A 115,343-nucleotide genomic window follows, 5' to 3' on the forward strand; every position below is an offset into this window, starting at 1 on the left:
CGCTGTCTGAATCCGAATCGCTATCTGAATCTGAATCGCTGTCGGAGTCGGAGTCACTATCGGAATCTGAGTCGCTATCTGAGTCCGAATCGCTATCTGAATCGGAGTCACTGTCTGAATCCGAATCGCTGTCTGAATCTGACTCACTATCTGAGTCTGAATCGCTACCTGAGTCTGAATCGCTGTCTGAATCTGACTCACTATCTGAGTCTGAATCGCTACCTGAGTCTGAATCGCTGTCTGAATCTGAATCCGGATCTGGGTCTGGGCTTGGTTCTGGGTCTGGACTTGGTTCTGGGTCTGGGCTTGGCTCTGGATCTGGCGTTGGTTCTGGATCTGGCGTTGGCTCCGGTTCTGGGTCTGGACTTGGTTCTGGATCTGGCGTTGGCTCCGGTTCTGGGTCTGGACTTGGTTCTGGATCCGGCTTTGGCTCCGGTTCTGGCTCTGGGTCAACTGGTGGTCCCGGTGTTGGATCAACTGGATTTACTGCTGAATCACCATCAGCACTTCCGCCTCCATAACGTACAACATTCTCATTATTCCAACCGAAAATACTGTAATCTTTACCTGTCGCTGGGTCAATATTTTCTTGAATAACCTGTGTTTTCAAGTTTTTACCAGTATTATCATAATGACCTTCGACTAAAACGACATACGTTTTATTTATATCACCAAAATTAATACTTGCTACGTTATCGTATTTGTATGAAATTTTATCTTTAAATTGATCAGTTACTTCTTTAAGGTTAGAGTCATTTGGGTCTGCATAGTAGCTATCTGATAATTTAGATGTATCATTCACTTCAAAAATTCTCAGTTTTGTATCTGTAGCACTTACTTTACCGCTACTTTCTTCGATTTTATCTTGGTAACCTTTAATATACACCCACGTATTACCTAAAACTCGTTGCTTAGGGTTAACAAATACCGTTTGCTTGTATGTGTTTTGACCTGAAGCTGTATCTACACCAATAATTTGAGAAGAAATGTTCGCGCCATTTGGCTTATCAATTCCTGCAATTGGTGAACTATAGTTATAAGTAATTTTATTATTAAACATTTCATCCGCAATATTAATATTTGCATCATATGTTCCTGATTTAGGTGCCTTTGCTCTGTCTGTAAATAATGGTAATGAAAATTGTCCGTTAATATTTTCTTTATCATTTACATAATCTGTAAAGACAAATGTATACGTCTTAGTCAAGATATCATATGTTGCTTTAGCTACAACATCGCCATTCGTACTTTTAATATCTGCAATTGGCATCGTATTATTCGAGTTAGAGTAATCCACATCTCCATTACCAGTTACACTATCTGGTAACTTCGCTGTAAAATAATCCCCTGATTTCACTTTCCCTGCCACTTTAAAATTTGCCGCCATAAATGTGTTACCACTTTGGTTAGGGTCAAATGTAGTCTTTTCTAACTTGAAATCACTTGCCGTAACTTGACCATTTACATTTGTACCTTTAGCATCAGCAGCATTTACTACAGGTTCAGTAACTGCAAGACTACGTACAGCTCTCGTTCTAACACTTGGTTTACTAGTTCCTTGCGCATTGGAAATCGTTTGTGGTGATGATTGTGGTAAATCTAATGTTTGAGGATTTTTAAGCTCACTGTTTGTTGCTATGCTATTAGCATCATTCGTTGTTTTATTATCTACTTGAGAATTTGCTTCTTGAGGAACAGTTTGATCTTGCATTTTTGCAGCAGTTGCTTGATCTTTAATTGCCGTCGGGTGAGGTGTTTCATTTGTTGAAGCTGGCTCTGTTGTAGTGGTATTGCTCGTTTGTGTAGACATTGGTTTTGCTGTGCTATCTACATTCGCACTGTTTGTGTTTGCACTAATATCAGATGTATCATTAGCCGTTGTATTTAATTGAGGTGTTTCTATCGTATTGTTTTTTTCGGAATCTGCACTTGCATTATTTTTCGAAGATTGCGTTGTATCGTTCGATTGTTCTGAAGCTTGTGCTTGATGATTGCCTATCCCAAATAGTATCGTTGCCCCTACTATTACTGATGTGGTACCTACTGTAAAACGTCTAATCGAATACTTATTCTGCTTATTCGACAAATAATCAATTCTTTTTTTCAAAAATATTACTCCATTTCAATTTCTAGATTAGTCTAAATTGTATAATGAAATAATAATTATATCAATTGCTTTCCGAAAAAAATTACGTAAAATTTGTTTTCTTCCTATTTATATAACTTAAAATTTTCTGTTAACTAACAAAAATCAATATACTATTTTTACACTATTGCAAATGTTTTACTTTTCAAAACTTAGAAGTTCTAAATTTTTCATCACCTTAAACTTTACTGTAATTTCAACAATCAAATTTAACTAACATTCTAACTTATTCATCATGCTAGCAAAAAAGGCCTAACGTATAAATGTACGTTAGACCTCGTGTTCAACTTATTCATTTTACATTGTATATTAAACACATATATCATTGAATAAATGTTTGCTTACTAACCAATTTTTATGATCTTTAACAACAAGTTTTTCATCTTTAAGTTCATGAATAATATGACCAGCTGTTTCCCGGGAAATCCCAGCCATATCACTCATGAGTTGAATAGTTAAAAACTGTTTGATTTCATAAAATTCATCTTGATCGTATCCTACTGTCTGACATAGATGGCATAACAATTTGATAATTCGATCTTTAGCAAATTTACTTGTTAATGCCATGTTATAGTTCATGTGTTGCTGCTCATTATCATTTATTAATGCAAAAAGTGTCAAAAATATATCATCATTAGCTTTGCACAAAAAGGCCATCAATTCTCTAGGCAATCCAAGAACTGTACAATCGGTTAATGCTGTACACAATTCGTTAACCTCTTTCGGATGAAACAAGTTACTGATTGGAAATAATACTTGCTCTTTATTAAAATAACGATATACATCTCCATTTTGATTGTAATGTTCTCTAATAATGTTACCTTCAATTAAAAAGTAAATATTGCTACTTTCTTGTGGCGAAAAATAAATAACTTGGCCTTTCGTATAATGTCTGACAAAACATTCACTTTGATATGGTTGTAATATACTATATGGGATATTAATGTAATCTGCTAATGCCTTTAGTTCATGTTCTAATTTATTATTTCTACCCAAAATAAAGTTTTCTGTCATAAGTTAAACTCCTTCAAACCTTGCAAAGTGTCAGCAGACAACTTTTTCATTTGAATCAACGGAGAAACATATTTAATGTTTTGTCGCGTGATAAAGTGCTACATGTGAATGTGTGTACCTTTATTACCAATCAAAGCTTCGTATGCCTGCTCTAAATTGGTAATGATAACTTTTTTGTTTTCCCCACTTTCAACAAATCGTATCGCAGCTTCTATTTTTGGCAACATCGATCCTTCCGCAAACTTAGCTTGTGCCGCGTATTTTTTCAGTGTTGCTACATCAATATCATCGATTTGTTGTTGATTAGGTTCATTAAAGTTAATAAATACATTTTCTACATTCGTAAGAATCATTAAGGTATCTGCTTCAATCAGCGTTGCTAATTTCTCACTAGCAAAATCTTTATCTATAACCGCTTCAACACCTTCATAGGTATTTTCTTTTTTTATAACTGGAATACCGCCACCACCGCATGCAATGACAATATTTTTACCGTCTGCTAAAGTTCGAATTAACTGGTGTTCTAGTATAGATTGAGGTAGTGGTGACGCAACTACTTTTCTATAACCACGTCCTGCATCTTCTTTAAAGACTGAGTCTGGCTGTTCTTTTTGTAATTCTTCAACTTCTTCTTTCGTATAAAAAGGACCAATTGGTTTGGTTGGGTTATTGAATCGTGGATCATCTTTATCTACTTCCACACGTGTTACGATTGTGCCTACAGTTCTATCACTATTCATTTCAGTTAAAATGCGATTGATTTCAGTTTCCAACCAATAGCCTATCATACCCTGTGACATTGCACCACAAGTATCCAATGGCATTGCCGGCGTTGTGTCACTGTTCGATTTAGCTTGTTGGATTAATAAACTTCCAATTTGTGGACCATTACCATGTGAAATGACAATACGCGCTGGTGAATCAAATAAAGGTTTAAGGTTTTGCATCGCACGTCTAATAGCTGTTTGTTGTGCTTCAGCTGTTGCTTCTTTTGTCTGTATCGCATTACCGCCTAATGCAATGACAATTTTCTCTTTCATATTTTTGTCGCTCCTTTTAAAAAACATTTATCGTTCCCATCAATAACTTAATTAACCCGATAACTGCAAGTACGATAATAATCATAAAAAGAATATAGTCTGATTTAATCAAACGTGTCTGATTATTCTTTTGAACGATTGAATAAACAAGAAGAGCTGGAATATAAAGTAACATCGTCAATAATAAGTAATTGATACCTGCTGCATATATAAGCCATATAGCATAAATTGAGGCTATGATACCAATCGTCCACTGTTTTGTAGTTGCTTGCTGTCGATGCTCTAAAGTGTATTTTACTTGGTAAAATGCACTGAACATGTAAGGGTATAAAATAGCACTTGATGCTAGTGAAAATGCAAATTGATACGCACTCTGTGTAAATAGCATACTTATTAAAAATAATTGTACTAATATATTGGTAATAAGCAGTGCATTTACAGGTGCGCCATTTTTATTTTCTTTAGCAAACCATTTTGGAAATAATCCATCTTTTGCAACAATGAAAGGTAATTCACCAGCAAGCAATGTCCATCCTAACCATGCACCTAGTACCGAAATAATTAAACCAATATTTACAAGTGTAGATCCCCAACCACCTACAATAGATGCAAGCACCTGTGCCATACTTGGCGAATCTAATTGAGAAATATGATTTTGCAAAATCACGCCTTGAGCTAATACAGTTAATAAGAAATAGATAATTAAAACTGATATAAGTCCTATAACCGTGGCACTACCTACATCTTTTTTATTTTTAGCTCTGCTAGAAAAAATTACTGCACCTTCGATACCGATAAACACCCAAACTGTCACTAGCATAGTACTTTTAACTTGGCTCATTGTGCTCGCCCAACTAAATGGCAATACACCCTCTGACGTCATACCGAAAAAGCCTGTTTTAAAAGTGTCAAAATTGAATGCAATTATCATGCATATGATTACAAGTAAAATCGGTATTAACTTTGCAACAGTAACAATACTATTGATAAAGGCTGCTGTTTCAACACCTTTTAAAATTAGGAAATGCACACCCCAGAGTAGTAACGAGGCGACAATAATACTTGGTAATGTGTTGCCTCCTTTAAAAATCGGGAAAAAGTTACCAACTGCTGACATCAATAGTGTTGCATAGGCAACATTGCCTAAAAATGCTGAGAACCAATATCCCCAAGCACTGATAAAGCCTACAAAATCGCCAAATCCTGCTTGAGCATAACTATAAATACCACCGTCTAGCTCCGGCCGTTCATTGGTTAAATTTTGAAATACGAACGCTAATGAAATCATTCCTATAGCTGTAATAATCCAACCAATAATAATGGCTAATCCACCGGCTTTACCGCCCATATCAGACATTATATTGAACGCACCGCCACCAATCATGGATCCTATAACTAGTCCAATTAAAGAAGATTTACTGAGTTTGTTATCTCCTGATTCGTTCATATTCATTTCTCCTTTAATACCAATATGAGGTGTCTGTACTTGATACTTATATCATCAGACACATCATATTCATATCGTTCCATTTAGTGATTAACTCCCCAATGTTGCTGCCATTACTGCCTTAATTGTATGCATTCTATTTTCAGCTTGATCAAACACTTTTGAATATTCACTTCTAAAGATTTGGTCTGTAACTTCCATTTCAGCTAATCCATATTTTTCATAAATTTCTTGTCCATAAAGTGTATTTGTATCATGGAATGCTGGTAAACAATGTAAGAATATCGTTGAATCTTTACCTGTTAAATCAAACATCTGTTGATTCACTTGATAGTCTTTTAATAAATTAATACGTTTTTCAAATTCACTTTCTTCACCCATCGATACCCAAACATCTGTATATATAGCATCTGTATTTTCAACTGCTTCTGCAATATTATCCGTAATCATGACTGAACCACCATATTGACTCGCTTTTTCTTTTGCAATATCAACATATGCCTCTTTGGGATTTAATGATTTAGGTGTACAAATTCTTACATTAACACCTAACATAGCACCTGCTACCATTAATGAATGCGCAATATTATTACGTCCATCTCCAACGTAAGTTAAGTTTATTCCTTCTAGATATCCAAAATTCTCTTTTATTGTCATAAAATCAGCTAACATTTGTGTAGGATGCCAATCGTCTGTTAATCCATTCCACACCGGTACACCAGAGAACTTCGCTAAATCTTCAACAGCTTGTTGTGAAAAACCACGGAATTCAATACCATCGAACATTCTACCTAATACTTTCGCAGTATCCTCTACAGATTCTTTTTTGCCTAATTGAATATCATTTTTCCCTAAAAATTCTGGATGCGCACCTAAATCAATAGACGCAACTGTAAACGCTGCACGCGTTCTCGTCGAATTCTTTTCGAATAGTAGTGCAATATTTTTTCCAGATAAGTAGTGATGCTTAATACCGTTTTTCTTATACTCTTTTAATGTAATTGCAAAATCAATAAGTCCTTCGAATTCTGCTTTGGTAAAATCACTTTCTTTTAATAATGATCTGCCTTTTAAATCATACGGTTTTTGAATTTCTGTCATTATTTTCACCCTCGCTTCTATAATTTATTACGTTAAATGTCTTCTCTGAATAGTGGTTGACTCATACATCTAGGACCCCCACGTCCACGCACCAACTCGCTACCAGATATTTCAATGACTTTAATACCTTTTTGTCTCAATAAATCATTCGATACATAGTTTCTATCGTAAGTCACTACAACACCTGGTCTTATACATAATGTATTTGAGCCATCATTCCATTGCTCTCTAGCACCATCAATGACATCACCATTTCCTGTTGGAATGAATTGGATATCATCTATACCTAGAACATCTTCTAAAGTATCTTTTAAATGACTAGATTGTTTGATGGCAATATCTTTATTTACATCATCATATTCAATAATAAATATATTCATATTGCCTTCTGCCTTTAAAATGGCTGAATGCATTGTAAATTTGTCATAGTCTATCATTGTAAATACTGTATCTAAGTGCATAAATGTTCGACTAGTTGGAATTTCAATTGCTACTACTTTTTTAAACGTCGCCTGCGGATTTTCAAAAATACGTCGCGCTAACTTTTCAATAGCTTGTGCAGATGTACGTTCTGAAACGCCTATAGCCAAGACATCTTTAGATAAAACAAGTTCATCGCCGCCTTCAATATTGAATGGGCAATCTCGATCTAACCAGATTGGAATATTCGCATCTTTAAATCTAGGATGATGCTTTACAATATATTGAATAAATATTGATTCTCGTCGTCGTGCTCTCCAGAACATCCGATTGATTGTTATACCGTGTCCTATTGAGGCTTGTGGATCTCTAGTAAAATAAAGGTTTGGCATTGGATCTAAATAGAATGGATACTTATCATCCATATACTCTACTAGATGTGTACATTTCGGATTAATTTCTTCCTTACGTACCCCTGACATTATTTTATCTACAAGTTCTTGATTAGAAAGTGTCGCAAATAATGCCTTAATTTCTTCTTCATGACCTAATATTGTTTTTTTAGACTCTGCTAATACATCATCAATAAATTCACTTCTTACTTGAGGATTTTCAATACTTTCAGCTGCTAACTTCTCAAGGTAAAGTACTTCAACACCCTCTTCTCTTAGCACCTGCGCAAAATGGTCATGCTCTTTTTGAGCTACTTCTAAATATGGAATATCATCAAATAGTAATCCATCTAAATAATCAGGTACTAAATTTTCTAATTCTTTTCCAGGACGCTTAAGTAACACAGTTTTTAAAGCTCCAATTTCGCTATTTACTTTAATTGGACCATCTGTCATGTCTATTTCCTCCTTTTATCTTTGAATTCATTTAGAGTATAGACAATCTTCAAACGCTTACATGTGATTATATTCACATAAAGAAAGTCGAAAATTTCATATCTTTTTGTTATACAATACATAATAATGGATTTTTATACATAAATAAAGGTGTTTTGGGTCTAAATATACATTTTTTATTCAAAAAGACCCACAAAAACATGTTGTATAAAGTTTTTTATACAGTCAAATGAATGACTATGAATTCTTTCTTTCCATAAAAAAACGCGTACACAAGTTAATATGTAGTAACTAACTTGAGTACACGTGATACGAAACAAATTTTTATTATTCATTTGATACATGTCTATTTAAATAATTTTGCATATACGTATTCTGCCATATCATTTGAGGCAGCTAAGATTAATGTAGTGTCATTTCCACTCACCGTACCTAATATCTCTTCTATATTTAATTGATCGATAAAGTAGTTAATGCCTTGAGCGAAACCTGGTGAGGTTTTGACTATAATATATGCGCCATTGATGATTGAACTTAGAACTTCATGTTCACAATAGTGCCTAAACTTTTCTCTCATCTCTTGTTCTGTTTGATTATTAATAGCTTTATAAATCCATGTCTCACAATCGATAGGGACACGATATATATTAAGTTCCTTCAAGTCTTTAGCAATTGTTGTTGCACTATATCTTACACCAAAATATTCTTCAATATATGAAATGATTTGTTCTTTTTTATAAATCTTATGCTTTTTAACTATTGTAGAAACAATTTCTAATCGTTTACTTTTCTTCATATTGTAAACTCCTTTGGTAGTTACGTTTCTTGTATTAAAAAATAAATTCATGCATGTTTCATTTATAATTTAACACTTTGTTTTGCAAAAGATAATAAAAATACATGTAAATTTTTTGTGACAACTTTTAAAATGAATTTTGTATTCTAAGTCAGCATTTAATTATCACATATTTACTACTAGTAATGATTTTAGACTGCCGAGTAGTCTTTCGGCAGACAACCCTCACACTCCTCTCATCTAATTACAAAAAGAGGGTACACCTACAAAGTCAATTATCAATGTAGGTATACCCCTTATATAAGCTGTATTTAAAATTTAATTATTTATAAGTGTTTAACATTACTTCTTCTTGTTTATATATTTTTACTCCACGCCTACTTCATTCCATGCTTCATACACCTGTTCAGCTGTTTGCTCGTCATATAAATCTTTAGCCGCTTGGTATAATGCATCTTTACAATCTTTGAAGTTTGAATTACTTGTTAAGTATTCTGTTAATGCTCGGTAGTAAATTTGTTCTGATTTAGATTTCCCTATTTCTTGAATTACGTTATAAGCTGCTTTATTTGGAATGCCAGAATTCGTATGCACGCCACCGTTATCTTTTTCAGTGTATACATAGTCTTTCATATGAGATGGTTGACCAAATTGTTCTGGGTTTGACATGCTTCGTAAAGCATCTCCCTCTTTTCCTGGTGTGTAAACATCTTCACCCATCAAGAAATCCTCATCATCTACAAAGTATCCAAAAACATCTGAAAAGCTTTCATTTAACGCACCAGATTGATCTTTATACTCTAAATTCGCCGTTTCTTGTGTCACGCCATGTGTTAACTCATGTGCTACTACGTCATTTGCACCTGATAAATTTGTAAACGTGCGGCCATCGCCATCACCATAAATCATTTTGTCTCCAATCCATGCAGCGTTATTTCTGTTATCTTGTCCACCATAATGATTTACATGTGTTAATGAGACTATTGGACTACCATGGTTATCGTAAGACTCACGACCAAATGTATTTTTGTAGTAATCATATGTTTGTTTAGCATAATAATTCGCATCTACACCAGCACGTTGATCATCTTTGACGAAGTTTTCATCTTCATTAGTAATTAATGTCGCTTGACCTGTTTGATCGTTAAAATTGTATGCTGATAATTTACCTTGATGCGTCAAATCCTCTAAACTAAATCCACCATCAATACTATTGATATTGATATCTTTTGTATCTCCAAGCACACCTTTACCTGTGCCAGTTGCTGCTGCTTCCTTAACTAAGTTCGTTTTTTCAACAACTGCTCCTGTGTCGGCATCAATTTTGACTTTCCAATGTGAAATTTCTGGTGTTACTGTAATTAATTCAATATTGTAAATGTATTTATTACTGTCACCATCGATTTCGACTTTATTTTCTTTGATAACGTCATCTTGGAGGTTTTTAGCTTTATTTTTATCAATCTTAACTGCGTTAAATGCTTTGTCAGCCGCTTCATCCTTGCTTAATGTCACTTTATTTGTCGGCTTTACTTTCTTCGCATCAGTATCACCGTTGATTAAAATGACTTTACCCGATTTGTCCGCATGCACTTTCACTTCTTTGTCAGGCGCATGCACACCATCCACACTCGGTTGTAAGGTGTAATGCGTGAATCCTTTCTTATCTGTTTTTACATCTGTAACAGAGTAATCTTGATAATGATTTTTCACATTTTCAGATTTAGGTAACTCTTTTAATGCTTTAACTGCATCACTCTTTTGTGTGATTTCAAAATTAATATCTGAAGTTGCTGGTTTGTGATTCGTATCACTCGCTAGTGCTGCAGGTGTCAAAGAGCTCAGCAACGTTACTGTTGCCATACTTGTAAATGCATATCTTGAAAATTTCCTCACATTTCATTCCTCCTGAAATTTTAAAAACAGCTTATAAATAAAATATTAATTTAATTTTTCAGAAAAGTAAACGATTATTTCTATTTATTTCTATACTTTTTGTTCGTTGATTTTATTTATTGATTCTTTTCTTTTTTAAAAATGTTATCTGTGACTAAATAAAATTTTGAAAATTGCACTTAATTATCTTTTAAAATTTATCAAGTCTTTATTTTTGTGAAATTATTAACAATCAAAAAATTAGTACAATACATACTTAATCAACATGTGAAATATATATGCTGACTACTTAACTGCGCATGATTAAATCTATATATTTCAATATCATGGAGACACGAAAACTACCATCATATAATCAAAAAAGACTAGTATGTGACATCATTCCTCACATACTAGCCCCTATATTTACTTTATTATTTACTCGTTTTGTATGGCGTATGTCCCACTGTAACTTCAACCACTCTATTATGATCAACAACAAACCAAATGCCTAATGACTTTTTAGAATGTTGATAATAAAAAATACCGCTATCAGATTCTTTCGTTTTATTATTATCTTTTTTCAAATCTTTACCATAAGCTTTTTGAATATCTTTTAGTGATATATTATTTTTAACGATAAATTGTAATTGATTCGCTTCATTTCCTTTTGCAGTTACACCTTTAAAAGTTTGATCGTATTTCTCTACTTTTTTTGTCGCATTTGTCTTCGCTAATTTAATGCCATTAAATGTCACGTTGTCATATTTAATAGCGTTAATAAAATGCTTATCCATTATAAAATTAGCGTTATGACCGATATATCCATGATAAGTATAGTAAGGTGTTGTTGCCGCCTGTGCTTCTTGATGTATTGGTGATGCAGTCCCTACAACTGTTGCGCCAATTAAAGTACCTAATGCTAATGTCGTTGCTGCACAAAGTTTAGTTGTTTGATTCATATTTATCTCTCTTTTCCATACAAATTTTTCAATCTTATTACTATTATTATAACTTGCTTGTACAATAAAATACTATTGATTATATTTATAAATATATAACAGTTTTGTTATACTTATTTGAAGTACATAAAAAACTGACACAAATATTAATATCGTCCGCATTTCAAGTTTTATAGTTAACATCATTTTATCGACATTGAAAGCATGATGCCATGCAATGTATGACTATTTTTATTATAGGAGGCGTTACATTTGAAAAAATTTCTTATTACTGTTGTTATCATCTTGTTAATTGGTGCACTTGGATTCGCCATTTATGCTGCAATAAATCATTCTACATCATCAATTCATAATAATGAGCAAGATAATAAAGCTACCCATCAAAAGAAAGATACTGAAGTAAATCATCAAAAAGACGAGAATACAAACAACACAAATGAAAATCAAAACAACAACAACGGTGTTACTAATGGCAATCAATCATCTACGCCATCAACTGTCCAAAATAACGGTTCAACAGCACCAGCGAATACACAACCATCTAATCCGAATCAATCAAATTCAAATCAATCAAATTCAAATCAATCAAGTTCAAATCACGGCGGTAGCAGTCAACCTTCAACGAATAACCAAAATCATAAACAACAGAACACACCGGCCCCAAACAAATCTAATAATGCTAATACAAACGAGTCTTCTAAGCAGGTATCACCATCACAACCGCAATCATCTAAAAATTAATCATTTACCTGATACGTCCACAAGTATCAGGTACATAAATTCAGAAAAACAGCAATGAGATATTTTTCTATTTGAAATATCTTACTGCTGTTCTTTATTTGCATAATTCTCACTCTGTTAAATTCATATAAAAGTTCGCTTTAATGTCATTGACGTATGCATAAGCTCTCATGTTTAATAATATTAATACACATTTAAAAACGCTTACACGAAAAATTTAGAAAGGAGGTACATGTTAAATGCTTGATAGACACTTAAAACTACTCCAGTTTTTTATTAAAAACCCATCAAAGCACATTAGTTCTAATGAAATTGCTGAACATGTCAATGTTTCAAACCGCACAGTTCGCAATGATATCCATGTTATCAATAGTAATTTTATGGATGATATCATCGTAAGTATTAAATCTAAAGGATATCAATTAAATACATCGCAGTATACCTTAGAAACGATAACTGAACGTTACACGCATATTCAATCATATAAAGAAAAACTATTATTATCTATGGCGTATCAACTGCTAATGCACAATAAATCACAGACATTGCAACAACTAGAGCAAGATTATCTATTATCTAAAACTGTGCTCAACGACTATTTCGTTCGAATTCAACAATGGTGTCAAAAATTTAATATCGCTTTAACAATTAAGAAAAAACAAGGTATTGTGGTCGATGGAACAGATAATGATATCACTAATGCCATCATCCATTTAAATCAATTATCATCAGGGCATGTACATGTTGAAGACCTAATTTTAAATGAATTACCTGATTCACACCAAAGGATGATGTCGCATATTATACAAGAGACACTTCAACAACATAGTATTGAAACAACTGATATTCAAATACAACAGCTTTTAATTCATCTCATTTTAATCATTAAACGTAAGCAATCTTTAAGTGAACTAGACACGTTAAACCACGATGCAAAATTGATATCTCAATCTTGCATTAAGCAAATCAACGAAAGATTAGGTTATGACTTGAACGAAAAAGTAATCAATATGTTTTCATTCTTTATTGCTTATCATTTTAATAAACTCGATATTGGCATAGAACGTATATTTATACAAAGTTATATTGATCGCTTAATCGAATTGATGCAGCAACGTATTCATGTACCTTTCAATGAAGATTCGATTTTACAACAAAATTTATATAATCATTTTAGTAAAGCATATTTACGTATCACTCAAAACATTTATTTAAACAATCCTTTAGTTATAGAGATTAAAAAACTCTATCCCTTTGTGTTTAACACACTTTTTGAAGCGATTGATAAATTAGCAATTGATACTGATATAGAGATGAGCGAAGATGAAATTGCCTTTTTAACAATTCATTTTCAAGCTGCCATCGAGCGTCGTACCAAAACACAATTAAATGTAGTCATTGCTTGTTATTATGGTCTAGGTGTGTCGAATTTTTTAGAAACTAAAATAAATAACTTGTCCGAAGAGTTGTCAGTGATAAATACGATTAAACTAGAAAATATAACACACTATCACTTTGACAATGTAGATTTATTAATAACGACCCATGATATTCCAAAACAAACGCTAAACATACTTCCTAAGCACCTAACGACTATCAAGGTTGCACCATTATTTTCTGAGGATGACCGTCACAAAATCATACACGTTGTGAAGCAAAAACAAAATCCGGTTCAAGCACATCATCATATGGACACTGTCAATTTCCTTGTCGTAAATACTGAACAAAAACCACGACATACAGTGCAAATTTTTGAAGAAGCTCAAAAAATATTACAAGCACATCATGCGATTGTAGAAGGATATATCGAATCAGCTTTAGAGCGTGAGAAATCATCTTCTACATACATAGGTAATTTTATGGCGATTCCTCATGGAGATCCTGAAAAAGTTTTACAATCACATGTGCTTATTTTTCGCACAAAAGATGTTTTTCCTTGGCGACAACACGATGTCAAACTTGTCTTTTTCTTAGCGATTTCGCATAAAGACAAAGCTTTTACAAAACAAATGATGCAATTAATTGCTAACTTGGATGATGATTCAGTGAACCATTTATGTAGTTTAGATGATCATAGTTTAAAGCAACAGTTATTTGAATACTTACAAGAATAATTGCCACTAGTAACGGTAATTATTCTTTTTTTTAGTAACGAGAATACGCTTACAATATAGAAAAGGAGATGATTTTATGAAAATTGTAGCTATTACCTCATGCCCAAATGGCATTGCACATACATATATGGCTCAAGAAAAACTTGAGCAGGTAGCAAAAGAAATGGGTGTGGATATTAAAGTAGAGACACAGGGCGGTGTTGGTGCTGAAAATGTTTTAACTACGCAAGACATCGAAGAAGCTGACGGCGTCATAATTGCAGCTGATAAACAAGTTGATCTGTCCAGATTTGTTGGTAAACGGTTGATTAATGAAAATGTTCGCGAAGGGATTCATAATCCGAGAGGTCTAATTCAACGTATCATTAATCAAGATGCGCCTATTTATCAATCTGAAACAAATTATCATTCGAAAGATCCGGGTAAGTCTAAAAGTGGTATTCAAATGGTGTATCAACATTTAATGAACGGTGTATCGTTTATGGTTCCTTTTATCGTAGTTGGTGGATTCCTTATCGCCATCGCGCTGACTCTAGGCGGTGAAACGACATCAAAAGGATTAGTCATCCCAGATGATTCATTTTGGAAATCCATTGAAAACATTGGTAGTTTGGCCTTTAAATTTATGGTCCCAATACTAGCTGGATATATCGCTGTTAGTATCGCTGACAAGCCCGGTCTTGTTCCTGGTATGATTGGCGGCGCTATCGCTGCTGACGGTAGTTTTTATGGCAGTGATGCAGGTGCAGGATTTTTAGGTGGTATTGTTGCTGGTTTCTTAGCAGGTTATATCGCAAAGTGGATTAAAGATATTAAAGTTCCAAAAGCGATGGCACCAATTATGCCTATCATTATTATTCCCATTATTTCATCGGTCGTTGTAGGATTGATATTTATATTTTTAATCGGTGCACCAATTTCTAATATTTTTGAGACATTAACAACCTGGTTAAAAAGTATGCAAGGTGCTAATATTATTATACTTGCGATGATTATAGGTGCGATGATCGCCTTCGATATGGGCGGTCCAGTAAACAAAGTAGCATTTTTATTTGGTTCAGCACTGATTGCTGAAGGAAATTATGCTGTTATGGGAATGGTAGCCGTAGCTGTATGTACACCACCCATCGGTCTTGGTTTAGCAACGTTTGTTCAAAAGTATAAATTCAATCATTCCGAAAGAGAAATGGGTAAGGCTTCCTTCACTATGGGACTATTTGGTATTACTGAAGGTGCTATTCCTTTCGCAGCGCAAGATCCATTGCGCATTATACCTGCAAACATCATTGGTGCAATGATTGCATCAGTCATTGCAGCCATTGGTGGTGTCGGCGATAGAGTCGCACATGGAGGTCCAATCGTGGCTGTATTAGGTGGTATTGATCATATATTATGGTTTATCTTAGCAGTGATTGTCGGTAGTCTTGTCACAATGATTACTGTACTAATATTAAAACGTCGCACACCAGTTATAGCAGTAGATGCACCAGCGCAACACACGCAACTTCATGCTACAGATATAACACAACATGATACAGAGGTTGACAATGTAGATAACACCGCGAAACATTCACATCTCAATAAACCTTCTCATGTGTTTGATCAACAAACTATCATTATTGCTAATCAGAACATGTCTCGAAACGAAGCAATCGATACGTTGATTCATCAACTTAAAGTGTGCCGTTATGTAGAGCACACATCGCATTTAAAAAATGCAATCCTAGAACGTGAAATGGAGTCTACGACAGCTATTGGCATGAACGTGGCCATTCCACATGCAAAGTCTGATGTTGTAAAACAACCGATTGTAGCTGTTATGAAAAATAATCATGGTGTTAAATGGGAAAGTCTAGATGGTAGTCTACCTCAATTGATTTTCTTAATTGCCGTACCAAACAACAGTCAGGATACACATTTAAAAATACTTCAGCGCTTATCTAAAGCGTTAATGAATGATGAGACGCGCCAATCACTAATTAATGCAAACAGTACTACAGAAATTTATAACTTATTAATGAAAATATAGAGGAGTTTTAACTATGGCATTATTTTTACAACCCGTTTTTAAAGACAGAATTTGGGGCGGTCATGCATTAAAAGCATTTAACTATGATATCCCTAATGAAACAACTGGTGAATGCTGGGCAATTTCTGCACATCCAAATGGCCCTAATACAATTATCAATGGTCCATACAAGGATATGACCCTAGATCAACTTTGGTCACAACATCGTGAATTATTCGATAATGATTCACGAGATAGTTTCCCTCTGCTAACTAAAGCATTAGATGCCAATGATAAATTATCTGTTCAAGTTCATCCGGATGATGATTACGCTTTAAAACACGAAGGCGAACTAGGTAAAACAGAATGTTGGTATATATTAGATGCAGCCCCAGGTGCTGAAATTATATATGGCGTACATGCACATAATAAACAAACGTTAATCGACATGATTGATAATCATGAATTTGACAGTCTTTTCAAACGTATACCTGTTAAGCCCGGTGACTTTTATTATGTTCCTGCTGGCACTGTCCATGCCATTGGTTCGGGTATTTTAATTTTAGAGACACAACAATCATCCGATACGACATACCGTATTTATGACTATGATAGACGAGATCAAAATGGTCAATTGCGTGATTTGCACTTAGAGCAAAGTAAAGATGTGATTGAATTAGGCAATCATGAACCAAATACTACTCCTATAACAACTCACATCGACACACACACTGTAACTCAATTTGTAGATAATCAATATTTTGCAGTATATAAATGGGATATTCATGGAGATTTAAAATTCAATAAACCACATGCTTATTGCTTAGTTACAATTATCGATGGTACTGGCACTTTAGCAGTATACGATAAGCACTATGACATCCAAAAAGGTTCTAGCTTTATTTTAACTACGGAAGACGAGGATATTCACCTTGTCGGTAATATTAGTGCTATAGTAAGTCATCCTGGATAATAGCAATGGTAACACCTGTCCCATAAAAGACAGAAATTACTATCTCTTCTGTCTAAAAACATAAAAATCCACACATTAAGGTGATAGAACCCTAGTGTGTGGATTTCATTTTTATTCTGTAACGTTACTTTGGTCAACTTTTTCAGATACGCGCTTCATCAATGGATCTGTTACAGGTTTTAAAATTAAACCTACAACGAAGAATCCTATGCCAAATAACGTTAATATAATTAATTTTGTAATTAAGATTTCCGGAACAATACCGCCTACTGTTTCACGTAATGAATCAATGGCATACGTAAATGGTAAGTATGGTGAAATGTTTTGGAAAAATTGTGGTGTCGTTTGAATTGGGAATGTACCCCCACCACCTGCAATTTGTAATACAAGCAATACGATTGCAATGGCTTTACCTGGGTTACCAAGTAATGATACGCACGTATATACGATTGAGTTGAAAATAATCGAACAGAAAATCGTTATAAGTACGAATAATACAGGTGACTCAACTCCTGCTTTTAGGATTAACAAATCTCCAACCGATACAATGAGTGCTTGCAACATACCAAGCATTATAAAGAATCCTGCTTTACCTAAGAATACTTGTCTTGTCGTTAACACTGGCTCTAAGCTCTTATGTTTATTATCAACCGTTAATAAACTTACCATCAAGAGTGCACCTACCCATACCGATAATGCAGTATAGAATGGTGTCATCCCTGATCCATAATCCTTAACTGGGAAAACATCAACAGTCTTCTTATTAATAGGATTTGCAATAATACCCGCTTGCTTTTTCAAATCATTCTTAAGTGTGTCGATTAATTTATCGACTGCATCGTCTTTGTCTAACTTCTTGAAAATCTTATTCGCTTTTTTCAGATCTTTTTCAACATCTGGCAATTTATTTTGTGCAAAATCAGCTAAATCTGATAAAGCCTTTTTCGCTTGTGGCTGATTTTTATTTAGTAATCCTACCGCTTGATCATAACCATTTAATAACGTTGGTAAATTTTTATTCACACTTGCAGTCGCATTGGTTAATCGCTGTTCCAACTGTGGTAAGTCATTGCGCACAAAGTTAGCAGCTTTCGCTACATCACTTTTCACTTTCGGGAAGTTTGCTTGAGCATTTTTAATAGCACTAATGTATTGTTGTTCAATACTTGGTAATACTGTTTGCAAGCGATCAATACGTGTTTTACCATTTTTTAAAATAGATTGACCACTGTTGATGACTTGATCAATTGTATTTAGCTTAGACTGAACATTAGACAATGCCGTTTGCCCTTTGTTCAATTCATCCATAATACGTTGTGATATTGATACTAAAGAGCTGTTAAGATCTTTTTTAACATAATCTCTAAATGATGATAATGATGAATCTAGTTTTGACAGTTGATCTAGTAATTTAGTGGCTTCAGCAGTTCCTGAACTACCATTCTTTAATGCATTGCTTAATTGATTAACTAACCTTAATGATTCATTAATTCGATTATTAGCTGCCTTTACCTTATCAATTTCTTTTGATAAATCAACATTTTCATTCTTCTCAATCTCTTTTAATGTATCGATAAATTGCTGATTATATTGAGTTGTGTATTCTAAACCGGACTTAACATTATCTAAAGACTCTCTAAAATCAGAAGGCTTGTCCGATGCTAAAATGCCATACGAAATATTACGTAATGCCTGACTATCTTTTTGTGCGGCTTTCGCTTGGGTATCTAAATTATTTGATAATGATAATAAAGAGCCCGTTAATGCCGCTTCCATTGATTTAACATCTTTATCTGTAATATTTTGTGTGTTCTCGTTAGCTGTGCTGACTTGTGTTGTTGTTATATCTGCAAAACTTTGACCATCTTTTTTCCCGCTTGTACTTTGTGGTGTAGTTGATACAGGCGCATTATTACTATTTGGTGCGGTATTTTGCGTAACATTATTATTTGGTGCAGTATTGCCATTTGGTGCACTTGGTGGCGTTGATGCTACACCATTACCAGCTGCAGGTGCACTATTTGATGTTTCGTTGTTCGCCGCGCTATTTTGAGGAATCTGTTGCTGGTTTCTTCGATTCAAATCTTGCGCGCGTCGAATTGCTTCTTGATAATCACCGACTCTACTTCTAATTTGTGTGACGAAGCCTTTGGCATCATTTAACTGTCCATTAGCTTGATCAATACCTTGACTCGCAATGTTAAGTCCTTGATTAATTTTAGGGAACTGCGCTGGCACGTCATCAGCTGCAAAATTTAACGCTTTTTCAATTTTCGGCATATAATTATTTAAAGCTAATATCAACTTAGCCTTTTCATTAAGTTGCGGAATAGCACCATTGACTTCGTTTAATTTTTTCTGAGCATCTAAAATATCACCTTTATAATTTCCTAGTTTTCTAAAATCATTCGCATATTTATCTAAATCCGCTTGGTGGTTATTCAAATATACAATTTTATTCGCAAAGTCATTAATCTTAGGTAAAGCTTTATCTGCTGAATATACCGCATTTTTTATCTTATTAATTGTCGGCACATTTTCTTCAATAGTTAAACCTGCTTTGTTAGCTTCTTCTAATAATGCTCGAGTTACTGTTTTATTAAATTGTTCATTCGCTTTTTCAACGACAACTGACGAACCAGTATCTGTTAGCTTAGACGCAACAGCGTTAATCTTCTGATTCACCTTAAATTCTACATCTGCTTTTTGAGGCTGCTTACGTAGTGTTCCGGTAATTTCATGTGTAAACTTAGATGGGATGTAAATACCCGCAAAATATTTACCCATTTTTATCTCATGATCAGCTTTCTCTCTACTTACAAACTGCCAATCAAAACTTTTATTTTTCTTGAGTGTATTAACCATCGTATTACCGACATTAACTTTTTTCCCTCTGATTGTGTCGCCTTTATCTTCATTAACGACTGCGACCTTGATGTGTCCCGTGTTGCCATATGGATCCCACATTGCCCATAAGTTAAACCAAGCGTAGAACGATGGCAAAATAGCTAAGCCTGCTAAGATAATCCACACAGCTGGCGTCTTAGCTACTTTCTTCAGATCCATTTTAAATAATTTAAATGCGTTCTTCATTGTCACACTCCTATGTAGGAATTATTCATATTTTTTATATATTTTTTGTAAATTAATTTATTTTTGCGTTGTAAATTAGTATAATCAATTTACTGGAAGATATTTAGTCGATTGATACCTATCAACTATTTTCAGCATACGATAAATTATAACAAATCATAGTTTATTATCACACTTAATTATTATATTTTTCAAGGGAGAATACGAAATATGCCTAAAAATAAAATTTTAATTTATTTGCTATCAACTACGCTCGTATTGCCTACTTTAGTTTCACCTACCGCTTATGCTGACACACCTCAAAAAGATACTACAGCTAAGACAACATCTCATGATTCCAAAAAATCTACTGATGATGAAACTTCTAAGGATACTACAAGTAAAGATACTGATAAAGCAGACAACAATAATACTAGTAACCAAGACAATAAAGACAAAAAAGTTAAAACTATAGACGACAGCACTTCAGACTCTAACAATATCATTGATTTTATTTATAAGAATTTACCACAAACCAATATAAACCAATTGCTAACCAAAAATAAATACGATGATAATTACTCATTAACAACTTTAATCCAAAACTTATTCAATTTAAATTCGGATATTTCTGATTACGAACAACCTCGTAATGGTGAAAAGTCAACAAATGATTCGAATAAAAACAGTGATAATAGCATCAAAAATGATACTGATACGCAATCATCTAAACAAGATAAAGCAGACAATCAAAAAGCACCTAAATCAAACAATACAAAACCAAGTACATCTAATAAGCAACCAAATTCGCCAAAGCCAACACAACCAAATCAATCAAATAGTCAACCAGCAAGTGACGATAAAGCAAATCAAAAATCTTCATCGAAAGATAATCAATCAATGTCAGATTCGGCTTTAGACTCTATTTTGGATCAATACAGTGAAGATGCAAAGAAAACACAAAAAGATTACGCATCTCAATCTAAAAAAGACAAAAATGAAAAATCTAATACAAAGAATCCACAGTTACCAACACAAGATGAATTGAAACATAAATCTAAACCTGCTCAATCATTCAATAACGATGTTAATCAAAAGGATACACGTGCAACATCATTATTCGAAACAGACCCTAGTATATCTAACAGTGATGATAGTGGACAATTTAACGTTGTTGACTCAAAAGATACACGTCAATTTGTAAAATCAATTGCTAAAGATGCACATCGCATTGGTCAAGATAGCGATATTTATGCGTCTGTCATGATTGCCCAAGCAATCTTAGAATCTGACTCAGGTCGCAGTGCTTTAGCTAAGTCACCAAACCATAATTTATTCGGTATCAAAGGTGCTTTTGAAGGGAATTCTGTTCCTTTTAACACATTAGAAGCTGATGGTAATCAATTGTATAGTATTAATGCTGGATTCCGAAAATATCCAAGCACGAAAGAATCACTAAAAGATTACTCTGACCTTATTAAAAATGGTATTGATGGCAATCGAACAATTTATAAACCAACATGGAAATCGGAAGCCGATTCTTATAAAGATGCAACATCACACTTATCTAAAACATATGCTACAGATCCAAACTATGCTAAGAAATTAAACAGTATTATTAAACACTATCAATTAACTCAGTTTGACGATGAACGCATGCCAGATTTAGATAAATATGAACGTTCTATCAAGGATTATGATGATTCATCAGATGAATTCAAACCTTTCCGTGAGGTATCTGATAGTATGCCATATCCACATGGCCAATGTACTTGGTACGTATATAACCGTATGAAACAATTTGGTACATCTATCTCAGGCGATTTAGGTGATGCACATAATTGGAATAATCGAGCTCAATACCGTGATTATCAAGTAAGTCATACACCAAAACGTCATGCTGCTGTTGTATTTGAGGCTGGACAATTTGGTGCAGATCAACATTACGGTCATGTAGCATTTGTTGAAAAAGTTAACAGTGATGGTTCTATCGTTATTTCAGAATCCAATGTTAAAGGATTAGGTATCATTTCTCATAGAACTATCAATGCAGCTGCCGCTGAAGAATTATCATATATTACAGGTAAATAAGTATTATATTAAACCAGTAAAATTTATAAGTATAAACAAGGAGTTCGGACTTAAACATATTTCTGTTCATAAGTCCGATTTCTTATTCAATTAAACCCGAGGCATTCAGTTCGAACGCCTCGGGTCATTTTATATAAGTATATTATTTTATGTTCAAATGTTCCTCATCATATCCGTTTCAATTGCCATCTCACACATTTTATAAATATGAGCAAATGTACTTATTCTCAAACATTACTGCCGAGCTTTAATTGACGTTATATTAACTATAAACTACTTTTCCATGACTCTACGGATTCAATGTCACATGAGCGTGATAAAATTTGTTCAATAATAAAGTCATGTTTATCATCTGATCTATCACCAACAGCATCTTCTAAAACAGTAATATAATAGTCTTTATCTACACTTTCTAATGCCGTGCTCAATACAGCGCCACTTGTAGAGACACCTGTTAATACTAAATGATTAATATCATTTGCACGTAAATAAACTTCCAAGTAACTACCTGTAAATGCGCTAAAGCGTCGCTTAGAAATAATCGGCTCATCTTCTAGTGGTGCTAAGTCTTCAAGTATTCGTGTAGATGCATCTGCTTCAGTAATCGCATATCCTTGAGCTTTAATTGTTGAAAACACTTTATTACTCGAGGAGACATCATTAAAATGCTTATCTAACACTAAACGTATGAAAATGACTGGTATTCGATGTTGTCTTGCTGCTTCAATTGCTCTCTGATTCGCTTTAATAATATTTTTTATTCTAGGTATACTACTCGCTATACCTTCTTGCATATCCAAAACTAATAGCGCCGTTTTTCGAGACATCTTCATTCTCCTTTACTTGTGTAGTTCTAAGTCGTTAAATTCATTATAACGTTAAAATGATGGACAATCTATTCATTGCATTTTGCATATACTTCACAATAATTTAAGGGGGAATAAGACGTCTTATATACTTTAAAAATATATAGATGCTCTCCCCCCAATATAATTATGCTTTATTTTTCAACTTATTGCGTCGTGATAACCAAACCATTAGTACACCCATTGCACCAACAATTACAGATATCGGCAACCAATGTTCTTTTATCGTTTCCCCCGCTTTAGGCAAAGATATATTACCATCAGCATTTAATAATCCACTTAATAATCCATTACCTTTACCAAGTGTTAACGTCTTTTCTGGCTTTGGTGTGGGTATATCTGGAATACTGTCTAATAAATTTGATCCTTGATTCATTAAATTTGCTAACTTATTTAAATCTGTTGTTTTCCCATTTTTATTCAATCGATCTAGTAAACTTGGACGATTTACTATTGGTGATAAAATATAGTCTATATCTTTTTTCGTTTGATTGAGTCTCTTTTGTAAATTCAATAAATCATCCGCTTTACCATTCAATGCCGATTTAACTAAATTAAAAATTTTATTTTGATCTGTTTCTATTTTAGTAATTAAATCTGCCAGTAATTTTGCCTTTTGTCTTTCTATACGTGTTGCTAAAATCGTTTCAATTGCTTGTTTTTTATCTTTGGCATTATTCAAAATTGCTTTTAATATATCATCTGAAGACGTGTCACCAGTTGATGCAAAATGTTTCTTCAATTGGTCAACGATTTGACGATTTGATAATCCTTTATTCGTCCAATCTTTAGCCAATTTATCTGCTTCAGCTTTTCCTAATTTCGTTTGTAAAATTTGAGAAATCAATAGCGACTTATCTTGTGATTGATCAATCAATGACGTTAATAAATCATCACTCGTTGTCAGAGATAGTTGATCAATATGACGAGTAATTTGATCTGCAATTTGTTGATCTGTTTTACCATCAACACGTATATCTTTTAGAATTTTATCTGCCTCGTCTTTATTAAATATACTTTCTAAAATGCGTTGTGTAGCATGCTTTTTATCATCAGTACGTGCAAGTTCTTCCAAAATAATATTTCGTTGACTTTTTATACGCTCTTTCGTCTTATTTACTTCGCTCATTAAGTCTGATTTTTGATTTTTAGGAAGTTGCGTATTTGCAATACGTTGATCTAAAGATTGTAACGTATTCAGTTTATGATATGTGTAATGTTGCGTTGAGGCATTACTTTTAGCCAATTTTTCAATCATAGCATGATTAATTTTATCGCTTCCTTGTAATTTATCAGTGAGTCGATTACTATGGCTTTGATTCTCTTCATTTGAAAGAAATTTATTTAACACACCATGTCCAGAATCATCATTATTTGGCGTTTTAGCCACTTCATGATTATTATCTGTTGTAGACACTTCTGGATCTTTCGATGTATCTTTCGATTTGCGTATTTGTTGACTCAAATGGTCTAAGTCTTCTAACGCATTATCTACCATTGCTTCATCATTTTTATTATCTTTTTCTCCATGTTTTGTTGCAGCCGTTTGTGACATATCATTTTTCATTGCATTAAGATCGTCCTCGTCACTTTGTTGACCCCTATCAACCTTTGAAGAAACCTCATTTAAATCTTTAAGCAATTGATCTAATTTACTGTCTATATCACTTTGACCGTTCATTTCAATGTGAGAACCTTTATTGTCTTTGCTATCCAACTCATTAGCTCGTTTTATGATTTCATCTATTTGCGATGCTGTTTTCGCTTCATTTAGTTGTGCTTTATAATGTGCTTTAGATGAAGCCGATAACTGTTTTAATTGCTCAATTTGACGATTTGCTTTGTCAACTTTGTCTAATAAATCTTGCTTAGATAATATCTCTTTTGAAATTTCAGTATCCTTTTCAGATACAGCTTGGGCATCGTACGGCAAGATATTCGTTAAAATGATACTAGTCGCCATCATTGTCGAACACGATAACTTTACATATAATCGAAACGGTTTCCCTCGATATTTAGCCATCAACTTACTCCTTTCTCACTTACTTCCTTCAAAGAATTACATACTATTATATACCTATTTACAAGAAATTTACACTTATCTATCTAGTTATTGTTGTTAGTAATTATCTACTTATTACTCAGCTTATATTTAAGTAAACAAAACAAGCATGACGTAATATCATATTGTCCATGTCGCTAACATCATATTACGTCAAATCTTTTATATTAAATGATGTTTTATTTTAGACTGCTTTTTCTTTTTAGCTTTCGAGCGCCTGTTTAAAAACTTGCTCAAATTGTTCACGCGAGATTTCGTGTGCATGTGCTTTTTGTGCTAATAAAGCATCTCGAAACTGTTGTTGATCTTTCAAACTTTCTAACATTTGTATTAATTGGTCTTTACTTTCCATTGTTATCTCATCATTATGCTCAAATAAGTGCTCTGATAGCGTTACTTTAGCATGGTGTGCTGTTTGACGATAACCTAAAATCAACAACTCATAGTCAAACGCTTGTTCCACCGCATTTAAAATTTCATTACCTTCATTGATATCAAGATAAATATCACATAACTGGTATAGTTCATTTACCCTGTCTATATTAATAGATGGGTATAAGTGCACATTAGCATATTGATCAAGTTGCATTAGCTTATCAGACATCTCTGTAATAGCAGCGATGTGAAACTTAAAATCTGGTAAAGTTTCAACCAATACCTTGATGTTACAAAGTTGATCCGAGTTAGTTAATATTGCAATTTCTTTTGTAAATCTATTACGACTACGATAATTATATAGATACCCACCTTGTAAAATACGAGATTGAACCTTTGCGTCTGCTATATTGAGCATCATTTCATATTCGTTTTTATCTGGAATAATAATATTACAATGTCGTTTCATATCACCTTTACACATCAATTGCATATTTCCTGGGACATTACCATCGCACTGTTCTTGCCATACCAAAACATCACTACCATTTGATGGCAAATTATATAACACTGAAAATGGTAGGGCTAGTGAGTTAATAACGAAATGATGTTCCGTAATTTCAAGTTGCTTGATAAAAAATAATACGAATGCGAGCTTTGAAGGGAAAAAGTAAGACTTCCCTTGCCAATCCAATATGACATCAGATGTTACAAAATTTTCATAAATCACTTCTTTACCTTCTGCTGTCAAATATTTCTTCAAGATCGCTTTACGATTTAAATCGTAAACAGTTTGTGCAAATTTAATACCATTCTTAGAATAATAATCGACAAATCGGACACGTTGTTGGTCATCAAACCATTCGACACGACTAACAATTCTAGGGCGCTCTCCACTTTGATAAAATATTTTGCCTCGTAGACGTCCCATATCATTAATTGTAGCCGAATTGTTGTTACCTTTAATTTCCCAAAAAGTTGGTACAGTAACCTGATTAAAGAATCGTGGTTTCATATTTTCTGAATTATGATTATCTGCAAAAAATTGATACGGTGATATAACATCGTCCGGTAAAAAGCCATTGTCATTGAGTACAATTGTTAAATCTTCCTCCAACTTACTAGCTTTAAAAGACTCATATAACTTTCGTGAATGATCGTTAAAGTAATCAAATAATTTAATCATGCAGCACCTCTTGAACTAATGTTTCCCATTTTAAAATAATATCTTGAGTCATAAATTGTTGTGCCACTTCATAAGAGATATCATGTGGTGTCTGGGGTCCATTGTTAAAATACATTACAATGGCATGAGCTAGTTTTGTGACAACATCATCCACACTATCTTCATCGGTATCAAAAGGTACCAAGTAGCCATTTTCCCCATTTCGAATAAAGGTTGGGTTACCATAATTCACATTTAATCCAATCATACCTAGTCCTGAGCCTACCGCTTCCATTAGTGTTAACCCAAAACCTTCGCTAGTTGATGCAGAAAGAAATAACTCATAATCAGTATAAATTTCATCAAGTTTAACATGCCCTAGTAAACGAATATAATCTTGCGCGCGGTGTGTATCAATAATTTTACGCAGTCGCGTCTTCTCGCTACCTTCTCCATAAATATCAAATGTTAATTCTGGCACTTGTCGTTTAGCCACGATAACTGCTTTGACAAGCCAATCAATATGTTTCTCATTTGCTAAACGAGATGCACTAATCATCGCATATGACTTTCTTGATAATGTTGGATATGATAATGCATCAATGCTTCCCACAGGAATAGTATAAACACGTGGGCGATAACCTTGATATTGCTCAAATTGTCGACAAACCATATGATTTTGAATATCTGTTGCTGTAATAAAGAAATCAATGTATTTAGCTTTTGAAAATTGATATTCATAATAATTGTTCCATAGTATATGCTGCTCGCTCATCATATTATTACTATAATGATCAGCATGAATCACAACACCAACTTTACTATCACCTTTATGCTGCAAAACAGCCTGACCAATATCAGAAGCGCGGTCTAATATGACAATATCGTCTCGGGTTAAATTCAATCGTTGTAAAAAGTATGCAATAAATTCCGTTTTGTTATACAACACCGCATCTGCAAACACATATATAGAGCTGTCTCCATCAATATATTCGTTATAAGCGATGGAACCATTTTCATTATAGAATTGTCGCATATATAATTTCGCTTTATTATCAGCTGGTGCATAATACTCAGAAAATATGCGTGTATAACTATAAAAATCTTTACGTACTAACATACTATTAATTACAAATTCTGCACGATCCACAATGTCTTTTTGTTCATTTTGCAGATAACATGTTACAAATGATGATTTCCCATTAAAATATAGGCGGACTATCTTACCATTTCTTTCTCTAAAACTAATATCATGACCAAGCTCACGTTCAATGTCATCTAACGTGTACGTTGTTGGTGCTATAGAAATATCACTAAAATACTGATACAACCAAATAACTTCTTGATCTTCAAACCCAATGTTTTGCGTTAATGTCTGTATGTTCTCTGACTGTATAAAATCTAAAAACACAAATTTAGTGTCTTGATTTGTACGTCTCAATAATTTAGCACGGTAAGCTTGTGCATATTCAACACCGCTACTCGCCCAGCCTATACCAAAGTTTATATTATATATTGTCATGCGCTACCCCTTTTCATTTATGGAAAATGTATAACTGGCATACCTTCTTTATCAAATGTAATCATGCTTTGACAAATATTTTTCACCATTCTTTTTTTGATATTTCGTGTCATAACTTCAAATGAATCTAATGCAACTCTATGGTATTCAAAAATAGCGTTACGTTGCCCATTTTGTCGTTGATTAACGCTTGCTTTTAATTGTTGTAAATAGTCGACTTGTTCTAACCAACATGAATCAATTGCTTTCAAAAAGACTTTTTGAACGAAAATATTATAATAATATGCACTTTGCATGTTTTTACGATTCAAAGCTACTTGCTTTTCAAATTGCTCTAATAAAAATGTCACTACTGCTTGCTTATCTTTAAAATTAACACAAGCCACATCTTTATTAAATTGGAAACTTAAATTTTGATAAATATACTCGACAACACGCGATTTTGTTAGCACCTTTTCCTCATTTACAAACATTTCAAACACATCTTTAGCTAACGCTTTAAAATCTCGATTCTCAGCATCATCTATTTCTAAAACTCGATTGCGTTCCTCGTATACAAGATCTCGCTGTATACTAATGCTTTTTTCAAATTCATTAGCCATTTCACGAGCTTTAACCCCTTGTTCTTCCGAGATACGTTGCGCTTTAACTACAATTTGCTTAACTTTGCGATTAAACAAACTACTTTGCGATAATAGTTGTGCATCTAATGAATATAATTGATTATTTTCCGCTAAATTACTATCGCTCCATCGCTTAACTAAATAATCATCTAGTGAAATATATATACAAGATGATCCTGGATCCCCTTGTCTACCAGAACGACCACGTAATTGCCTGTCTACACGGCTATTTTCCATATGTTCATGAATAATAACAGCTAATCCACCTAATGCTTCGACACCTTCACCAAGTTTAATATCTGTGCCTCGACCTGCCATACTAGTCGCAACAGTCATGGAACCAATTTGCCCTGCTTCAGCTATCATCTGCGCTTCTTTTGCAACATTTTGCACAATGAGTAAATTATTAGGAATATCCATTTGGAAAAATACTTTTGAAAAGTATTCAGCCGCTTCAGCAGTTCTCGTTATGAGTAAAACCGGTCGCCCCGTTTCATGAAGTTCAACTATATCATGAATCATTGCGATGTTTTTCTCATCAACTGAACGAAACACTTTATCTGGTTCATCGATACGTTGAATCGCTTTATCAGTTGGTACTTGTACGACTATTTTTGAATACAAATCAAAGAACTCTGATTCGCCTAATTTTCCTGTAGCTGTCATACCTGAAAATGATTCAAAAAGTTTAAATAAATTCTGGAAGGTGATTGTTGCCATAACACTTTTATCTGTTGAAACCTCCATACCTTCTTTCGCTTCAATAGCTTGGTGAAGTCCAGCTTGCAACTTAGTTCCAGGTAACATACGACCTGTAATACGGTCAATTAAAACAATATCACCATTATATACAAAGTAATCGACATTAGATTCAAACAAATATTGCGCGCGCAGTGCTAGATTAATATTACGCACTAGGACCATCGCTTGTTCGCTATATAAATCTTCAACATTAAAGTATGATTGTGCCGCTTCAATACCTTGATTTAACAGCCATATTTCTTTTTTGGTCTTCTTCATTTTAAAATGCACGTCTTCAATCAATGTATCTACAAACTCTTTCACAATATGAAATAGATTTGATTGTAATCTTGGTGCACCCGAAATAACTAATGGTGTTTGAGCAGCATCTAAAATGATTGAATCCACTTCATCAATAATACCGTAATTTAATTGTGGTAAAAATTTCCCTTCCGCACTATCTGCCAAATTATCAATTAAATAATCAAAACCGAGACGTCCATTAGTTGTATATATAATATCATGTTCATATATATTACGTTTTTCCCCTTTTTGATACTCATAATCCACAATATCAACAAAACCTAATGAAGCAGTTAAACCTAGCCATTCATATAATGGTTGCATCTCTTCAAAATCACGCTTCGCTAAATAATCATTCGTTGTAATTAAATATGTTCCTTTTCCCGAAAGTGCATTTAAATATAAAGGCATCGTTGCTGTTAATGTTTTACCTTCGCCTGTTTGCATCTCCGCAATATTACCTTCATGCAGTACAATCGCTCCGATTAACTGAACTTCTTTAGGATACATACCTAATACTCTCCAGCTCGCTTCACGTGCCACTGCATAAGCTTCAGGTAATAATGTATCTAGTGTATCAACTCCTGATGCTAAACGTTCTTTAAATTCTATTGTCTTTTGTTTTAACGCATCATCAGAATATGATTTAACTTCATCGCTCCATGTATTGATGCGTTTCACTATTTTTCTAATCGACTTTAGCCTTAATTCGTTTATCGTAACATCTAGTTTATGTTTCATTTACTTCCCCACCATTCAGTTTCGATACATCTAAGTAATCTAAAAATCGTACTGGATTCATTAAACGTGACATATAGTTTAGATGGTTGTCTTGCTCTTCTTTAAAATAAACCTCGACATTTGTATCTTTTAGTTCATGATTTCCTGGGACATGTTCTGTAAACCATTCTTTTAAATCATCATCTTCATGGCTTGTACGATACACTTTGCAATCCAAATGCTGAGCGACATAAGTTGCAAAAACATTTGACTTTGACCCATAACTAATCAAATTAATAGCCGTTAGGGTATCTTGACTTTGCAAATCATTCTTTAGTTGCTTAATATTTTCCTCGATATTGTCGTCCATCCAACGTTCAACGAGCCAAACATGACCAAACGATTTCAAAAAATCATTCGAAATAGTTGGATAGGTGTCAGATGGTTCTGCAATAATGACATTGACCCTATCATTTCCATATTGGTCATCGCCTATCTTCGTCACCCGCATGCTTTTATACTCTAAATCATCTTGATGCGTCATCTCTGTAATTGTTAAACATCTAAATATAAGGCTCGTCGATGCTGCATTCATCATTTTTATTTTATAAGCATAGGCTTCATCAGGATATTGAATCGTAATACTATTTGACTTTACAATCTCAGTACTTAGTTTTGTGCCATTTTTATTATAAAAAATGATGATAAAATACACTGAACCAGCAGGCGTTGCATCAAAATCAAAATGCAATTTATAATGCTGTCCTCTACGCAAAATTGGTAAACTTGGCGCACTTTTATATTTTGAAAATTGTTTTAACATCAACCACTCATGAATCGGTAATCCAGAGGGCATCAAAGGATTTATAAAAGTCACTTCACCATTTGAAAATGATACTTTTGAGCCATACATAAATGTAGTTTGTGAAATATAATTCCAAGTAACTTTAAATGTTTTGTTTTTCAGCATGTTGAACTCTCCCAAACTTGTCTTCCAAAATAATGTTGTAAAAATTAACAAACCAACTTGCAATGGTAGGTGAATCATCATTATGTCGCCCAGGAATACTGCGATTCATCACTCTTGCTTGGTGTGCTGTCAATACAGGTAGTAGCTCTTGAAATGCATGTGGATCATAATCATCATGTTGCATATATGCTATGGCAAAAACAGTTTGTGACAATGATTTCTTTTGAAATGTTTGCCAAAATTTTTGATTTAATGCCTGTATCGACGCTTGAGAAGTATCACCTTCATTAGACACCAGGACGTCTAATGCTGTACCGAACTCTTCTGGTCTAAGTAATCGCATATGTTCAGCAATCGTTCCAATATTAACAAGTGGTTTACCAACAATAATTGCCTGAGGATTTAATTGAGCACCATAATACAAGGCACCAAATGAACCCATAGATAAACCAGATAATATTAATTCATGTGATTTAAAATTCAGCTTTTCTAATGTCTCGTCAATAACATTGATAATACCTTGTTCATATTCAGATGAACCGATATAAAAGCTACCACCTTCAACACGAGGATCGCCGATTAGTAAAAACGGTGCATTCATACGTTTCATCATATAATACCCTTCGAAACCTTCCGCTGTTCGATAACCACTAAAATATACGTTTAGTGGTGGTTTCATATCACCAGGGTGGAAATAATAAATAAATTCCTGTCGTTGACTATCTACGAAACGACTACCACCGAGTAAAAATTGACCCATGTCTAATCTAGACCATCGTTTGTGTATAGGTCCTAAATGTACCGTCCCGTTCCCTCGCGCCTTAACAGTCACACTTATATAAGCATCAAATGGTTTCGTAGGTATCTCTAAAGGACTGTCTAACATATCATCAGTTAATATGATTTGCTCAATTAATGCACCATCAGCGCCAGTTTGAATCAATCTAAATGTATATTGCAACTCGACCGCACCATCAATATCAAATTCTGGCCATATTTGAATAACTTTATCTTTATCGTAAACGAGATTATTTTGCCAAGATGCGATAGGTTTAAATTCTTTTCCAAATTCTCCACTCAACGTGAGCTCTGAATTACCTTGGTAAAAGACATCTCCTTTAAAATTCGGATGAACAAGTGCTAACTTAGGAGAAACCTTATCTCCATACTGTCCTGAGAAGCTAACTGCCTCTAATTTATTATTACGTTCTTCAATGTTCCGGTAATGTAATGGTTGAACAACATATTTTTGGACATTTTCGTCTTGTTCATATTCAACAGACCAAAATGATTCATCAACATACGTATTGTAAGGTTCGCTTATCATTTGTAATAAATTCGTTAATGTCTCCGAGTATGGTGCTTGAATATAGATAAAATCAAAGTGTCCTTCTGCTTCAACAATCGCTTCAATAGCCTCTACATAACCACTATCAAATTCAAACAATCCAATATCGAAGTAATCCCAACTCACACCTTTTTTGTGTTGGAAAATAGGTTCTAAATCGTCTCCTCCAATTTGCAAAACTCTAAATTTACGTGGCATCATTTTCACCTTCTATTAACTCATCGAGCTGATTAATAATATTCTTAGAAGCATATGCATCTATTAATTTTAAGGAATAGGCGTACGCATAATTCCAATTTTTCAAATAAAATAAATAATAATTTAACGCATCATCTAATTCATCAACTGTATTTATAATACGGCCATTGTCATAATCAGAGACGTAATCTGTTTGTTGACCATTAATTTGTGGAATCCCAGCGCTAATTGCACTAATTTGTAAATACAAATCAGGTTCTTTTGACATATCTATTACAAGTCGCAACATCCGCAATACTTCTACAACATCATGTTCAGCATGTATCGTCTTAACAGCAATGATGTCATCTTGATCTTCAGGTGTCATTAATGCTGAAACATTAACATCCGCATTCTGTTTAGTCTGATATTCCTCATTTACCGACGTAATACATTCATGAAGCCACATCGGTATGTCATTTTGATGGCGCGTTAATAAAATTAAACGGTAATCATCTTCTTGTGTGATATAATCCACAAGTCGTTGCATCATTTGTTGCAAATCAGCGTCACTCATACCATCTATCCATACACCTATAAATGTTTCCATCAATTGACTACTTATATTAGGTGATTGTCTCGTTTCAAATGGCGTGATTCGAATCATTGTATTCTCTCGCTGATACTTCTCTTGATGACTAATTAAATCACGTTCTAGTTGCACACTATCAACAATTAAATGGGCATTCTTTACGATAGATTGATATTCCTCATCCGACACAGTTTCATTTCTATTTTTAAAAAATGAATAACTTAATGATTTCGCTGGAATATGATTGGCTATTTGTCGATTGTGCCTAGCATCTGAAGCCACAATCACATGATCATCTTCATGTATTTGTTGTGCAATCATTGCTTGAAATTTTTCTTCAATTAGTTGAGCCATATTGTTATATTCTATTTGTTGATAGTGATGTTGATATCTTTTTGAAACAGTGACTCTGCCATTTTTCAAATCTTCATGAAGTACACAATCTCCATTAATCGTTAAATATTCTTGGTAAGAAGCCTCTCCCTGATCATCAAAATAACGTATCGCTGATAAATAACCTCTGTCATCAAAAATATAACGCCGTTGTAACTGATCTCTTTCAAATTCTTCAAACCAAATTGAATACCCTTCTTGACTAAAATAAATATTTGTATAGGTCTGTTCACTCGTCACACATTTTAATAAATACGGCGTGTACACAAACTCAACATCATCCGGCCATTTTAAGTGATGATAATTAATCGCTTGTGGCGCATGGTGAATGAATCCTTGGATTTCATCAAACACAGACCAATACTTTGTCTCATATAAGTCATATCGATGTAAAAATGTTCTTAAATTTGGTGCATGATTGAGAACAATCAGACGATAATCTAAGTCATTTTCAAGGTGCATTCCCATTAAACTAATCATATCGTCAAATTCCGTCTTATTTTGTAGTTGATAATACGGCACAGTCGTGTCTTGCCACCATCGTTGGTCATCGTACCAAGCTGGAATAAAGTATTTCATAATTACCTCCTTACCAATACTGGTTTAAAAATGGCTTATATTTATCAAAATATAAATATGTACGAATTGTTTCTGCAATATTAATACTGATGTAAACTAATACAATCAGTTGTACTGAGAAATAAATTTCAGTAGATAAATGCGGTACAAACAATGTGAAATAAAGCGGTATACCAATAATGACTGTAACTAATGCCGATCCAAACCAACATACGCGTCGTGCTTGATAATTTAAATAACGTTCTGTACCCTTACCAGGTTTAACTCCTGAAAAATAATTGCCACTCTTTAAGAAATCTTTGGATTTTTGTTTAGTATTGATTAAAAATCTCGATAAAAAATAACCCAATAACATTTGAATCACTAAATACACCGAAATACCAATTGGACTATCAAATGTCATCATTGGCATATCATCTGAAACGTCTTTATTAAACATAGATAAAATAAAATGAATACCACTTTTCAAGAAAACAAATGCTGAAATACTCATCATTAAAGTAATACTGCCTGCAGGGTTAACTTTCCAAGATAAATAAGATCTCATATTTGTTGCGGAAACGTTCATTAAATCGATATATGGTATTCTCACTTCTACTAATTCAATGAATAATAAGATAAACAATGTGATTATCACAAGAGTGATTAACAACGCAATCACAATATGACTTGCATCTATATATTCCATTTTTTGATGCATCATTGATTTAATAATGCTAACCATTACAATCGGCATTGGTCCTGCGATGCCGTAACGACTATTTTTGTCAGCTAACCAAACTAATAACATCGTTCCAGTAACCAAAATCAAGATTGTTAAGTAAATATTGTCTTGATGAACACGTTCTTTCGAAACATATTCATGAATCACAAAATAACTTTGAATAACACTTAAAATTAATGTTAAGATGCGCTCTTTATAATGCTTCTCAAGACTTGTTTGTTTCATGTATTTATCCATATTCCGATAAGAAATCAGCATCAAGATAATCATTGATGTTAACCACGGACCTAATCCTAAAGTGAAAATGTTTAAAGTATTAACGTCTCCACCCATATTAGAAATAGCTATTTTAAAAAATGACTCATGTTTTACTTGCATATCGTTATAGGAAACGATGGAAATGTTTGTACCTAATATATAAATAAACAAGATAAAACATGTGTAAAGTATACATTTATATATAATTTTATATTCGTATTGTTGTAAAAGTTTTAACATGTTGCACCTCTTTTATATCAAAAACATTAAAAAGACTAAGGTTATTTCACTAATTATTAAAATCTGATATAGATTTTTTAGTGAACAACGCCCCAGTCTTTTTAATTTTAGCCAACTATAAATTCAATTTATGCTTGAGAATCATCTTGATCATTTTCATCTTTCTTTTTCTTTCTCTTCATTAAACCTAAACCAACTAATAATGTCATAATGCCACCTAGTAACCCATTTTGTTTTATTGATTCACCAGTATCTGGCAATCTTTCTTCACTTTGCGCTCGTGTGCCATTATGTTTAGTCGCTTCTGATGTTGCGCTTAATGTAGACTGAGACTCACTCGTGCTCGTTGTTGCTTCACTTGTTGAAATAGATGTGCTCGTGCTGTGTGTATGATGCATACTCATTGAGTCTGACGGATGCATTGAGTTAGATTCAGATGTACTTGTTGAGCCGGACATACTTGTTGATGTTGAATTGCTCATTGAAGTCGAGTTAGACATACTTGTTGATGTTGAGTCAGAAATGCTTTGTGAACCAGACATAGATGTACTCAGCGATTCGGATGTGCTTGTCGAATCGGATGTGCTCAATGACGTTGATGTGCTTGTTGACACTGATTCTGAGTTACTGATAGATGTTGAATCGGATTCACTCATTGATGTTGAGTCAGATACGCTCGTTGAACCTGAACCAGACGTACTTAATGATTCGGATACGCTTGTTGAAGTTGAACCACTTGTTGAGACAGATGTACTTGTTGATGTCGAGTCTGAATCTGATGTACTCAATGATTCTGAGTCACTGATAGAAGTTGAATCACTTGTAGATTCTGATTCTACAGCACTTTGTGAACCACTGATACTTATTGAAGTAGAATCACTGATACTGTCTGATGTTGATAATGATGTCGACACCGACGTGCTTTGTGATGTCGATGTACTTGCACTCATTGACATTGATGTTGATATCGATGTACTTAAAGAACCAGATGCACTTGTACTTGTTGACTGGCTTTGTGCCATAGAATCACTTAGCGACTCTGATGTACTCGTTGAGCTCGAGTCACTTACACTTATTGAACCTGATATTGAGTCACTTAAACTTGTCGATGTTGAAACTGATACGCTTCCGCTCATTGAGTCAGATGTTGAAAGTGAAGTACTCGTTGAATTTGATCCACTGATGCTAGACGAATCACTTGTAGACACTGAGTCACTTTCAGATGCACTGATGCTCATAGAGTCAAATTGACTATTACTTGTTGAGCTTGACTGAGAATCACTCACGCTTGTTGACGTTGATTCTGATCCACTCATACTTTGCGAGCTACTTAATGATTTTGAATCACTTAATGAATCCGAAGTGCTAAGGCTTGTGGAACCACTTAAAGATATTGATCCACTTAATGAGTCGGAGTCACTTGTACTAGTAGAATCACTCATTGATATTGAATCACTTAGCGAGGTAGACTCGCTTACGCTTTCTGAACCACTTAATGATGTTGATGTACTCAATGAACCAGATGTACTTGTTGAAGTCGAACCACTTGTCGATTTTGAATCACTTAATGAATCAGATTCACTCACGCTTTCCGAACTTCTTAGTGACATCGATACACTTAATGATGACGAATCGCTTGTGCTTACTGAATCGCTCATCGATTGTGAGCCACTCAATGAACTAGACTCGCTTACACTTTCTGATTTTCTTAATGACGTTGAGACGCTCAATGAGCCAGAATCACTTACGCTTGTTGAACCACTCATCGATTTTGAGTCACTTTCAGAATTAGATTCACTTACACTTTCTGAATCATTTACAGATTCTGACATACTTTGTGAATCAGATATGCTTGCGCTCATTACTTCACTAGCCGATGTTGATGTGCTTGTCGAATCACTTAACGATATAGACGCGCTCATCGAACCAGATGTACTCGTACTTGTTGAGTCTGATGTTGAATCACTCACACTATCAGATAATGACGTTGAATCACTCACACTTGTTGATGTACTTGTTGAAAGCGACATACTTTGTGAATCCAGCGTACTTGTACGCATCGAAGTACTAGTTGAAGCTGATGTACTACGAGAGTCACTTGTTGATGTTGATGTACTTGCCGATCCAGATGCACTTGTACTTCTTGATGTGCTTTGTGAATCGCTTAATGATGTTGATGTTGAATCGGATTCACTTGTACTTTCTGATGTTGAGCCAGATTCTGATGTACTTTCGGATACTGACTCACTTACAATAGTCGACATTCGGATTGATGTTGATGTACTTTGTGAATTACTTAATGACGTTGATGTGCTTTGTGAATCGGATTCACTGCTTTGCATTGACGCTGACGTTGAATCACTTAATGATGTTGACGACGAATCGGATTCACTTGCGCTTGCTGACGTACTAATTGCATTCGATGTACTTTCTGATGTTGAGTTGCTTGTACTTGTTGAGTCACTGAGCGATGTTGACGCACTTTCTGATGTTGATTCACTTGCACTTGTTGATACACTTTGTGAATCAGATTCACTCTCTGAACCACTTAATGATGCTGATGTGCTTGTTGAACCTGATTGGCTCGTACTTTTAGACATACTTGTTGAATCGCTTAGTGACGTTGATGTCGATGTGGATTCACTTTGGCTTGTTGACTGACTTGTATATGATGATGTGCTTTGTGAATCGGATTCGCTCGTGCTTGTACTTGTTGAGGTTGAGGCACTTTGGCTTGCTGAGTTTGAGTCTACACCGCTTTGATTCATTGAGGCACTTAGTGACAATGATGTACTCGTTGAGTCAGACAAACTTGTACTCGTTGACGTACTTGTACTTCCTGATATTGATTGGGACATGCTCAGGCTCATTGATGTTGAATCGGATTGACTTGCACTTGATGATGTTGAGCCGGATTCACTCTCACTCGTTGAACCGCTTAATGATGTCGATGCACTTAATGACTCTGATTTTCTTGTACTGATTGAATCACTTGTCGACATTGATGCACTTAGTGAATTGGACTTGCTACCACTTGTGGAATCACTTAATGATGTTGACAAACTTGTAGAGTCAGACAAACTTGTACTCGTTGATGTGCTCAATGATGTTGAGACACTCTCGCTCTTAACCGTTGATGTTGATGCGCTACCACTTGTTGACGTTGAAATGGACGTACTACCACTTGTGGAATTGCTTAATGATGTTGATGTGCTACCAGATTCAGAATTACTATCTGATAAAGACGTACTATCGCTTGTTGAACCACTTAATGACTCTGATGTTGATTCGGATGTGCTTTCACTCAATGATTCACTTAAAAAAGCAGATGCACTTTTCGACTCTGAATCACTTGTACTATTTGATTCACTTAATGATATAGACGTACTCTCTGAACCAGATATCGCTTCACTGATAGAATCGCTCGTCGACGTTGAGTCGCTCGTTGAATCAGACTCCGATGTACTTAAGCTTGTGGAATCACTCATAGATGTTGATGTACGTTCTGAATTACTTGTACTTAACGATGTCGAAGTGCTCACCGAACCAGATGTACTTGTTGAGACACTTTGTGATATTGATTCACTTGATGCAGTTGAAGCTGATTTGCTATCACTCGTTGAATCACTAAACGACGTTGATATGCTTGTTGAATCGGATTGACTTGTACTCATTGAACCAGACGTACTTTGTGATTCCGACGTACGTACTGAACTACTTGTTGATGTTGATGTGCTTGTTGAACCTGATTGACTCGTACTTAGTGATAATGACTTACTATCAGAATCTGATGTACTTTGTGAATCACTTAATGATTCTGATGTACTACCTGACTGAGACGTGCTCATTGAACTACTTACAGACATTGATTTACTGTCTGATGCAGATAATGACCCACTTGTACTGATAGAGTCACTGACTATCTCTGAAGTACTCATTGAGTCTGATGTGCTTGTTGAGACACTTTGTGACCCTGCTACACTTAATGATCCAGATACTGAATCACTTGTACTCGTTGAATCGCTTAATGATTCTGATGTACTCATCGATTTAGAATCGCTTGTACTTAATGATATTGATGTACTTTGTGAATCTGATTTGCTTGTTGACGCACTTTGAGAGTTGGCTATGCTATTTGAAATACTGATAGAGTCCGAGGTGCTAGCTGACTCGCTCAATGATTCTGATGTACTAATTGAATTTGATGTACTATCACTTACCGATTGTGATGTACTAGCCGAATCAGATGTACTTGTTGATAAGCTTTGTGACTTAGACAAGCTTCCTGATGTACTCATACTTAATGAGTCACTGAGTGATGTTGATGTACGCAATGAATCAGATGTACTTGTTGATAGACTTTCGGATTTTTCAGTACTGCTAGAGTTCGAAATCGAATCGCTTAATGATGTTGATTTACTAGCTGAATCCGACATGCTTGATGATACACTTTGTGAATTCACTAAACTTGTGCTTGTTGAGCTTGATACACTATTACTTTCAGATGTGCTTAATGACTTAGATGCACTCACTGAATCAGATAGGCTTACACTTGTCGATTTCGAGGTACTAGCTGATGTAGATACTACAATCGATCCTGATGTGCTTGTTGATGCACTTTGTGAGTCAGCTTTACTCGTTGAGACACTTTGGGATTGTTGGGTACTTCCCGATGTTGATACGGAATCACTCATGCTATTTCTTGTTACTTCATATTTAAAAGTTGTCGTCGTTTTGTTACCGCTCGCATCTGTAGAAACGATTGTTATAGTACTTGTACCAATGTTTGTTGGTGTACCACTAATAGTATTATTTGTGCTATCGAATGTTAATCCAGACGGCAATCCTGTGACTGTATTTGTTACTGCATTCCCACTATTATCTTGCGTAGCAATTTTAATCGGGGATATTGGTGAATACACTTCTGATGATTGATCTCCTATTGGTGTCACTGTTGGTGCTGTCGTATCCACAACATTTATTGTAAAAGTTGTCGTCGATTTGTTATTTGCTTGGTCAGTAGATACTACTGTCACTGTTGATTGACCAATTTTTGTTGGTGTCCCAATGATTGAATTCGTTGCACTATCATAACTTAATCCGCTTGGTAATCCTGTAACTGTATTTGTCACAGTCCCAGTACCATTATCCGTTGTAGTCAACACTATAGGATTCATTGTTTTACCCACTTCAATGGTTTGATTGCCTACAGTTACAGTTGGTGCTTTTACATCAGTAAAATAATATGTCACTGATTGTCCAGCATTCGTCATTTTTACAGTTTTATTTGTATCATTATAAGTTGACGCATATGAACTATCGACAGATGTGTAGTTATATCCTTTAGCAGTCAATGCAGATTGCTGATTATCGATTGTCACGACTTGATCAACATTTCCTGAATATGTTTTTGGGGGAATAATATCTTTACCTGTTGTTACATCAACGTATCTCACTTGTGTAACAGCAGATTCTGTATATTCGAATGTTCCAAATTGTACTTGTTGTAAATTTGTCGCGCCACCTGTTGAGGCTGTCATTGATAATGAAAAGTTGGTCGTACCACTTTTTGCAATCCAATCTGAAATATTACGTGTCCATGTTTGACCTGCATACGTGACAGTCATAACTTTTGTATCACCATTATAATTAATATCAAAATCTTGAAATGCGTTATTTGTTGGTTGAACATTTAACTTTGCAGCATTATCAGCTGCTGAACTTGATGTATATGTTGATGCAACACCATAACTATCTGTTGTTACAAAGGCACCAAACGCACCTCCACCAGCAACACTAGATGGGTCAGCTTTCGCCTTTGCTGATGCATTCGGTGTAGATGTATTGTGATACGTATCCAATTTGAAGCCAAATGCGTTACTTAAGCCACCAATACCTACTGCGGCACCGTTTAACCCTGTTTCTCCCAATACACCAGGTGAAAAGGCAAAACCGATACCATCTCCACCATTTCCATGCCCTTCATATTTGTTACCTAAATTTACTTTTCCAGAAAAATGAAAACTTTTATTAGAGTCAATACGTGTTCCTAATGTAATAGCACCTTTTTGGCTGTATGCATCCTGCGTTAACGTCACAATACCGGTACTTTGATCATAAGTAGCATTACCTGACGTTGTCATATATTGTTTGAGGTTATCTTTATTAACCGTAATCGTATTAGCGGTTACTGCACTTGTCGTCGCTGCTGACGCAAATGTTGACATAGCTAAGCGACTGAAAGTTCGAATTTTTACTGGTGCGGTGCTAGTTGACGTTGTGCTAGTTTTGTTTAAGTTGGCTGAAGATGGCGTTGTGCTTTGTGAAGTGTTATTTGATGCAGTACTTTGATTTGTTGATGTATTAATTGGTTGTTCTGTACTTGAAGTTGAAGCTACAGATTTAGTATCAGAACTTGATGTAGTATTCTTTGAGAATGTTGATTCTGATGTAGATGTCAATTTTTCTTGTTGATTGCTTGTACTATTAGTTGTCGAAGTGACATTTTCAGACTTTTCACTTGAGACTGTGTCACTATTTGATGTTTGTACCGAACTACTATTTTTCGTTACGCTTGTGGAATCGGCTGTTGATGTTGATGCTTCGATTGTCGTTGAGTTTTGATTACCTACTGTTTCACTTTGTGTATTTAATTCAGATGTTAATGGTGCATCAGAAGCCGCAAAAGCTTGCTGGTCATGCAACATGTTTACCGTGAATGCACCACCAATAACCGCCGTAGTTTTCAGTCCGTATCCCGTCATTTTTTTACTAATGCTTTGATTATCTTGACTCACTATACTATGACTAATAAATGGTAGTCCCATTATTTTGAACATTTCTATTTCTTTAATTCCGGATTTCACCCAATTTTTTCCAGATTTATAAAGCCTTACTCTTGTTTTTTCGTTTGCTAAGCTGTCATGAAATTCTTTCTGTCTTTTACTCATGTAATAACTCCTTGTATTATCTTTACATTCATTAGATTATAATATATGCCACTATTCAATTTAATACAACTCTTTTTTCAAATAAAAAATACTTCATTTGTCAAAATCCATTTTTTCTCAAAAGTATATCCTTTGATGAAATCGCTTTCTTTATTGTGTGGGATTTAGTATAATATTTTAACTATATTCTGAATAACATGCCTTATTATGTTTATATAATTTTGAAATCAATGTTTATCAATTTAGATAACTTTTACTTATTTAGTAAAATGTCTTTTTATTTAAATGTATTTATCATCCACCTTTTAGTCATTAATAGTCAATTTACAACTAAAATATAAATATTATATTTATAATACATCTTTAATATTAAAGTAATATCAATATATTTTCAATAAACCTAGTGTTATATATCTGAATTTCTAAAAAATTCTCCTTTAAAATTATAAATATAGCGACATATCGCTTCCTGGTTTTGAAATATAAAAATACATCGAAACTAATTTCAACGTGTAGTTTCGATGTATTGAAAATGATTGAATTCATTATTTCTTGTTATCTGATTAATTATCAAAATTTCTTCCTTCTAAACCTGCAAGCTCTTCTTTAGAAGCTGATGGTGCTTTCATTTCAAATATTTCATTCACAACCGTGTAATCATAATATCCTAACCTAGCAATAGGTTTAATCGACTTAATGTCTAATTTACCATTATCAAGAATGACCTTATCGTCAATATGAACCTGAGCAACTCTTCCTATAACAATATCAACTGTTGATACAGGGTCTCCTGTCGGAATACGAATTGTTTGAACGTACTCGCACTCAAAATGTACTGGCGATTCTTTGACTCGATAACCTGGTGCTTCTATACATTTTTCCTTTGTTACACCTGCAAAATTAAATTCATCCTCTTCTGGTGGTAGTGCCTTCGACGATAAATTAACAGCTTCTCTTAAATCATACGTGGCCATGTTCCATACAAACCACCCTGTCTCTTCTGCATTTTTTACTGTATCTTTACGCTCATGATCACCAAGAACAGATTGATTTGCTGCGAACATAACCATAGGCGGATCCCAAGTTAAGTTTTGATACTGACTATAAGGTGCTAAATTATCTTTCCCATCTTTCGATACAGTAGAGATCCACCCTATTGGACGTGGTACTGTACTACTTTTAAATGGATCGTGTGGTAAGCCATGACTCCTTACACCTTGCTTCGGCGAATAATTCATTCTATCCTCACCCCTTATTAGTAATTACATTTAAGGTTACGCTCTCATGACATAAGCGTCTAATATAAATAATCAATTTATTTATAAGTAGAAACTATATATGACGTGGTTGCTTATAATTTGCGTTCTTGATTCGAAAATTTCAGATAAGGATTTATGTAATTAATATTTAATGATGTTTTTTGTTAATTTAATTAATATTAGTTAATATAATCAAGATTAGCTTATAATAATATTGAATAACATTATTTTAGTTTTTGTATAATTTGCCTATCAACTGAAAAACAGCTAATACAAAGGAGCTAATGAAGATATGAGAAAAATTATGCGAACCTTATTATGCACATCAATCATAGTAAGCGGTTGCTCTTTCATACCAAAAAACCAAACAAAAGATATTCCAAAGACGGTTAGCGTCAAAGATTATGATGGTCAATATATTGGTGAACATAAAAAAAGAAACGAAGTATTTCTGAAAAAACATAAAGGTGAAGCGATAAAAAAATATAAAGACTATGTGAAAGATACATTTGGTTATGATTGTAAAATTAATTTAGTTGAGGCCTATACTAATGCTTCTGGGTTTAGTGAGAAAAGAAAAACAGATGGTTTAGTAGTCGTCGGCACTGTCAATTATGACGTTCCTTTTCAGTTTAGATTGATTTTTGTTGAATCTGACAATGGCATAACTATCACAACATTTACACCTGGCCATAAAAACGAAACGTCAGCCGCAGTTGCAGCCATGATGTATAAGCGTTATGAACACGATATAGAACAAGCTCGGTTAAAATTTAAATCAGAAGTTGAGAAAAACGGTTATTATGCCATGAATGAAAAACTTCAAAAGAAACAAGAATTCAATGGTGTTACTAAACAATTTTTGAATTTCAACACAGACAGTATCGATGATTTGGATAAGTTCAAAAAAGAATTCAAACCTGTTATGCACTTAAAAGGTGATGCATTCAATCAACAATTACAAAATTTAATTAATAAATATCCTGAAATTAAGAAAAGCATGAAATATGACTTTATTGCCTATTACGATAAAGATGAGAACAGAGAGACTGTTGCTAACTATGTTTGGAACCTACAAAAAACAACTAATGACACAATGAAACTTCATCCAGGAAATAAAAGCATCATATTTTATAAAGATAAAGTTTCTGCTTCACAATTAGATGAGCATAAACGTTTACAATCAGATTCTCAAGAAATCTCCATTTCTGGAGGGGAAAACAATTAAATATAAAATTATTAGCTATTATTAGAATAATTAAGTTATAATTATATTGGATTAAAACACTTTAACTATTATTTATATTTTTATTTTCGTTATAAAAACACTCAATATAGAGGAGATATTAAAAATGAGAAAAGTAACTGGCTTTGTATTGTGTACATCACTTATTTTAGGAGGCTGTTCTTTAATGCATAAAGATCAAACAAAAGATATTCCAAAGACGGTTAGCGTCAAAGATTATGATGGTCAATATATTGGTGAACATAAAAAAAGAAACGAAGTATTTCTGAAAAAACATAAAGGTGAAGCGATAAAAAAATATAAAGACTATGTGAAAGACACCTTTGGTTATGATTGTAAAATCAATTTAGTTGATGCCTATACTAATAAATCTGGATTTAGCGAGAAAAGTAAGGTAGATGGTATCTCAGTGGTTGGTACTGTCAATTATGACGTTCCTTTTCAACTCCAATTGCTTTTTGTTGAGTCTGGAAATGGTATAACTATTTCAACATTTACACCTGGTCATATAAATGAAACATCAGCGGCCGTTTCAGCCATGATGTACAAACGTTATGAACATGAAATTGAACAAGCTCGATTAAAATTCAAATCAGAAGTTGAGAAAAACGGTTACTTTGCCATGAATGAAAAACTTCAAAAGAAGCAAGAATTCAATGGTGTTACTAAACAATTTTTGAATTTCAACACAGACAGTATCGATGATTTGGATAAGTTCAAAAAAGAATTCAAACCTGTTATGCACTTAAAAGGTGATGCATTCAATCAACAATTACAAAATTTAATTAATAAATATCCTGAAATTAAGAAAAGCATGAAATCTGACTTTATTGCCTATTATGATAAGAAAAGCACAAAAAATGTTAATAAATATTCATGGGATTTACAAATACCAACAAATGACACAATGAGAAAAATACCAGGATCAAAAATGATGTATTTTTACAAAGACAGTGTTTCTCCATCTGAAATTGGAGAAGATGGTAGGTTAGAAAATAAAACTAATAAAATAACTATGTCTGGTGGAAATTGGGAAAAAATCAAGAAAGAAATCAAGAAATAAGAGTCATAATATATTACACAAAACAAATCAATGAGTTATCAACTTTAATTATAATTGAACTCTTATAACTGGAGATAGATGCTAATGGAAAACAATAATTATATAACTGATTTAGATGCTATTGAATTAAGTAGTGGTTGGAATTACAATGAAAAATTAAATGTTGGTAAACATATAAATGTTAATTCTCACTCTTATAAAGTAATTGATAAAGTCAATCCAACCAGTACTGGTCTTGGATATAAGATATACGAACGATATGATAATAAAAAGCCAACAGGAAGGTTAATAATATCGTTTGATGGTACTGACTTTAGTGACATTAACGATGTAAATACAGATTTAAGACTCGCTGGAGACTCCATTCCAAATCAATTATTGGAAGCAGGAAAAGTGTATTCTAACCTTAAAAATAAATATCAAGACGCAAATACAATGGATTCATTTGAATTCAAATCAAAATACAATGAAGATTCTACAAATTACGAAGGAAAATCAATCACAAATGCAGGGAGTAATTCACTCTCTGGAGCCATAGCCCAGTATTTAGGTGTATTAGATCCAGGTCTTAGCGTAACTACTACAAATTCTGCACCTATACCAAAATCTCTTACTCGTATGGCTCGTCGAGATGCAAATAATATACATAATTACCACAGTAGAAGTGATACCTTAACTAGAATTAACATAGGTGGACTTATGTATCATTCCATGGTCGGAAAGCACATTTTCCTAGAAAATGGTGTGTCTACGTTTGGAGCATTGGTACCTGCTCATACTGGATACAACTTTGAAGAAAAAGAGAAGTTAGACCATTTTGATCAAGACAATATTATTAACAAGGAAGTCTACACGAGTCGCAATGGATTGAAAATTTATGCTGACATGGATGAACACACTCCAATATTTGTATGGAGTGGTGATGCTATTGGTGCTGGTACATCAAAAATAAAATTAGACAAAGGACATCTGGCGGATCTGAATGACTATGTGCATGGTAGATTAACCGAATATGTAAATAATATTGATATTAAAATGAAAGACATTCGAACATCCGTTGAACGTGAAAATAATAATTTTAGTCAACATGTAAATGAAACGAAAGATCATTTTAAAAAAGTAATAAAACTTAACGAATTAGAAGGTTGGATTCACAACATATCCAATCTGATTAGGACTAAAATTGAAAGTAAAGCGGATGAATTAAAAGGTAACCTCAGAACACTTAGAGACCAAGATAATATTTTAGATTTAGTAGGTGCCGATCATATTATTAATTCAATTATTGATTTTATTGATAAAATTACCGATAAAATTTCAAAATTCATTAAATATGGTGATGATTTCATAGAAGCTGCTTTTGATATAATTAGCAACACTATTGTCAAAATGTTTGTCAACTTATCAGAAGGATTTGAGGATGGTGTTAGAGAAGAAGTTTTAGCCCATTTGAATGTTGTCATACCAAATATTCAAATTATCAAAAATCAAGTCACTAATTTCGGTGATGGCATTAATGATATATTGACCCAAATGACCCATTTAGATGACAATGTAATGGTTAACAACGTACCCATCAATAAAAATGCTACAAAGCAAACATCAAAACCACTTGCAGAATCTAAGAATTTATTATTAAATTTAGAAATCCGAAATAAAGTGATGGAATCTGGTTTGGCTACACTTGCGTCAAATATAAATCTTTTATTAGTACCAGAAACACTAAGAATCATTGCGCTCATTTCTATAGTTGATGCATGCACGCCAACATTATCTAATTTTGTTGGTAAGATTGAATGGATTGCCTCCAAAGTTCCATTTGCCAAGACAACAGCGGAAACACTTAAATCTTTCAAAAATCTTGTTGATAAATTACATCAACAATTAACTGATATGCGATTAATCCTTGGTGAACTTATTTTTACAGAATTAATTATTGTTGAGATGCATGACTTTTTCAAAAATGCCCTACTATCAGATAGCCTTTTAAGAGATATTAAAGTATTAAGTTCTAATGCTAAAGGTGACGCCGACATGTTAGAAACGGAACTTCATGCTGTTATAAACGCAATGTCTCAAAACGAAGGTAAATCTGTTGATGCACTTAAAAATAGTACCGCTTCTCTAAAAAACAATCTAACCAAATTAAAAGAGCAACTCGATAAAACCACACATTAAATTCATATATTTTGGGTGAATAGAATTATATTTCCATAGCAAACATTCCTGAACTACACATATTACATAAGAGATTCATTTTTGAAGAAACGGGTAAAATGATAAAACAACCGTTTTTCAAAAAATTAAATATTGGGAGGAATTAAATATGATTTTGCGTTACGCAACGAATTTAAAACTTGCGAAAGAGCTATACCAAGCCAGTAAACCTAAATTGCAAGAAGATAAGGGTATGATTGAACTGTTTGAACATACTTTTGGCTTGCAAAAAGAACTTGTAAAATACGTCGGCATTGCAGAAGCAACTACTGCTGCTTTATACTCAGCTAGCTTTATCAATAAAAACATTTCTCGCCTTGCTTCACTATCAACGATAGGCATTTTAAGTGTAGCTGTTTACAAACATTTTGAAGCTGGCCAAGGTAAAAAAGGTGCACAACATGCATTAGATTTATTAGGTCTTGCTACTTTAAGTTTACTAGATACATTTTCTTGTAATAAAAAATAGTCTTCATTTTAGAAGCACATACTTTAGCACCTGTGTACTTTGGATTTAATCCATAAACAGTACACTGCTATAGCATGTGTTTTGTTATTTTTCAGGTCTATCTATTGTAAATAATCCCCCTAATTTAGCATAATCGTTTCCAGCTAAACGTGAAACAGCTTGTAACGTATGTGGATTGATTTTAAAATCTCCTTCATAAATACTATCATCAATATGATAAGTTACAATTTCACCTATTATTAAGTCTGCCCCATCCAGCTCATCCCCCAGTAATATTATTTGTGATAATTTACATTCGAATCTTATTTTCGCTTCTTGGATTCCTGGCGTCTTAATTGCTGTAGATGTTATAAGTGATAAATCTGTACGACTCAACTCGCTGTCTCCGTACACTAAAGGCGCTGCAGTCTCATTAATATCTTGAACGTTATCTTCGTCTGTAATGTGCACAACAAAGTCTCCAACCCGTTCGATATTCAATGCAGTATCTTTTCTCTTACCTCCTGCACGTTGCACTGCAATTGCAATCATTGGCGGATGATTATTAACAATATTAAAAAAGCTAAATGGTGCTGCATTTACTGATATATCTTGATTTAATGTTGTTACAAAAGCTATAGGTCGTGGAATAATTGAACCAATTAACAATTTATAGTTTTCTTTATCGGATAATGACTGTGCATCAAACGTATGCATATGACTAACCTCTTTTCTTAGTATAAACATCTATTTCTCTGATTTTAGTTAATTTAAACATCCAGTTTCCTTCTGAAATGAAAAATTACTTATATTTGTCTAATAAGTCTTTTGAAATATGGCACATATGCATATCTTCTGGATATTTTGATAAATGTTGCTGATGTTCTTCTGCACTTTTAATATAGTTAGACAGAGGTAAGACTTCCACTGCAATTTGATTCCTGTCATTTCGTCGATCGATGAACTGTCGTGCCTCAATAAGATAATCATCTACACAACTATATAATCCCGTACGATACTTTTCACCAATATCATTTCCTTGTTGATTCACACTGTATGGATCAATGATTTCAAATAAATAATTCATGATGTCTGTAATTGATAACTTACTATCATCAAAATGAAGTTTGACACATTCAGCATAACCATCATACGGACTGTCTAATTTAGAGCTTCTTCCATTTGCTCTTCCTGCTTCTGTATGTATAATTCCAGGTATTGTTGTGAAAAATGCTTCAACACCCCATAAACACCCTCCTGCTACATAAACAACTGCCATATTTACACCTCATCATCCTTTTTTATATTTTTAACAAGGTTATACCATTTAATACCGCCATGACATGATTCTGATACACCTTCATTACGATACCCATATTTTTCATAAAATGAAATTAATGATTCTCGACATGTTAACGTTACACCATCTCGATGTTGATTCTTAGCAAGATTTTCAAAATAGTTTAGTAAGCGACCTGCAATACCCTGACCTTGATAATTTGGTGCAACAACAAGACCTAACACACTAATATAACCACCTTCACTATTATTTGTGGAGACATTTTTAAATAAATCATCGCTAATGTAACGCTCTTTTATGACAGGACCGTTGATATATCCAATCACTTCATCATTCTTTTCAGCTACAATAAAAGTTTCTTGAATTTGTTCAATTCTCAATTTCAATGCCTCTGGTGTTGCAGCTTCTTCCGGTGAAAAACCAATATTTTCAAGTGCAATAATTTGATCTAAGTCCTGCATGATTACTTTTCTTAATACCATAAAAACACTTCCTTAGCCCTATATATCAAAAGTAATACCTTCATCTTTATATTCATTATTTTCAAACTACCTTCACTATAAAAAACGAGTCTTTTTATTGAAAGCCATTCGCTTTAATCAATTAGACAAGTTGTATTATACGAATTAGTAAATAATCATGATTATAATTCATTTTAAGCATACTCAAAAAGACTGGTACATGTATACCAGTCTAATTCGAAAAAATATATTTAGTTAAAACCACTTCAAAAACGACTTCACTTTTCCTGGTTTAGTCGGTCTGTCTAAATAAACAAAATTATCATTAATTACAGAACTTGCATTTCGAAGTAATGCTTCAATGTCATTCGAATATTTCTTCAATTTATGATTGTGAAATAATTCTTGCATCAAAAATGGTCTTTGGTCACATGAATGTGCATCTGAAGCTACAAAATGAGCCAAATTACATTCTATAAATTGTAATGATAACTTTTGAATGTTTTTTCCAAATCCACCAACTAAAGAACTCGATGTTAATTGACTCAATGCCCCATTTGCAACAAGTTCATATAATATTTCTGGATTTTTGGCGATACTTCTATTTCTTTCAGGATGTGCAATGATTGGTATGTAGCCTCTCGATTGTATTTCAAAAAACAATTGTTTTGTATAATGTGGTACTTCGCCCGTTGGAAATTCAATTAGTAAATATTTCGAACGATTAATACCTTGAATACTACCATTATCTAAGCCTTGCAGAATCGAATCTGTAATTCTAATTTCTTGCCCGGGAAATAATTTAATATCCAATGCTTGAACTTCTGGATGCGTTCTTAACTCCGCCAATTTCACAAGCACTTGTTGAAATGTATTATCATATCTCGGATGCAAATGATGAGGTGTCGCTACAATACTTGTTACACCTTCATACTTAGCTTGCTTTAATAAAGCAATACTTTTTTCAATTGTTTTTGGTCCATCGTCAATATCAACTAAAATATGGTTATGAATATCAATCATGATTCATCAGTCCCATAATATGCGTAATAGCTAGCACTTTTATCTTTTGGCATTCTATTTAAAACGACACCTAATAATTTAGCACCTGTCGCTTCAATAAGTTCTTTTCCTTTTTTAACTTCATCTTTATTATTATTTTCAGAATTAATCACATAGACAACATTACCTGTAAACTTTGAAAATAATTGCGCATCTGTAACTGTATTAACAGGTGGCGTATCAATAATGACAAAGTTATAATTCATCAATAATGTGTCATATAAATTTGCGAATGCGCGAGATGTGATTAACTCTGATGGGTTTGGTGGAATAGGTCCAGACGTCAGGACGTCTAAATCTTCAATTTCAGTTGAGATAATACTGTCTTGATATGATGACCAATTCAACAACAAACTGGAAAGTCCTTCATTATTTGGTAAATTAAAAATATAATGTTGCGTCGGTTTACGCATATCTCCATCTACAATCAATGTTTTATAACCAGCTTGTGCATATGCCACTGCTAAATTTGCCGCAATAGTTGACTTCCCTGCTCCAGGTGCTTCTGAAGTGATTACAATGCTTTGAACTGCACTGTCAGGATTAGCAAACATAATATTTGATCTTATGCCTCGAAATTTCTCGCTAATAGGTGACTTTGGTTGTTCATGGACAATTAAACTTGATGTACTTCTTCGTGTATTCGTCATGGTAATTCCTCGTAAATTAAAATTTTTGTATTGAACCTAAAATAGGTAATCCTAGTTGCGATTCAACATCTTCTTCCGTCTTAATACGCTTATCTAATAGTTCTTTTAAGAAAATAATCAATATTGCTAAAACAATACCAACAATGATACTGATCACTAAGTTAACAGATACTATTGGAGATACTTTTACAGCATTATCATGTGCTGAGGAAAGTATTGTAACATTATCAACACTCATAATTTTAGGCATGTCATGTGCAAAAACTTTAGATATTCTATTAACAATTTTGTCAGATTCAGATTTATTCCCAGTTGTAACTGATACAGTAATAATTTGAGAGTTTGTTTGATTGGTTACTTTTAAAAACGAATTCAACTCAGCTGTTGAATACTGACCATCAAACTCTCTAGATACTTTATCTAGAATTCTTGGACTTTTGATAATTTCCGTATATGTATTAACAGACTGCAAACTACTTTGAACATTTTGGAAAGCTAAATCACTTGAGGACTTTTTCATGTTTACTAATATTTGAGTAGAAGCAGTATATTTGTCAGGCATAACAAAAAAGGTTAATGCCGCACTTACTACAAGACATATTGCCGGTAAAATAAGCAATAATTTAATATTCTTCTTTAGAATATTTAATAGTTTTACTAAATCAAACTTTTCTTTCATGGTTTCCTCCACATAATCAATCATTGTATTCATTATGTATGTTTTATAAATCGGACAATTATATCTAGTTTAACGACCACAAAAATACACAACTACATTTTCTCTAATTTTTTATATAAATATTTTATCGTTTAAAATTATATCATGATTCTTGAGCGTTATGTATAATTTATTTATATTTTCGTTCTAGATATAATATTGCCCAACTTCAAATATCCAAACCTATCAGTAATAAACCTAGATACCATCGTCTCTATCATGGCTTTCTTATAATCGAGTAGAAGCATCATCATTACTTGATTATTTGCTCTTTACAACACCGAGCGTGCCCGTACTCGGTAATTCAATACTTTGCGTAACCCGTCACTGTGAGTTGGGTTAATGATAATAAAGCCCACATCTTTTAAAAAGATGTGGGTAATTTATATAATTTTTATTTACATTTTAAACTTATAAAAAAAGCGCCTATGTCATGATTTACCATCACATAGGCGCTTATCAATAAATTATTAATTATTACTTTCCATTTCATCTAATTTATGCGGATTTCCTGTAATTAGATGACAACTTATTCTTTTCAGGGGAACATTACATTTTTATAATATGTTCAAAGACAAACTTAACCATTCACAAATATAAAGAATAATATTATCAAATCATTGAACAAATCGTATTTTGCAACAATTGATATTTATATTAATGCATTGTATTTAATTTATAAAATTCATATACATCTTAATATTCTCAATTTCGAGTTGTATTGTCAACTTTATATAGATTTTAAAAAATAATCTCATGTCTTTTTTTACAAAAGTAAGTTAATTATTACAAACTAGTAACAAAAATTATTTCTTCAAAAATATATTTAGTAGCGAATACACTTCATCTTTGAATTGACTTTTACTTTCTTCCACTGCTCCAAATTTTTGCGAAAAGGATGCTTTCAAATACCAACTTTCAAGAAACAGCAATATTAAATTCTGAAAGTCTTCTTTTGTCATCTTTATTTTTGATTCATCATAGAATTTTGCTATCTCTTTACTTAATGATTGATTTAAATCTTGTATTTGTCCGTAAATATTTCCAGAAAATTCCTCAGGCGTATTAGATAATTGAACGTACATTCTAATATACCTTTCTTCGATGTCGAAAATAAACTCAAATAAGAATTGATATAAAGCATCAATTGAATAGTTCGATTTATTTTGATTCATCATAATAATATTATTAAGGTAATCAAAACAACATTTAACACTTTGTTCGTAAATACTTTTTTTCGAGTCAAAATGGTAGTATAGACTCGCTTTTTTAATATTTACACTTTTTGCTATATCATCAAGTGTTGTACCGTCATACCCCTTCTCTGAAAATAAGGTTATTGCATTATCAATAATCTTATCCTTCAATTTTTAAAACCCCCTACAGAAATTTAATCACACTATGTTACAGGAAAATTAAGTTGCAATTACAAATATTTCCGTTTAATTATAACAACAATCTATTGCAAATTAAAATACTATCAATTACCATATGGCTTACAACCTAACTAACGAAAGGTAGGTAAAGGAATTGCAATTTTTTAACTTTTTGCTTTTTTATCCTGTATTTATGTCTATTTACTGGATTGTCGGTTCAATTTATTTCTATTTTACTAGAGAAATTAGATATTCATTGAACAAGAAGCCTGACATAAATGTGGATGAATTAGAAGGCATTACATTTTTACTTGCCTGTTATAACGAAAGTGAAACGATTGAAGATACGTTGTCTAATGTTCTTGCACTCAAATACGAGAAAAAAGAAATTATTATCATTAATGATGGAAGTTCAGATAATACAGCAGAACTCATCTATAAGATTAAAGAAAATAATGACTTTATTTTCGTCGATTTACAAGAAAACAGAGGTAAAGCCAACGCACTCAATCAAGGCATTAAACAGGCTTCATATGATTATGTAATGTGCTTGGATGCAGATACTATCGTTGATCAAGATGCACCATATTATATGATTGAAAATTTCAAACATGATCCAAAACTTGGTGCAGTTACAGGTAATCCTAGAATTCGAAATAAGAGTTCTATTTTAGGTAAAATTCAAACGATAGAATATGCAAGTTTAATTGGCTGTATTAAGCGAAGTCAGACACTTGCTGGCGCAGTCAATACTATTTCGGGTGTCTTCACTCTATTTAAAAAAAGTGCAGTTGTCGACGTTGGCTACTGGGATACTGATATGATTACCGAAGATATAGCAGTTTCCTGGAAATTGCATTTACGTGGATATCGTATTAAGTATGAACCGCTTGCCATGTGTTGGATGTTGGTTCCAGAAACATTGGGAGGTCTTTGGAAGCAACGCGTGAGATGGGCTCAAGGGGGACACGAAGTATTACTACGAGACTTTTTTAGCACAATGAAAACGAAAAGGTTTCCTTTATATATTTTGATGTTTGAGCAAATCATCTCAATTTTATGGGTATATATAGTGCTTCTATATTTAGGCTATTTGTTTATAACAGCAAACTTCTTAGACTATACATTTATGACATATAGTTTTTCAATATTTCTACTATCATCATTTACTATGACTTTTATAAACGTTATTCAATTTACAGTCGCACTCTTTATTGATAGTCGCTACGAGAAAAAGAATATGGCTGGACTCATATTTGTAAGTTGGTATCCGACAGTATACTGGATTATTAACGCAGCAGTAGTTCTTGTCGCATTTCCAAAAGCATTAAAACGTAAGAAAGGTGGTTACGCAACATGGTCAAGCCCAGACAGAGGGAATACCCAACGCTAAAATCATCGCTAAATATTGTAAGAGAGACAGCACTTATCGCTATATCGTGTGTCTTTTGGATATATTGTTTAGTTGTTCTACTCGTTTATATTGGTACTATATTTGAAATTCATGACGAAAGTATCAATACAATACGTGTTGCTTTAAACATTGAAAATACTGAAATTTTAGATATATTTGAAACTATGGGCATTTTCGCGATTATCATTTTTGTATTTTTTACAATTAGCATATTGATTCAAAAATGGCAGAGAGGAAGAGAATCGTGAAGTATAGAAAATTAATAATTTTAGTGTTGAGTATCTTGATCATATTGCCTGTAAGCACACTGGATGGTCATCATATTGCAAATGCAGATGACGATCCACCTAAAAAACTGAAATATAAAGAAAATAGTGCACTGGCATTAAATTATCACCGCGTAAGAAAAGCGAATTTTCTGAATAATTTCATTTACTTCTTTTCTAGTAGTAAAGAAATTAAAAATTATAGTGTTAGTCAATCACAATTTGAATCTCAAATAAAATGGCTAAAATCACATGATGCTAAATTTTTAACCTTGAAAGAATTTTTATATTACAAGAAAAAAGGTAAGTTTCCAAAACGAAGTGTATGGATTAACTTTGATGATATGGATGAAACTATTTATGAAAATGCTTATCCAATCTTAAAAAAATATAAAATACCGGCAACTGGGTTTATTATCACAGGTCATGTTGGGGAAGAAAACTTTCACAACCTCGATATGATTAGTAAAAAAGAACTAAAAGAAATGTATAAAACTGGGTTATGGGAATTTGAAACACATACCCACGATTTGCATAACTTATCGAAAAATAATAAGTCAAAATTAATGAAAGCTTCTGAAGCTACAATCATAAAAGATTTAAACAAAAGTGAAAAATATCTAACTAAAAACTTTAAAAAGTCGCAGAAAACTATAGCCTATCCTTATGGCTTGATGAATGACGATAAATTACCGGTAATCAAAAAAGCTGGGTTAAAATACGGTTTTTCATTAGAGGAAAAAGCAGTCACTCCGAACTCCAATGATTATTACATCCCTAGAATATTAATTAGTGATGATGCTTTTGAGCATTTAATTAAGAGATGGGACGGATTCCATGAAAAAGATTAGACTTGAACTCGTATATTTACGTGCTATTATATGTGCAATTATTATTATCACACATTTACTTACACAAATTACTTTAAAACATGAAAATTTGGAGGGAGGATCCTTAGTATTACAATTTTACATTCGTAATATTGTGATTTTTGGTACACCTTGCTTTATTATCTTGTCACAGTTACTGACAACCTTGAATTACCAAAAAGTCACCTATAGATATTTAACTACACGCGTAAAATATATACTTATTCCTTACATATTAATGGGGTTGTTTTACAGTTATAGTGAATCATTATTAACAGATTCAAGTTTCAATAAACAATTCATTGAAAATGTCCTATTAGGTCAATGGTATGGCTATTTTATCGTTGTTATCATGCAATTCTTTATTTTGAGTTATATCATTTTTAAAATTAACTATAACCTATTCAACAGTAAAATATTATTATTGTTATCTTTTATTTTACAGCAATCATTTTTATATTACTTTACGAACAATACAGCGTTTCACGATACCGTGCTACACTATTATCCATTAAGTGAAAACACTATAATATTCGGATGGATTTTTTATTTCTTTTTAGGTGCATATATGGGTTATAACTACGAACGTGTTTTAAATTTCTTAGAACGTTATTTAGTTATTATGATTGTATTAGCTGTAGCTACTTATTTTGTGTTTATTGCGTTAGCAAATGGAGACTATTGGAACGTTACCAGCTTTTCATATTCATTAACACCATATAATAGTATTATGTTTATTGTTATCTTGGGTATTTGCACGCATTTTAAAACAATGTTATTTAATACGATTCAAATGATTAGTGCTTTCTCATTCTTTATTTATTTATTACATCCAATCATTCTAGACTCATTGTTTGCATATACAAATATATTTGAGGATAATACAATGGTCTTTCTAGCGATATCACTACTATTCATTTTAGGATTATGTATAGGTGTCGGTATGATATTGCGTGAATTCTATATCTTTAGGTTTATTATTGGAAAACAACCATATAAATTGAACATTAATGCTTATTAATTATTAAGCTATGTTAAAAACACGCGGTGGGCGAAATCAGTTTGAATTGACTGACTTCGTTTTACCGCGTGTTTAATATTGTTATACATATATTCTAATTGCACATTTGAACTACAAAAATGCCAATGGGAGTGGAACAGAAATGATATTTTCTCAAAATTTATTTCGTTGTCCCACCCCAACATACATTGTCTGTAGAAATTGGGAATCCAATTTCTCTTTGTTGGGGCCCACACCCCAACTCGCATTGCCTGTAGAATTTCTTTTCGAATTTCTCTGTGTTGGGGCCCCGCCAAGATATTACTTGAATAACTCTTTTAGAATTCTAAATAATGATCCGATTAATTGAAAGAAGTCTGCAGTCATTGTTAATTCCTCCCTTTACTTTTTAACTTATGCTTGCATAGTATCAGTCACCTTTTCAGTTTTCACTAAATCGTCTGCTAAATGATGCCAAAAATCTTGTAATTCTTCTCTTGTGCGCACTGTATCAGAACTGTCTTGTCCTACAAAGTCAACATGATCCCAATCATGTTTTGTAGGCGTCACTTGCCAAATGCCTTTTTGAATTTTATCCGTCGCATTTGTATAAGCTTGATTAAATGGATGTTGAGAAGAAATAACGGATACTAAACCATCGTTTTCTCGCCATTCTTTTTCAGTAGCTTTACCGATTAAGTTACCAGTAATCACAAATGGGAAAAACATATTTAAGTCAGCTTTTTGTCTATCACTATTTAATGCTTTGTGCGTTGCTTCACCAGTGTATGTTTTATACACAATGTTAGGGTTCAACGACGTTTTACGATTTAAATCTGTTGCACCCTCACGCGTCAGATCGTAAAATCCATTATCTTTTGATTTCCATAAATTAGATTGTTTAACGCGTTTGACATAATCAATATATGATTCATTTGGCTTCTGTTTTAGACCCCATTGAGCCAACCCGAAGTCTACTCTTGAATTTTTATTACCAAACATTTTACCGATATCAAATACAATTTGTCTCACTAAAGCTTCATTACCAGCTAAATCTGAAGCATGAGTTCCATTATGTGGTGTTCCTAAAGTAGTAATTGATGAAATCATATTGTCATTATTACCTTTGAATAGTGGAGAAATTTCGCCACCATGTTTCTTTTGATACTCTATTTCTTCACGATTACCATTACGCAGTAATTCTTCTAGTTGACGTATCGTTTGACCACCCATACTATGTCCAACAAGGTGTATCTTCTGTCCTGGTTTCCAGTCTTTGTATATTCCTTCGTATGTTTTTCCGTAGCGTTCATGTCCATATTTTGCTGCATGTGCTGCACCATAATCTACACGGCCGCCTTTGATATAATAATAAAGTTCAACTGCACGATCATAGTTGCTTCCAAAAGCACTTATACTTGCTTCATAAGCTTTGTAACCGTTTTCTTCTAAATCTTGGCGAATGTTCATTTTATTACCGCCCCAATAATGAGCTAACACTGAAGGATTAATATCATCTGTAAACCCATTGAAACCATGAACTAAAACGATAGGGTCTTGATTTTTATACTGCCCTTGTTTGGCAACTTTATTCGTTTGATCACCTTTCGCTTTTGCAGTAAGTTCCTTTGTCCCTTTGTTTGGTAACGTTGCTACTGCACTACTTTTTAATAAATTTAATCCTTTTTTCTTGTCATTGTCCTTTGTTGGTTCAACTGGTGATTTTTGATTGTTTTTTAAATCTGAAACTGATAGTGTTTTTTCATCTTTTTGAGGATTCACTTCTTGTTCATTGTTAAAATGATGGCTTGTCATTTTATCATTCGATTGATTCTTTTGTTGCGGTTGTACTTTTTCTATTTCTGTCTCTCTAACAATTTCTGGTTGACTTTTTTGATCAGACTTATTTAATGATGTTGATTCCTTTGTTCGACTTTGTAAAGGTAGATTGTTATTAGCGTTTGAACCTTGACTATTAGCTGCCTCTTTTGCCTGTTGCTGTGACGCCGCTTTACTTTGTTTGCCATCATTAATAGCCTGTTCTAACCCTTGATTTACATCGCTAGGATTAGCATTGTTATTTTTTGTTGTATCACGTTGAATATTTTTATTATTAAGCGATGATTTTTTATCATCCTTTAGTTGATTTTTATTCAAATCATCTGTTTTACGATGATTTTCTTCTGATATTGTTTTATCATTATGCAAGTTCTTAGTTAAATTTTCAGTATGTTGCTGTTCGTCAACACCGTTTTCACGTTGATAATTAGCATTTTCCCTAGTTTGTTGATCCCCAATAGATTGTGCTGTAACTGTATCCTCCTGTGAATTTCCCATATTCACTTGCTTCTCAGCTGCTTGTGCTTGTCCACCACTTAAAAATAGTAATGTAGCTATTAAAATGGAAGATGCACCTACACTAAATTTACGAATACTATACTTATTTTGACTTTTCATCATTGTCAGCACCTCTATTTTTTTATTTTAGATAAACAAATTGATAATTATTCGAGGAATAAACTCAAATAATTTACTTAACCAAGTACTCATAATGACCATCCTTTCTATTGTTTAATTTGATGAGAAAGCGTTTACATTTGCATTTAAAAAATATATTCTCCAAAGAGAATTTAAAGTGTATACGCTAATCGTTTCAAATTATTAATTAATATTATATTTGACAAAATTTAATTAGTCAATAATTAGACACAATTTAATTATGCAAATTGTAACTTTTTTACATACATCTTTTGTGTTTTTTTATATTTACATGTTTGGGTCTTGATTCCAATGATGTATCATTTTTTTAGATTAGCTGTATGAAGGTAATTTATGAGCTATTACAGTTTTAATTATTGCTGGTGTCGTATTTTAAACCTAAAAATATCATTTCTTCTACAATGATTGTATTAGGATAAGCCATTACGCTTGTTCCTACATTAAATATATACAGTTAATTTTCTTCCCTCAAAATAAGTATCCTACTATTTTTAATTTATTGTTTAATTACTCTTGAACTACCTTTAACTTAATCTCGAATTTATGATGATTAGCATAAAAATACACCCCATAAAGTTAGTTTTTTAGTCCAACTTTCGGGATGCACATCTTAGTTCTAATGGAGATTGTCTTTTAAATAGGCTATGACATTTCTATTTCAGGCTAGATATATTTTTATTCACAGTATAAATACAAAGAATATAAATACAACTATGATATTAATAGGTAGTAACGACAAACATAACTCTTTAGCTTTTTCGCCATTTTTTTCCCTTCATAACTTCATTATATCGATTCATATACTTTTCAACATCTTTAACAGTGACATCTATTCCTGAGTTGCTCAATTTACTTTTCATAATTATTTTTGATTTCGTATTGTGATTATCCACTACTTATCTATAACGAGTTCGCAACTTTAGTACCATCACAGCATTCATAGTTAAAATATGTTGGTTCGTATTTTAAACTTGAAAATGTCACGTTTTCCACAATATTTGTAAGTGTATAAGCCATGATCCTTTTCTCTATATCTCAGTCCATACTTGCTTTACCACTGTTCGATATTTTGTCGTTCGCCTTTAAAGTTATTGCGCTTATGATGTCTACGTGCTAATTCTGCCTCAATTTCTGAAAAATCAACGCCTAGCGCATGCATCAAGACAAATAAATGATAAAGTTCATCTGCTACTTCACTTACAAATGCTTTTTTGTCACCTTTAATTGCTTCGATTACGACTTCAAAAGCTTCTTCACCGTATTTTTTTGTAATCTTTTCTATACCTTCTGTTAATAAATATTTCGTATATGACTTTTCATTATTGGATTGGGCACTATCTTGAACTGTCTGCGCTAATGTTTGCACTGAAAATGGAACTTCTGTGTTGAAACAACTTTGACTGCCTGTATGACATGTTGGTCCATTTGGTATGACATCAATTAAAATAGTGTCATTGTCGCAATCTACATGAATATCTTTAACACGTTGCGTATGACCAGATGTTTCACCTTTTGTCCATAGCCGTTGTTTCGACCGCGAATAGAAACATACCACACCATCTTCTATCGTTTTATCAAAAGCTTCTTGATTCATATAACCCAACATCAATACTTGTTTTGTTTGATTATCTTGTAAAATTGCTGGCACTAAACCTTTGCTAAAATCAATTTTGTAATTGGTCATCTTACTGCTATACCCCCTTGCCGTATCACTTCTTTAATAGATTGAACCGTCGTTTCTCGATCATGTAATATACTTGCAGCTAAACCTGCAGAAACATCCGTCTGATCAAATAATTCTACAAAGTGTTGTGCATTGCCACCACCACCAGAAGCAATGATTGGAATATTTACAAGGGATTTTATTTTTGCAAGATGCTCAATATCAAATCCTTGTTTCATACCATCATGCCCCATACTTGTAACAAGGAGCTCACCTGCACCTAACTGTTCTACTTGCTGTACCCAGTCATATACTTTAATATTTGTCATTTTTTTACCACCATGCGTACAACAATAATGTGCTTTTCTTTCAGGATCATAATAGCTATCAATTGCTATGCAGATGCATTGTCTACCGAATTTATCACTCGCTTGTTTAATGAGCTGTGGATTTTTTAAAGCACTTGAATTTAATGATACTTTATCTGCACCATGATTTAACAATTGGGTAATATCATCAAGGCTTTGAATCCCACCCCCTACAGTAAGAGGGATAAACAAGCGTGACGCTGTCTGTTCAATCACTTCTAGCATTAAGCTATGACCCTCTTCCGTCTTAGAGATGTCTAAAAATACTAACTCATCAGCACCCGCTTCATTGTAATACATTGCTAAATCAACAGGATTCCCAATATCCCTTAATCCTTTAAATTGAATCCCTTTAACGACACGACCATCTTTGACATCTAAACATGGAATGATACGTTTTTTAATCATTTTAGCCCCTCCCAAAATGATGCTTGATGTGCAGCCTTTCCTATAATAGCAGCGTGAACATTTAGCGACGCTAATCGTTGAATATCTTGCTGATGTCTAATACCACCAGACGCGATGACAGGAATCGTCGTTGCCTTTACTAATTGACCAGTTAATTCAAAGTTAGGTCCGGACATTTTGCCATCTTTAGCAATATCAGTATATATAATGCCTCCAAGAGGTATATCCGATAACTGTCTCACAAAACTAAATAAATTTAACTCTGTGTCCTCTTCCCATCCGTTCACTTTAATATCTTCTCCATAAGCATCAACTGACAGATAAATACGACCTGGAAATGTATGTGCCATCTCTTTAAGCCATTCTGTATCTTGAATACCTTTCGTTCCAACTATGCAATAATTAATCCCTGCGGCAAAGTAGTCCATGATTTGTGACTTCGTGCGAATGCCACCACCTACTTCAATATCTTTGGTTGTTAATCTCCTCAATGACTTAATATAATCAAACTCTCGGGCATGCTGTGCCTTAGCACCTATCAAGTCGACGATATGAATACGATTCACACATTCAAATTGACTATAGTAAGCAATACTTTCTTCAGCCGAACGCGACATTTTTTCTTCACTATCATATTTACCCTCTGTTAACCTCACACTTGTTGACCCAATCAAATCAATCGCTGGCCATAATTCAATCATTTATAAATCCCCCTTGTATTGCCTGACGCAAAATTTGTAACCCATATGTACCGCTTTTTTCAGGATGGAATTGAATACCAATATAATTGTTAAATTGAACAATTGCTGGAATATCAGTCCCATACTGCGCATATGCAATGACATTTTCTGACATCGGCGCTTGATAAGAATGTACGAAGTAAACATCTTGATTTAACATAGGATGCTTACTCACTAAATTATTCCAACCTAAGTGCGGCACTGGGTATTCTGTTTGGATACGCGAAATATTTCCTTGGATAAACCCTAATCCAGATGCATCGCCTTCATCACTATGCTCATACATTAACTGCATGCCTAAACAAATACCGATCATTTTCTTATCAGTATTCTTAGCCAATATTGCATCGAGATTTAATCGCTTTATCTCTGACATCGCATCTTTAAAATGACCAACACCCGGTAATATGATTGTTTCTGCTTGATCGATTATATTTTGCTTATTTGAGACAACCACCTCATACCCCAAATATTCAATAGCGCGTTTTACATTACTAATATTCCCTAATCCATAATCAACGATGACAATCATTCAATCACACCTTTCGATGACGGCACACGCTGATCATTAGTAGAAGTTAGCGCTATGCCTAATGCACGAGAAAATGCTTTGAATATAGCTTCAATTTCATGGTGTGTATTACCACCACGAATCAAATCAATATGCGTTGTTAATCTTGCATTGATTACGACTGCTCTAAAAAATTCTTCTACTAACTCCGTATCAAACGTGCCTACTTTTTCTTTACTTAATGATGCATTGAATGATAAGTATGGACGCCCACTTATATCCACAACAACACGTGCTAATGTTTCATCCATTGGAATATACATTGTTCCATAACGAACGAAATGCTTTTTATCTTTAATCATTTCAAGTAACAATTGGCCAATAACAATGCCAATATCTTCAGTTACATGGTGATCATCTACGTCGATATCACCTTGTGCCTCAATGTTTAATGACAGACCGCTATGAAATGTAAACAAGGTTAACATATGATTTAAAAAGCCCACACCTGTATTAATATGCGATGGTGACTGGTCATCTGATATTGAAATATTTAGTTGTGTTTCAGCTGTGTTTCGTTGTTTTTGATAAATCATATTTTGCGCTCCATTCTTTAACAATTTCTTCTAATTGGTTTAACTGTGATGCTGTTGCAATTGAATATCTTACATAGCCCTTCATCACCGGCTCATCATAAAAACGAGGTTTAAATCCTTGTTCATATACGTATTGTCCTAATTGTTGCGCCGCTGAACCTTTAGTAAGTACAAAATTGGCATGTGATGGGAATACTGACATTTTATCTGCAACATGTGTATCAAATATTTGTTTTAACTGCTCAGCTAACTGTCGTTGCATCGTTAAAAATTGTCTTGTCTCTTCTCTATGTCTAAAAATATAAGTCGCAATATTTAGCGTAAATACATTTAATGGATATGGATGTTCTATTGTTTGAATACGCTGTATCGTTTCAGCAGTACTCATTAATACACCCAACCTTAAGCCGGCAATTCCAAACGCCTTTGATAATGTGCGCATTCTTAAAATGTGTGGTGCCATTTCAACATCATATGCCATGCCATAATCTAAATATGCTTCATCAATGACAAAGTATCCGTTTATTGCTTTCATCTTATCTGCAATAGCTGTTAAAAATGCCGTATCAAATTGCTTGCCTGAAGGGTTATGTGGATTACTCATAATAAAAAATGATGGTTGTACTTCATCAATTTTCGTTAAAATGGTTTCCAAATCAAACGTTAAATCTGATCCTGCATCTACAAATGCAATTTCACGATTTACTTGTGCCGCATATGCTTGATACATAAAAAAATCTGGATTTAGCGTTAATGCCGGACCTTCTGGCATGATCAGCATTAACTTTTGAATCAATTCATCAGAGCCATTTCCTGCAATAATTTGTTCAGGCGATAATCCGTAAAACTTAGCATAAGCTTCCTTAAATTGTTCATATGCTGCATCAGGATATAAATTATATGGCGTTGCACTAATAATAGACGTCATTGTTTTTTGATCCAACGGCGTAACTGGACTTTCATTTTTATCAATATAAATCATTTCAATTACACTCCCCTAAGACTGACGTATTAAAATAGACTGTTGGTGATTGTATAATGCTTCAACATGAGCAATATGTTGTGCTGAATCAGCAATTTGTTCAAACGTATCTTTTGATAAATGGATGACCGTGTTCCGTGTTAAGAAATCATTGACCGATAACCCATTAGTAAATCTAGCTGTTCTATTTGTAGGTAATACATGACTTGGACCTGCAACGTAATCTCCTATGACCTCTGGCGAATAATGTCCAATAAACAATGCGCCCACATATTTCACTTTTTCAATATATGGTTGAGGATTTACTGTTTGAATCGACGCATGTTCAGGCGCGATTGTATTCATGACATGGCATGCTTCATCAAAATTACTAGCATGGATAAGGTAGTGTTGATTAGCGATACTTTTAGAAACAATGTCGTATCTGTCCACATTAGGCAATGCTTTAGCAATACGTGATTCTAAGTCTTTAAGAACTTTCGCATCTTCACTAATGACATATGTACGCGCCAATTCATCATGTTCAGCTTGTGCGAAAACATCATATACGATGGCATCTAAATCTGCGGTGTCATCAATAATCAGTGCTATTTCTGTTGGTCCTGCAATTTGATCAATACCTACCTGTCCAAATAAATATTTTTTGGCATATGCAACAAATTGGTTACCTGGACCTACAATCTTATCAACTTTAGGTATCGTTTCTGTTCCATAAGTTAATGCAGCAATACTTTGAGCACCACCAACTTGAAACACTTGATCAACTTGCGTAATATAACATGCTGCTAATACCTCTTGAGATATACCGTTAGGTTGAGGTGGTGTCACAGCAACAATATTTTCTACACCGGCTACTTGCGCTAAAGTCGCTGTCATTAGAACCGTTGATGGATAACTTGCTTTGCCACCTGGCACATAAATACCCACACTTTCTAGTGGATGGTATATTTCATAACACTCCTTCGATTCTTCTATCTGTTGATTCGTCTGCTTAATACTTTCTTGATATGCTTTAATTCTTTCATAACTTTGTTGTAATGCTTGTTTAGTTTTCTCATCTAACGTGTCAAATGCTGCTTTAATTTGTTCATGGCTTACTTCTAAATGATCCGTTTTCGCATGATCAAATGTTAGATTATACATTTTCAAAGCTTTATCTCCATGAACCTTAACTTCCTGACAAATATCGCGAATAATTGGATACAAAGACTCATCTAATGGTGCTTCTAATGAAAATTGATTTAAAAATTGTTGTGCATTAAGCATTGGCAATAGACACCTCCAAAGAGCGAATAAATTGCTCTATTAATTGTGATTTTTTAAAATAAGCTGCTTTATTAGTTATTAACCTTGCATTGATATCACTAATATGTTGCTTTTCAACCAGTCCGTTCGCTTTTAGCGTAGTACCTGTTTGAACGATGTCGACAATACCGTCTACCATATCTACAACACAGGCCAATTCAACAGAGCCATTCAATTTAATCAATTCGACATCAATACCTTTTGATTTAAAATATGTTTCAGCAGTATGAACATAACTCGTTGCGATTTTACGATAATTGGTCGTTTCAGGTTTCGCTGCAACCGCAAAATGACATGCTCCAAAAGGCATATTCAACAAATTATTAACATTGTAATGACGCTCATCTAAAATGTCGCTACCAACGATACCAATATCTGCAATTCCTTGTTCCACATAGATTGGCACGTCACTTCCTTTTACTAAAATGCATTCTATATTATCTACACTTAATAATAATTGGCGTTCTCTATTTTTTAATGTTTCTGATAATGTCGTATATTCAATTACATCTAAATAGTTAATTAAACTATCCATTAGACGTCCTTTGGCTATGGCAATTCTTAACATTGTGCATACTCCCTTACTTAAAGTGTTAAACCTAACCCAAACCCTTCGATGCTTCCTTTGTAATAACCACCTGTTAAAACTCGAGATTCATTTTCAGCAAAATGACATTGAATAAATAAACCTGTGTAATAGGATCTAGGTGGCTGCGCAGTAATATCTAAATGGATGTCTTTGTAACCTTGTGTATGTAACCAACGTTCCCATATTTTTAATTCAACGAGTGCTGGATGGTCATTTGGAATATAGTGCTCCAATACATTTAATTGTTGTTGCGTATTCTCTTTCAAGATTTGCACGATTGGATGTTCAGTCGACAAATATGTAACCAATCCCGATAAATTACGTTCCTCAATCATTGATAGTATGTCTGGTGTTTGTAACGATTTATCGAGTAAGGCATCAAGCAATTGATAATGTCCCAATACAACAAAATGCACGTTGTCTCTTAACTGCTGTTGAATAAACTGAATAAATAGCTTTAAGCTCTGTTGTACATTCGCTAATGATGGTGCATAGTTTTCCAAACCAACTTGTACAGCCGCTTCATTATTCCGAATGATTAAACCTGTGTATGCCACTTTTGTTGCTGCAGTTGGATACATTGAGTAATAACGCAATAATTGATCTGTAAAATCATTTCGAAGTGCATAAATTTGATGCTCATGTTGCCAAAAATTTCGCTCACCCATCTGCTGCAAATCCTCATGGTTCAATTGTTTCCAGTCCAACTTTTCAACCACACTAAAATCAACTAACTCATAATCCGCTTTATTAAAATATTTTAAAAATGCTGTTTCCGCTTCTTTTAACGCAATTAATTGTTTTGAATTATTCACTCGACCACCCTTTACTTTCAATACTGTATTTAAAATCATTTGCTGTTTTCGTTATTTGCTTTACTTCTCTACCACACTAAAGTGTAATATGATTAATAACTTATCATTTTTAGCAATACATTACAACCTTTTTCAGAAAATTCGGTGTATTGGTTTTAAATTTTTTCAAAAGAAAAAGGCAAGACATTTGTGCCTATAAAAATGCTTAACCAAGATTTTTATATTGAAGTTGTACTTCTTGCACATATTGTCCTTGCCTTATTATGTAAAGTTATTTTCTTTCTATCTTTTTATTAAATTTAACTATTCTTCATAATCCCGATTACCTTTAAAGAATTGTCTATCTTGTTTACTATATACATTTTCAGGATTAAAAAACGGTTTGAGTTTATATTTAAATTCAAATAAGTTTAGACCATCAATCGCAACCCTATCTTGGTAAACGTTCGTTGCTGATATGTCTGTAAAATTATTTGGACCAACACCTGCAATAAATTTAAAGCCTGCTTTATCGACCAAATAATCATACGCTGATGTATGCCTATCTTGTGCACCGTGTGGAAATACAAACATATCTGTTTTACCTACAATTGGTTCAACTTCATCTTTCCATCTTTTAGTATCACGTTGAATACCTTCTAAAGATGTTTTTTCAAAATTAATGTGACCATATGAATGACTCGCAAATGACCATCCATCTCGTTTCATTGCACGAACAACTTCTTCAGCTGCTTTTTTATTCTTTGTATAATCTTTACTCGTTAATTCATTCGTCCGATAACCTAATACGCCCTCATAACCGGTTAAAGCAACAACACCTTTTTCACCATTTAAAGAAAAATCTGGATGCTCTTTTACAAATTTATTTAAAATTGGCACGATATCATTGTCATCAGAATAAGTAGTATGACCTTTGGAATCTGTCGTTTCAGATACAACATGCTTATTTTTATCAAGAACTAAGCGGTCAGCATAACCATGGTGTCTCATATAACTATAGTAATTCATATCATCAATCGAGATGATTAAAGGCTTTTTACCTTTCGGCAATTTTATTTTTTTGGCTTTTACATGATGAGATGATAAGTCGTATACATCATGCGGATTAACGATGATGTAATTATTTTTATATAATGCGTTCAATGATTTTTTAAATTCACTTACAGTAATCATCCAATCATTGTTGCCCTTAGCTTGGTGTGTATCTCCTGTAAACGCAACTTTTGGGTCTGTAATTAAAGGATGATAAAACACATGATAAACTTCGCCATGATAAGTCTCCCAATGTTCATCTACTTTCGACTTATGCTTTGCATACTCATTTGGATTAACAGATTTATTTTGAGCTTTCTCATTATGTTTAGAACAGCTATATAACAATGCAACTGATAATAACAGAAAAAATAGCAATAAATATTTTTTATGCATTAAACATTCTCCCTATGTTTTATTATGCACAATTATAACATTTTTATTATGTGGCTCATAACTTTTTAAGAAACTGTTGGGATTTTAATTTTATTTTTTAGATAATGTCATAGTATTCTATTTATAAAACACAATATCTCCTTGATTGATAATGTCGTCCATAGCTTCGTCTCGCTTGAAATTAAGCCTTTCTGCTAAATTTATTGAACGTTGGTTACACTTATTTATGTTTGAATTAATTGACTAGGGTATAACAATAGTGTGGTGTTTTATAGATATGTCTTTTATATGCATCATAAAAAACATTCGAATTCGAAATAAAATGCTTGCATCTTTGTTTTATAGGTGGTATTGTATGTATATCAAGTATAAAAAATATATCTAAGAGATAAAAATATGGAGGTTTTATATTATGACAAACTTTACTTTTGATGGTGCACACAGTAGTTTAGAGTTCCAAATTAAACATTTAATGGTTTCTAAAGTGAAAGGTTCATTCGATCAATTTGATGTCGCTGTTGAAGGAGATATTAATGACTTCAGCACTTTAAAAGCTACTGCAACAATTATTCCAAGCTCAATTAACACTAAAAACGAAGCACGTGATAACCACTTAAAATCTGGTGATTTCTTTGGTACTGACGAATTTGATAAAATTACATTTGAAACAAAATCAATTACAGAAAGCAAAGTTGTTGGTGATTTAACAATTAAAGGTATCACTAACGAAGAAACATTCGACGTTGAGTTTAACGGCGTAAGTAAAAATCCTATGGATGGTTCTCAAGTAACAGGTATTATTGTTACTGGTATAATCAACAGAGAAAAATATGGCATTAACTTTAACCAAACACTTGAAACTGGTGGAGTAATGCTAGGTAAAGATGTTAAATTCGAAGCATCAGCTGAATTCTCAATCTCAGAATAACCTCATCTCATAATCCTCATTGATTTTAATATATACGAAATGCCAACTATATCATCCCTAGATATAGTTGGCATTTTTTTACTTCTAATTAAAAATCGCTAAGATTTAAACTTAAATTTAGACGCCTTTCATTCAGGTAGGTCTTATTGAAACTGAAAACTTTGATGACCTTTTGCAAAGCCATTAACTGTATAAAGCACAGATCCTCCGCCCATTTCAATATCATTGGAACAAATAATGAGTTGATTTGTACCAGGTATAAATTGTGGATGTGTAGAACGTAACATATGACCTTCTTCACGACCTGGTATCAATATTTGTCCTATTGGATAACCTCTTTTATTAAATACTAATACTCGACCTTGACCATACATAGCCACATATAAATTATCATCACTATCAATACAACAAGAGTCTGGACCTTCATGCCCCGTAAAATAGTACGGAATTGTTGCCCCAAATGGTTGTATCGTCACACCATCATCTTCAAGCGCAATACGATGTAATCTATTTGCGGTCGTTTCAGTTACCCATAGTACTTTTTCATCAGTACTTAAAGCAATACCATTAGCTACACTGATATTTTGAATAATAGGTGTTACTGTTTTAAAGTCTGGCGTAACATAATAAACGCCTCCTAGCGGGTTGGTAGAGTATCCTCTAAAATCTGTAAAATAAAACCCACCTTTAGAATCAAATACCATGTCATCAATACAATATTCTGTTGATAGATCTTCAATGATATCTTGTATGTTGTCACCATTTTCTGTCGCTGCAAAAATACCACCTGTAGATTTAAAATCTCCTAAATAACAAATAAATAATCGACCGTCTTTATGTATTTTAATTGCTGCCGGATTTGCTTTATGGCTTACAAAAGGTCGCTTAATTTCTTTAGTTTCTGGATTTACTTTAAAAATATTCCCTTCAAACACATCTAATAAGTATAGTTGGCCATGTCGATCAAAGTTCAATCCTTCTAATTGCAATCCTTTTTTGGAAATTTCAAGCCATGGTTCAGCTGTAATTGTTTGTAATTCACTTTCAGATATAATTGGAACAGCACTATTAGACTTCCCGCTATAAAATAATGTAGGTAAATCTTGTTGTGACATCATGATCATTCCTTTCATTTCATTCGTTTTAACTATCATTTTTATTTTAAACAAGGGAACTATCAAATCAAATGATAACGTTTTCATTTATCTATTTTATCGGTCTAGTGGCTGATTTCAAGCTAGAAATATTGAATGACAATACAACTCTGTTAAAATGATGGACGTAGACAAATATGCGTATTGACGCTTTATTTTAAAAATTAACATGCTTATAACATGTTTTTAGAAGGAGATTAACCTATGAACTATCAAGTTCTTTTATATTATAAATATACGACAATTGATAACCCTGAACAGTTTGCTCAGGATCACTTAGCGTTTTGTAAAGCACACAATTTAAAAGGTAGAATTCTTGTTTCTACAGAAGGTATTAACGGCACATTATCTGGTACAAAAGAAGAAACCGAACAATATATGGCACATATGCATGCCGATGAACGATTCAAAGATATGGTGTTTAAAATTGATGAAGCTGAAGGACATGCTTTTAAGAAAATGCATGTACGTCCTCGAAAAGAGATTGTTGCTTTAGATTTAGAAGAAGACATCGATCCAAGACATACAACTGGTCAATATTTATCACCTGTAGAATTTAGAAAAGCTCTTGAAGATGATGACACAGTCATTATTGATGCACGTAATGATTATGAATTTGATTTAGGTCATTTCCGAGGTGCAATTCGTCCAAATATCACGCGCTTTAGAGATTTGCCTGACTGGATTAAAGAGAATAAAGCGTTATTTGCAGATAAAAAAGTGGTTACGTACTGTACTGGTGGTATTCGATGTGAAAAATTTTCTGGCTGGCTATTAAAAGAAGGTTTCGAAGATGTAGCGCAGCTTCATGGCGGTATAGCTACATATGGTAAAGACCCTGAAACAAAAGGTCAATATTGGGACGGTAAAATGTATGTATTTGATGATCGTATCAGTGTTGATATCAACCAAGTTGAAAAAACGATTATTGGTAAGGATTGGTTTGATGGCAAACCATGTGAACGTTATATTAATTGCGCTAACCCAGAATGTAATAAACAAATATTAGTTTCTGAAGAAAACGAAGCTAAATATTTAGGTGCATGCTCTTATGATTGTGCTAAACATGAGCGTAATCGTTATGTTCAAGCAAATAATATTAGTGATAATGAGTGGCAACAACGTTTAACAAACTTTGATGATTTACATCAACATGCTTAGTATTAATTAAATACCTTTCAAAACACGCTTTGAAAATCCGATTTATAAAGGTTTTTCAAGGCTGTTTTTTTATGCGCATGCATAACCTGATATGTTTTTAATTATGCGCATGTTATACTAAATTAAATTTTAATACTGCGGGGTGTCTTAAAATGCACATTTTAGTAACAGGGTTCGCGCCTTTTGACAATCAAGATATTAATCCTTCTTGGGAAGCTGTGACTCAACTAGAAAATATTATTGGCACACATACAATCGATAAATTAAAACTACCAACCTCTTTTAAGAAAGTAGATACTATTATAAATAAAACGTTGGCATCTAATCATTATGATGTTGTACTAGCTATAGGACAAGCTGGTGGTAGAAATGCCATTACCCCAGAACGTGTCGCCATTAATATTGATGATGCACGTATTCCAGATAATGATGATTTTCAACCTATTGATCAAGCCATTCATTTAGACGGTGCGCCAGCTTATTTTTCAAATTTACCAGTTAAAGCAATGACTCAAAGTGTTATTAACCAAGGACTTCCTGGAGCACTTTCAAATAGTGCAGGTACGTTCGTATGTAATCACGTACTTTATCACTTAGGTTATTTACAAGATAAGCATTACCCTCACCTTCGATTCGGATTTATTCATGTGCCATATATACCAGAGCAAGTCGTTGGTAAATCCGATACACCATCTATGCCATTAGAACAGATAGTTGCAGGTTTGACTGCAGCCATTGAAGCTATTTCTGATCACGATGATTTACGTATAGCTCTAGGCACAACGGAATAGTTATAAATGCACTAACAAAATACATTCCTTAAATGACTAACAACTTTGTTAATAGGGTAATACTTACGGAAGTATGTTTTATTTATGGGGGAGGAATTAATAATGACTACAAAAACGGTATTTGATGTCATTGATATGGGTTTAGGATATTTAGTAAATGTGTATGATACTTGGAAAGTTGAAAAGGTACTTGATGATTATCATAAGCCTTTTTCTAATACCATTCATTGGCAATTTGGGCATGTATTAACAATTTTTGAATCGGCCTTAGCTGTTGCTGGTAAAGAGAATATTGATTTAAATATATATAGACCTTTATTCGGAAATGGTTCGTCTCCAGATGAATGGAAGGATGAAGTACCGAGTATTGAAAGGATTTTAGAAGGTCTCCAAACATTACCTGAACGTGCCCGAAAACTAACTGAAGATGATTTAGCAATTGAATTGAAACAACCAATTGTCGGTTGTAATAACTTAGAAGAGTTATTAATATTAAATGCCATTCACATCCCACTTCATGCTGGTAAAATTGAAGAAATGTCTCGTATATTAAAAAATTAAAAATAAATATGTGCTTATTAACCGTTAACAACACGTTAACGGTTTTTTTTATTTGTTTAAAAGGCCACTCTTAGTCTGCTTACATACAGATTAAAAGTGACCTATTAATATCATGTATTATACATAGAACTAAGAATAGCCTTATCTATAAAAATAATTATAATGGTTTATGAGTTAAATCTTTTTCTTAAAATTAAATACAGTCCCAATATACCTATAAATACCCATGTAATCCATGAAGTTATAATCTTCATACCAGTTTTTGGTAATTCTTTTAGAGGATTTTCAGGTTTGGTTTTATTATCTTTAGGTTGATCATCCTTATCCACTTTTGATGGCTTATCTGGGGGAGTTGGTTTAACTTTATTAGAATGATCAGGTTTAGTTGGTGGTGTTTTGTCTTTTGGTTTTTCAGGATAGATTGGTTTATTCGGTTTTTCTGGCGTATATTTATTTGTCACAATCAAGTTACCCATATCATTGTTATCCACATGCGTTGTATAGCCATTAACTTTTGTTAATTCATCGACTGTGTATTTTACTTGTTGTCCTTTTGCTTTTTCATCTAATCCTGTCCACGTATGTGTCCAGTTATTAGATTCATTTAATATTGCCGTTTTTCCTGTTGCTTTTCCATCTTGATATAGCTCAACTTTGATTTCAGTTGGTCGTTTTCCGTCTTGGTTATTATTGTCATCCCAATTTTTTGTTACTGTTGCCGATGTCTCTCCTGGTGTATACTTGTTCGTTATTGTCGTACCGTTGATGTCTGTTGTGTAGTCTTTTACGTGATCTTCGGTCACTGTATATTCTATTTTCTTTCCTTCATCATACTTCGGTAAGTCTTTAAATTCGTACTTCCAGTTTGTTTCAGATGTCACGTCTAACGTTTTTACTTTCTCTCCGTTAGCCAATAAATTTACACTGACTTTTTCTGGTCTCTTACCATCTTGATTGTCTTTGTCGTCCCATACTTTTTCACCGCTAATTGATGTTGTTTCGATTGGTTTTTCAGTATTAGTAACCACTAAACCATTTTCTTTTTTAGTATATCCTTCTGGTGTTGTATCTTCACCTTGAGCATTTACTTCTTTAACTAAATATTTAATAGCCTTGCCATTTTTGTCATTTTCCGGAAGATTAGACCATGTCACTTTTGTCGTTCCATCTTCTAATTTTTTAATCTCTGCTTTGTCTACTGGTGTTGTATTTTGATTGTCATCTTGTTTGTACAACTTGAAATAAATCGTTGGTTTCACTTTTTGAGTGCCTTCCCAAACCTTTTGAGCAGAAACATCTTTTGTTTTTTCTATCGCTTTTGCATTTTCAATAGTCGTAAAATATCCCTGATTATCTGTATCTTTCATAGTAAACGGATATTCTTTATCCTTATCAAATGTATACGGTGCTGGCGCCTCTATTTCTTTTAAAATATAGTCTCCACTAGGCAACGCTTTAATATTAGCAATACCGTTTGCATCTGTTATAATCTCAATTTCTTTTTGATTGTCCTTTACAACTGATCCATCTTTTTTAGAAAGTTTAAATTTTACATTAGCTATAGGAGCCTTGGTATCTTTATCCTGTTTTAAAACTTTTAATTCACTTTTTACAGTACCTTCAATACCGGCATTAGCATTAATATTGTGCACAGTATGATTAAATGATTTCCCGTTCACTTCTTCCTTACCATGCTCTTGATACCAAGCTTGTGAATTATTAACAAACTCTTTTTGCTGTTCATTCGTAATTTTGGTTTTGTAGTTAATTGAAAAACTATTATATGACCCATAGCCTTGTGGAATTGTTACATCAATTGTGTTCTTCGTATTATCAACAGTTATCTTAGAACCTGGAAAGGCTTTTTCAAAATCAGTAATTGCACTTTGTCCACTATAATAATTGCTATGTGTACCTGTCACATTAATGTTTAATGTGCTTAAATCTAACTGCTGTCCACCTTGAATCTGATCCTTTATAGTAATATCTTTCGATACATATCTTTTTTCATTATTAATATTTAAAAACCATCGTACATGTGTCGTATCTTCTGGCAGCATATCTCCCGTTTTATAATAGAAAACACTACTTGTTCCCGCTTCACTTTTATGAACCGTAACATTCGTTGATTTATTCCCAGATGTTATCGTAGCTACTTTGTCATCTGAAGTATTTGTTTGCGTTAAATTTCTTCCTTGTACTTCAAATTCTGCAAATCCCGAAACATCACTTAATTTTTCTACTTTATCATTGAATGTAATTGTTGCACCGTCTGGTGTAATAACTGCTTGACCCACCTGTTCACCTTTAACAGTTAATGGTACTGTTTTACTATAACCCTCTATCTTTACTGTACCGCTTGTCGGCCATGCCACTTTAATCGTGTCACCATTTTGTATTTTTCCATTTTTATCGTCGAACGTCATTTTTACTGTCGTTTTACCACCATCTTCTATCTTAGACGTTGATACAGTTAAATCTGTAACATTCGTTGATGAAATATCTCGTGCTGCAAATGCTTCATTTTTATTAAATAAAGGTGTGATGATATTTAATAACATTATAAAGACCATAAACTTCAACACATTTTTGTTCATAAAAACCCCTCCTTATACTCTATGTCATATCCACAGGATACTAATAATAAATTATAAACTAATTTAGTTCTTATTCAATGAAATTTATCAAAAATTCATATTATTATTTTATTATGCAAAATATATACAGTATAACGAATACAAGTGCATGAAGTTAACTTGTATCAATTAATTTCTTAGTATATTAGTTCATTTTCAAAATCTATTAAATTTAATAAACACCATCTATACCAGTTCTTCACCGCTTCTCGAAAAATAATTATATTAATGATTTCGTTAATTGAATCTTATATTTAATTATTACTGTACATCTTTTGAAGTTAGCTTTATTCTTAAATTGAAATATGTATAAAACATAGAAAGAAGGACGTTTTAACATGGAAAACACGGTTAAATATCGTAAGTTTATACTCCCTATCGTTGTAGGTCTCCTTATTTGGGCACTTACACCTTTTAAACCGGATGCTGTGGATCCAACAGCATGGTATATGTTCGCAATATTCGTCGCGACAATCATTGCTTGTATTACACAACCGATGCCAATTGGGGCTGTCTCTATAATTGGATTTACAATCATGGTACTCGTTGGCATTGTTGACATGAAAACGGCTGTCGCTGGTTTTGGTAATAATAGCATTTGGTTAATTGCTATGGCATTTTTCATTTCGAGAGGATTTGTGAAAACAGGGCTTGGTAGACGTATCGCACTTCATTTCGTCAAATTATTTGGTAAAAAAACATTAGGCTTAGCATATTCTATCGTCGGTGTAGATTTAATTCTAGCGCCTGCTACACCAAGTAATACTGCGCGTGCTGGTGGAATCATGTTCCCAATTATCAAATCACTTTCTGAATCATTTGGTTCGAAACCGAAAGACGGATCAGCACGCAAAATGGGTGCATTTCTTGTTTTCACAGAATTCCAAGGTAATTTAATTACTGCGGCTATGTTTTTAACTGCAATGGCCGGTAACCCCCTTGCACAAAATTTAGCATCTAGCACATCTAATGTTCACATTACATGGATGAATTGGTTCCTAGCTGCTTTAGTTCCTGGACTTGTTTCCTTAATTGTTGTACCTTTTATCATTTATAAAATTTATCCACCAACTGTTAAAGAAACACCTAATGCTAAAAGTTGGGCTGAAAATGAATTAGCGACTATGGGTAAAATCGCTTTAGCTGAAAAATTTATGATTGGTATTTTTGTCGTTGCATTAACACTATGGATTGTTGGTAGTTTTATTCATATTGATGCTACTTTAACGGCCTTTATCGCGCTAGCATTGTTATTATTAACAGGCGTCTTAACATGGCAAGACATTTTAAACGAAACAGGTGCTTGGAACACATTAGTATGGTTCTCAGTGTTAGTGTTAATGGCCGACCAATTGAACAAGCTTGGATTTATTCCTTGGTTAAGTAAATCTATTGCTACAAGTCTTGGTGGATTAAGCTGGCCTATAGTACTGGTCATTTTAATATTGTTCTACTTCTATTCACATTACTTATTTGCAAGTTCTACAGCACATATCAGTGCGATGTATGCAGCATTACTAGGCGTTGCCATCGCATCCGGTGCACCACCATTATTCAGTGCATTAATGTTAGGTTTCTTTGGTAACCTATTAGCTTCAACAACACACTATAGTAGTGGCCCAGCGCCGATTCTATTCTCTTCAGGTTACGTGACTCAAAAACGTTGGTGGACAATGAACTTAATATTAGGTTTCGTCTACTTTATTATCTGGATTGGTTTAGGATCACTTTGGATGAAAGTAATTGGTATATTTTAAAATATTTAAATTAGCGCTCGAATCTCATTGATTTGGGCGCTTTTTAATTTGTATTTAAAATCAATCTTTGCTAAATCAAGACTCCCTTTTTAAAATACATTCATACTTCAAATCATTGCGTGCTTCACTGAAAATTTGTATAAAGATTTAAGTCATTACGTAACATCACATAAAATACATTTTTATATAAACGCACTTCATTGATTAACATTACTTATGTATCATAAATCATCAAACAAAAAACACTTTCGCTTAAATTCATTTAATTATGAATTCAAAGAAAGTGCTTTATTTCATATTTAATGTTTCAAATTTATACGGCTGTCACTGTTACTGCACACACACCTCAGTCTCACCTTATCATGACACAAAGGAAATTGAAAATACATATAATTATCTTTCCTCGTATTTTATAGGGTTTTTGCGACCGGATGTTTCTTCAATTTAATGTATTGAGAAAGACTATATAACACAATACCTGTCCAAATAAATATAAACGTAATTAATTGATCTATACTAAAAGGCTCTTTGAAAACAAATATGCCGAGTACAAACATTATTGTTGGTCCAACGTATTGAATAAATCCTATTAGCGAAAGTGGAATACGTTTTGCCCCGGCTGAGAATAGGATTAGTGGTATTGCCGTAATAGCACCAGAAAATAACAACCAAAATGATGACATGTTCAATCCAAATGACATCTGATGTTGCTGCCATAAATAAATAACGTATATTAGTCCAGCAGGTGCGGTAACAATACATTCAATCGTAATACTGCTGATGGCATCAATATGTACTACTTTTTTCAATAATCCGTATGTACCAAAGGATAACGCTAATATAATAGAGACGATTGGGAATTCTCCAATCTTGAGCGTCATATATAATACACCGATGAATGCGAATAAAATGGCTAGCCATTCAAATTTATTGAATCTTTCTTTTAAAAAGATAAGTGCGAGCAAAATGCTAACAAGTGGATTTATATAATAACCTAAACTTGTTTGTAGTACGTGACCGTTCGTTACAGCCCAAATAAATGTACCCCAATTTAATGTGATAACATAACCCGCTACGACAATTGCTAGTAATTGAATGGGCTTGGCTAACAATTGATTCATATCTCGTTGAAATGCATTGCGTTGTTTTTGTCCAACCGCGAGTATGAAAATCATGAATATTACTGAAAATATAATACGAAAGGCTAAAATTTCAAATGCACCTATTGCATCAACGAACTGCCAATATATAGGTAGTATTCCCCACAGAATGTATGCACTGAGTGCTAAAAATATACCTTTTTTATATTCTGAATTCACTTACATACCTCCTTACTCTCCCAATTTTTATTTTACTGCATACGCTCACTTAGTTAAGCTAATATAACGATTTTACTAATAATATTTCGATAAAGATATCATTTTGTTTATATTTCCCACATTTATTCACCAATCACTAAACAATATTAATTTTATAAATAATTCTGTACAAATCAGGGTATATTGCCAGAAAGACTACCATACAACATAAAGGATGGATACAAATGACTTTACCTAAAATTGGAAAGCCTGCAACACGTGCATTAAATTCACAAGGTATATACACATTAGAAGATGTATCACAATATACAAAGTCATCTCTAATGGAGATGCATGGCGTTGGTCCTAAAGCTATATCAATATTGGAACAAGCTTTATTTCAGCACCAACTACATTTTAAAACGGAAGTTCATTCATCATTACCTTTTTTATTAACAGGAGATGTGTCATGCAATCATGCGCCTAAACGTCAACAAATGATAGATTTTATAGTTGCTACAGCAGCATTAGATATTGAATTATTACGTTCACTGGTTACAACAGAATTTATTTGGTCTGTCCCTGACCGCTTTGACATATACGGACCTCAAATGTTAATTCAAGAACTATCTAATCATTACAATCAGGTTGCTAGTCTCAATATCCACTCCAGCATCACACATGGGTGCTTAGGTTCCATGCATGGTATTGAAATATTAAAAACTGGTAAAGAGATTCATTTTGCTCATTTTTTTGAATTTGAAAATCATAAAAAGGATGCCAAGTTAAGCAAAGTGACATCTTACATTGTTGTTGGTTAATGTATCAAATTATATATATCGCAAAAAATTCTTTTTCGGTTACATGTATATTTTTATATAACAAATAATTTTGCATAACATTTTTGTTATATGAATACTTTTTACTAGAGTGCACATTGAACATACAGTATGATTAAATATCATGTTATGAAAGAAGGATATATTTTGACTGTTTTTAAAAATGAGCGCTTAAGCTGGTTACCATACATAGCTATTGTCATTTTGTTACACGTTATTGGGTTTAGTTTTTTATGGATTGCTGGAAAAGACTATCATATCTTATTTGGTATGGGGATTCTTGCATATACATTAGGTTTACGTCATGCATTTGATGCTGATCATATCGCCGCGATAGATAATACGGTTCGCAAATTATTACAGCAACGCAAAGATCCATCTGGTGTTGGTTTCTACTTTTCAATTGGACATTCATCTGTTGTATTTTTAATGGCTGTTTTTTTAGGAGTATCTGTAAAATGGGCTAAAGATGAATTACCACATTTCCAAGATATTGGTGGAACGATTGGTACACTAGTATCAGGTTTCTTTTTAGTGCTTATCGGTGTGTTGAATCTAATTATTTTAATCTCTTTAATTAACTTGTTCGCTAAATTACGTCGTGAACACATTGAAGAAGCTGAAGTCGATGCATTACTTGAATCTAGAGGATTTGTTTCTCGATTTGTAGGACCTTATTTCAAATTAATCACGCGTAGTTGGCACGTATTGCCACTTGGCTTTTTATTTGGACTTGGTTTTGATACAGCTAGTGAAATTGCGTTACTCGCTCTTTCTTCAGGCGCGTCACAACAGGCCATTTCATTTATCGGAATCTTATCTTTACCAATTTTATTCGCATCAGGTATGAGTTTGTTGGATACTTTAGATGGTGTTGTAATGAAATATGCCTATAATTGGGCATTCTTCAATCCTATTCGCAAAATCTATTACAATATAACGATTACTGCGATATCTGTTATAGCTGCATTAGTGATTGGGATGATTGAATTGCTGCAAATTCTTGCTGATAAACTAGAATTACATGGTACATTTTGGTCATTCATTGCTTCCATTGAATTTGACTACTTAGGTTATATTCTAGTCGCTTTATTTTTAATTACTTGGCTTATTTCAAGTTTAATTTGGAAGTTTGGTCGCATAGAACACAAATGGTCTAAATAAAGTAACTTGTCTTGCAATCATCTTTTTATTATTGCGTTTTTAGACACCCTGCATACTGACTCCTTTAGGGTACGCTCTCTGTTGTCATATTTTGAATCTTACTTTTAAAGATGACAGTATTGAGAGCGTATTTTTCTATCTAAAATAGATCTTGTAAAATCCAGTGCTTTCTTATTTAAAATTTTAGCATTTCTGTTTACAATTCTCTTATAGTCTTTAATACAGGAGGCGGTATACTAATGAATATTGCAAAGTTAGAAGATTATCTACAAATTGAACCAACTCGTTATGATCAACCGAGTATTGAAGCATTAAATTATTATGCGACTCGCTTTATGTTAACGGTGCCTTTCGAAAATATTGAGGTTCAAAATGGTAAACCAATATCTGTAGATATCGATGCACTTTTCAATAAAATTGTTCATGATAAACGCGGTGGTTTTTGTTATGAGTTAAACACATTTTTCAAAGCATATTTACAACAAAAAGGATTTAACCCAGAATTAATGTCGGCTACCATTCATACACCCGGTGGCGGTCGTAGTCAAAACGGTTCACATGCATCACTTGTTGTTTCTATTAATAATGTCTTTTATGTAACCGATGTCGGCTTTGGAGACTTACCTCTAAATGCCATACCGATTACTTTACCAGATGATACACAGCAGATCACTGATATCAGTGGTACATTCCGCGCTATTTTCAACAGTGAGGATAAGGACATTTTCTATGTTCAAAAATATGAAAATAATCATTGGCATACAAAATACGAAGCTGAATTCAAGGCTAGAGAAATAGAAGAATTCGATCAAAACATTGAATATAATCAAACACATCCTGATTCAGTATTTGTAAAACATTTATTAATTACAATGCCACAATCATTTGGACGTGCTACAATGTCTGAAAACCATTTAACTTTAACAAAAGATGGAACGCCAGAAAAGTTAGCTATCACAAAAGATAACTATAAACAATTTTTAACAAAATATTTTGGATTAAATGTAACAATTAGTCGACTTGAAAATAGCGACAATTAATCATAAAAATACGGACGTAACTTACTTTAATGTAGGTAACGTCCTTTTTTAATACACATGTTCGTTAGGATGTGGGACAAAAATGATACAGCGCCACTAACAATTAATGATTTAGTGGTTTTCACACGTTAGCCACAGCTCGTGTGCACTTATAAATAGGCATGCATGCATAAAAAATACTAATTTCTAAAGAAAAAGTATTTCTTTATTGACACTCTGTGCAAACACAACAAAAAGGATATGGCACAAACTTCATGCCACACCCTTCTTTTGAACCGCTTCATTTTACTTAAGCAAGTGCATCTACAACATAAATGACACCTACGAATACAAATGCAATAGCAATCATCGTCGAAATAAAGACGATACCCATTAATGGATTAAATAATAAAATGACACCGAAAACAATACCTAATAAATTAAAAATCACTGAAATTAGTTTTAAGCTACCACTACCCGAAAATGTAAATAATCCAGCGATAGAGCTAAAAATAAACCAAAAAGCAAACATGTAGATAAAAAATGCCGAGCTAGCACCAACATTAAAAATGACAATAAGACCAAAGAGAATATCTACAATCCCCATAAACAGAATCCAATTTTGGTTACCACCAACTAAAGTTTTGGCTTTTCTACGATAAACAATTTGAATCACACCATTAATCAATACAAATAATCCAATTAACCATGTGATTGCATAAAAGTTTTCAATGGGGAATGTAAAAATAACAACTGCTAACATTAATAACAACACACCCATAATCAAACTAGACCATTTAATGCCTTGATTTCCTTTTTCCATAACAATCATTTCCTTTCAAAAAACGCCTTCTTTATATTTTCATTAGTGGCACTATTATTCATTGTTTAAATTCCCTCATCTTAACTTATAGAAACATTTCCTCAGTGCTAATACTGTGATGCTCAAATTAGTTGAACTGCTTTCCAATAATCCAAATTCACCCGAGAAAATCACAATATATTAATATCTTTCAACTATGTAAGATTCAAACATTGAATTGTAAGTTTAGATAAAGGCTGCTGTCCTAATTATTATTTAAAATGAAATTAAATACAAAAGGAGTGATACTATGACGATATTATCAGTGCAACATGTTTCAAAAACATACGGTAAAAAGCACACATTTCAAGCACTTAAAGATATTAACTTTGACATACAAAAAGGCGAATTCGTTGCGATTATGGGGCCTTCTGGATCAGGTAAGACAACCTTATTAAATGTACTAAGTTCAATTGACCAAATTTCTAGCGGTAGCGTGATTGCTAACGGACAAGAGCTTAATAAACTTAATCAAAAAGCACTTGCCAAATTCCGTAAAGAATCATTAGGTTTCATCTTCCAAGATTACAGTATTCTGCCGACATTAACTGTTAAAGAAAACATTATGTTACCTTTATCTGTTCAAAAAATGTCGAAGGCAACAATGGAAGAAAATTATAAAGCGATTACGACAGCATTAGGTATTTATGACCTAGGAAATAAATACCCTAGCGAATTATCTGGTGGTCAACAACAAAGAACTGCAGCAGCGAGAGCATTTGTTCACAAACCACAAATCATATTTGCAGATGAGCCAACAGGCGCACTCGACTCGAAAAGTGCAAATGACTTATTACAACGTTTGGAAGAAATGAATAAATCGTTTGATACCACTATTGTCATGGTTACACATGATCCGGTTGCAGCAAGTTTTGCAGAACGTGTCATCATGCTAAAAGATGGCCAAATTCATACACAACTTTATCAGGAAGGACGTTCTAAACAGGCCTTTTATGAAGACATTGTACATCTTCAATCAGTATTAGGTGGTGTCTCAAATGACATTTAACCATATCGTCTTCAAAAACTTACGCCAAAACTTAAAACATTATGCAATGTATTTATTTTCATTATTTTTTAGCATCGTCTTATATTTCAGTTTTACAACCTTACAGTTTACTAAAGGTGTAAATAATGACGACTCGATGGCCATCATTAAGAAAGGCGCTTTAGTCGGATCAATATTTTTATTTATCATTATTGTCATCTTTTTAATGTATGCCAATCATTTATTCGTGAAACGCCGTACACGTGAATTTGCGCTATTTCAGTTGATTGGTTTAACACGACAAAACATTTTGAAAATGTTAGCACTTGAACAAATGATTGTATTTTTAATCACAGGTGTTGTCGGTGTATTATGTGGCATTGCAGGTGCACAATTATTGCTTTCCATTGTATCTAAATTGATGTCGTTATCGATTAACTTATCGATACATTTCGAACCTATGGCCCTTGTTTTAACTATTTTAATGCTAATTATTGCGTATATACTGATTTTATTTCAAAGCAGTTTATTTTTAAAAAGACGCAGTATCTTATCAATGATGAAAGACTCAGTTAAGACTGATGTTACAACTGCGAAAGTTACAGTTATAGAAGTCATTTCAGGCGTATTAGGTATTGCTATGATTGCACTAGGATATTATATGGCGACAGAAATGTTTGGTACGTTCAAAGCACTAACTATGGCTATGACATCACCGTTTATCATTTTATTTTTAACGGTTGTAGGTGCCTATTTATTCTTCAGAAGTTCCGTGTCACTAATTTTTAAAACTTTGAAAAAATCTAAAAATGGACGCGTATCTATTACAGATGTTGTATTTACATCGTCTATTATGTACCGAATGAAGAAAAATGCCATGTCTTTAACTATCATTGCAATTATTTCTGCAGTTACAGTAACTGTATTGTGTTTCGCAGCGTTATCTAAATCAAATACCGATCAAACCCTTACATCTATGGCACCCAATGATTTTAACGTCGTCACCGCTCAAGACGCGCAACAATTTGAATCTAAACTAAGCCAACAACAAATTACATTTTCTAAAAATGCTTACGAAACTATTACTGTAGATAATGTTAAAGATCAGGTTATTACTTTGGAAAATGGTAGTGATTCAGGTCGCACGAATTCAATATTAAGTGCAAATAACAAGTTAACAGGCAACAATGCCATCATTACAAATACAAAATCGCTGCCTAACGTTATTAATATTCATTTAAACAAAGATTTAGTAGTAAAAGGTACAAAGAACGAGACTTTCCGTGTTACACAAGAAGACAAAGACAAGGTTTATCCTTTAAATCTAAGCTTTAATTCACCTGTCATTGAAGTAAGTCCAGAAAAGTATCAGCAATTGAAAACACAAAATAACGTTCATACTTTTTATGGATATGATATTAAACAAACATCACAAAAGAAAAAAGCTCAAGCAATTGCAAAACAGTTTGGAGACAAAATCATCACTTATGATGACATGAAAAAAGAGGTCGATGCTACTAACGGTATTCTAATATTCGTTACATCATTTTTAGGATTAGCATTTCTAGTAGCAGCTGGATGTATTATTTATATTAAACAAATGGATGAAACTGAGGATGAACTAAGTAACTTCAGAATATTAAAACGCATAGGCTTTACGCATACAGATATGCTTAAAGGATCATTACTAAAAATTACTTTCAACTTCGGTTTACCATTATTGATTGCTATATTACATGCAGTATTCGCCGCAATAGCATTTATGAAATTGATGGGTAATATATCCTTCATGCCGGTTATTATAGTAATCATTGTATACACACTCATTTACATTGTTTTTGCTTTAATCGCTTTTGTACATTCAAATAAATTGATTAAGAAAACCATTTAACACTTGTGATTAAAAGATGATTCATTGAGATTTTGATTTTAAGCAATGCAGTATAACTTTTAACTGATTTATAAAAAGGAGAGATTGAAGCATGAAATTTAGAGAATTAGTAAAACAATCATACGAGGATTTGAAAAATTTGACTGTAACTTGGTATAACGTTATTGCTTTAGCAATGATTGTTATTGTCTTAAGCGCCGTTACAACACCAATTATAGGTATTCCAGCTGGTTTATTAGGTGGCGCTTATTATTTAAAACGCCGCGAAGAAAAAGGTAAATAAGCGCATTCCATCAGTATAAAACATTGCTATGACCTATCAAGTCAGATTTTAATATCAGGGAGTGGGACAGAAATGATATTTTCGCAAAATTTATTTCGGTTAAATATTAATAGAACAAGCAGCGGTTAGTCGTTGCTTGTTTTCTATTTTTAAAAATTAAGACATCTTTCTAGAATCCAATTTAAAATTAAGTATTACTCTATATATGTGAATACTTATCATTATCCAGAGCACCCCCAACGTGACACCACCTAATACGTCTGTAAAATAATGTGCATGGAAGTAAAGTCTCGAAACTAGAATACTCAACCAAATAACAACAATAACTATTTGAAGTATTATTCTAAGTACGTATTGCGTTAGCTGAGGTAGAATCAAAAATAGCAAAATCATAATAACCATCGTACTCGATAGTGCATGACCACTTGGAAATGAAAAACCAGAATCTTGTATTAAATGATCATAGGGTCTATCTCGATGTAATATTTTTTTCATAATAATGCCAGCGATACCACCTGAACCTACCGTAAGAATGACCCACATACCTAGTAGGTATGACTTTTTACTAAGTAGAATAATGCCAATGATGATAGCTACAAATAGCCACGTTGCAACATCTCCATATTTAGCCACTACAGTTAAATAATCATTTAATAAACCACCTTGAAAATTTAATTGCGGATTGCCAAAATTTGATTTAAACCAATTGAAAATGATATTATCTAACTCTTTTAATAATGTAAATTGAAATAATACAAAAGTAATTAATCCTATCATAATGATGGTAGTAATTGTTAATATACTTCTCGTTTTTAAAGCTAACATTTGTCTTCTCATTATCTTTATCCTTTTTGTAAATTTTACTAATTATAACTTTTAAAAATAAAAATGGTATCAGTATTTAGACTGATATATCAATATAATTGATAAATTTTCAAATGCTTATAAACCCCTTTAAATCAACGTTTCTAAGGTTTTTAAAAATCTTTTTTAATTTATTTTCAAAAAAGACTGTACATTATGCCAATATGAGCGTATAGTTGGACTTACGTAATAAAAGCTCGTGAATTAAATTGTAGTGTATTTGTTTAGAATATCCTCTTTTTTAGTTATGAATTTGTTACAAATATTAAGTGCAAAAGCACACGGAGGTTTTCTATATGAATAACGGTACAGTAAAATGGTTTAACGCAGAAAAAGGTTTTGGTTTCATCGAACAAGAAAATGGCGGAGACGTATTCGTACATTTCTCAGGTATCGCTAGCGATGGCTACAAAACTTTAGAAGAAGGTCAAAAAGTTACTTTCGAAATCACTGAAGGTCAACGTGGAGACCAAGCAGTTAACGTACAAACTGTTTAATCTTACAAAATAAAACGACTCATTATAAATGAATCGCTTTGATTACCAACAAGATTTAGAACCTTGTTGGTATTTTTTTATGCTATTTTGGATAATATAAATAATATGAGGCCGTACCACGATGATTTATAAAAACTTATTTGCCAGATGCATACTAATCAAAGCTATAAGAATGATTGCACCAACAAATGCTATGAAAGAAAGTACACCTGTTTTTATATTTCTAGCTTTAGTCGTTTGTACTTCACTAGGATCTTTTCCATTCATAAAAGCAACAATTCGATCGTAGTTATCCATTTTATGCACTTTTTTAAAGTCTTCTATTTTCATAGATGCATAAAAACCTATTCCATAAATGACTATCACCGTTATACCCCAAGCCCAATTCCAATAAACAACTAAAGGTCCCATTAAAATTGCAGCTAATGTTATGAAAATAAGCATCACATATGTCCATAAGTTAAGGCTTCGTTGCACTTTAATATCAGGTACAAATGGAATAGTCCCTTTTACTAAATCATCTAAAGTTACATTGAACAATTCGCAAATCATTAATAAGTTATGTATGTCTGGTAAGCTTTTGTCATTTTCCCAATTAGAAATACTCTGCCTAGATACATATAACTTTTCAGCAAGATATTCTTGTGAATATCCATCTCGTTCCCGATACTTTTTAATTTGTTTACTCAGATTCAATTACATACGCCTCCATTCAATTAGTACAATCATTACAATCAGACTATCAGATAAAGTTAAATCACGTCACCTTTATGATTGACTAAATATTTTGACATACGACAACATCAAGGTTCGAAGACTCCCTTAAGACAAACCTGTATGATTACGCGCTTGTAATTTTCTCAATGCCAACTTGAATTTCATTTATTAATGATGCAACTTTTCCCTGCTATTCAATGCTTGCGAAGTTAGTCCTATTTAAGAGATTACGTTCACACTATTTACTATTCGATTTTCCAGCTTTCCAACTATGCTTTTCTAATCTTTTTTGTGCTATAAATTCTACCGCTTCAAAAATACATACGGCACTGATGAACCAGCTTAGGAAACCAACAATAATGCTAATCAACCACATGTGCGTCATATGTAACATCATCCATGTAACTAAAATACAAACTAATACCCCTGTCATACCAAACACTGCGCCACGACTTACATGCACAGCGACTTTATCACCATATTGCATACCTGTAATAAACATAGACACTAAAAATACTGCCGGAAACGTTGCAAATATACCGCCAAATTCTTTCCAAGGTAGTGTTACAGATACAATATAACTTAATAATACTGCAAATCCCCCCACAAAAAATTTCATTAATGTTAATTTCATGATGTTCTGCCTCCAATAATTTATTACTTAATAACTGAATACAACTAATTATCATGCATTTTCCAAACTATAAATGTCTAATACTGAATATTGCGAGGGAAATAACAAACCAACAAACAACTGTGAATATTGCACCTTTCCGATAACCTTTATGCTTAATATAGAGAGATGTCAAAAATACAGTTAATATACAAGACAGAATACCGACAATTGCTCCAGTACTAAGATTCATCGACATCTCCACTAATTGCGTACCACGATGATCCAAAGCTAATGCGATAATAGCCGCAAGAAAGACTGCCGGCATAGTAGCTATAATGCCTCCTAACTTGCCACCTACCTTATCAGCAATAATTGAAGCTAATGCAACAGCGATACCACCAATGACAAAATGAAGAATTGCACTTCCAATTGAAAACATCTTCAACGTACCTTTCTATAATTAATTCAATACAAAACGTATCATTCACACAAAGTGTAAAACTTAAATTTTCTACTGTAAAGGCAACTGAAGCGATGTTCATAAAGCTTTCATGATACTTTCATAAACTAGCAATAAAGGGTTCAAATAAAGGTATATCCAGCTCAAATTATTGAAAATTACCATTAACTGTAATTTTCAAATCAACATATAAATATAAATTTTTATGTTTCACGTAAAACAAAAAAAGACAAAGCTGTTATGATCTTAGCTTTGTCTTTTATGTGTTAGTCATCATGTATACGACATCCTACTACTAACGTTTATATATTCGAATTTTTATTTCATAATAATCTTCATGATCTTTGTCTTTATGCTCAACATGTAATCCTGTTTGTTGAATCGCTTGGATACTTTTGCCTACCTCATCTCGTGCTTGAGTGACATCTTGTGCAAAGCGAAGGTTTTGTGCTTTGACTTTTTCGGGCCCCGTTTTTTGGCGTACTCTATCTTCAGTCTGTTTCACATTTAGTTTTTGTGCAATGACTTGCTCAATCAACGCTTCTTGTTCGCTATCAGACAATGATAATACCGCTCTCGCATGGCGTTCAGTAATTTTACCTTCTCTTAAGCGAAGTAGTACTTTCGGCGCCAACTTCAATAAACGCAACTTATTTGCAATAAAGCTTTGACTTTTACCTAAACTTTTTGCCAATTCACTTTGCGTTGTATCACCAATTTCCAATAATTTCTTATAGGCTTCCGCTTCTTCAACAACAGACAAATTTTCTCTTTGAATATTCTCAATTAATGCCACAACAGCCGTCTCTTCATCATCCATATCACGAATAATAACGTCTGCTTGAGGTAAATTTAGTGATTGTATTGCTCTAAATCGGCGCTCTCCAGCAATAATTTCAAACATATCTTCTTCAATCGGTCTTACAACAATAGGCTGTAATAAACCATGTTCATGTATTGATTCAGCAAGTTCTTTAATTTTATTTGGTTCAAACACCTGTCTTGGTTGATAACGGTTGGGAACGATACGTTCAATTTGAATGGATTCAACATTACTATTGCGATCTTCTTCAATATGTCCAATGATGTCATCTTTGTTTTTCAAACCAAATAATTTTGAAAAAGGTTTTTTCATTATCCATTCGCTCCTTTTATGTTAGTTGTAAAGGATTATGCATTATTTTTCAAGTAAAGGAGTCTTATTAGGCGTCCCTGGTTTTCTTGGATACTTTTTCGGCGTCTGTCTTTTTTTATCAATAATGAACATCTGGCGCTCTCCAGCATCTTCTGGCAATTCAAAGGTATGTGTTTCTGTAACGTTACCACCTAACACACTAATTGCAAATTTTGCTTCTTCTAATTCTTCTTCACCTTTTGAAGATTTTAATGCAACAAACTGTCCACCTTTTTTAACTAGCGGTAAACACAATTCACTCAACACGGATAATCTAGCTACTGCTCTTGCAGTAACAACATCATAAGACTCCCTGTAGACACCCTTACCAAATGTTTCTGCTCTATCGTGTATAAAGCTGACATCCTGTAATTGTAATTCTGACGCTAAATGGTTTAAAAATTGAATACGCTTATTTAATGAATCAACAATCGTCACTTTTAACTGCGGAAACATTATTTTTAACGGAATACTTGGAAAACCAGCTCCAGCGCCTACATCACATATACTTATAGGCTGATTAAAATCAAAATAAAAACTAGGTGCAATGGAATCATAAAAATGTTTCAAATATACATCGTGTTCATCTGTAATACTTGTCAAATTCATCTTTTCATTCCATTCAACAAGTAAACGATAATATGTTTGAAACTGTTGTTTTTGAGTCTCAGTTAATTCAATATTATGTTCTTTTAATTGTTCTGCTAACCATTCTACAGTCATTAGTCACTCACCCTTTGGAGTTTACCTTGTTCTAAGTAAATCAATAATATAGATATGTCTGCTGGATTTACTCCTGATATTCTAGAAGCTTGTGCAATATTTAAAGGTTTTACTTCTGATAATTTTTCTCGCGCTTCAGTCGCCAAACTATCAATTTTACTATAATCTAAGTCTTCTGGAATTTTCTTCTCTTCCATACGCTTAACTTTCTCAACTTGTTGTAGTGATTTATTGATATAACCTTCATATTTTGTTTGTATTTCTACTTGTTCTTCAACATCTGCATTCAATTGATGTTCTTCTTCTAAAATTTCTAAAATTATATCGTAAGTCATTTCAGGTCTGCGTAATAAATCGATAGCTAAAATACCATCTTTTAAGCGAGAACCACCATGTTGCTCGATAATCGCTTGCGTATGTTCGTTTGGTTTGATACGAATATCTGATAAACGCTTAATTTCCGCATCAATTTGCTGACGTTTTTCATTAAAACGTGCATATCGTTCTTCAGAAATCATACCAAGTTCATATCCCATATCCGTCAATCTCAAATCAGCATTATCATGACGTAGTAACAAACGATATTCTGCACGTGATGTTAGTAAACGATAAGGTTCATTAGTACCTTTAGTTACAAGATCATCGATTAACACACCAATATATGCATCTGAACGACTTAATATCTTTTCGCCTGTGTTTAACACTTTACCAGCAGCGTTAATACCTGCCATCAATCCTTGTCCTGCTGCTTCTTCATAACCAGATGTACCATTAATTTGACCTGCAGTGTATAAGTTTTTAATCATTTTCGTTTCAAGTGTAGGCCATAACTGCGTTGGCACAATCGCATCATATTCAATTGCGTAGCCGGCACGCATCATATCTGCTTTTTCAAGACCTGGTATCGTCTCTAACATTTGACGTTGCACATGTTCAGGAAGACTTGTAGACAATCCTTGTACATATACTTCATTTGTATTACGACCTTCAGGCTCTAAGAAAAGTTGATGTCGCGGCTTATCATTAAATCGAACAAATTTATCTTCAATTGAAGGGCAATAACGTGGCCCGGTTCCTTTAATCATCCCTGAATACATTGCAGATAGATGTAAATTATCATCGATAACTTTGTGTGTTTCAGCATTAGTATACGTTAGCCAACATGGCAATTGATCTAATATATATTCTGTTGTTTCAAAGCTGAATGCACGACCTACATCGTCACCTGGTTGTATTTCAGTCTTCGAATAGTCAATTGTTTTTGAATTTACACGCGGTGGTGTACCTGTTTTAAAACGAACAATATCAAAACCAAGTTCTCTTAAATTGTCTGATAATGTGATTGATGGTAATTGGTGATTTGGTCCACTTGAATACTTCATATTACCTAAAATGATTTCACCACGTAAAAATGTTCCCGTTGTAATAATTACTGCTTTAGATAAATACTCTGTACCAATATTTGTACGTACACCTTTAACTTCATTATCTTCTATAATAAGTTCGTCTACCATACCTTGCATTATATGCAAATTTTCTTCATCTTCAATCACGCGTTTCATTTCTTGTTGATAAAGTACTTTATCTGCTTGCGCTCTTAGTGCTCTTACAGCAGGTCCTTTACCAGTATTTAACATTCTCATTTGAATGTGTGTTTTATCGATTGTTTTTGCCATTTGTCCACCTAAAGCATCAATTTCACGAACAACAATACCTTTAGCTGGCCCACCTACAGATGGGTTACATGGCATAAATGCAATATTATCTAAATTTATTGTTAGCATTAATGTTTTAGCACCACGTCTTGCAGATGCTAAACCTGCTTCTACACCTGCATGTCCAGCACCTATAACGATTACATCATATTCTTGAGCCACAATATAAGCCTCCTTATTTGATATCTTACTAGCCTTCTTTAGACTGTATTCCGTCTAATTCAATTACTATTTACCTAAGCAGAATTGACTGAATAACTGATCGATGAGTTCATCACTTGCAGTCTCACCAATAATTTCTCCTAATATTTCCCAAGTTCTAGTTAAATCAATTTGTACCATATCCATAGGCACACCAGATTCTGCTGCATCAATCGCATCTTGTATCGTTTGTCTTGCTTGTTTTAATAATGAAATATGTCTTGAATTAGAAACATAAGTCATATCTTGATTTTGTACTTCTCCACCAAAGAACAAATCTCGAATTTGTATTTCTAATTCATCAATACCTTCTTGTTTTAACATTGAAGTTTGAATTAATGGCGTATCGCCTATCATATCTTTAACTTCATTAATATCTATATTTTGCTCTAAATCCATTTTATTAACAATTACGATTACATCTTCATTTTTAACCACTTCATATAATGTGTAATCTTCTTGAGTCAATGCTTCGTTATTGTTTAATACAAATAAAATTAAGTCTGCTTGGCTAAGAGCCTTTCTAGAGCGTTCAACACCAATCTTCTCTACTATATCTTCTGTCTCACGTATACCAGCAGTATCAACTAATCTTAATGGCACACCACGAACATTGACGTACTCTTCCAAGACATCTCTAGTCGTACCTGCTACCTCAGTTACAATCGCTTTATTATCTTGTATTAAATTATTTAACATCGATGATTTACCTACGTTTGGTTTACCAACAATAACTGTAGATAAACCTTCACGCATAATTTTACCCTGCGCACCGGTATCTAATAAACGATTAATTTCCTGTTTGATTTCTTTAGACTGCTCTAAAAGAAATTCAGTAGTCGCATCTTCAACATCATCGTATTCAGGATAATCAATATTCACTTCCACTTGAGCGAGTATCTCTAATATAGATTGACGTTGTTTTTTGATTAAGTCACTTAGACGACCTTCAATTTGATTCATCGCAACTTTAGAAGCTCTATCTGTTTTCGAGCGAATAAAATCCATAACTGCTTCAGCTTGAGATAAATCAATACGACCATTTAAAAAAGCACGTTTTGTAAATTCACCTGGCTCAGCCATTCTAGCACCATAGGTCATAGTAAGTTCCAGCACTCTATTAATCGTTAAAATACCACCATGACAATTGATTTCTATAATATCTTCGCGTGTAAATGTTTTTGGCGCTCTTAACACAGACACCATAACTTCTTCAACCACTTCTTTAGACTCTGGATCAATAATATGACCGTAATTAATCGTATGTGATGGAACATCATTTAAAAGATGTTTTCCTTTATATAATTTGTCAGCAATTTCAACGGCTTGCGGTCCAGACAATCGAACAATTCCAATTGCCCCTTCACCCATTGGTGTTGAAATACTCGTAATTGTATCTAAATCCATATTGCTACTCGCCTCCTTCAACGACGTGAATACATTTTAAAGTAAGTTATTATAACCCTAAGGTAAGTCTTACGTTTGTCTGAGGTAAGACTTCGGGAGGTGTTGAGTGGTTAATGTTTTACTTCCCTTCCCCTACCCTATCCTTACTTAATCTTTTTATTAAAAACTTTGGCAATTTTAAGTACGTGCTCAAGACTATTCTGTATTTGTAAAGTCGTCATATCTTTAGCTGGCTGTCTTGCTATTACAATAATATCTTTGGCCAATATATGCGACTTATGTACTTTGAAATTTTCACGTATTGCTCTTTTAATCTTGTTTCTTAACACTGCATTACCTAGTTTTTTAGAAACACTAATACCTAAGCGAAAATGGTCTATTTCTTTATTATTACAAGTGTATACAACAAATTGTCTGTTGGCTACAGAATGACCTTTTTTATATATTCTCTGAAAATCTGCATTCTTTTTAATTCGGTAAGCTTTTTCCAATAACATCACTCGCTTATTTATCGTTTTTATTTGAAGCTATATTTAAACTTCTATTGAGCTTATAACATAAATTTCTATTTATTCTTAATTTAAACGAAAAAAAAGATCACTGATGAGTCAGTGATCTTATGCAGATAAAACTTTACGGCCTTTACGACGACGGCGCGCTAAAACTTTACGGCCATTTTTTGTGCTCATGCGTTTTCTGAAACCATGAACTTTACTATGTTTACGTTTATTTGGTTGATAAGTACGTTTTACCATGCAAAACACCTCCATCTTTATACAGTTATCTAATATACCAGATTATGCAGACTCTGATCACTTTAATAGATAAGATTTTGCGTTTCTTAGATTAAAATTCTCGTATTAGCTCATTGATTATCTAGTCATAATTCAAGCAACTACTACAATATAACAAAATCCTTTTTATAACGCAAGTTCATTTTATACTACTGCTCAATTTTTTTACTTTTATCGATTAAAGATAGAAATACACGATGCGAGCAATCAAATTTCATAACATCACCATGAGTTTGGTCCGAAGCATGAGTGTTTACAATGTTTGAATACCTTATACAGTTCTTATACATACTTTATAAATTATTTCCCAAGCTGTTTTGATACACACACTAAAAGATATTCTATAGAAGGAAAAGTTATCCACTTATGCACATTTATAGTTTTCAGAATTGTGGATAATTAGAAATTACACACAGAGTTATACTATTTTTAGCAACATATACACAGGTATTTGACATATAGAGAACTGAAAAAGTATAATTGTGTGGATAAGTCGTCCAACTCATGATTTTATAAGGATTTATTTATTGATATTTACATAAAAATACTGTGCATAACTAATAAGCAGGATAAAGTTATCCACTGATTGTTATTAACTTGTGGATAATTATTAACATGGTGTGTTTAGAAGTTATCCACGGCTGTTATTTTTGTGTATAACTTAAAAATTTAAGAAAGATGGAGTAAATTTATGTCGGAAAAAGAAATTTGGGAAAAAGTGCTTGAAATTGCTCAAGAAAAATTATCAGCTGTAAGTTACTCAACTTTCCTAAAAGATACTGAGCTTTACACGATCAAAGATGGTGAAGCTATCGTATTATCGAGTATTCCTTTTAATGCAAATTGGTTAAATCAACAATATGCTGAAATTATCCAAGCAATCTTATTTGATGTTGTAGGCTATGAAGTAAAACCTCACTTTATTACTACTGAAGAATTAGCAAATTATAGTAATAATGAAACTGCTACTCCAAAAGAAGCAACAAAACCTTCTACTGAAACAACTGAGGATAATCATGTGCTTGGTAGAGAGCAATTCAATGCCCATAACACATTTGACACTTTTGTAATCGGACCTGGTAACCGCTTTCCACATGCAGCGAGTTTAGCTGTGGCCGAAGCACCAGCCAAAGCGTACAATCCATTATTTATCTATGGAGGTGTTGGTTTAGGAAAAACCCATTTAATGCATGCCATTGGTCATCATGTTTTAGATAATAATCCAGATGCCAAAGTGATTTACACATCAAGTGAAAAATTCACAAATGAATTTATTAAATCAATTCGTGATAACGAAGGTGAAGCTTTCAGAGAAAGATATCGTAATATCGATGTCTTATTAATCGATGATATTCAGTTCATACAAAATAAAGTACAAACACAAGAAGAATTTTTCTATACTTTTAATGAATTGCATCAGAATAACAAGCAAATAGTTATTTCGAGTGATCGACCGCCAAAGGAAATTGCACAATTAGAAGATCGATTACGTTCGCGCTTTGAATGGGGGCTAATTGTTGATATTACGCCACCAGATTATGAAACTCGAATGGCAATTTTGCAGAAGAAAATTGAAGAAGAAAAATTAGATATTCCACCAGAAGCTTTAAATTATATAGCAAATCAAATTCAATCTAATATTCGTGAATTAGAAGGTGCATTAACACGTTTACTTGCATATTCACAATTATTAGGAAAACCAATTACAACTGAATTAACTGCTGAAGCTTTAAAAGATATCATTCAAGCACCAAAATCTAAAAAAATTACCATCCAAGATATTCAAAAAATTGTAGGCCAGTACTATAATGTTAGAATTGAAGATTTCAGTGCAAAAAAACGTACAAAGTCAATTGCATATCCACGTCAAATAGCTATGTACTTGTCTAGAGAGCTTACAGATTTCTCATTACCTAAAATTGGTGAAGAATTTGGTGGGCGTGATCATACGACCGTCATTCATGCTCATGAAAAAATATCTAAAGATTTAAAAGAAGATCCTATTTTTAAACAAGAAGTAGAGAATCTTGAAAAAGAAATAAGAAATGTATAAGTAGTAAACTTTGGGAAATGTAATCTGTTATATAACAGCACTAATAATAACTGTCATTTTTTACATTTCTATATACTAATGTGGCAAGATGAGCAAAACTCATTTTGTGGATAATGTTTAAAAGTCATACACACCATACACAAGTTATCAACATGTGTATAACTTCGCCAAATCTTTGTTTTTAAGACTTATCCACCAATCCACAGCACCTACTACTATTACTAAGAACTTAAAACCTATATAATTATATATAAACGACTGGAAGGAGTTTTAATTAATGATGGAATTCACTATTAAAAGAGATTATTTTATTACACAATTAAATGACACATTAAAAGCTATTTCACCAAGAACAACATTACCTATATTAACTGGTATCAAAATCGATGCGAAAGAACATGAAGTTATATTAACTGGTTCAGACTCTGAAATTTCAATAGAAATCACTATTCCTAAAACTGTAGATGGCGAAGATATTGTCAATATTTCAGAAACAGGCTCAGTAGTACTTCCCGGACGATTCTTTGTTGATATTATAAAAAAATTACCTGGTAAAGATGTTAAATTATCTACAAATGAACAATTCCAGACATTAATTACATCAGGTCATTCTGAATTTAATTTAAGTGGCTTAGATCCAGATCAATATCCTTTATTACCTCAAGTTTCTAGAGATGACGCAATTCAATTGTCGGTAAAAGTACTTAAAAACGTGATTGCACAAACGAATTTTGCAGTGTCCACCTCAGAAACACGCCCAGTACTAACTGGTGTGAACTGGCTTATACAAGAAAATGAATTAATATGCACAGCGACTGACTCACACCGCCTGGCTGTAAGAAAGTTGCAGTTAGAAGATGTTTCTGAAAACAAAAATGTCATCATTCCAGGTAAGGCTTTAGCTGAATTAAATAAAATTATGTCTGACAATGAAGAAGACATTGATATCTTCTTTGCTTCAAACCAAGTTTTATTTAAAGTTGGAAATGTGAACTTTATTTCTCGATTATTAGAAGGACATTATCCTGATACAACACGTTTATTCCCTGAAAACTATGAAATTAAATTAAGTATAGACAATGGGGAGTTTTATCATGCAATTGATCGTGCATCTTTATTAGCACGTGAAGGTGGTAATAACGTTATTAAATTAAGTACAGGTGATGACGTTGTTGAATTGTCTTCTACATCACCAGAAATTGGTACTGTAAAAGAAGAAGTTGATACAAACGATGTTGAAGGTGGTAGCCTGAAAATTTCATTCAACTCTAAATATATGATGGATGCTTTAAAAGCAATCGATAATGATGAGGTTGAAGTTGAATTCTTCGGTACAATGAAACCATTTATTCTAAAACCAAAAGGTGACGACTCGGTAACGCAATTAATTTTACCAATCAGAACTTACTAAAAATAAATATAAATAAAGGATGACGTGATTAATTAAAACGTCATCCTTTATTTTTTTGGCAAAAATAATTCTAGATGCGTATGTAAAATAAATTTGACAGCATTTTAAACAGCAAATAAAAGACGCCAATTAAATTTATGACAAATGTAACCAAAATTTAATAAGTGTGCTTATATGCCCTTTAAATTTAAAATTTTAATAGTCAATAACAAGTTGAATATAAAAGTTAAACGCCGTTAAATTGCGTTAAAAAATTGAAAATGACAGTATTGCCAAAAAATAAGAATTAATTATTTATATGTAAACGGTTTCTACCTCTATTTTAAATGAAATTTGTGACAAAAAAAGGTATAATATATTAATGACATACAAAGAAATGGAGTGATTATTTTGGTTCAAGAAGTTGTAGTAGAAGGAGACATTAATTTAGGTCAATTTCTAAAAACAGAAGGGATTATTGAATCTGGTGGTCAAGCAAAATGGTTCTTGCAAGACGTTGAAGTATTAATTAATGGAGTGCGTGAAACACGTCGCGGTAAAAAGTTAGAACATCAAGATCGTATAGATATCCCAGAATTACCTGAAGATGCTGGTTCTTTCTTAATCATTCATCAAGGTGAACAATGAAGTTAAATACACTCCAATTAGAAAATTATCGTAACTATGATGAGGTTACGTTGAAATGTCATCCTGACGTGAATATCCTCATTGGAGAAAATGCACAAGGAAAGACAAATTTACTTGAATCAATTTATACCTTAGCTTTAGCAAAAAGTCATAGAACGAGTAATGATAAGGAACTCATACGTTTTAATGCTGATTATGCTAAAATAGAAGGTGAGCTTAGTTATAGACACGGCACGATGCCATTAACAATGTTTATAACTAAAAAAGGTAAACAAGTCAAAGTGAATCACTTAGAGCAAAGTCGTCTAACTCAATATATTGGACACCTCAATGTGGTTCTATTTGCGCCAGAAGATTTGAATATTGTAAAAGGCTCTCCTCAAATAAGACGACGCTTTATAGATATGGAGTTGGGCCAAATTTCTGCTGTTTACTTAAATGATTTAGCTCAATACCAACGTATTTTAAAGCAAAAGAATAATTACTTAAAGCAGTTACAATTAGGCCAAAAAAAGGACTTAACAATGTTGGAAGTATTAAATCAGCAGTTTGCTGAATATGCAATGAAAGTAACTGATAAACGTGCACATTTTATTCAAGAGCTAGAGTCGTTAGCGAAACCGATTCATGCTGGTATCACAAATGATAAAGAAGCGTTGTCGCTGAATTATTTACCTAGTCTTAAATTTGATTATGCTCAAAATGAAGCGACACGACTTGAAGAAATTATGTCTATTCTTAGCGATAATATGCAAAGAGAAAAAGAACGAGGCATTAGCTTATTCGGACCACATCGAGATGATATAAGTTTTGATGTGAATGGCATGGATGCTCAAACATATGGTTCTCAAGGACAGCAACGTACAACAGCTTTGTCCATTAAATTAGCTGAAATTGAGTTAATGAATATCGAAGTTGGGGAATATCCCATCTTATTATTAGACGATGTACTCAGTGAATTAGATGATTCGCGTCAAACGCATTTATTAAGTACGATTCAGCATAAAGTACAAACATTTGTCACTACGACATCTGTAGATGGTATTGATCATGAAATCATGAATAACGCTAAATTGTATCGTATTAATCAAGGTGAAATTATAAAGTAACAGAAAGCGATGGTGACTGCATTGTCAGATGTAAACAACACGGATAATTATGGTGCTGGGCAAATACAAGTATTAGAAGGTTTAGAAGCAGTACGTAAAAGACCTGGTATGTATATAGGATCGACTTCAGAGAGAGGTTTGCACCATTTAGTGTGGGAAATTGTCGATAATAGTATCGATGAAGCATTAGCTGGTTATGCAAATCAAATTGAAGTTGTTATTGAAAAAGATAACTGGATAAAAGTAACGGATAACGGACGTGGTATCCCAGTTGATATTCAAGAAAAAATGGGACGTCCAGCTGTCGAAGTTATTTTAACTGTTTTACATGCTGGTGGTAAATTTGGCGGTGGCGGATACAAAGTATCTGGTGGTTTACATGGTGTTGGTTCATCAGTTGTAAACGCATTGTCACAAGACTTAGAAGTATATGTACACAGAAATGAGACTATATATCATCAAGCATATAAAAAAGGTGTACCTCAATTTGACTTAAAAGAAGTTGGCACAACTGATAAGACAGGTACTGTCATTCGTTTTAAAGCAGATGGAGAAATCTTCACAGAGACAACTGTATACAACTATGAAACATTACAGCAACGTATTAGAGAGCTTGCTTTCTTAAACAAAGGAATTCAAATCACATTAAGAGATGAACGTGATGAAGAAAACGTTAGAGAAGACTCCTATCACTATGAGGGCGGTATTAAATCTTATGTTGAGTTATTGAACGAAAATAAAGAACCTATTCATGATGAGCCGATTTATATTCATCAATCTAAAGATGATATTGAAGTAGAAATTGCGATTCAATATAACTCAGGATATGCCACAAATCTTTTAACTTACGCAAATAACATTCATACGTACGAAGGTGGTACGCATGAAGACGGATTCAAACGTGCATTAACGCGTGTCTTAAATAGTTATGGTTTAAGTAGCAAGATTATGAAAGAAGACAAAGATAGACTTTCTGGTGAAGATACACGTGAAGGTATGACTGCAATTATATCTATCAAACATGGTGATCCTCAATTCGAAGGTCAAACGAAGACAAAATTAGGTAATTCTGAAGTGCGTCAAGTTGTAGATAAATTATTCTCAGAGCACTTTGAACGATTTTTATATGAAAATCCACAAGTCGCACGTACAGTGGTTGAAAAAGGTATTATGGCGGCACGTGCACGTGTTGCTGCGAAAAAAGCGCGTGAAGTAACACGTCGTAAATCAGCGTTAGATGTAGCAAGTCTTCCAGGTAAATTAGCCGATTGCTCTAGTAAAAGTCCTGAAGAATGTGAGATTTTCTTAGTCGAAGGGGACTCTGCCGGGGGGTCTACAAAATCTGGTCGTGACTCTAGAACGCAGGCGATTTTACCATTACGAGGTAAGATATTAAATGTTGAAAAGGCACGATTAGATAGAATTTTGAATAACAATGAAATTCGTCAAATGATCACAGCATTCGGTACAGGAATCGGTGGCGACTTTGATCTAGCGAAAGCAAGATATCACAAAATCGTCATTATGACTGATGCCGATGTGGATGGAGCGCATATTAGAACATTGTTATTAACATTCTTCTATCGATTTATGAGACCGTTAATTGAAGCAGGCTATGTGTATATTGCACAGCCACCGTTGTATAAACTGACACAAGGTAAACAAAAGTATTATGTATACAATGATAGGGAACTTGATAAACTTAAATCTGAATTGAATCCAACACCAAAATGGTCTATTGCACGATACAAAGGTCTTGGAGAAATGAATGCAGATCAATTATGGGAAACAACAATGAACCCTGAGCACCGCGCTCTTTTACAAGTAAAACTTGAAGATGCGATTGAAGCGGACCAAACATTTGAAATGTTAATGGGTGACGTTGTAGAAAACCGTAGACAATTTATAGAAGATAATGCAGTTTATGCAAACTTAGACTTCTAAGCGCTGTGAACTGAACTTTTGAAGGAGGAACTCTTGATGGCTGAATTACCTCAATCAAGAATAAATGAACGAAATATTACCAGTGAAATGCGTGAATCATTTTTAGATTATGCGATGAGTGTTATCGTTGCGCGTGCATTGCCAGATGTTCGTGACGGTTTAAAACCAGTACATCGTCGTATACTATATGGATTAAATGAACAAGGTATGACACCGGATAAATCATATAAAAAATCAGCACGTATCGTTGGTGACGTAATGGGTAAATATCACCCTCATGGTGACTCATCTATTTATGAAGCAATGGTACGTATGGCTCAAGATTTCAGTTATCGTTATCCGCTTGTTGATGGCCAAGGTAACTTCGGTTCAATGGATGGAGATGGCGCAGCAGCAATGCGTTATACTGAAGCGCGTATGACTAAAATCACACTTGAACTGTTACGTGATATTAATAAAGATACAATAGATTTTATCGATAACTATGATGGTAATGAAAGAGAGCCGTCAGTCTTACCTGCTCGATTCCCTAACTTATTAGCCAATGGTGCGTCAGGTATTGCTGTAGGTATGGCAACCAATATTCCACCACATAACTTAACTGAATTAATCAATGGAGTGCTTAGTTTAAGTAAGAATCCTGATATTTCAATTGCTGAGTTGATGGAGGATATTGAAGGTCCTGATTTCCCAACTGCTGGACTTATTTTAGGTAAAAGTGGAATTAGACGTGCTTATGAAACAGGTCGTGGTTCAATTCAAATGCGCTCTCGTGCGGAAATTGAAGAACGTGGCGGTGGTCGTCAACGTATTGTTGTCACTGAAATTCCTTTCCAAGTGAATAAAGCACGTATGATTGAAAAAATTGCAGAGCTCGTACGCGACAAGAAAATTGACGGTATCACTGATTTACGTGATGAAACAAGTTTACGTACAGGTGTGCGTGTCGTTATTGATGTGCGTAAGGATGCAAATGCTAGTGTCATTTTAAATAACTTATACAAACAAACACCTCTTCAAACATCATTTGGTGTGAATATGATTGCACTTGTAAATGGTAGACCGAAGCTTATTAATTTAAAAGAAGCGTTGGTACATTATTTAGAGCATCAAAAGACAGTTGTTAGAAGACGTACGCAATATAACTTACGTAAAGCTAAAGATCGTGCCCACATTTTAGAAGGATTACGTATCGCACTTGACCATATCGATGAAATTATTTCAACGATTCGCGAGTCAGATACAGATAAAGTTGCAATGGAAAGCTTGCAACAACGCTTCAAACTTTCTGAAAAACAAGCTCAAGCTATTTTAGACATGCGTTTAAGACGTCTAACAGGTTTAGAGAGAGACAAAATTGAAGCTGAATATAATGAGTTATTAAATTATATTAGTGAATTAGAAGCCATTTTAGCTGACGAAGAAGTGTTATTACAATTAGTTAGAGACGAATTGACTGAAATTAGAGATCGTTTTGGTGATGATCGTCGTACTGAAATTCAATTAGGTGGATTTGAAGATTTAGATGATGAAGACCTCATTCCAGAAGAACAAATTGTAATTACACTAAGCCATAATAACTACATTAAACGTTTGCCGGTATCTACATATCGCGCTCAAAACCGTGGTGGCCGTGGTGTTCAAGGTATGAATACATTAGAGGAAGACTTCGTTAGTCAATTAGTAACGTTAAGTACACATGATCATGTATTGTTCTTTACTAACAAAGGTCGTGTTTATAAACTTAAAGGTTATGAAGTGCCTGAGTTATCAAGGCAGTCTAAAGGTATTCCTGTAGTGAATGCTATTGAACTTGAAAATGATGAAATCATTAGTACAATGATTGCTGTTAAAGACCTTGAAAGTGAAGATAACTTCTTAGTGTTTGCGACTAAACGTGGTGTCGTTAAACGTTCAGCATTAAGTAATTTCTCAAGAATTAATAGAAATGGTAAGATTGCGATTTCGTTTAGAGAAGATGACGAGCTAATTGCAGTTCGCTTAACAAGTGGCCAAGAAGATATCTTAATCGGTACAGCGCATGCATCATTAATTCGATTCCCTGAATCAACGTTACGTCCTTTAGGTCGTACAGCAACAGGTGTGAAAGGTATTACACTTCGTGAAGGTGACGAAGTTGTAGGGCTTGATGTAGCTCATGCAAACAGTATTGATGAAGTATTAGTAGTTACTGAAAATGGTTATGGTAAACGTACGCCAGTTAATGACTATCGTTTATCAAATCGTGGTGGTAAAGGTATTAAAACAGCTACGATTACTGAGCGTAATGGTAATGTTGTATGTATCACTACAGTAACTGGTGAAGAAGATTTAATGATTGTTACTAATGCAGGTGTCATTATTCGACTAGATGTTGCAGATATTTCTCAAAATGGTCGTGCAGCACAAGGTGTTCGCTTAATTCGCTTAGGCGATGATCAATTTGTTTCAACGGTTGCTAAAGTAAAAGAGGATGCAGAAGACGAAACGAATGAAGACGAACAATCTACTGTATCTGAAGATGGTACTGAACAACAACATGAAGCGGTTGTAAATGATGAAACACCAGGAAATGCAATTCATACGGAAGTAATTGAATCAGAAGAAACTGACGAAGATGGACGTATTGAAGTAAGACAAGATTTCATGGACCGTGTTGAAGAAGACATACAACAATCATCAGATGATGATGAAGAATAATAAAAAAATAAGACTTCCCTATATGTAGGGGAGTCTTATTTTTATGCTAGAAAGTAATGCTATACTATATTCAATGATTAGTAATGACTAACTTTCTAATTGTTTCATTGCGTAAGGTATTTCATTGATAAGTCTTGATGGTGGCACCACATACATATCTTTTGCAAGATTTTCGCCAATAAAACTATGTGTATATGTGGCACTCATAACCGCTTCTTTTAAGTTATCAAATTGACCAACAAAACTTGTAATCATACCAGCAAGTGTATCGCCCATACCACCAGTCGCCATTGCTGGGCTACCGATTGTCAATTTAAAGTCTTCATCTTTAAAGAAAATTTCAGTGCCATGTTTTTTAAGTACAACAGTTGCGCCTAAACGATCAACTGCTTCACGATTACGCTCATATGTCTGTTCCTCAATAGGAATACCACTTAATCGCTCCCATTCTTTGAGATGCGGAGTAAAAATCACGCGACATGTAGGTAATTGCGGTTTCAGTTTACTAAATATTGTAATCGCATCGCCGTCTACGATTAAATTTTGATGCGGTTGTATATTTTGTAGTAGGAATGTAATGGCATTATTTCCTTTGAAATCAACACCAAGACCTGGACCAATTAATATACTGTCAGTCATTTCAATCATTTTCGTCAACATTTTCGTATCATTAATATCAATAACCATCGCTTCTGGGCAACGAGAATGTAATGCTGAATGATTTGTTGGATGTGTAGCTACAGTGATTAAACCACTACCGCTAAATACACATGCACGAGCCGCTAACATAATGGCGCCACCTAAGTTAGCAGATCCACCAATTAATAAAATTTTGCCATAATCACCTTTATGTGAATCTTCTTTACGCTTAGGAATGTTAATAGAATTTAACGTTTCCATAGTGATATAACCTCCCATGTAAAAGCCTTTTCCGAATTTATTCAATTTTAAAAATATATAGCAACTTTTAACAAAATGTATTATAAATTTCTGAATTCATTATTATTTGTCGTTAAATACAATAGAAAATACTATACCTGTATATGCAATTCGTCAATAGATAAATTATTAAATATGCTTACAACAATCTTAATATCCTTTAACGCACTACAATAGTGCTCTGATAATAGGTTATAAATGTACATAAAACCATTGTTTCAATAAAAATGAAAACGTATACTTCAAGAAGGATGGGTTACTTAATATAAACAAGGGGGTAACATATATGACTTTATATTTAGATGGTGAAACACTAACAATTGAGGATATTAAATCATTTTTACAACAACAATCAAAGATTGAAATTATTGATGATGCGTTAGAACGTGTCAAAAAAAGTAGAGCGGTAGTTGAACGTATTATTGAAAATGAAGAAACAGTTTATGGCATTACAACAGGATTCGGATTATTTAGTGATGTGCGTATAGACCCAACACAATACAATGAATTACAAGTGAATCTGATACGCTCACATGCCTGTGGATTAGGTGAGCCATTTTCAAAAGAAGTAGCACTCGTTATGATGGTATTAAGATTAAATACATTATTAAAAGGGCATTCAGGTGCTACCTTAGAATTAGTGAGACAATTACAATTTTTTATAAATGAACGTATTATACCGATAATACCGCAACAAGGGTCACTAGGTGCATCAGGAGATTTAGCGCCATTATCACATTTAGCATTAGCATTAATTGGTGAAGGGAAAGTGTTTTATAAAGATGTAGAAATGGATAGTGCAGAAGTATTAAAGCAATTAAATAGTCAACCTTTGAACCTTCAGGCTAAAGAAGGTTTAGCATTGATTAATGGTACGCAAGCTATGACAGCTCAAGGTGTCATTAGTTATATAGAAGCAGAAGATTTAGGTTACCAATCTGAATGGATTGCTGCATTAACGCATCAGTCTCTTAATGGCATTATAGATGCATATCGACATGATGTGCACGCTGTTCGTAATTTTCAAGAACAGATGAATGTGGCAGCGCGTATGCGTGATTGGTTAGAAGGATCAATATTAACGACGCGACAAGCAGAAATACGTGTACAAGATGCATATACGTTGCGTTGTATACCACAAATCCATGGCGCGAGTTTTCAAGTATTCAATTATGTTAAACAGCAATTGGAATTTGAAATGAATGCGGCTAATGATAATCCACTTATATTTGAGGAAGCAAATGAAACGTTTGTTATTTCAGGTGGTAACTTCCATGGACAACCTATTGCTTTTGCATTAGATCATCTTAAATTAGGTGTAAGTGAATTAGCAAACGTATCGGAACGTCGTCTAGAGCGACTAGTAAATCCTCAATTAAATGGTGATTTACCAGCATTTCTTAGTCCAGAGCCAGGATTGCAAAGTGGCGCGATGATTATGCAATATGCTGCTGCAAGTCTCGTTTCTGAAAATAAAACTTTAGCGCATCCAGCGAGTGTTGATTCTATCACTTCATCTGCGAACCAAGAAGATCACGTATCTATGGGAACTACAGCTGCTAGACATGGTTATCAAATTATTGAAAATGCAAGACGTGTGTTGGCAATCGAATGTGTTATTGCATTACAAGCAGCAGAGTTGAAAGGTGTCGAAGGATTATCACCAAAAACACGTCGCAAGTATGATGAGTTTCGAAGTATCGTGCCATCCATTACACATGACCGTCAATTTCATAAAGATATTGAAGCGGTTGCACAGTATTTAAAGCAATCAATTTATCAAACGACTGCATGTCACTAAATCGACATGAGTGATGTTTGAAATCGTTACTTGAAAAAGCAAATATAGTTTGCTATATTAAAAATAACTTAATAAGACATTGTTCGTAGGACAAGTAATATATAGTGTTCGATATCAGAGAGCTTGTGGTTAGTGTGAACAAGAATCAATATATATATGAATCTACCTACTTATTTAAAAGAACAATCGGTGATAACCGTTATTTTAGTGAAGTGCAATTTAGGTTTAGTGTATCTTTATAACTTAAATTGTTAAATAGGGTGGCAACGCGTAGACCACGTCCCTTGTAGGGATGTGGTCTTTTTTTATTTTCTAAGAAATAAAGACGTACGTCATTCCATAATAAATGATAATTATTTGGGAAAGGATGAAGGTTAATGTTAGACATTAGATTATTCAGAAATGAGCCTGACACAGTTAAGAGCAAAATTGAATTACGTGGAGATGATCCAAAAGTTGTAGATGAAATTTTAGAATTGGATGAGCAACGACGTAAATTAATTAGTGCAACAGAAGAAATGAAAGCACGTCGTAATAAAGTAAGCGAAGAAATCGCATTAAAAAAACGTAATAAAGAAAATGCTGATGATGTGATTGCTGAAATGCGCACATTAGGTGACGATATTAAAGAAAAAGATAGTCAATTAAATGAAATTGATAATAAAATGACAGGTATCCTTTGTCGTATTCCAAATTTAATAAGTGATGATGTACCTCAAGGTGAATCTGATGAAGATAACGTTGAAGTTAAAAAGTGGGGTACACCACGTGAGTTTTCATTTGAACCAAAAGCACATTGGGATATTGTAGAAGAATTGAAAATGGCTGATTTTGATCGTGCAGCAAAAGTTTCAGGTGCGCGTTTTGTATATTTAACAAATGAAGGTGCGCAATTAGAGCGTGCTTTAATGAACTATATGATTACAAAACATACAACACAACATGGTTATACAGAAATGATGGTACCACAGCTTGTGAACGCAGATACAATGTATGGTACAGGTCAATTACCTAAATTTGAAGAAGATTTATTTAAAGTAGAAAAAGAAGGATTATATACAATTCCAACTGCTGAAGTACCATTAACGAATTTCTATCGTAATGAAATTATTCAACCAGGTGTACTTCCTGAAAAATTCACTGGTCAATCTGCATGTTTCCGTAGTGAAGCAGGATCAGCAGGTAGAGATACAAGAGGATTAATTCGTTTACATCAATTCGATAAAGTGGAAATGGTACGTTTTGAACAACCTGAAGATTCATGGAATGCTTTAGAAGAAATGACAACAAACGCAGAAGCAATTCTAGAAGAGTTAGGTTTACCATACCGTCGTGTTATTTTATGTACAGGTGATATTGGATTTAGTGCAAGCAAAACATATGATTTAGAAGTTTGGTTACCAAGCTACAATGATTATAAAGAAATTAGTTCATGTTCAAACTGTACGGATTTCCAAGCGCGTCGTGCTAACATCCGCTTCAAGCGTGACAAAGCAGCTAAACCAGAATTAGCACATACATTAAATGGCAGTGGTTTAGCAGTTGGACGTACATTTGCTGCTATTGTTGAAAATTACCAAAATGAAGATGGAACAGTAACAATTCCAGAAGCATTAGTACCATTTATGAGTGGTAAAACACAAATTTCAAAACCAGTTAAATAAAGGCTTTAGCTACAAGTTTTAGAAAGTATATATCTACGTATACTTAAAGCAAGGGCAAGATACTTTAAATAATATTTTAAAAAGTGGTGACGAAGCTGTCGCCACTTTTTTTGTGCTGTAAAAGTATAATAGTGAGCCAATGCACATAATAACAATAAATTAAGTTTGTTGTTCAATGGGATGAACGCATTTCATTATAGAAACAATATGAGATAATGATGATGAACTAAAACAATCTAAAACGTAACAAGTTTGAGCAAAACTATTATAGTCAATTAAGTGATAAAAAACTGATTTCGTTGCTGTAGTATGAGTAATATCGATGGAGTAGGGGGGGAGGGGATGATGAGTATAAGTGTTTGAGACACGAATCAATATCCCAGACTCATCATTAGATATAAAAAATTATAAAATTAGTACTTAAAAATAAACACCAAATCCGCATAAAATATGGAGGTAGTCTTAAATAAAAAATTGAAAGTTCTCGAAAATAAAAAGTTAATATGAAGCTGATTAAAGACTTCGGTATGTCTAACCTCAGACAAACTGATGTCTAATGTTATTGCTTAGGGTATAGAACTGTATTAGACTAGGTATATTATTTTTTCGTAATTATAAAAATATAAAGTGACAAAGGAGGTAATTGAGATGACAACGCATTTAAGTTTTAGACAAGGCGTGCAAGAGTGTATCCCAACATTATTGGGTTATGCCGGTGTCGGTATTTCATTTGGTATTGTGGCTTCGTCTCAAAACTTTAGTATTTTAGAAATTATCTTGCTATGCCTTGTGATATATGCTGGTGCTGCGCAATTTATTATGTGCGCGCTGTTTATAGCAGGTACACCGATATCAGCGATTGTACTAACTGTATTTATCGTAAATTCAAGAATGTTCCTTTTAAGTATGTCGCTTGCACCAAACTTCAAGACATATGGGTTTTGGAACCGTGTTGGATTAGGTTCATTAGTAACTGACGAAACGTTTGGTGTTGCCATTACACCTTATTTAAAAGGAGAAGCTATCAATGATCGCTGGATGCATGGTCTTAATATTACAGCATATTTATTTTGGGTAATTCCGTGTGTAGCTGGGGCTTTATTTGGCGAATATATCTCAAATCCACAAGCATTAGGATTAGACTTTGCTATCACGGCTATGTTTATCTTTTTGGCCATTGCGCAATTTGAATCAATTACTAAATCGCGATTAAGAATTTACATAGTACTCATTATTGCCGTCATAGTAATGATGTTATCGTTAAGTATGTTTATGCCTTCATATCTAGCAATATTAATTGCAGCCACAATTTCAGCAGCGTTAGGAGTGATGATGGAACGATGATAACTCATATGAATATCTTAATACTTATTTTATTGTGTGGTATCATAACGCTATTAATTCGAATTATACCTTTTATCATGATTTCAAAAGTGCAATTGCCTGATGTTGTGGTTCGATGGCTATCATTTATCCCAATCACACTATTTACGGCACTTGTCATTGACAGCATTATTCAACAGACGCCTCATGGTGAGGGGTATACATTAAACATCCCTTACATTATCGCGCTCATTCCGACGGTTATTTTATCTATAATCACGCGTAGTTTAACTATTACAATTATTAGTGGGATTATTATCATGGCAACATTACGATTTTTCTTTTAAAAATAACTGAAAATCATTGAACAGATATTTAAACTTAGGTAAACTGTTAGTAATCAGAAAATTCTGATATACAAATCGTCTATGTTAAGATTGGGAATCGTATACACGAAAGCGATTTGGCTAACGCATGACAATGATAACAACATTTTAAATGATAAAAGTAATTCATCACTGAATCTCAACTAACACATAACAATTTCATATTTCTTATTGTGAGAAGTTGAGGGACTTGGCCCTGTGATACTTCAGCAACCGACTTTATAGCACGGTGCTAAAACCAACGAGTTACTCGAATGATAAGTATAAAGACTTCTTACTTTTCAATAGGGTGAGAAGTTTTTTTGTTTAAGGAGGAAAGAACAATGACAAATTACACAGTAGATACTTTAAATCTAGGGAAATTTATTACAGAATCTGGGGAAGTCATAGATAACTTGCGTTTGAGATATGAGCATGTCGGTTATCATGGACAACCATTAGTTGTAGTTTGTCATGCATTAACTGGCAATCATTTAACATATGGAACAGATGATTATCCGGGTTGGTGGCGAGAAATTATTGATGGGGGATATATACCCATTCACGATTATCAATTTTTAACATTTGATGTTATTGGTAGTCCTTTCGGTTCAAGTTCACCTTTAAACGACCCTCATTTTCCTAAAAAATTAACATTAAGAGATATTGTTAGAGCGAATGAACGAGGTATACAAGCGCTTGGTTATGACAAAATTAATATTTTAATAGGGGGAAGTCTTGGAGGTATGCAAGCGATGGAACTACTTTACAATCAACAGTTTGAAGTAGATAAAGCCATTATTCTTGCTGCAACAAGCCGAACATCATCTTATAGTAGAGCTTTCAATGAAATTGCGCGTCAGGCCATTCATCTTGGTGGTAAGGAAGGTCTAAGTATTGCACGCCAATTAGGTTTTTTGACATATCGATCATCGAAAAGTTATGATGAACGTTTCACACCGGATGAAGTAGTCGCATACCAGCAACATCAAGGTAATAAATTTAAAGAACGATTCGATTTGAATTGTTATCTGACACTGCTAGATGTATTGGATAGTCACAACATTGACCGAGGTCGCACAGACGTAACGCATGTTTTTAAAAATTTAGAAACGAAAGTCTTAACAATGGGCTTTATAGATGATTTGCTATATCCGGATGATCAAGTTCGTGCATTAGGTGAACGTTTTAAATATCATCGTCATTTCTTTGTACCTGATAACGTTGGTCATGATGGATTCCTACTAAACTTTAGTACCTGGGCACCTAACTTATATCATTTCTTAAATTTAAAGCATTTTAAGCGCAAGTAATAATGTATATTTTCAAAGAATGAAGCCACTAAATCACAGTTATCATATTCAAAAACATCTAGAGTACATGAGAGTGGAAATGAATTGTAAATCAAAATCAAGCTTGATTGCTATGTAGTGGGATTAAATAATCATGTTGAAAATGAAAGCACACAAAAGCGATTCAAATGAGTATGTTAATTACTTATAAAACATGAAAGTTATTATTCAATTAAATGAAATAGAAGCATACAATCTATAAATTGTTAAATTCCATTAAAGAGGTTAAAATAATAGCTATAGTTAAAAATATGGGAGTGGCTTATGTGTTTTCAAAAATACAACCTAAAGCAACAATAATTGCAACGATTACGTTGGTATTTGTCGCTTTAGCTTTATATCTAGTGCCTGGTTTAGGACTAATATTTGCATTATTTGCAACCATACCAGGTATCGTTTTATGGAATAAATCAATACAATCTTTCGGGATTAGTGCACTTATTACAGTAATTATAACAACTGTTTTAGGTAATACTTTCGTTTTAAGTGCCATCATATTAGTCTTAATTGCAAGTTTAATTATTGGTCAATTGCTCAAAGAAAGAACGTCTAAAGAAAGAATATTATACGTAACAACAGTAGCGATGAGCTTAATTTCATTAATCGCTTTTATGTTACTACAAACATTCGGAAGAATTCCACCATCAGCGAGCATAGTAAAACCTTTCAAGCAAACATTACATGAAGCGATTACGATGAGCGGTGCCGATGCGAATATGACCCAAATATTAGAAGAAGGGTTTAGACAAGCGACCGTTCAATTACCAGGTTTCATCATTATCATTACATTTTTAATCGTCTTAATTAACTTAATCGTTACATTTCCGATTTTACGAAAATTTAAAATCGCTACACCTGTATTTAAGCCACTTTTCGCGTGGCAAATGAGCGGTATTTTATTATGGATATACATTATTGTTATCATATGTTTATTATTTACAGGTCAACCGAGTGTGTTCCAGAGCATTCTTTTAAACTTCCAACTTGTGTTATCATTAGTAATGTATATTCAAGGTTTAAGTGTTATTCATTTCTTTGGTAAAGCG

At 33.5% G+C, this 115,343-nt stretch carries 90 protein-coding genes, 4 pseudogenes, 1 riboswitch and 1 other annotated feature (1 of these 96 running past the window's edge); of the genes and pseudogenes, 38 read left to right on the top strand and 56 right to left on the bottom strand.

The genetic code is table 11. The annotated features are described in order from the left end of the window. The 10 genes from clfB to isaB all read right to left on the bottom strand — a co-directional run. Nucleotides 1-2,107: MSCRAMM family adhesin clumping factor ClfB (gene clfB, locus HMPREF2658_RS12335; protein WP_070854437.1), on the bottom strand; the 2,107-nt coding region annotated here is incomplete at its 3' end. A gap of 348 nt (nucleotides 2,108-2,455) precedes the next feature. Further along, entirely contained in the window at nucleotides 2,456-3,160 is a 705-nt protein-coding gene (locus HMPREF2658_RS12340) for a Crp/Fnr family transcriptional regulator (protein WP_000138217.1), read from the bottom strand. A 98-nt stretch (nucleotides 3,161-3,258) separates the two neighbouring features. Then, nucleotides 3,259-4,200 (bottom strand): carbamate kinase, encoded by a 942-nt coding sequence (gene arcC / locus HMPREF2658_RS12345; RefSeq protein WP_000660027.1) that lies wholly within the window; start codon nucleotides 4,198-4,200, stop codon nucleotides 3,259-3,261. Between the two features lie 16 nt (nucleotides 4,201-4,216). Continuing rightward, nucleotides 4,217-5,647, bottom strand: coding sequence for an arginine-ornithine antiporter (gene arcD / locus HMPREF2658_RS12350; protein ID WP_001005833.1), 1,431 nt, complete (start codon nucleotides 5,645-5,647; stop codon nucleotides 4,217-4,219). 90 nt (nucleotides 5,648-5,737) lie between these two features. After that, nucleotides 5,738-6,748, bottom strand: coding sequence for an ornithine carbamoyltransferase (argF, locus tag HMPREF2658_RS12355; RefSeq protein ID WP_000136164.1), 1,011 nt, complete (start codon nucleotides 6,746-6,748; stop codon nucleotides 5,738-5,740). Nucleotides 6,749-6,780: 32 nt separating this feature from the next. Beyond that, nucleotides 6,781-8,016 (bottom strand): arginine deiminase, encoded by a 1,236-nt coding sequence (arcA, locus tag HMPREF2658_RS12360; RefSeq protein WP_000129411.1) that lies wholly within the window; start codon nucleotides 8,014-8,016, stop codon nucleotides 6,781-6,783. Nucleotides 8,017-8,192: 176 nt separating this feature from the next. Beyond that, the gene (locus HMPREF2658_RS12365) at nucleotides 8,193-8,360 is read right to left on the bottom strand and encodes a hypothetical protein (protein WP_043859370.1); all 168 of its coding nucleotides are present in this window, start codon (nucleotides 8,358-8,360) and stop codon (nucleotides 8,193-8,195) included. A 2-nt stretch (nucleotides 8,361-8,362) separates the two neighbouring features. Next, entirely contained in the window at nucleotides 8,363-8,812 is a 450-nt protein-coding gene (locus HMPREF2658_RS12370) for an arginine repressor (RefSeq protein WP_000748758.1), read from the bottom strand. Nucleotides 8,813-9,178: 366 nt separating this feature from the next. Beyond that, nucleotides 9,179-10,708 (bottom strand): zinc metalloproteinase aureolysin, encoded by a 1,530-nt coding sequence (gene aur / locus HMPREF2658_RS12375; protein WP_001225039.1) that lies wholly within the window; start codon nucleotides 10,706-10,708, stop codon nucleotides 9,179-9,181. Between the two features lie 413 nt (nucleotides 10,709-11,121). Further along, the gene (gene isaB, locus HMPREF2658_RS12380; protein ID WP_001077092.1) at nucleotides 11,122-11,649 is read right to left on the bottom strand and encodes an immunodominant staphylococcal antigen IsaB; all 528 of its coding nucleotides are present in this window, start codon (nucleotides 11,647-11,649) and stop codon (nucleotides 11,122-11,124) included. A gap of 252 nt (nucleotides 11,650-11,901) precedes the next feature. Between isaB and HMPREF2658_RS12385 the strand changes: the two genes are divergently transcribed. From HMPREF2658_RS12385 to manA, 4 genes are all read left to right on the top strand, one after another. After that, the gene (locus HMPREF2658_RS12385) at nucleotides 11,902-12,390 is read left to right on the top strand and encodes a hypothetical protein (RefSeq protein ID WP_000714019.1); all 489 of its coding nucleotides are present in this window, start codon (nucleotides 11,902-11,904) and stop codon (nucleotides 12,388-12,390) included. Nucleotides 12,391-12,629: 239 nt separating this feature from the next. Then, entirely contained in the window at nucleotides 12,630-14,504 is a 1,875-nt protein-coding gene (locus HMPREF2658_RS12390) for a BglG family transcription antiterminator (protein ID WP_000887018.1), read from the top strand. Between the two features lie 76 nt (nucleotides 14,505-14,580). Beyond that, a complete protein-coding gene (locus HMPREF2658_RS12395) occupies nucleotides 14,581-16,533 on the top strand; it encodes a PTS fructose transporter subunit IIABC (protein ID WP_070854439.1) in 1,953 nt (650 codons plus the stop codon). A gap of 13 nt (nucleotides 16,534-16,546) precedes the next feature. Further along, complete coding sequence (manA, locus tag HMPREF2658_RS12400) at nucleotides 16,547-17,485, top strand: mannose-6-phosphate isomerase, class I (RefSeq protein WP_070854441.1); 939 nt, start codon at nucleotides 16,547-16,549, stop codon at nucleotides 17,483-17,485. Nucleotides 17,486-17,596: 111 nt separating this feature from the next. Here manA and HMPREF2658_RS12405 read toward each other — a convergent pair whose 3' ends face one another. Further along, nucleotides 17,597-20,578: a YhgE/Pip domain-containing protein gene (locus HMPREF2658_RS12405; RefSeq protein WP_000785095.1), complete on the bottom strand. Its 2,982-nt coding sequence runs from the start codon at nucleotides 20,576-20,578 to the stop codon at nucleotides 17,597-17,599. Between the two features lie 210 nt (nucleotides 20,579-20,788). Between HMPREF2658_RS12405 and HMPREF2658_RS12410 the strand changes: the two genes are divergently transcribed. Then, nucleotides 20,789-22,648: an amidase domain-containing protein gene (locus HMPREF2658_RS12410; protein ID WP_001125632.1), complete on the top strand. Its 1,860-nt coding sequence runs from the start codon at nucleotides 20,789-20,791 to the stop codon at nucleotides 22,646-22,648. Between the two features lie 266 nt (nucleotides 22,649-22,914). Here HMPREF2658_RS12410 and HMPREF2658_RS12415 read toward each other — a convergent pair whose 3' ends face one another. The 11 genes from HMPREF2658_RS12415 to HMPREF2658_RS12465 form a co-directional block, all read right to left on the bottom strand. After that, nucleotides 22,915-23,475 carry a cysteine hydrolase family protein gene (locus HMPREF2658_RS12415; protein ID WP_000088190.1) on the bottom strand — a complete coding sequence of 187 codons (561 nt, stop codon included), beginning with the start codon at nucleotides 23,473-23,475 and terminating at the stop codon, nucleotides 22,915-22,917. Nucleotides 23,476-23,641: 166 nt separating this feature from the next. After that, nucleotides 23,642-25,537 carry a cell-wall-anchored protein SasF gene (gene sasF / locus HMPREF2658_RS12420; RefSeq protein ID WP_001151915.1) on the bottom strand — a complete coding sequence of 632 codons (1,896 nt, stop codon included), beginning with the start codon at nucleotides 25,535-25,537 and terminating at the stop codon, nucleotides 23,642-23,644. A gap of 241 nt (nucleotides 25,538-25,778) precedes the next feature. After that, on the bottom strand, nucleotides 25,779-27,137 hold the full coding sequence (gene gtfB / locus HMPREF2658_RS12425; RefSeq protein ID WP_000593149.1) for an accessory Sec system glycosylation chaperone GtfB: 1,359 nt from the start codon (nucleotides 27,135-27,137) through the stop codon (nucleotides 25,779-25,781). Then, a complete protein-coding gene (gtfA, locus tag HMPREF2658_RS12430; protein WP_000158412.1) occupies nucleotides 27,130-28,638 on the bottom strand; it encodes an accessory Sec system glycosyltransferase GtfA in 1,509 nt (502 codons plus the stop codon). Before gtfA ends, gtfB begins: the two co-directional genes overlap by 8 nt. Nucleotides 28,639-28,655: 17 nt before the next feature. Then, entirely contained in the window at nucleotides 28,656-31,046 is a 2,391-nt protein-coding gene (gene secA2, locus HMPREF2658_RS12435; protein WP_070854443.1) for an accessory Sec system translocase SecA2, read from the bottom strand. Then, on the bottom strand, nucleotides 31,036-31,995 hold the full coding sequence (gene asp3, locus HMPREF2658_RS12440; protein ID WP_000916736.1) for an accessory Sec system protein Asp3: 960 nt from the start codon (nucleotides 31,993-31,995) through the stop codon (nucleotides 31,036-31,038). Before asp3 ends, secA2 begins: the two co-directional genes overlap by 11 nt. Beyond that, complete coding sequence (gene asp2, locus HMPREF2658_RS12445) at nucleotides 31,973-33,541, bottom strand: accessory Sec system protein Asp2 (protein ID WP_001137457.1); 1,569 nt, start codon at nucleotides 33,539-33,541, stop codon at nucleotides 31,973-31,975. Before asp2 ends, asp3 begins: the two co-directional genes overlap by 23 nt. Continuing rightward, the gene (gene asp1, locus HMPREF2658_RS12450) at nucleotides 33,531-35,084 is read right to left on the bottom strand and encodes an accessory Sec system protein Asp1 (protein WP_000873207.1); all 1,554 of its coding nucleotides are present in this window, start codon (nucleotides 35,082-35,084) and stop codon (nucleotides 33,531-33,533) included. The genes asp2 and asp1 overlap by 11 nt, the downstream gene beginning before the upstream one ends. A gap of 10 nt (nucleotides 35,085-35,094) precedes the next feature. After that, nucleotides 35,095-36,306, bottom strand: coding sequence for an accessory Sec system protein translocase subunit SecY2 (gene secY2 / locus HMPREF2658_RS12455; RefSeq protein ID WP_054194586.1), 1,212 nt, complete (start codon nucleotides 36,304-36,306; stop codon nucleotides 35,095-35,097). Between the two features lie 128 nt (nucleotides 36,307-36,434). Continuing rightward, nucleotides 36,435-43,256 carry a serine-rich repeat glycoprotein adhesin SasA gene (gene sasA / locus HMPREF2658_RS12460; RefSeq protein WP_000044572.1) on the bottom strand — a complete coding sequence of 2,274 codons (6,822 nt, stop codon included), beginning with the start codon at nucleotides 43,254-43,256 and terminating at the stop codon, nucleotides 36,435-36,437. 563 nt (nucleotides 43,257-43,819) lie between these two features. Next, nucleotides 43,820-44,494, bottom strand: coding sequence for a flavin reductase family protein (locus tag HMPREF2658_RS12465; RefSeq protein ID WP_001109881.1), 675 nt, complete (start codon nucleotides 44,492-44,494; stop codon nucleotides 43,820-43,822). A gap of 313 nt (nucleotides 44,495-44,807) precedes the next feature. Between HMPREF2658_RS12465 and HMPREF2658_RS14430 the strand changes: the two genes are divergently transcribed. The 5 genes and pseudogenes from HMPREF2658_RS14430 (at nucleotide 44,808) to HMPREF2658_RS12485 (ending at nucleotide 49,510) form a co-directional block, all read left to right on the top strand. Next, nucleotides 44,808-45,743 (top strand): hypothetical protein, encoded by a 936-nt coding sequence (locus HMPREF2658_RS14430; protein ID WP_001226801.1) that lies wholly within the window; start codon nucleotides 44,808-44,810, stop codon nucleotides 45,741-45,743. Between the two features lie 124 nt (nucleotides 45,744-45,867). Then, nucleotides 45,868-46,824, top strand: a complete 957-nt coding sequence (locus HMPREF2658_RS12475) for a hypothetical protein (RefSeq protein ID WP_001233474.1) — start codon at nucleotides 45,868-45,870, stop codon at nucleotides 46,822-46,824. Between the two features lie 84 nt (nucleotides 46,825-46,908). Beyond that, nucleotides 46,909-46,996, top strand: a pseudogene (locus HMPREF2658_RS14955) (hypothetical protein); the annotation flags it as partial. A gap of 1,772 nt (nucleotides 46,997-48,768) precedes the next feature. Continuing rightward, nucleotides 48,769-49,002, top strand: a complete 234-nt coding sequence (locus tag HMPREF2658_RS14885; protein ID WP_029549255.1) for a hypothetical protein — start codon at nucleotides 48,769-48,771, stop codon at nucleotides 49,000-49,002. A gap of 148 nt (nucleotides 49,003-49,150) precedes the next feature. Then, a complete protein-coding gene (locus HMPREF2658_RS12485; protein ID WP_000603484.1) occupies nucleotides 49,151-49,510 on the top strand; it encodes a hypothetical protein in 360 nt (119 codons plus the stop codon). Nucleotides 49,511-49,594: 84 nt separating this feature from the next. Here HMPREF2658_RS12485 and HMPREF2658_RS12490 read toward each other — a convergent pair whose 3' ends face one another. The 7 genes from HMPREF2658_RS12490 to icaR all read right to left on the bottom strand — a co-directional run bounded on the left by HMPREF2658_RS12490 (nucleotide 49,595) and on the right by icaR (nucleotide 55,047). Then, nucleotides 49,595-50,206, bottom strand: a complete 612-nt coding sequence (locus tag HMPREF2658_RS12490) for a flavin reductase family protein (RefSeq protein WP_000556735.1) — start codon at nucleotides 50,204-50,206, stop codon at nucleotides 49,595-49,597. Nucleotides 50,207-50,291: 85 nt separating this feature from the next. Then, the gene (locus HMPREF2658_RS12495; RefSeq protein WP_000301939.1) at nucleotides 50,292-50,768 is read right to left on the bottom strand and encodes a peptide-methionine (S)-S-oxide reductase; all 477 of its coding nucleotides are present in this window, start codon (nucleotides 50,766-50,768) and stop codon (nucleotides 50,292-50,294) included. Nucleotides 50,769-50,770: 2 nt separating this feature from the next. Next, nucleotides 50,771-51,271, bottom strand: a complete 501-nt coding sequence (locus HMPREF2658_RS12500; protein WP_000244270.1) for a GNAT family N-acetyltransferase — start codon at nucleotides 51,269-51,271, stop codon at nucleotides 50,771-50,773. A 234-nt stretch (nucleotides 51,272-51,505) separates the two neighbouring features. Then, entirely contained in the window at nucleotides 51,506-52,273 is a 768-nt protein-coding gene (locus HMPREF2658_RS12505) for a tyrosine-protein phosphatase (RefSeq protein WP_000565319.1), read from the bottom strand. Beyond that, entirely contained in the window at nucleotides 52,270-52,962 is a 693-nt protein-coding gene (locus tag HMPREF2658_RS12510; protein WP_000185857.1) for a polysaccharide biosynthesis tyrosine autokinase, read from the bottom strand. Before HMPREF2658_RS12510 ends, HMPREF2658_RS12505 begins: the two co-directional genes overlap by 4 nt. Nucleotides 52,963-52,978: 16 nt before the next feature. Beyond that, nucleotides 52,979-53,641 (bottom strand): YveK family protein, encoded by a 663-nt coding sequence (locus tag HMPREF2658_RS12515; RefSeq protein ID WP_000659677.1) that lies wholly within the window; start codon nucleotides 53,639-53,641, stop codon nucleotides 52,979-52,981. Nucleotides 53,642-54,486: 845 nt separating this feature from the next. Further along, entirely contained in the window at nucleotides 54,487-55,047 is a 561-nt protein-coding gene (icaR, locus tag HMPREF2658_RS12520; protein ID WP_000653261.1) for an ica operon transcriptional regulator IcaR, read from the bottom strand. Nucleotides 55,048-55,210: 163 nt separating this feature from the next. Between icaR and icaA the strand changes: the two genes are divergently transcribed. Genes icaA through icaC form a run of 4 tightly spaced genes read left to right on the top strand, consistent with a single transcriptional unit; the run spans nucleotide 55,211 to nucleotide 58,626 of the window. Continuing rightward, nucleotides 55,211-56,449 (top strand): poly-beta-1,6 N-acetyl-D-glucosamine synthase IcaA, encoded by a 1,239-nt coding sequence (gene icaA, locus HMPREF2658_RS12525; RefSeq protein WP_001159430.1) that lies wholly within the window; start codon nucleotides 55,211-55,213, stop codon nucleotides 56,447-56,449. Continuing rightward, on the top strand, nucleotides 56,413-56,718 hold the full coding sequence (gene icaD / locus HMPREF2658_RS12530; RefSeq protein ID WP_000240580.1) for an intracellular adhesion protein IcaD: 306 nt from the start codon (nucleotides 56,413-56,415) through the stop codon (nucleotides 56,716-56,718). Before icaA ends, icaD begins: the two co-directional genes overlap by 37 nt. Then, nucleotides 56,715-57,587 carry an intercellular adhesin biosynthesis polysaccharide N-deacetylase gene (icaB, locus tag HMPREF2658_RS12535; RefSeq protein ID WP_000877362.1) on the top strand — a complete coding sequence of 291 codons (873 nt, stop codon included), beginning with the start codon at nucleotides 56,715-56,717 and terminating at the stop codon, nucleotides 57,585-57,587. Before icaD ends, icaB begins: the two co-directional genes overlap by 4 nt. Further along, complete coding sequence (gene icaC, locus HMPREF2658_RS12540) at nucleotides 57,574-58,626, top strand: polysaccharide intercellular adhesin biosynthesis/export protein IcaC (protein WP_000723829.1); 1,053 nt, start codon at nucleotides 57,574-57,576, stop codon at nucleotides 58,624-58,626. The genes icaB and icaC overlap by 14 nt, the downstream gene beginning before the upstream one ends. 393 nt (nucleotides 58,627-59,019) lie before the next feature. On the opposite strand, the gene lip1 is transcribed toward icaC, so the two are convergent. From lip1 to HMPREF2658_RS14445, 12 genes and pseudogenes are all read right to left on the bottom strand, one after another. Continuing rightward, nucleotides 59,020-61,062, bottom strand: coding sequence for a YSIRK domain-containing triacylglycerol lipase Lip1 (gene lip1 / locus HMPREF2658_RS12550; protein WP_072468841.1), 2,043 nt, complete (start codon nucleotides 61,060-61,062; stop codon nucleotides 59,020-59,022). Nucleotides 61,063-61,783: 721 nt separating this feature from the next. Then, nucleotides 61,784-61,964, bottom strand: a pseudogene (locus tag HMPREF2658_RS14960) (hypothetical protein). Nucleotides 61,965-62,155: 191 nt separating this feature from the next. Continuing rightward, nucleotides 62,156-63,543 (bottom strand): annotated as a pseudogene (hisF, locus tag HMPREF2658_RS14890) (imidazole glycerol phosphate synthase subunit HisF). Further along, nucleotides 63,540-64,244, bottom strand: a complete 705-nt coding sequence (gene hisA / locus HMPREF2658_RS12570; RefSeq protein WP_000571741.1) for a 1-(5-phosphoribosyl)-5-((5-phosphoribosylamino)methylideneamino)imidazole-4-carboxamide isomerase — start codon at nucleotides 64,242-64,244, stop codon at nucleotides 63,540-63,542. Before hisA ends, hisF begins: the two are co-directional and overlap by 4 nt. Further along, nucleotides 64,237-64,815 (bottom strand): imidazole glycerol phosphate synthase subunit HisH, encoded by a 579-nt coding sequence (gene hisH / locus HMPREF2658_RS12575; RefSeq protein WP_000635626.1) that lies wholly within the window; start codon nucleotides 64,813-64,815, stop codon nucleotides 64,237-64,239. The genes hisA and hisH overlap by 8 nt, the downstream gene beginning before the upstream one ends. Next, nucleotides 64,812-65,390 carry an imidazoleglycerol-phosphate dehydratase HisB gene (gene hisB / locus HMPREF2658_RS12580; protein WP_000640267.1) on the bottom strand — a complete coding sequence of 193 codons (579 nt, stop codon included), beginning with the start codon at nucleotides 65,388-65,390 and terminating at the stop codon, nucleotides 64,812-64,814. The genes hisH and hisB overlap by 4 nt, the downstream gene beginning before the upstream one ends. Next, nucleotides 65,359-66,372: a pyridoxal phosphate-dependent aminotransferase gene (locus HMPREF2658_RS12585; RefSeq protein ID WP_000639196.1), complete on the bottom strand. Its 1,014-nt coding sequence runs from the start codon at nucleotides 66,370-66,372 to the stop codon at nucleotides 65,359-65,361. The genes hisB and HMPREF2658_RS12585 overlap by 32 nt, the downstream gene beginning before the upstream one ends. 15 nt (nucleotides 66,373-66,387) lie before the next feature. Further along, complete coding sequence (gene hisD, locus HMPREF2658_RS12590) at nucleotides 66,388-67,638, bottom strand: histidinol dehydrogenase (protein ID WP_000930635.1); 1,251 nt, start codon at nucleotides 67,636-67,638, stop codon at nucleotides 66,388-66,390. Then, nucleotides 67,631-68,245, bottom strand: a complete 615-nt coding sequence (gene hisG, locus HMPREF2658_RS12595; protein ID WP_000944147.1) for an ATP phosphoribosyltransferase — start codon at nucleotides 68,243-68,245, stop codon at nucleotides 67,631-67,633. The genes hisD and hisG overlap by 8 nt, the downstream gene beginning before the upstream one ends. A 17-nt stretch (nucleotides 68,246-68,262) precedes the next feature. Next, a complete protein-coding gene (locus HMPREF2658_RS12600) occupies nucleotides 68,263-69,081 on the bottom strand; it encodes an ATP phosphoribosyltransferase regulatory subunit (RefSeq protein ID WP_001065786.1) in 819 nt (272 codons plus the stop codon). 303 nt (nucleotides 69,082-69,384) lie between these two features. Further along, nucleotides 69,385-70,509: a polysaccharide deacetylase family protein gene (locus HMPREF2658_RS12605; protein WP_000549213.1), complete on the bottom strand. Its 1,125-nt coding sequence runs from the start codon at nucleotides 70,507-70,509 to the stop codon at nucleotides 69,385-69,387. 117 nt (nucleotides 70,510-70,626) lie between these two features. Continuing rightward, nucleotides 70,627-70,734 (bottom strand): annotated as a pseudogene (locus tag HMPREF2658_RS14445) (N-acetyltransferase); the annotation flags it as partial. A gap of 187 nt (nucleotides 70,735-70,921) precedes the next feature. On the opposite strand from HMPREF2658_RS14445, the gene HMPREF2658_RS12610 reads away from it, so the two are divergent. Continuing rightward, nucleotides 70,922-71,437, top strand: coding sequence for a YceI family protein (locus HMPREF2658_RS12610; protein WP_000181119.1), 516 nt, complete (start codon nucleotides 70,922-70,924; stop codon nucleotides 71,435-71,437). A gap of 143 nt (nucleotides 71,438-71,580) precedes the next feature. On the opposite strand, the gene HMPREF2658_RS12615 is transcribed toward HMPREF2658_RS12610, so the two are convergent. Continuing rightward, a complete protein-coding gene (locus HMPREF2658_RS12615) occupies nucleotides 71,581-72,552 on the bottom strand; it encodes an SMP-30/gluconolactonase/LRE family protein (RefSeq protein ID WP_000082551.1) in 972 nt (323 codons plus the stop codon). A 243-nt stretch (nucleotides 72,553-72,795) separates the two neighbouring features. On the opposite strand from HMPREF2658_RS12615, the gene HMPREF2658_RS12620 reads away from it, so the two are divergent. The 3 genes from HMPREF2658_RS12620 (at nucleotide 72,796) to bstA (ending at nucleotide 75,104) form a co-directional block, all read left to right on the top strand. Beyond that, the gene (locus tag HMPREF2658_RS12620; RefSeq protein ID WP_001109298.1) at nucleotides 72,796-73,752 is read left to right on the top strand and encodes an oxygen-dependent tRNA uridine(34) hydroxylase TrhO; all 957 of its coding nucleotides are present in this window, start codon (nucleotides 72,796-72,798) and stop codon (nucleotides 73,750-73,752) included. A 152-nt stretch (nucleotides 73,753-73,904) separates the two neighbouring features. Next, nucleotides 73,905-74,543, top strand: coding sequence for a pyroglutamyl-peptidase I (gene pcp, locus HMPREF2658_RS12625; RefSeq protein WP_000547820.1), 639 nt, complete (start codon nucleotides 73,905-73,907; stop codon nucleotides 74,541-74,543). Between the two features lie 102 nt (nucleotides 74,544-74,645). Next, the gene (gene bstA, locus HMPREF2658_RS12630) at nucleotides 74,646-75,104 is read left to right on the top strand and encodes a bacillithiol transferase BstA (protein WP_070854446.1); all 459 of its coding nucleotides are present in this window, start codon (nucleotides 74,646-74,648) and stop codon (nucleotides 75,102-75,104) included. 167 nt (nucleotides 75,105-75,271) lie between these two features. On the opposite strand, the gene HMPREF2658_RS12635 is transcribed toward bstA, so the two are convergent. After that, nucleotides 75,272-77,701: a Cna B-type domain-containing protein gene (locus HMPREF2658_RS12635; RefSeq protein WP_070854447.1), complete on the bottom strand. Its 2,430-nt coding sequence runs from the start codon at nucleotides 77,699-77,701 to the stop codon at nucleotides 75,272-75,274. A gap of 377 nt (nucleotides 77,702-78,078) precedes the next feature. Between HMPREF2658_RS12635 and HMPREF2658_RS12640 the strand changes: the two genes are divergently transcribed. Next, nucleotides 78,079-79,497, top strand: coding sequence for an anion permease (locus HMPREF2658_RS12640; protein ID WP_000432357.1), 1,419 nt, complete (start codon nucleotides 78,079-78,081; stop codon nucleotides 79,495-79,497). A gap of 410 nt (nucleotides 79,498-79,907) precedes the next feature. On the opposite strand, the gene rarD is transcribed toward HMPREF2658_RS12640, so the two are convergent. Further along, nucleotides 79,908-80,816 carry an EamA family transporter RarD gene (gene rarD, locus HMPREF2658_RS12645; protein ID WP_001083805.1) on the bottom strand — a complete coding sequence of 303 codons (909 nt, stop codon included), beginning with the start codon at nucleotides 80,814-80,816 and terminating at the stop codon, nucleotides 79,908-79,910. A 224-nt stretch (nucleotides 80,817-81,040) separates the two neighbouring features. Here rarD and HMPREF2658_RS12650 point away from each other — a divergent pair, with 224 nt between their 5' ends. The 3 genes from HMPREF2658_RS12650 (at nucleotide 81,041) to HMPREF2658_RS12660 (ending at nucleotide 83,838) form a co-directional block, all read left to right on the top strand. Beyond that, on the top strand, nucleotides 81,041-81,616 hold the full coding sequence (locus HMPREF2658_RS12650; RefSeq protein WP_000174585.1) for a helix-hairpin-helix domain-containing protein: 576 nt from the start codon (nucleotides 81,041-81,043) through the stop codon (nucleotides 81,614-81,616). A 165-nt stretch (nucleotides 81,617-81,781) separates the two neighbouring features. Continuing rightward, complete coding sequence (locus HMPREF2658_RS12655; RefSeq protein ID WP_000215647.1) at nucleotides 81,782-82,798, top strand: HoxN/HupN/NixA family nickel/cobalt transporter; 1,017 nt, start codon at nucleotides 81,782-81,784, stop codon at nucleotides 82,796-82,798. Between the two features lie 239 nt (nucleotides 82,799-83,037). After that, nucleotides 83,038-83,838 (top strand): arylamine N-acetyltransferase family protein, encoded by an 801-nt coding sequence (locus HMPREF2658_RS12660; RefSeq protein WP_070854449.1) that lies wholly within the window; start codon nucleotides 83,038-83,040, stop codon nucleotides 83,836-83,838. Between the two features lie 289 nt (nucleotides 83,839-84,127). Here HMPREF2658_RS12660 and HMPREF2658_RS12665 read toward each other — a convergent pair whose 3' ends face one another. Continuing rightward, the gene (locus tag HMPREF2658_RS12665; protein WP_000410772.1) at nucleotides 84,128-84,640 is read right to left on the bottom strand and encodes an HdeD family acid-resistance protein; all 513 of its coding nucleotides are present in this window, start codon (nucleotides 84,638-84,640) and stop codon (nucleotides 84,128-84,130) included. A gap of 289 nt (nucleotides 84,641-84,929) precedes the next feature. On the opposite strand from HMPREF2658_RS12665, the gene vraD reads away from it, so the two are divergent. The 3 genes from vraD to vraH all read left to right on the top strand — a co-directional run bounded on the left by vraD (nucleotide 84,930) and on the right by vraH (nucleotide 87,841). Further along, nucleotides 84,930-85,688 (top strand): peptide resistance ABC transporter ATP-binding subunit VraD, encoded by a 759-nt coding sequence (vraD, locus tag HMPREF2658_RS12670; protein ID WP_000154162.1) that lies wholly within the window; start codon nucleotides 84,930-84,932, stop codon nucleotides 85,686-85,688. Further along, entirely contained in the window at nucleotides 85,678-87,558 is a 1,881-nt protein-coding gene (vraE, locus tag HMPREF2658_RS12675) for a peptide resistance ABC transporter permease subunit VraE (RefSeq protein WP_000143665.1), read from the top strand. Before vraD ends, vraE begins: the two co-directional genes overlap by 11 nt. A gap of 91 nt (nucleotides 87,559-87,649) precedes the next feature. Beyond that, nucleotides 87,650-87,841: a peptide resistance ABC transporter activity modulator VraH gene (vraH, locus tag HMPREF2658_RS12680; RefSeq protein WP_000672025.1), complete on the top strand. Its 192-nt coding sequence runs from the start codon at nucleotides 87,650-87,652 to the stop codon at nucleotides 87,839-87,841. 156 nt (nucleotides 87,842-87,997) lie between these two features. On the opposite strand, the gene HMPREF2658_RS12685 is transcribed toward vraH, so the two are convergent. Continuing rightward, a complete protein-coding gene (locus HMPREF2658_RS12685; protein ID WP_001254205.1) occupies nucleotides 87,998-88,678 on the bottom strand; it encodes a phosphatase PAP2 family protein in 681 nt (226 codons plus the stop codon). 323 nt (nucleotides 88,679-89,001) lie between these two features. Between HMPREF2658_RS12685 and HMPREF2658_RS12690 the strand changes: the two genes are divergently transcribed. Beyond that, nucleotides 89,002-89,202: a cold-shock protein gene (locus HMPREF2658_RS12690; RefSeq protein ID WP_001059079.1), complete on the top strand. Its 201-nt coding sequence runs from the start codon at nucleotides 89,002-89,004 to the stop codon at nucleotides 89,200-89,202. Between the two features lie 126 nt (nucleotides 89,203-89,328). On the opposite strand, the gene HMPREF2658_RS12695 is transcribed toward HMPREF2658_RS12690, so the two are convergent. The 9 genes from HMPREF2658_RS12695 to rpmH all read right to left on the bottom strand — a co-directional run bounded on the left by HMPREF2658_RS12695 (nucleotide 89,329) and on the right by rpmH (nucleotide 96,970). Beyond that, a complete protein-coding gene (locus HMPREF2658_RS12695; protein WP_001054109.1) occupies nucleotides 89,329-89,898 on the bottom strand; it encodes a helix-turn-helix transcriptional regulator in 570 nt (189 codons plus the stop codon). A 259-nt stretch (nucleotides 89,899-90,157) separates the two neighbouring features. Beyond that, on the bottom strand, nucleotides 90,158-90,553 hold the full coding sequence (locus HMPREF2658_RS12700) for a DUF3147 family protein (RefSeq protein ID WP_000779134.1): 396 nt from the start codon (nucleotides 90,551-90,553) through the stop codon (nucleotides 90,158-90,160). A 67-nt stretch (nucleotides 90,554-90,620) separates the two neighbouring features. Next, the gene (locus tag HMPREF2658_RS12705) at nucleotides 90,621-90,974 is read right to left on the bottom strand and encodes a DUF3147 family protein (RefSeq protein WP_000491382.1); all 354 of its coding nucleotides are present in this window, start codon (nucleotides 90,972-90,974) and stop codon (nucleotides 90,621-90,623) included. A 316-nt stretch (nucleotides 90,975-91,290) separates the two neighbouring features. Beyond that, nucleotides 91,291-92,130, bottom strand: coding sequence for a nucleoid occlusion protein (gene noc, locus HMPREF2658_RS12710; protein ID WP_000742837.1), 840 nt, complete (start codon nucleotides 92,128-92,130; stop codon nucleotides 91,291-91,293). Between the two features lie 42 nt (nucleotides 92,131-92,172). Then, nucleotides 92,173-92,892 carry a 16S rRNA (guanine(527)-N(7))-methyltransferase RsmG gene (rsmG, locus tag HMPREF2658_RS12715; RefSeq protein WP_000215588.1) on the bottom strand — a complete coding sequence of 240 codons (720 nt, stop codon included), beginning with the start codon at nucleotides 92,890-92,892 and terminating at the stop codon, nucleotides 92,173-92,175. After that, on the bottom strand, nucleotides 92,892-94,769 hold the full coding sequence (gene mnmG / locus HMPREF2658_RS12720) for a tRNA uridine-5-carboxymethylaminomethyl(34) synthesis enzyme MnmG (protein ID WP_000046621.1): 1,878 nt from the start codon (nucleotides 94,767-94,769) through the stop codon (nucleotides 92,892-92,894). Before mnmG ends, rsmG begins: the two co-directional genes overlap by 1 nt. Before the next feature lie 66 nt (nucleotides 94,770-94,835). After that, nucleotides 94,836-96,215, bottom strand: a complete 1,380-nt coding sequence (mnmE, locus tag HMPREF2658_RS12725) for a tRNA uridine-5-carboxymethylaminomethyl(34) synthesis GTPase MnmE (protein WP_000362509.1) — start codon at nucleotides 96,213-96,215, stop codon at nucleotides 94,836-94,838. A 143-nt stretch (nucleotides 96,216-96,358) separates the two neighbouring features. Further along, entirely contained in the window at nucleotides 96,359-96,712 is a 354-nt protein-coding gene (gene rnpA / locus HMPREF2658_RS12730) for a ribonuclease P protein component (protein ID WP_001789343.1), read from the bottom strand. Between the two features lie 120 nt (nucleotides 96,713-96,832). Continuing rightward, nucleotides 96,833-96,970: a 50S ribosomal protein L34 gene (gene rpmH / locus HMPREF2658_RS12735; protein WP_000240855.1), complete on the bottom strand. Its 138-nt coding sequence runs from the start codon at nucleotides 96,968-96,970 to the stop codon at nucleotides 96,833-96,835. Nucleotides 96,971-97,700: 730 nt separating this feature from the next. Between rpmH and dnaA the strand changes: the two genes are divergently transcribed. From dnaA to gyrA, 6 genes are all read left to right on the top strand, one after another. Continuing rightward, nucleotides 97,701-99,062, top strand: a complete 1,362-nt coding sequence (dnaA, locus tag HMPREF2658_RS12740; protein WP_001290430.1) for a chromosomal replication initiator protein DnaA — start codon at nucleotides 97,701-97,703, stop codon at nucleotides 99,060-99,062. 277 nt (nucleotides 99,063-99,339) lie between these two features. After that, on the top strand, nucleotides 99,340-100,473 hold the full coding sequence (gene dnaN, locus HMPREF2658_RS12745) for a DNA polymerase III subunit beta (protein ID WP_070854451.1): 1,134 nt from the start codon (nucleotides 99,340-99,342) through the stop codon (nucleotides 100,471-100,473). 381 nt (nucleotides 100,474-100,854) lie between these two features. Continuing rightward, the gene (gene yaaA / locus HMPREF2658_RS12750; protein ID WP_001789359.1) at nucleotides 100,855-101,100 is read left to right on the top strand and encodes a S4 domain-containing protein YaaA; all 246 of its coding nucleotides are present in this window, start codon (nucleotides 100,855-100,857) and stop codon (nucleotides 101,098-101,100) included. Then, on the top strand, nucleotides 101,097-102,209 hold the full coding sequence (recF, locus tag HMPREF2658_RS12755; protein ID WP_000775116.1) for a DNA replication/repair protein RecF: 1,113 nt from the start codon (nucleotides 101,097-101,099) through the stop codon (nucleotides 102,207-102,209). Before yaaA ends, recF begins: the two co-directional genes overlap by 4 nt. 9 nt (nucleotides 102,210-102,218) lie before the next feature. Then, complete coding sequence (gene gyrB, locus HMPREF2658_RS12760) at nucleotides 102,219-104,153, top strand: DNA topoisomerase (ATP-hydrolyzing) subunit B (RefSeq protein ID WP_000255583.1); 1,935 nt, start codon at nucleotides 102,219-102,221, stop codon at nucleotides 104,151-104,153. 36 nt (nucleotides 104,154-104,189) lie between these two features. Beyond that, nucleotides 104,190-106,853, top strand: coding sequence for a DNA gyrase subunit A (gene gyrA, locus HMPREF2658_RS12765; RefSeq protein WP_000819074.1), 2,664 nt, complete (start codon nucleotides 104,190-104,192; stop codon nucleotides 106,851-106,853). A gap of 87 nt (nucleotides 106,854-106,940) precedes the next feature. Here gyrA and HMPREF2658_RS12770 read toward each other — a convergent pair whose 3' ends face one another. Beyond that, nucleotides 106,941-107,753 carry an NAD(P)H-hydrate dehydratase gene (locus HMPREF2658_RS12770; RefSeq protein WP_000449218.1) on the bottom strand — a complete coding sequence of 271 codons (813 nt, stop codon included), beginning with the start codon at nucleotides 107,751-107,753 and terminating at the stop codon, nucleotides 106,941-106,943. 325 nt (nucleotides 107,754-108,078) lie between these two features. Here HMPREF2658_RS12770 and hutH point away from each other — a divergent pair, with 325 nt between their 5' ends. From hutH to HMPREF2658_RS12800, 6 genes are all read left to right on the top strand, one after another. Beyond that, nucleotides 108,079-109,593, top strand: coding sequence for a histidine ammonia-lyase (gene hutH / locus HMPREF2658_RS12775; protein WP_000177475.1), 1,515 nt, complete (start codon nucleotides 108,079-108,081; stop codon nucleotides 109,591-109,593). Nucleotides 109,594-109,665: 72 nt separating this feature from the next. Beyond that, nucleotides 109,666-109,881: a binding site (T-box leader), on the top strand. 89 nt (nucleotides 109,882-109,970) lie between these two features. After that, entirely contained in the window at nucleotides 109,971-111,257 is a 1,287-nt protein-coding gene (gene serS / locus HMPREF2658_RS12780) for a serine--tRNA ligase (RefSeq protein WP_000884335.1), read from the top strand. A gap of 648 nt (nucleotides 111,258-111,905) precedes the next feature. Beyond that, entirely contained in the window at nucleotides 111,906-112,601 is a 696-nt protein-coding gene (locus HMPREF2658_RS12785) for an AzlC family ABC transporter permease (RefSeq protein WP_000207101.1), read from the top strand. Then, entirely contained in the window at nucleotides 112,598-112,927 is a 330-nt protein-coding gene (locus HMPREF2658_RS12790) for an AzlD domain-containing protein (RefSeq protein ID WP_000628045.1), read from the top strand. The genes HMPREF2658_RS12785 and HMPREF2658_RS12790 overlap by 4 nt, the downstream gene beginning before the upstream one ends. 204 nt (nucleotides 112,928-113,131) lie before the next feature. Further along, a riboswitch (SAM riboswitch) is annotated at nucleotides 113,132-113,230 on the top strand. 59 nt (nucleotides 113,231-113,289) lie between these two features. Beyond that, entirely contained in the window at nucleotides 113,290-114,258 is a 969-nt protein-coding gene (locus tag HMPREF2658_RS12795; protein WP_000186494.1) for a homoserine O-acetyltransferase MetX, read from the top strand. A 290-nt stretch (nucleotides 114,259-114,548) separates the two neighbouring features. Further along, nucleotides 114,549-115,343, top strand: partial view of a YybS family protein gene (locus tag HMPREF2658_RS12800; RefSeq protein ID WP_001834404.1) — the 5' portion only. It continues 144 nt past the right edge of the window; only the first 795 of its 939 coding nucleotides appear in the window; the start codon lies at nucleotides 114,549-114,551; its stop codon lies beyond the right edge, outside the window.

The sequence above is a fragment of the Staphylococcus sp. HMSC062H10 genome, from assembly GCF_001836945.1.
Classification (GTDB): domain Bacteria; phylum Bacillota; class Bacilli; order Staphylococcales; family Staphylococcaceae; genus Staphylococcus; species Staphylococcus aureus.

What these genes read in the sequence shown, in the direction of transcription:
- HMPREF2658_RS12340 (WP_000138217.1), bottom strand. Translation starts at nt 3,160, where the DNA reads ATGACAGAAAACTTTATTTTGGGTAGAAATAATAAATTAGAACATGAA.
- arcC (WP_000660027.1), bottom strand. Translation starts at nt 4,200, where the DNA reads ATGAAAGAGAAAATTGTCATTGCATTAGGCGGTAATGCGATACAGACA.
- arcD (WP_001005833.1), bottom strand. Translation starts at nt 5,647, where the DNA reads ATGAACGAATCAGGAGATAACAAACTCAGTAAATCTTCTTTAATTGGA.
- argF (WP_000136164.1), bottom strand. Translation starts at nt 6,748, where the DNA reads ATGACAGAAATTCAAAAACCGTATGATTTAAAAGGCAGATCATTATTA.
- arcA (WP_000129411.1), bottom strand. Translation starts at nt 8,016, where the DNA reads ATGACAGATGGTCCAATTAAAGTAAATAGCGAAATTGGAGCTTTAAAA.
- HMPREF2658_RS12365 (WP_043859370.1), bottom strand. Translation starts at nt 8,360, where the DNA reads ATGTATCAAATGAATAATAAAAATTTGTTTCGTATCACGTGTACTCAA.
- HMPREF2658_RS12370 (WP_000748758.1), bottom strand. Translation starts at nt 8,812, where the DNA reads ATGAAGAAAAGTAAACGATTAGAAATTGTTTCTACAATAGTTAAAAAG.
- isaB (WP_001077092.1), bottom strand. Translation starts at nt 11,649, where the DNA reads ATGAATCAAACAACTAAACTTTGTGCAGCAACGACATTAGCATTAGGT.
- HMPREF2658_RS12390 (WP_000887018.1), top strand. Translation starts at nt 12,630, where the DNA reads ATGCTTGATAGACACTTAAAACTACTCCAGTTTTTTATTAAAAACCCA.
- HMPREF2658_RS12395 (WP_070854439.1), top strand. Translation starts at nt 14,581, where the DNA reads ATGAAAATTGTAGCTATTACCTCATGCCCAAATGGCATTGCACATACA.
- manA (WP_070854441.1), top strand. Translation starts at nt 16,547, where the DNA reads ATGGCATTATTTTTACAACCCGTTTTTAAAGACAGAATTTGGGGCGGT.
- HMPREF2658_RS12405 (WP_000785095.1), bottom strand. Translation starts at nt 20,578, where the DNA reads ATGAAGAACGCATTTAAATTATTTAAAATGGATCTGAAGAAAGTAGCT.
- HMPREF2658_RS12410 (WP_001125632.1), top strand. Translation starts at nt 20,789, where the DNA reads ATGCCTAAAAATAAAATTTTAATTTATTTGCTATCAACTACGCTCGTA.
- HMPREF2658_RS12415 (WP_000088190.1), bottom strand. Translation starts at nt 23,475, where the DNA reads ATGTCTCGAAAAACGGCGCTATTAGTTTTGGATATGCAAGAAGGTATA.
- sasF (WP_001151915.1), bottom strand. Translation starts at nt 25,537, where the DNA reads ATGGCTAAATATCGAGGGAAACCGTTTCGATTATATGTAAAGTTATCG.
- gtfB (WP_000593149.1), bottom strand. Translation starts at nt 27,137, where the DNA reads ATGATTAAATTATTTGATTACTTTAACGATCATTCACGAAAGTTATAT.
- gtfA (WP_000158412.1), bottom strand. Translation starts at nt 28,638, where the DNA reads ATGACAATATATAATATAAACTTTGGTATAGGCTGGGCGAGTAGCGGT.
- secA2 (WP_070854443.1), bottom strand. Translation starts at nt 31,046, where the DNA reads ATGAAACATAAACTAGATGTTACGATAAACGAATTAAGGCTAAAGTCG.
- asp3 (WP_000916736.1), bottom strand. Translation starts at nt 31,995, where the DNA reads ATGCTGAAAAACAAAACATTTAAAGTTACTTGGAATTATATTTCACAA.
- asp2 (WP_001137457.1), bottom strand. Translation starts at nt 33,541, where the DNA reads ATGCCACGTAAATTTAGAGTTTTGCAAATTGGAGGAGACGATTTAGAA.
- asp1 (WP_000873207.1), bottom strand. Translation starts at nt 35,084, where the DNA reads ATGAAATACTTTATTCCAGCTTGGTACGATGACCAACGATGGTGGCAA.
- secY2 (WP_054194586.1), bottom strand. Translation starts at nt 36,306, where the DNA reads ATGTTAAAACTTTTACAACAATACGAATATAAAATTATATATAAATGT.
- sasA (WP_000044572.1), bottom strand. Translation starts at nt 43,256, where the DNA reads ATGAGTAAAAGACAGAAAGAATTTCATGACAGCTTAGCAAACGAAAAA.
- HMPREF2658_RS12465 (WP_001109881.1), bottom strand. Translation starts at nt 44,494, where the DNA reads ATGAATTATTCGCCGAAGCAAGGTGTAAGGAGTCATGGCTTACCACAC.
- HMPREF2658_RS14430 (WP_001226801.1), top strand. Translation starts at nt 44,808, where the DNA reads ATGAGAAAAATTATGCGAACCTTATTATGCACATCAATCATAGTAAGC.
- HMPREF2658_RS12475 (WP_001233474.1), top strand. Translation starts at nt 45,868, where the DNA reads ATGAGAAAAGTAACTGGCTTTGTATTGTGTACATCACTTATTTTAGGA.
- HMPREF2658_RS14885 (WP_029549255.1), top strand. Translation starts at nt 48,769, where the DNA reads ATGCATGACTTTTTCAAAAATGCCCTACTATCAGATAGCCTTTTAAGA.
- HMPREF2658_RS12485 (WP_000603484.1), top strand. Translation starts at nt 49,151, where the DNA reads ATGATTTTGCGTTACGCAACGAATTTAAAACTTGCGAAAGAGCTATAC.
- HMPREF2658_RS12490 (WP_000556735.1), bottom strand. Translation starts at nt 50,206, where the DNA reads ATGCATACGTTTGATGCACAGTCATTATCCGATAAAGAAAACTATAAA.
- HMPREF2658_RS12495 (WP_000301939.1), bottom strand. Translation starts at nt 50,768, where the DNA reads ATGGCAGTTGTTTATGTAGCAGGAGGGTGTTTATGGGGTGTTGAAGCA.
- HMPREF2658_RS12500 (WP_000244270.1), bottom strand. Translation starts at nt 51,271, where the DNA reads ATGGTATTAAGAAAAGTAATCATGCAGGACTTAGATCAAATTATTGCA.
- HMPREF2658_RS12505 (WP_000565319.1), bottom strand. Translation starts at nt 52,273, where the DNA reads ATGATTGATATTCATAACCATATTTTAGTTGATATTGACGATGGACCA.
- HMPREF2658_RS12510 (WP_000185857.1), bottom strand. Translation starts at nt 52,962, where the DNA reads ATGACGAATACACGAAGAAGTACATCAAGTTTAATTGTCCATGAACAA.
- HMPREF2658_RS12515 (WP_000659677.1), bottom strand. Translation starts at nt 53,641, where the DNA reads ATGAAAGAAAAGTTTGATTTAGTAAAACTATTAAATATTCTAAAGAAG.
- icaD (WP_000240580.1), top strand. Translation starts at nt 56,413, where the DNA reads ATGGTCAAGCCCAGACAGAGGGAATACCCAACGCTAAAATCATCGCTA.
- icaC (WP_000723829.1), top strand. Translation starts at nt 57,574, where the DNA reads ATGAAAAAGATTAGACTTGAACTCGTATATTTACGTGCTATTATATGT.
- lip1 (WP_072468841.1), bottom strand. Translation starts at nt 61,062, where the DNA reads ATGAAAAGTCAAAATAAGTATAGTATTCGTAAATTTAGTGTAGGTGCA.
- hisA (WP_000571741.1), bottom strand. Translation starts at nt 64,244, where the DNA reads ATGATTGAATTATGGCCAGCGATTGATTTGATTGGGTCAACAAGTGTG.
- hisH (WP_000635626.1), bottom strand. Translation starts at nt 64,815, where the DNA reads ATGATTGTCATCGTTGATTATGGATTAGGGAATATTAGTAATGTAAAA.
- hisB (WP_000640267.1), bottom strand. Translation starts at nt 65,390, where the DNA reads ATGATTTATCAAAAACAACGAAACACAGCTGAAACACAACTAAATATT.
- HMPREF2658_RS12585 (WP_000639196.1), bottom strand. Translation starts at nt 66,372, where the DNA reads ATGATTTATATTGATAAAAATGAAAGTCCAGTTACGCCGTTGGATCAA.
- hisD (WP_000930635.1), bottom strand. Translation starts at nt 67,638, where the DNA reads ATGCTTAATGCACAACAATTTTTAAATCAATTTTCATTAGAAGCACCA.
- hisG (WP_000944147.1), bottom strand. Translation starts at nt 68,245, where the DNA reads ATGTTAAGAATTGCCATAGCCAAAGGACGTCTAATGGATAGTTTAATT.
- HMPREF2658_RS12605 (WP_000549213.1), bottom strand. Translation starts at nt 70,509, where the DNA reads ATGCATAAAAAATATTTATTGCTATTTTTTCTGTTATTATCAGTTGCA.
- HMPREF2658_RS12610 (WP_000181119.1), top strand. Translation starts at nt 70,922, where the DNA reads ATGACAAACTTTACTTTTGATGGTGCACACAGTAGTTTAGAGTTCCAA.
- HMPREF2658_RS12615 (WP_000082551.1), bottom strand. Translation starts at nt 72,552, where the DNA reads ATGTCACAACAAGATTTACCTACATTATTTTATAGCGGGAAGTCTAAT.
- HMPREF2658_RS12620 (WP_001109298.1), top strand. Translation starts at nt 72,796, where the DNA reads ATGAACTATCAAGTTCTTTTATATTATAAATATACGACAATTGATAAC.
- pcp (WP_000547820.1), top strand. Translation starts at nt 73,905, where the DNA reads ATGCACATTTTAGTAACAGGGTTCGCGCCTTTTGACAATCAAGATATT.
- bstA (WP_070854446.1), top strand. Translation starts at nt 74,646, where the DNA reads ATGACTACAAAAACGGTATTTGATGTCATTGATATGGGTTTAGGATAT.
- HMPREF2658_RS12635 (WP_070854447.1), bottom strand. Translation starts at nt 77,701, where the DNA reads ATGAACAAAAATGTGTTGAAGTTTATGGTCTTTATAATGTTATTAAAT.
- HMPREF2658_RS12640 (WP_000432357.1), top strand. Translation starts at nt 78,079, where the DNA reads ATGGAAAACACGGTTAAATATCGTAAGTTTATACTCCCTATCGTTGTA.
- HMPREF2658_RS12650 (WP_000174585.1), top strand. Translation starts at nt 81,041, where the DNA reads ATGACTTTACCTAAAATTGGAAAGCCTGCAACACGTGCATTAAATTCA.
- HMPREF2658_RS12660 (WP_070854449.1), top strand. Translation starts at nt 83,038, where the DNA reads ATGAATATTGCAAAGTTAGAAGATTATCTACAAATTGAACCAACTCGT.
- HMPREF2658_RS12665 (WP_000410772.1), bottom strand. Translation starts at nt 84,640, where the DNA reads ATGGAAAAAGGAAATCAAGGCATTAAATGGTCTAGTTTGATTATGGGT.
- vraD (WP_000154162.1), top strand. Translation starts at nt 84,930, where the DNA reads ATGACGATATTATCAGTGCAACATGTTTCAAAAACATACGGTAAAAAG.
- vraE (WP_000143665.1), top strand. Translation starts at nt 85,678, where the DNA reads ATGACATTTAACCATATCGTCTTCAAAAACTTACGCCAAAACTTAAAA.
- vraH (WP_000672025.1), top strand. Translation starts at nt 87,650, where the DNA reads ATGAAATTTAGAGAATTAGTAAAACAATCATACGAGGATTTGAAAAAT.
- HMPREF2658_RS12685 (WP_001254205.1), bottom strand. Translation starts at nt 88,678, where the DNA reads ATGAGAAGACAAATGTTAGCTTTAAAAACGAGAAGTATATTAACAATT.
- HMPREF2658_RS12690 (WP_001059079.1), top strand. Translation starts at nt 89,002, where the DNA reads ATGAATAACGGTACAGTAAAATGGTTTAACGCAGAAAAAGGTTTTGGT.
- HMPREF2658_RS12700 (WP_000779134.1), bottom strand. Translation starts at nt 90,553, where the DNA reads ATGAAATTAACATTAATGAAATTTTTTGTGGGGGGATTTGCAGTATTA.
- HMPREF2658_RS12705 (WP_000491382.1), bottom strand. Translation starts at nt 90,974, where the DNA reads ATGTTTTCAATTGGAAGTGCAATTCTTCATTTTGTCATTGGTGGTATC.
- noc (WP_000742837.1), bottom strand. Translation starts at nt 92,130, where the DNA reads ATGAAAAAACCTTTTTCAAAATTATTTGGTTTGAAAAACAAAGATGAC.
- rsmG (WP_000215588.1), bottom strand. Translation starts at nt 92,892, where the DNA reads ATGACTGTAGAATGGTTAGCAGAACAATTAAAAGAACATAATATTGAA.
- mnmE (WP_000362509.1), bottom strand. Translation starts at nt 96,215, where the DNA reads ATGGATTTAGATACAATTACGAGTATTTCAACACCAATGGGTGAAGGG.
- rnpA (WP_001789343.1), bottom strand. Translation starts at nt 96,712, where the DNA reads ATGTTATTGGAAAAAGCTTACCGAATTAAAAAGAATGCAGATTTTCAG.
- rpmH (WP_000240855.1), bottom strand. Translation starts at nt 96,970, where the DNA reads ATGGTAAAACGTACTTATCAACCAAATAAACGTAAACATAGTAAAGTT.
- dnaA (WP_001290430.1), top strand. Translation starts at nt 97,701, where the DNA reads ATGTCGGAAAAAGAAATTTGGGAAAAAGTGCTTGAAATTGCTCAAGAA.
- dnaN (WP_070854451.1), top strand. Translation starts at nt 99,340, where the DNA reads ATGATGGAATTCACTATTAAAAGAGATTATTTTATTACACAATTAAAT.
- recF (WP_000775116.1), top strand. Translation starts at nt 101,097, where the DNA reads ATGAAGTTAAATACACTCCAATTAGAAAATTATCGTAACTATGATGAG.
- gyrB (WP_000255583.1), top strand. Translation starts at nt 102,219, where the DNA reads ATGGTGACTGCATTGTCAGATGTAAACAACACGGATAATTATGGTGCT.
- gyrA (WP_000819074.1), top strand. Translation starts at nt 104,190, where the DNA reads ATGGCTGAATTACCTCAATCAAGAATAAATGAACGAAATATTACCAGT.
- HMPREF2658_RS12770 (WP_000449218.1), bottom strand. Translation starts at nt 107,753, where the DNA reads ATGGAAACGTTAAATTCTATTAACATTCCTAAGCGTAAAGAAGATTCA.
- hutH (WP_000177475.1), top strand. Translation starts at nt 108,079, where the DNA reads ATGACTTTATATTTAGATGGTGAAACACTAACAATTGAGGATATTAAA.
- serS (WP_000884335.1), top strand. Translation starts at nt 109,971, where the DNA reads ATGTTAGACATTAGATTATTCAGAAATGAGCCTGACACAGTTAAGAGC.
- HMPREF2658_RS12785 (WP_000207101.1), top strand. Translation starts at nt 111,906, where the DNA reads ATGACAACGCATTTAAGTTTTAGACAAGGCGTGCAAGAGTGTATCCCA.
- HMPREF2658_RS12790 (WP_000628045.1), top strand. Translation starts at nt 112,598, where the DNA reads ATGATAACTCATATGAATATCTTAATACTTATTTTATTGTGTGGTATC.
- HMPREF2658_RS12795 (WP_000186494.1), top strand. Translation starts at nt 113,290, where the DNA reads ATGACAAATTACACAGTAGATACTTTAAATCTAGGGAAATTTATTACA.